The sequence below is a fragment of the Streptomyces sp. NPDC005761 genome (assembly GCF_040630635.1).
Lineage (GTDB): Bacteria > Actinomycetota > Actinomycetes > Streptomycetales > Streptomycetaceae > Streptomyces.
Genome location: NZ_JBEXXX010000015.1, coordinates 1 through 113,834 on the forward strand (window position 1 = coordinate 1; position 113,834 = coordinate 113,834).

Here is a 113,834-nt window from a genome sequence, read left to right on the forward strand (position 1 = left end):
CTGGCTTGTTGTTGGCGGGCCAGGTGGGTGATGTCTGTGTGGAGTTGTTGGGGGATGTGGAACTCGATGGTTCCGCCCTGGTGTGTGGGGGTGGTGGGGCGGGGTCGGTCGGTGGGGAGTTCGAGTTCTGTGGGGAGGTCGGCGAGGGTGGTCTGCCAGTGGGTGAGTTGTTGTGCGATGGGGCTGGTGGGGTCGGTTTCGGAGCCGAGGATGGTGCGTTGCCAGAGGGTGAAGTCGGCGTACTGGACGGGCAGGGGTGTCCAGTTGGGTGCGTTGCCGGTGGTGCGGGCGGTGTAGGCGGTGGTGAGGTCCCGGGCGAGGGGGGACAGGGACCAGCCGTCGGCGGCGATGTGGTGGATGACGAGGAGGAGGACGTGTTCGTCGGGTGCGGTGTTGAGGAGGGTGGCCCGGAGCGGGGTCTGTGTGGCGAGGTCGAATCCGTGGGTGACGGCTTCGGTGAGGTCGGTGTCCAGGCGGTCGGGGCCGGAGGTGATGTGGTGGAGTTCGGGCCGGGCGTCCTTGAGGATGACCTGGTAGCCGCCTTCGTCGTCCTGGGGGAAGACGGTGCGCAGGGATTCGTGGCGTTCCACGACGTCGGCGAGTGCTGCTTCGAGGGCTTCGGTGTCGAGGTTCCCGGTCAGGCGCAGGGCGACGGGGATGTTGTAGAGGGAGCTGCCGGGCTCGTACTGCTGGAGGAACCACAGCCGTCGCTGGGCGAACGACAACGGCACCCGCTCAGGACGCGGACCCGCCACCAGCCCAGCCCGCGCCGTGGCGGCGCCGGTGAGGCCCTCGGCCAGGGCGGCCGGGCTCGGAGCCTCGAAGAGCCGCCGGACCGGGAGTTCCACGCCGAGGCTGCTGCGGATGCGGGAGACGAGGCGGGTGGCGAGGAGGGAGTGCCCGCCGAGGTCGAAGAAGCTGTCGTCGACGCCGACCCGTTCCAGGCCGAGAACATCGGCGAACAGCCCGCACAGGATCTCCTCCTGCGGGGTGCGAGGCCTGCGGGCCGCCGCCGTGGAGGCCACGTAGTCGGGGGCGGGCAGGGCCAGGCGGTCCAGTTTGCCCGTGGGTGTCAGGGGAAGCCTGGCGAGCTCGACCACGGCCGCGGGGACCATGTGGTTCGGAAGGCGCTCCGCGACGAAGCGACGCAGCTCCGCGGTGTCCGTCCCTGAATCGGCCGAGGGCGCCACGTACGCGACGAGCCGCTTGTCGCCGGGCTGGTCCTCGCGGACGATCACGGCACACTGGGCCACCGACGCGTGCGCCCCGAGCAGCGACTCGATCTCGCCGAGTTCGATGCGGAAACCGCGCACCTTGACCTGGCTGTCGGCGCGGCCGATGAACTCGATCACCCCGGCGGCCGTCCAGCGCACCACATCGCCCGTGCGGTACATGCGGGAGCCCGCCGGGCCGAACGGGTTCGCGACGAAGCGCTCAGCGGTCAGGCCGGGGCGCCCCAGATAGCCGCGTGCCACACCGGCACCGGCGACGTACAGCTCACCCGTCACACCGGCCGGCACCGGCCGCAGGGCCGAATCGAGCACGTAGACCTGGGCGTTGGACACGGGCGTGCCGATCTCGGCCGGGCTGCCCCGGCGGACGACACCGGTGACGCTGTCGGCGGTGCACTCGGTCGGCCCGTAGAAGTTGAAGCTCGTCAGGCCCTCGACCGACGTCAGGTGCTCGCGCAGCGCCTCCCCGATGGCCTCGCCGCCGAGGACGATCAGGACGGGGCGGTGCCGGTCGGGGTCCAGCAGTCCGGCGGCGATCAGGTGCTGGCACTCGGAGGGCGTCATGTCGACGACGTCGATGCGGTGTTCGGTCACCTGGCGCGCGAAGGCCTCGGGGTCGTGCCGGGCCTCGTCGTCGATCAGATGCAGCTCGTGGCCGTGGGCCGCCATCCACAGGAACAGGCCCCAGGAGGCGTCGAAGGAGAACGACGCGGTGTGCGCCATGCGCAGCCGTCGGCCGCCGACGGATTCCACCACCGGCGCGAGCACCTCGGCCTGGTGGTGATGGAGCAGGTTGGTGAGGCTGGAGTGGTTGATGAGCGCGGCCTTGGGCCGGCCCGTGGAACCGGAGGTGTAGAGGATGTACGCGCCGTTGTCCCGGGTCGCCCGCACACCGGGCAGGTCGCCGGCCGGCCGCGCCGCCAAGGACGCCTGAAGCTCGGGGTCGTCGAGGTGCAGCACGGGTACGCCCGAGCCCTCCAGGACGCTCACGCGGTCGGCGGCCGCGCCGGAGGAGACCACGAGGGCCGGCGCCGAGTCGGTCAGCATGAACGAGGTGCGCTCGGCCGGGTAGGCGGGGTCGACCGGCAGATAGACGGCTCCGGCCTTCATGGCGGCAAGGAGCGCGACGACGGAGTCCACCGAACGCGGCAGCACCACGGCCACGACGTCCTCGGGGCCGACGCCGTGCTCGACGAGCAGCCGCGCCAGTCGGTTGACCCGGCCGTTCAGCTCGCGGTAGGTCACGGTGGTGTTCTGGAAGACGACGGCCGTCTCGTCCGGGGTACGGGCCACCTGGGCCTCGAAGAGCTGGGGCAAAAGCTCGGCCGGCATGTCCAGTTCGGTGCGGTTCCAGTCGACGAGCATGCGCCGGGTCTGCCCGGTGTCGAGCACGTCGATGCGGCCGACCGGTGTCCGCGGAGCCGTCAGGAGCAGCCGCAGGGTCCGCAGCAGCTGCTCGCCGAGCGCCGTGGCCTCGGCCGTGTCGAAGACGTCCGGGCGGTGGTCGAGCTGGAAGCGCAGGGTGGTGTCGGGCATCGCCACAAGACCGAGCGGGTAGTGCGTGGCGTCGTAGCCGACGGTCCCGAGCACCTTGAGGCCGCCGGACGCCTGGTTCATGTCCCCGGCGTCCAGCGGGTAGTTCTCGAACACCATGGACGTGTCGAAGAGTTCACCGAGCCCGGCGATCCGCTGGATCTCCGACAGCCCCAGATGCTGGTGGGACAGCAGCCGGGCCTGCTCCTCCTGCAGCCTGCCGAGGAGCACCGAGAACGGCTCGTCGGGGCGCAGACGCAGGCGTAGGGGCAGAGTGTTGATGAAGAGGCCGACCATGTCCTCGACGCCGTCGAGCTCCGGCGGACGGCCCGACACCGTCACGCCGAACACCACGTCGTCCAGGCCCGTCATCCTGGAGAGGAGCAGGGACCAGGCGCCCTGCACCAGGGTGTTCAGGGTGAGCCCGTGTTCCCGGGCGAAGCCCGTCAGCGCCGCGGTCTCCCGCTCGTCGAGGCCGAACAGCACGTGCTCGGGCACCATCGGCGGATGTTCCACCCCGAGTGAGGCGACCCGGGTGGGCTCCTCGAGCCCTGCCAGCGCCTCGGCCCAGGCAACGCGGGCCTCGGTGGCGTCCTGCGCGGCGAGCCAGGTGAGGTGGTCGCGGTACGGGCGGACCCGGGGCAGCTCCGCCGCGTCACCCTTGGCGAGATAGAGCCCGAACAGCTCCCGCATGACGATCTGCATCGACCAGCCGTCGAGCAGGATGTGGTGGTTGGTGAGGAGGAAGCGGTAGCGCTGCTCGTCGAGCCGGAGCAGCGTGAAGCGGACGAGCGGGGCCTGACCGAGGTCGAACCGCCGGTCGCGGTCCTCGAGGGCCGCCTTCTCGGCCAGCGCTTCGCGCTCGTCGGCCGGGGCGTGCCTGAGGTCGATGGTTCGCCACGGCGCCGTGACGTCGCGCAGCACCAGTTGGGCCCACTCACCGGACTTGCGCTGGCGGAAGGCGACCCGCAGGTTCGCATGGCGCCGGAGAAGCGAATCGGCGGCCGCGTGCAGGGCGTCGGCGTCGAGCGCGCCCTCGAAGTCCGTTGCCACCTGCGCCACGTACACATCGGTGGCGTCGTCCGCGTCCGGTCCCGTCCCCTCGTCGAGGACGTTGTGGAAGAGCATGCCTTCCTGGAGGGGAGACAGCGGGTAGATGTCTTCGATCTTACGTGGCTGTCGCGTCACTGCCATGTCTCCCACCGGACCGCAATTTGTCTTTTATGCCGCCACCGGTAATAGATCAGGCAGCAATAGCGAAGAGCAACGTATGAGCCGCCCGCGTTCCGTGCAACCAAAAAACGGGGTCATTAACTCTCAGCTTAAGAGTCATTGGGGTTAGCCGGTGCTGTCACGGTGTCCGATATTCAGTCCCAGCTTAAAGAGGGTGCTCCCGATTCGGTCCCGTGTGGACGGGTGCTACGGTCGCAAACCTTGTGTCGGAACGGAGGCGGTACGGTGCAGCGGAGTATCGAGGAGGAACTTGTCTCCTGGATAAATGGCGATGCCTTCACCTGTCTGGGGGCGCGTGCGGCAGTACGTCAGGACCTTCTGGTAACTCATGTGTATGAGGAGCTGGACTCCGACGATTGCACGGAAAAATTGCATCAGAATCTCATTGAATTCATTGATGCGAATGTTTCTGCGGAACATGATTTCGCCTCGTTCGTCGCCATATTCCGTACTCCCAGGGAGTGCGGAGAGGAAGAGTTCGAAGAGGCGCTCTGGGGTCAGCTGGGCAGACTTCACCGGCTGGACGTGAAGTCCTATTCCTGGAGCGAGGGCTACTCGAGCGACACGGAGTCGTCCGAATTCGGGTTCAGCGTCGCGGGCCGGCCGTTCTTCGTCGCCGGACTCAATCCGGGCTCCTCACGGATCTCCCGGAGGTTCGCGTACCCCGCTCTGGTCTTCAACTCCCATGAGCAGTTCGGCAGGCTGAAGGCCGACGGCACGTACTTCGGGCTGCAGCGCAAGATCCGCGCCAAGGAGCTACGGCTGCAGGGAAGCGTCAATCCGATGCTGGCCGATCACGGCACGTCGTCGGAGGCCCGGCAGTACTCGGGGCGGGCCGTACCGGCGGACTGGAAGTGCCCGTTCCACCCGGAACCCGGGATGCACGCGCCGGCCGAGTGACCTGGCGGCCGGCCGGCTCCGTGCGTCGCCCCCGCGCACGTAACTCGCGGGGGCGGGGGCGGGGCCCTTCTCACTTCTCGCGCAACTCGTCCTTGGTCACGAGCTGGCCGTCCGTGAAGCAGAGCCGGTACACCCCGGACCCCATGGAGAAGAGACCGCTGCCGTCGGCGCGGTAGTACCTGCAGGAAGCCTGCTCCGGTATCGACGGGCCCTTCACCGCACTCCTCGGATTAACCTGCTGGTCGGGCAGTTGGGAGCGCAGGTCCTCCCATTTCTGTCCCTGCCGCAGTCCCCGGTACGTGTCCGTGTCGAGCGTCATGCTCTCGTACGTCCGGGAGAAGTAGCCGACCATCAGCACGGTCACCGCGGCCGTCGCCGCGACCGGCACCGCCACCACGGCGACCAGACTGCGGCGCACCCGGCGTTCGGCCCGCTGCCGGGCCTTTGCCGATACGGGCGCCCCCGGCAGCCCACCGCCGTCGGCCGGGCCGGGGGACTGAGCGGTACCGGTGCTGGAGTGCGGCAGCCGTGCCGCCACCTCGAAGCCACCGTGTTCCAGGGGGCGTGCCGTCAGGGTGCCGCCCAGGACGCGGACCCGCTCGGCGAGCCCGACCAGTCCCATCCCGCTGCCGCTGGTGTCGTGGGGCGGGCTGTCCGGTGCCTCGTTGGTGACGGCCACCCGGGTGACGTCCGACAGCCGCTCCACCAGGACCTGGATCTCGGCCCCCGGGGCGTGCTTGGCGGCGTTGGTCAGCGCCTCCTTCACCACGCGCTGCACGGCTTCCTCGACGCTGCGCGGCGCCGGGAGGTCGAGGCCGCGCCGCTTCAACTCGATGAGCATGCCGGCGGTACGCGCCCGGTCCACGGTGCTCGTGACGTCCTCACGCAGCGAGGGCGCCGGCTCCTGGGAGGCGTCCACGCGCAGTACACCGATGATGTCGCTGAGCCGTGTGATCGCCTGGGCCGAGTTGACGCGCAGTTCACTGGCGGTGGTCCTGGCCGCTTCGTCGAGGCGCGGGGAGACTTCGAGCGCGGCGGCCAGCATGGCGATGAGGGTGAGGTCGTGGCCGAGCTGGTCGTGCATGTCCTGCGCGATGCTGGCCCGTTCGCGGATCCGGGCGCGGTCGACGCTCAGCTGTTGCTCCCGCTCCAGATGCTGGGCGCGCTGCCAGCCGGCGAGTTCGAGCTCGCGACGTTGGTGCCGGTGCCGGCCTGCCAGCCAGGCGGTCACCGCGCCGACGAGGAGAGGTGCGGCATTCAGCCAGGTCGTGAGATGGCCCGATTTCATGCCGGTGGTGACCATGGTCGCGGCGACCACGCCCACCGCGATGGCCACCTGCAGGGGCGGTTCGGGCATCTTCCGCCGGCCGACGAGATAACTCATCGCGAACAGGGCCGGTGAATACCAGGGATTGATCAGACTGAGCGCCGCGCCGACACACCAGGCCAGTGGGAGGTAGCGCTCCCGGAAGGCGACGACCGGCACGAGGAGGACGAGCCCGCCGAGTCTCCACCAGGCCGTCGAGGACGTCAGATCGGTGGGGGAGCCGAGCAGGGGAGGCACGGAGAGCCCGCACCACAGGGCTACGCTCCAGATAGCCTTACGTCGTTCGGCGTAGGCGGCAAGGAAACGGCCGGCCCGCCGCTCGGGTTCACCGGCCCCCTGGGGACCCGTAAAGCCTTTCACCGGGAGTCCTGGCTGTGAACCGACGCGGCACCGGCCGGGGCGAAGAGAGAATAGGGAATCAGTTGATTCGAGTTCTGCTCGCTGACGACGAACCGATGATGAGGGCGGGTGCCCGGGCGATTCTGTCGGCCGACCAGGAGATCGAGGTGGTGGCCGAGGCCGCCGACGGCCGGCAGGCAGTGGAAATGGTCCACCGCCATCAGCCGGATGTCGCCCTGCTGGATGTGCAGATGCCGCTGCTGGACGGTCTGGACGCGACGTCCGAGATCCTCAGGTCCTCCGCGCGCACCGCAGTGATCATCTTCACGACCTTCAGCAACGACGACTACATCTCGCGCGCCCTGAGCAACGGAGCGAGCGGCTTCCTGTTGAAGTCGGGTGACCCGCGTGAACTGATCGCGGGCGTGCACGCGGTTGCCGACGGCGCCGCCTATCTCTCCCCCGAGGCGGCGCACCGGGTGATCCGGGGCCTGTCCCTGGAGAACATGTCGCGGAAATCGGCCGCCCGCGAGCAGGCCGCCCGGCTCAGCAGCCGCGAGCGCGTCGTGCTGGGGCTGCTCGGCGCGGGTCTGTCGAACGCGCAGATCGCCCGTCGGCTGGACCTCGTGGAGGGCACGGTCAAAACTCATGTCAGTTCCATCCTCAGGAGACTGGCAGTCGGCAACCGGGTGCAGGCCGCCATCATCGCGCATGAGGCGGACCTGATCGCTGCCACCGACTGAGGACAGTCCCGTGCGCCGCCGGGGGGACCGGCCGGCAGCAGGTCGATCAGCCATGGCTCAGGACGTTGATCACGCGCCCGTTCGGATCGCGTACGAAGAAGCGGCGTACGCCCCACTCCTCGTCGGCCGGGCCGTACACGACCTCCGCGCCGCTTCGCACCACCGCCGCGTACACCGCGTCGACGTCCTCCACTTCCACGCTCAGGTCAGGCGTGAGCGGGCCGGTCCTGTCGGCGGTCATGATGCTGATCTGGGCCGTGGGGTGGGAGGGTGAGGCGAGTGTCATGATCCAGCCGTGGTTCATGACCTCCTCGAGGCCCAGGAGCCCGTAGAAGGCGGCGTTGGCCCGCATGGCTCCGGAGGCGTCCCCGGTTTCGTCACCCGAGCCGATCGGGATGTTGGGCACGACGCGGCGGACGGACATCGGCGGCTCCTGTCGGTGGCCGGCGCCGAGCCACCGAGCCTACGGAGCGGGCCGTCGGCCATGGTGCGCTCACGCCGCCGGTTGCGGACCGCGTGGTCTGGTTCAGGCGGTCACGGGGCGGTCGGAGGAGGTCAGTTGGGGGCGCCTGCCTGGCTGGGTACGCTTTCGAGGCTGCGGAGCAGACGCTCACCGCGATCTTCGGCCATGTCCAGCGTGGCCAGAACGGCCGGCGTCGAGATGCTCGGCAGGACGTAGTGCAGCAGGACCGAGATCCGCCGTCCCAGGTCCTCGCGGTTGGACAGGACCTGGGACATCACCTGAATGCCCGAGAAGGATCCCGCCAGCATCTCGGCGGCCTCGCCGGGATCGACGTGCGGCAGCAGCTCCCCCTGCCCCTTGGCGGCCACCAGAAGGTGTTCGAGCCGGTCTATCCAGCCGCGGAAGGGCGTGCCCCGGTCGAGGCCCTCCACGGCCTGGTCCATGGCCAGGCCTACGCTCGCCCGGACCAGTGGCTCATGACGCAGACGGTAGGCGAGGAGCATGCCCTGGTCCACCAGTTCCTGGAGCTTGGTCAGCTGGGGCGGCAGCGGATCGCTGTGCAGCTGTATGTCCATCACCCCGAGCGCGAGGTCCTCCTTCGAGGCGAAGTGGAAATACAGCGCGCCCTTGGTCACCCCCGCGCGCGCCAGGATCTCGCTGATCGTCGCGCTGCTGTAGCCGCGCTCGTCGAACACGTCGGCGGCCGCCACCAGGATCGACCTGCGGGTCTGGATCGCGCGCGCCTGCTGTGCCATCAGCTTCTCTCTGACTGGTGGCGTGGTTGGTGCCACAGGGGGTTGGCTGGAAAGGAAAACCGGGCTGTCAGTATCTTACTGCGGGGCGGCTCGGCCCTTTGACTCGGATCCTCCTGGGGGAACTTCATGGTTCAGCTCACCTCACGCAGCGCTTCGATGTCGGTGGAGAGCGTCGAGCAGGCCGGGCACTCCACGGGTGCCGGCCGTGCCGAGGCCTCCGCCGGCAGTCCGGAAGAGGCCACCGCCTCCGCCGGGGAGGAGCCCGGCCGCAGAGACGGATCGCCCGACCGGCTGAGACAGCTGGTCCACCGGGCCGACCCGCTCGACGTCTTTCCCACCGGCCTCACCCAGCTCACCGACACCCAGTTCTCGGTACCGGCCCACTGGCCCCGGTCCCACCGCTTCTTCGCCCCCGTCGGGGGCCGCCACCAGGACCCTCTGCTCATAGCCGAGACCATGCGGCAGACGACGATGCTGATCGCCCACGCCCAGTTCGGCGTCCCCGTCGGAGACGCCTTCGTGATGTGGGAGCTGCGGTACACCTCCGCGTCCGAACGGCTCGAACTGGGCGAGGACCCGTGGGACATCACGGTGGACGTCTCCTGCTCCCGGATCCGCCGCCGGGGCCGGAGCCTCGGCGCCATGCATCTCGAACTCCTCCTGCACCGCCGCGGCACCGTGCTCGCCACCGGCGGCGGCCGGATCAGCTGCACCTCGGCCGGGGCGTACCAGAGGCTGCGCGGCCACCGCAGCGCCGTCCTCGACACCCCGATACCCCTCCTGCCCGCCGTCGCACCGCGCACGGTCGGCAGGACCTCCGAGAACGACGTCGTCCTCTCACCGGGCACGGACCCCGGCACCTGGCTGCTGCGGCTCGACACCCGGCATCCGACACTCTTCGGCCGCCCCAACGACCACGTGCCGGGCATCCTGCTGCTGGAGGCGGCCCGGCAGGCCGCGCACGCGGCCACCGGCGCGACCTTCCTGCCCACGGGGATGCAGGCCGACTTCCTCCAGTACGTGGAACTGGACCGTCCCTGCCGGATCGAGGCCACCGTGCTTCCGGACGACGACGACCCCCTCTCGCCCGCCGGAGTGTTCATACGGGCCGTTCAGGACGGCGAACCGGCCTTCACCTGCACCCTCCGCTCGCCGGGCCACCACCCGGCCGGGCCCGGCGATGTCAGAACGGACCACTCATGAGCCCCCGCATCCTCATCACCGGCGCGACCGGCTTCATCGGCAGCCGCGTAGCCACCGCCGCCCGTGCGACGCCCGGGATCCAGGTGCGCCTGATGACCCACAGGACCGCCCTCGACGCCTCCGTGGCCGGGTCCGGCTGCGAGACGGTGTACGGGGATCTCGCCGACCCCGGATCGCTGCGAGGCAGCTGCGACGGCGTCGACGCCGTGATCCACTGCGCCTCCCGGATCGGCTCCGACGAACAGACCGCCAGGATCGTCAACGACCACGGGACCCGTGCGCTGGTCGACGAGGCGGTACGCAGCGGAGTCGGCCGGATCGTCCAGCTGAGCACCGCGTCCGTCTACGGCCGCGGGCCCTTCACCGCGCTGCTCCCCGGCGTGGCCGACCCCGCCCCCGTCTCCGCCACCAGCCTGACCCGGGTCGCCGCCGAGCAGCACGTCCTGGCAGCCGGGGGAGCCGTCCTGCGCCCGCACATCGTGCACGGGGCGGGCGACCGGTGGGCGATCCCCGGCCTGGTCGCCCTGCTGAGGTACCTGTCGGCGGCGCCGGCCGGGTGCGACGCCCGCCACTCGCTGATCGACGTGGAGACCCTGGGGCGCGCACTGCTCGGGGCCGCGCTCGCCCCGAAGCCGCCGTCCGGCGTCTACCACGTCAACCACCCCGAGCCGGTGACCTGCTCGGACCTGCTGTCCACGGTGCTCGGTGAACTCGAACTGCCCTGGGCGGGCACGGAGATCGGCCTGGACGAGGCACGGACCCGGCTGGCCGGCGTCCCGTACGCCACGCACCACTTCGACATGCTGACCCTGGACCACTGGTTCGCCGACGGAAGGCTCGTGCAGGACTTCGGCTGCGCCCCGGGCCCGGACTTCAAGACGTCCTTCGCGCAGCACGCCCCCTGGTACCGCGAGTTCCTCAGCCGCTGACGCCGGCCCTCGGTCAGGCGCTCGCCGGGTCCGGGATGCGGGTCCCCGTCCCGCTCACCCGCACCCGTGCGTCGCCCGCGCGCAGGGTGACGGTCAGCGTGCCGGGACGGCCCATGTCCTCCCCCTGGTGCAGGGTCAGCGCGGCGGTGTCCGGGACCAGGGCCAGGGTGCGCAGGTACGCGCCGAAGGCGGCCGCCGCCGCGCCCGTCGCCGGGTCCTCGACCACACCGCCGACCGGGAACGGGTCGCGGACGTGGAAGACGGTCTCCGAAGCGCGCCACACGAGCTGGACGGTGGTGAGGTCCAGCCGGTGCATCAGGGCTTCGAGCCGCGCGAAGTCGTAGGAGAGCGTGGCCAGCCGCTCACGGCTCGCGGCGGCCAGCACCAGATGCCGGGCGCCCGCGTAGGCGATCCGGGGCGGCAGGGACGGGTCGAGATCGGCGGCCGGCCAGTCCAGGGCGGCCAGTGCCTCCTCGACGTCCTTCGGGGCGGCGTCCATGACGTGCGGCTCCACGCTCGTGAGGGTCGCCCGCAGTTCGGTCCCCTCGCGGACGACGGTGACCGGAACCGGGCCCGCCGCCGTGGCGAACTCCAGGTCCCCGGGGCCGTCGCGCTCCGCCAGGGCCAGGGCCGTGGCCACGGTGGCGTGCCCGCAGAACGGGACCTCGGCCTTGGGGCTGAAGTAGCGGATCGCGTAACCGTGCGCTCCGGGCTGCGACGCTTCGGTGCGGCCGGTCAGGAACGCCGACTCGCTGTACCCGAGCTCGGCCGCGACGGCGAGCATGGACGCGTCGTCCATCGCGGAGGCGTCCAGCACGACCCCGGCCGGATTTCCGCCCGCGGGGTCGGCGGAGAAGGCTGTGTAGCGCAGGACCGCGGGCTGGGGAAGATCAGTCATGTGCGGCACAACCGAGCCGGGCCCGCGACCATTCCCGGATGGTGGCGTGGGTTGTGCCGCCCCCTCGCCCGGTTCCGTCAGCCCCGGCCCACGTAGGGCATCGCCGTCGCCATCACGGTGACGGACGGGATGTTCGCCTCCAGCGGCAGCTCCGCCATGTGGACGACCGTCCGTGCCACGTCCGCGGCCGCCATCACCGGCTCCACGGCCAGCTCGCCGTTGGCCTGGAGTGTCCCGGTCCGCATCCGCTCGGTCATCTCGGTCGCGGCGTTGCCGATGTCGATCTGTCCGCAGGCGATCCGGTACGGACGCCCGTCCAGCGACAGCGACTTCGTCAGGCCGGTCATGGCGTGCTTCGTCGCGGTGTAGGCGACCGAGTGCGGGCGCGGCGCGTGGGCGGATACCGAGCCGTTGTTGATGATCCGCCCGCCCTGCGGGTCCTGCTGCTTCATCTGCCGGTACGCCGCCTGCGCGCACAGGAACGCCCCCGTCAGGTTCACGTCGACCACCGTGCGCCATGCCTCGTACGAGAGGTCCTCGACGGGCACGGCACCCGGCCCGAAGGTGCCCGCGTTGTTGAAGAGCAGATCGAGGCGGCCGAAGCACTCCCGTACGGAGGAGAACAGGGCGTCCACGTCCTCGGGGCGCGACACGTCGGCGGGCACGGTGATCACCCGGGCGTCCGGCCCGGCCAGTGCGGCGGTCTCGGTGAGCGGCTCGGGGCGGCGGCCCGCCAGCGCCACCGCCCAGCCGGCGCCGCTCAGCGCGAGAGCCACGGCACGGCCGATTCCGGTGCCCGCGCCCGTGACCACAGCCGTCTTCGTCGCGGAGTTCAACAGTTTGTTGCTCATGGTGCGGCAGCGTACGCCCAGCCGTCCGGCGGAGTGCCTTCCGGAGGGGGCGGGCGGCGCCAAAAGGTACGGCTGCGCGGGGTGTTCGCGTCCCGAGGAGTGATTCCCGGAGCAGCCCCGGCGTTTTCCGGGCCGTTGCGCGAGAAGTTGATGATCATGGATTTGCCGCGTACGCGGAGTTTGCCCCTGGGGATCCATTCCTGCCGCATTCCTCATCCGGGCGACGCCCGTGCGACGCGAGCACGCCAACCGCTCGATGTGCCGGCCCGGTGGACTTCCCCCACAACACCAGTCAGGGGAGGGACAGATGACGCACTCATCGCACCAGCAGGAGCTGCGCGACGCAGTCCGGCACACGGGCCGCCGGCGCTTTCTCACCGTTACCGGCGCCGCCGCCGCACTCGCGTTCTCCGTCGGTCTGCCGGCCGCGGGAGCGGCGAGCGCCGCGGAGCTCGATGCCCGGCAGATCGGCGAGGACCCGTTCACCCTCGGCGTCGCCTCCGGTGACCCGCTGCCCGAATCCGTCCTCCTGTGGACGAGGCTCGCGCCCCGCCCGTTCGAGCCGGACAGCGGACTGCCCGCCGCCCGCGTCGAGGTGCGCTGGGAGCTGGCCCGCGACGAGCGTTTCCGGCACATCGTCCGGCGCGGCACCACCACCGCCCACCCGGAGTTCCACCACAGCGTCCACGTGGAGGTCAAGGGCCTCGCCCCGGACCGCGTCCTGTACTACCGCTTCCGCGCAGGGCAATGGACCAGCCCCGTCGGCCGGACCCGCACCGCGCCCGCCCCCGGCGCCCACAAGCGGGAACTGAGCCTGGCCGCCGTCTCCTGCCAGGCCTACCACGACGGCTACTTCACCGCGTACAAGCACCTCGCCCAGGAGGACGTCGACGTCGTCTTCCACCTCGGCGACTACCTCTACGAGTACGCCGTCTCCGCGACCGGCGGGGCCCGCAACTACACCGACCGCACCCTGCCCGCCCTCTTCGACCGGGAGACGACCACGCTGGAGGACTACCGGCTGCGGTACGCCCTCTACAAGTCCGACCCGGACCTGCGCGCCGCCCACGCCGCGCACCCCTTCGTCGTCACCTGGGACGACCACGAGACGGAGAACAACTACGCGGGCGAGACCCCCGAGAACAGTGTGCCGCCCGAGGAGTTCCTGATCCGCCGGGCCGCCGCCTACCGCGCGTACTGGGAGAACCAGCCCCTGCGCGCCCCTCAGCAGCCGGACGGCCCGGACATGAGGCTCTACCGGCGCCTGCAGTTCGGCCGGCTCGCCCAGTTCGACATCCTCGACACCCGCCAGTACCGCAGCGACCAGGCGTACGGCGACGGCTGGCAGACCCCCGGGCCCGAGTCCGAGGACCCCTCGCGCACCCTGACCGGCGCCGCCCAGGAGCGCTGGCTGATCGACGGCTGGCGCCACTCGAAGGCCACCTGGAACGTCGTCCCCCAGCAGGTCACCTTCGCCCAGCGGCGCGACGTGCCGACCGATGCCTACAAGCTCTCCATGGACTCCTGGGACGGCTACCCGGCATCCCGGGACCGCATCCTGAGAGGGGCCGAGGCCACCGGGGTGGACAACCTCATGGTGCTGACCGGCGACGTGCACGTCGGCTACGCCTTCGATCTGAAGCGGGACTTCGACAACCCCGCCTCCCGCACCGTCGGCACCGAGATCGTCGCCACCTCCGTCACCAGCGGCAAGAACGGCTCGGAGAAGCCGGCCAACTGGACGAACCTCACGACCGCCAACCCGCACATGAAGTACTACAACGGACGCCGCGGGTATGCCCTGGTCACGCTCCAGGAGCGCCAGGCGCGCGCCGACTACCGCACGGTGTCCGCCGTCACCACACCCGGCGCCCCCGTGACGACGGCCGCCTCCTTCGTCACCGAGGTGGGCAACCAGGGCCTGACCCCCGCCTGATCCGGAGGCGGGACGGCGGGCGCGGCAGGACGGCAGGAGGGCGGGGGCTACGCCACCACGCCGTCCATGGGGTAGCGGACGCCGATGCGCTCACGTACCGCGTCGAGCGTCCGCATCACCGCGAGCGAACCGTCCAGCGGCACCAGCGGGGACTCCGTCTCGCCCGCCCGGACCGCCCGCATCACCTCGGCCGCCTCGAACTGCATTCCCGTCAGACCCTGCGGGCCCGGACCGGAGGTGATCTCCTCCGGCTCCTGACCGTCCCGGTGGAGCACGAAGCGCTTCGGGAAGAAGAAGCCCTCCGGGAAATCGATCCGGCCGGCCGTCCCGATCACCGTGGCGGCCGTCGGGTGGTGCCCGACGAGCGAGCAGGACAGCAGTGCGTTGGCCCCCGATTCCCAGCTCAGCAGCATGCCGGTGTTCAGGTCGACGCCCTCCGGCGACAGCAGCGCATCGGCCTGCACCCGGTCGGGTTCACCCAGCAGCAGCTGTGCGAACGACACCGGATAGACCCCGAGGTCCAGCAGGGCGCCGCCACCCAGCGCGGGATCGCGCAGCCGGTGCCCGGCGCCGAAGTCACCCGCGAAGCCGAAGTCGGCCTGCACGGTGCGGATCTCGCCGATCGCCCCGTCGCGCACCAGCTCCGTCATCCGCCGGATGACCGGATTGCAGTACGTCCACATCGCTTCCATCAGGAAGAGGCCACGGTCCCGGGCGAGCTTCACCAGCTCCCGGGCCTCGCGCTCGTTGATCGTGAACGCCTTCTCGCACAGCACGTGCTTCCCGGCCTCCAGGGCCAGGGCGGTCGCCTCCCGGTGCGCGGAGTGCGGGGTGGCCACGTACACCACGTCGACCTCCTCGTCCGCGACGAGCCCGGCCCAGCTTCCGTACGCGCGCGGTATCCCGAACCGCTCCGCGAAGGCGTTCGCCGAGGCGTCCGTACGGGAGGCCACGGCCACCACCTCCGCATCGGGCATCGCCTGCAGGTCAGCGGTGAAAGTCGCCGCGATTCCACCTGTCGCCAGCACGCCCCAACGGACAGTCCTGCTCATGCACGCTCCCAAAAAGGTGTCGACCATTCCGGCTGAGCTGAGAGCATAGAGGCGGATTCAACAACTATGGAGATGAGAATGCCGGAGAGCGGCGTCAGCCGGGCCCAGCAGATACCCACGACCGACACCGGGGCCGGGCTTCACCCCAGCACCCCTCCACCCGCCCCCACCGTCACCGCGGCCGCCCGGCGCACCGGACTCCTCGTCACCCTGGTCCTCGGCGGACTGACCGCGTTGCCGCCGCTGTCCATGGACATGTACCTCCCGGCACTCCCCGCCGTCACCGACGCGCTGCACGCACCCGCCGCGACGGTCCAGCTCACCCTGACCGCCTGCCTCACCGGGATGGCACTCGGGCAGGTCGTCGTCGGCCCGATGAGCGACCGCTGGGGCAGGCGCCGCCCGTTGCTCCTCGGGATGATCGTCTACGTGCTCGCCACCGCGATCTGCGTCTTCGCCCCGACCGCCGAACTCCTCATCGGCTTCCGTCTGCTCCAGGGCCTCGCGGGCGCCGCCGGCATCGTCATCGCCCGGGCCGTCGTGCGCGACATGTACGACGGCGTGGAGATGGCCAGGTTCTTCTCGACGCTGATGCTGATCTCCGGCGTCGCCCCCGTCATCGCCCCGGTCATCGGCGGACAGGTCCTGCGGATCACCGACTGGCGGGGCATCTTCGCCGTCCTCACCCTCGTCGGCGTCCTGCTCACCCTCGTCGTCTGGAAGTGGCTGAAGGAGACCCTGCCGCCCGCCATGCGCCACACCGGCGGCATCGGCGACGCGCTGCGCACCATGCGCGGTCTGCTCGCCGACCGCGTCTTCAGCGGCTACATGATCGCGGGCAGTCTCGCCTTCGCCGCCCTGTTCGCGTACGTGAGTGCCTCGCCGTTCGTCGTCCAGGAGATCTACGGCGCCTCCCCGCAGACCTTCAGCCTTCTCTTCGGCATCAACTCGGTCGGGCTGATCGCCGTGGGCCAGATCAACGGCAAGATCCTCGTCGGCCGGGTCAGTCTCGACAAGGCACTCGGTTTCGGGCTCGCGGTCATCGTCCTGGCCGCGACGGCGCTGCTGCTGATGACGTCCGGGGTCTTCGGGGACGTCGGACTCGTACCGGTGGCGACCGGACTCTTCGTGCTGATGTCGGCGATGGGCCTGGCCATGCCGAACACCAACGCCCAGGCACTGATGCGTACCAAGCACGCTGCCGGGTCCGCCTCCGCGCTGCTCGGTACGTCCTCGTTCCTGATCGGCGCCGTGGCCTCGCCGCTCGTGGGGATCGCGGGGGAGGCCACGGCCGTGCCGATGGCCGTCGTCCAGCTGGTGTGCGCGGTGGGCGCGATGGCGTGCTTCCTGGGGCTGTGCCGGCCCTGGCAGCAGGTGGCCGCGCGGCCCTGAGGCCACGGCCGCGCTCAGTCCGCCCGCGGGTACCCGATCAGGTGCAGCCGGTCCCTGTCGTCGGTCCAGCGGAACAGCCCGACCCCCTCGGCGCCTTCCGCGCCGGGCATCCGGGCGTTCGGCGACAGCAGCTCCGTCGACCCCGTGGAGAGGTCGGCCCTGACCGGGAAGCCGTCGCCGGCCAGCGCATCTGCCGCGTTGCGTACGTTCGTCGCCCCGTAGGCCGTTCCGTCGTCGGTCACGGACGCCAGGGCCAGCGTCCTGGACCCCTCGGTGTCCTCGAAGCAGTACCCCTTGCCGGCTTCCAGATCGAACGCGAGGTTCCCGGCCGCCAGATAGCCGCCCGAAGGTGAGACGACCGCCTGCGGGTACTGGCCCGGCGCGATCGCCGGCTTGTGGCACCGCACGGAGACCAGCGCCTTGCCGGTCTCCGTGTCGTGCACCGTCCACAGGTCGTGGGTCGCGGCGAGCTTCGCGCCCTTGGCGAGCTGCCACTTGGCCAGCACCACCCCGGGGGCCACGGACGCCGGGATGCCGCTCCGGCGGTCTGCGCCCTTGGGCGCCACGTTCCGGCTGAACCAGCCGCCCTGCACCCAGAACTCGCGTGCCCCGCTCACCAGCAGGCCCTTCGAGGTCAGCCCGCGCACCTCGGTGAGCTGCTTGCAGGACGCGCAGCCCTTCGGGTACTTGAGAGCCTTGGCGGGGACCTTGGTGGTCCTGCCGGTCGCCGGGTCCACCACCACACTGGTGGCCCCGCCGTTGCCGATCACGATGCCGGGGCCGGTGGCGGTGACGGTCGGGGCCGTGGCCCACGGCACGTCGACGCGCTGCCGGCCGCCGTCCTCCACGGTGTACACGTCGAGGGAGACGATCCGGTCGGCGGGCGCGGGTGCCTCCTGGCCGACCTTCCCGTACGACCAGGTCACGAAGTACTCCTGGTCGTCCACGGAGACGGTGAGCAGCTTCGGGAAGTGTGCCGCCGCCGGCGGGCGCCAGGCATCCCCGCTCCAGCCGGCCCGTCCGGTCTCCGAGTCGATGGTCCGCAGCCGGTACTCGCCCTCGGCCGTCCGCACCAGATAGGCGAGCCGTCCGGTGGTCCGGGAGAGCGCGTAGTCGGGAGAGGTGTCCGCGAGCTCCCAGCCGCGCCGCGTCGTGTACGCCGCGGGGACGGTCAGCTGCGTGGCCGGGCCCGCGCTCTTCTTCACCGGCTTCTTCGGCCCGGCGTCGTCCTTCTTGCCCGCCCCACCGCAGGTGGCGAGCAGGAGCAGCAGGGCGAGCACCAGCACTCCGCCGACCAGAGCCAGGCGCACGACCCGCTGCCTCGTGGACCCACCGCCGACCGGAGCCAGGCGCGCCAACTTCAGTCTCATGGTCCCCCCGATGAGCAATCCCCGACCTCGCGCCGGTCAGCGTAGCAACTGGCCGGTACGGTTCCGGTGTTCGGTTCCGTCGCCGTTCCGTCCCGATTCGGCACGGAGTCCGGACCCCTTCGTGACCGCCTACACTTCCTCGGTGAACGTCACCCTCCCCACCGCGGAAACGCTGCGTGCGGCCCTGGCCGGACTCCTCGACGGGCTGCCGCCCAAGCAGGCCACGCAGGCCGTCGACCGGCTCATCGCCAACTACCGCGGAACCACTCCCACGGGCGCCCCGCTGCTCCGCGACCGCTCGGACGTCGCCGCGTACGCCGCGTACCGGATGCCCGCGACGTTCGAGGCGGTACGGTCCGCCCTCGACGCCCTGCGCGACGCCGCCCCCCACTGGGCGCCGGCCACGCACACGGACGTCGGCGGCGGCACCGGAGCGGCGAGCTGGGCGGTCGCCGGGGCCTGGGAGGGGCCGCGGACCACCGTCCTGGACTGGGCCGAGCCGGCCCTGGCGCTGGGCCGGGAACTGGCCACGGCCTCCGGCATCCCGGGGCTGCGTGCCACCCAGTGGCAGCGGGCCCGGATCGGTGAGGACCTGGCCCTGGAGGACACCGATTTGGTGACCGTCTCGTACGTGCTCAACGAGCTCACGCCCGAGGCCCGCACCGCGCTCGTCGATGCCGCGGCCCGCGCGGCGCAGGCCGTCGTGATCGTCGAGCCCGGCACCCCCGACGGCTACACCCGGATCATCGAGGCCCGCGACCGGCTGATCGCCGCCGGCCTCACCGTCGCCGCGCCCTGCCCGCACAGCGACGTCTGTCCCATCGAGCCGGGCACGGACTGGTGCCACTTCTCGGCCCGGGTCAGCCGCTCCTCGCTGCACCGGCAGGTGAAGGGCGGCTCGCTGCCGTACGAGGACGAGAAGTTCAGCTACGTCGTCGCCACCCGCTTCACCCCGCTCCCCGTGGACGCGCGGGTCACGCGCCGGCCGCAGATCCGCAAGGGCCAGGTGCTGCTGGAGCTCTGCACCCGGGACGAGGCGCTGCAACGCGCCACGGTCACCAAGCGGCACGGCGAGCTGTACCGCGCCGCCCGGGACACCGACTGGGGCGACGCCTGGCCGCCCCCGCAGGACACGCCCTAGGGCCGCAGCTCCTGGGTGCAGCACTTCACGCTGCCACCACCCTTGAGCAGCTCGCCCAGATCCATCGGCACCGGTTCGAAGCCGCGGTCGCGCAGCGGGTCGAACAGGCCCGTGGCGGCCTGCGGCAGCAGGACGTGGAGCCCGTCGCTCACCGCGTTCAGGCCGAACGCGGCGGCGTCCGCCTCGCCGGTGATCAGCGCGTCCGGGAAGAGCCGGGCCAGCACGGCCCTGCTGCCCGGCGAGAAGGCGCCGGGGTAGTACATGATCTCGTCGCCCGCGTCGTCGAGGACGCTCAGCGCGGTGTCCAGGTGGTAGTAGCGCGGATCGACCAGATCGAGGCCGATCACCGGCCGTCCGAAGAACTCCTGCGCCTCGTCGTGCGAGAGCGGGCTGGACCGGAAGCCGCGCCCCGCCAGGATGTACGAGGAGGTCACCGCGAAGTCGCCCTCGCCCTCGTTGACGTGGACGGGCTCGTGGATCTCGGCGAAGCCGTGGTCACGGAACCAGTCGCGGTGGGCGGCCGCCTCCGGGAACCGCTCCTGGTACGCGAACCGGGCGCCCAGCACCCGGCCGTCGATGACGGTGGCCCCGTTGGCGGCGAAGACCATGTCCGGCAGGTCAGGGCGCGGTGCGAGCAGCTCGACCGTGTGGCCGAGGGCGCGGTAGCGGCCCAGCAGGTCCTCCCACTGCGTCTGCGCCAGCGGGAGGTCGACGGGCTTGGTCGGGTCCATCCACGGGTTGATGGAGTACGTCACCTTGAAGTGGGCCGGGGCACACATCAGGTAGCGGCGGGGTGTGGCTTCACGAGGCAACGAGGGCTCCTCACGAATCGTCGCGGCGGCATTGGTGGCCGCTGCGGCCGGTGCGTCGCACGGGTGTGTGCGTGAGCCCATGGTGCGCCGTCCGGGGCCGCGGGCACAGTGGACCGATCGGGTGGTTCCGTACAGCTGTGTGACGTGTGACCGCTTCGTCCCCCGTGAGGGCGGCGGCCACCCCCTTCCGGGCCTCCGATCACCTGAAATTCATCTGCCATTTCATGACAATACGCGGGATGTCGGTCACCTAAGGGGATCGGTCGCCGCACCCCGCTTCCGGACTCTGGCCACCCGAAGCGCAGGATGGTGGGACCATGGGCAGGGGCAACGCTTGAGGTAAGGGGATAGATGGGCGCCGATTTCAGCCGTGGTCGCGGCTCGGAGAGCAGGATTTCCCACTGGCTGCGCCGACGGCACAAACCGCAGCAGGGCGATGCCGACGGCAGCGCACGGGAGGCGCTGCTCCTGGCCGTCGCCGAGGCCGGGATGCCGATCTCGCCCGCCGCCCATCCGGTCGGCTACCGATGTTCGTGCGAACGCGTCGGCTGTCCCACCCCCGCCCGGCACCCCATCTCCTTCGCCTGGCAGACGCAGTCCACGACCGACCGCTCCCAGATCGAGCGCTGGGCCCGCAGCCAGCCGCAGGCCAATTTCATCACCGCGACCGGCATGATCCACGACGTCCTCGACGTCCCGCTGTCGGCCGGCGCGCAGGCGCTGGAGCGGCTCCTCGCCGCCGGTATCGACGTGGGCCCGGTGGCCCGGTCCGGCGACGACCGGATGCTCTTCTTCACCGCCACGCGCGGTACGCCGGAGGACGAGGACGAGTGGTGGCCGTGCGAGCTGGACTGCCACCCGGAGACGATGGACGAGCACCCCGGACTGCGGTGGCACTGCCGCGGCAGCTATGTGCTGCTGCCGCCGGCCATGCTCCCGGGTGAGCTGGACGTCGCCTGGGTGCGGGGGCCGGAGAATCCGCTGCCGGATCCGCTGACCCTGCTGGAGACCCTGACGGACGCGTGTGCGCGGTTCGTGGGCTCCGCGGAGCAGAGCGACGTCGACCACGAGTCGGTGGCCTGGCCGCTGGGCCGGTAGCCGGGGCCGCGGCGCAGGGACCAAGGGTGAGGGAAGGGCCTGGGGCGAGCGTGAGCCCCAGGCCCGCTCGGCTGCCCAAGGGCTGTCCCCCTGGCGGGCGCACGACGACAGCTACGGCACCTCGCCGCGTTGTCGAGACGCCTGGTCCCGTATGCGGGCGCCGCTCCGCCCTGCGATGCACCGCATCCGACGTCGCGCGCTGATCCACCAGGAAGCGCGCGACGGCCCTGCGGGTCAATACACCTAGGGCGTGTTTCGAAAGTCCCGCCTGTCCGGCGACGTCTGGCACGCACGCTCGCCGCGTTGTCGGGAGCACCCCGATACGCCCAGTATCGGGGCGCCCCTCCGCCTTGCGATCGCACGCACCAGACGCCGCCGGACCCGCCCTCCGGGCGGACGGCGCTACTTTCGAAACACGCCCTAGGACCCCTTTGCCGACGTCAGGCCCGGCACCCGGTTGAGCATGATCACCCTGCCCGTGCCGGCACCCTTCTTCGGGACGTACACCAGCTGGCCGGAGATCCGTTCCTTCGTCAGCGTGCTCCGCACCTCGCCGGTCATCAGTGCCGCGACGTCGGGGGAGACGGCCGGACGCAGCCCCTTCGCCGCGGTCTGCCGTTCGAAGTGCTTGCTGCTGAAGAAGACCAGCGCCCCGCCGTCGGCCGTCTCCAGGCCGAGCGGGCCGAACACCCCGCTGTTCAGCGGCTGGTCGATGTACTGGTACGAGAACCCGGCGCGCCGGGTGTTCAGCCGCGCCTTGCGCCAGATCGAGGTGGACGTTCCGGGGGCGAACACGTCGGGGGTGCCCTTCTGCAGGTACGCCGTGTACTGCGCACCCAAGTCCTTCGGGGCCACGGCCAGTTCGGCGCTGTCCGCCGTCACCGGGAGGGCCCGCCCCTCGCCGTCCTTCGCGAAGTCGGGAAGCTGGGACGGTGTGGTGACCGACAGGTAGGCGGCCTTCCACCCGGTGCCGGGCCCGGACTTGACGAACACGAACAGCCAGCGGGTGTCCTGCTTCCCGCTGTCCTGATCACGGTTGGAGTCCGTGTCCGCGAGGAACCACCTCGGCCAGCCGGCCTTCTTCGGGATGACGTAGTTCGCGTCGGTCAGTTCCAGCGGCCGGTGGTTCGCGTTGCCGTTCGGGTTGTTCTTCTGCCGGGCGCGCAGACCCGCCTGGTTGACCGCGCCCAGTGCGCCGGTGACCTGGTCCGCGTCCAGCGCGGGATCGTAGGCCTTGTCCGCCGCGTTGTACGCGGTGGTGAAGTCCTCCAGGGCCTGCGCGGCCTCAGACCGCGTCGCCGCCCGGACGACTTCCAGCTCGCCGTGCACCGTCACGCACCCGCTCGCCGTCATGCTCAGCACCGTCGCTGCCGCGAGCACCGTCGCCGGCCGAACCGGCCTCAGGCTTCTCATCCGTTGCTTTCCGCGCCTTCTGATCCGTCGCACCCGCTGAGGGGCCCTCTGACCGTCCGAACCCTACCGGGGACAGGAACAGCGCGAGTGTGGGGATCAGATAGAGCGCCCACACCGTGATCTGGAGAACGGTCGGATCGGGCTGGAAGTTGAACGTCCCCTTCAGCAGCGTGCCGTACCAGCTGTCCGGCGGAATCGTGGCGCTGATGTCGAACGCCCGGTTCTGCAGGCCGCCGAGGAACTCGGCCTCCTGCAGGTCGTGGACGCCGTAGGCGAGCACACCCGCCGCGACGACCACCAGCATGCCGCCCGTCCAGGTGAAGAACTTCGCCAGGTTGATCTTCAACGCGCCGCGGTAGAACAGCCAGCCCAGCACCACGGCCGTGAGGATCCCGAGCAGCGCGCCGATCATCGGGTGCCAGCCGTCGTCCGCCGCATGCACCGCACGCCACACGAACAGCGAGGTCTCCAGCCCTTCGCGGCCCACCGCGAGCAGCGCCGTGGCGACCAGGGCGCCGGTGCCCATCGCGAGCGCCGCGTCGAGCTTTCCGTGCAGTTCCTTCTTCAGGTGCCGTGCGGTACGCCGCATCCAGAAGACCATCCAGGTGACCAGGCCCACCGAGACGATGGAAAGCGAGCCCCCCAGCGCCTCCTGGGCCTTGAACGTCATCTCCTGCGAACCGAATTCGAGACCGGCGCCGAAGGCGAGGCTGACGACGACCGCGATGCCGACCCCGGCCCAGATCGGCAGCAGCTTGTGACGGTTCCCGGTCTTCACCAGGTACGCGATGAGAATGCAGACGACCAGGCTGGCCTCGAGGCCCTCGCGCAGGCCGATCAGGAAGTTGCTGAACACGTTTCGGTTCCCTTTCCGCTTCGAGTCCCGTTACGAGAACAGCGCCCGGCCCCACCAGTCGTCCTTGTCGCGGACGCCCGGCGGGACGGCGAAGTGCGCCGAACCCACGTGCTGGATGTACTCGTTGAGTGCGTCGTGTGCCGCCAGCCGCCGTTGCAGCGGGACGAACGCCTTGCGGGTGTCGCGCTGGTAGGCGAGGAAGAACAGCCCGGCGTCGAGCCGGCCCAGGCCGTCCGTCCCGTCGGTGAAGGAGTAGCCGCGCCGCAGGATCGTCGCCCCGTCGTTGGTGTCGGGGTGCGCGAGCCGTACGTGAGCGGTCGGCAGCATCGCCTTCAGGAAGGGCTCGTCGCGCTCCTTCGCCTTGCCGACCGGGGCGCCCTCGCCCTTGTCGCGGCCGAAGACGTCCTCCTGCTCCTGCAGTCCGGTCCGGTCCCAGGTCTCGATGTGCATCCGGATGCGCCGGGCGACCAGGTAGGACCCCCCGGTCATCCAGTCGGAACCGTCCTTCGCGCCGGCCCACACGTGCCGGTCGAGGGCGGCGGTGTCGGTGCCGGCGATGTTGCGGGTGCCGTCCTTGAAACCCAGCATGTTGCGCGGGGTCTGGGCGTCGGGCGTCGTCGAGGACGTCTTGCCGAAGCCCAGCTGCGACCAGCGGATCGCGGTGCGGCCCATGCCGATCCGGGCGAGGTTACGGATGGCGTGCACCGCGACCTGCGGGTCGTCCGCACACGCCTGGACGCAGAGGTCGCCGCCGCTGCGGGCCTTGTCGAGGTTGTCGCCCGGGAACTTCGGCAGGTCGACCAGGGCCTCCGGGCGCCTGTCCTCCAGACCGAACCGCCCCTTGGCGAACAGCGAGGGGCCGAAGCCGATCGTCAGCGTCAGCCGGGACGGCTTGAGGCCCAGGGCCTCGCCGGTGTCGTCCGGCGGCGCCTCGGCCGGGCCCCCGTAGGCGCCGTCGCCGACCGCGTGGCCCGCCGTCATCCGCTCGGCGGCCCGCGTCCACTCCTTGAGCAGCGCGACCAGTTCCGCCCGGTCCTTCGTCGTCACGTCGAACGCGGCGAAGTGCAGCCGGTCCTGGACGGCCGTGGCGATCCCGGCCTGGTGCGCACCGTGGAACGGCACGGCCGCACCGCTGTCCGCGGCCGTCACGGGGGTGTCCCCGGACCGCACCGCGGCCACGGCGCCACCGGCCACCGCCGCGCCGAGCGCGAGCCCGGCGCCGCCCCAGCCCAGCAGAGCCCGCCGCGACGGCGCACCCCCCGAGTCCTCGGCGCGGTCGTCGGGTGTCTGGCGATTCTGCTCGGACATGCCCGGAGCCTCCGTCCGGCCGGTTACTTCGTCACCGCGGCGGCGAGCCGCGAGAGGGGTTCGGCCAGCGCGTTGACCGCGTCGGACAGCTCCTTGCGGTCCGCCTTGCCGACCTTCTCGTACGACGTGAACACGTAGGAGCTCTTGTCCGTGCGGTACTTGTCCAGCAGCGTGTTCAGTGCCGCGAACCGCTTGTCCAGGGTGGAGGTCAGGGCCGCGTCGTTCTTCGTGGCGATCGACTTCAGCAGCTGGTAGGACTTCTCCGCGCCCTCGACGTTGGCCTTGAAGTCGACCAGGTCGGTGTGGCTGTAGCGCTCCTCCTCACCGGTGACCTTGCCGGTCGCCACCTCGTCGAGGAGCTCCTTGGCGCCGTTGGCCATCGAGGTCGGGGTGATCTCCGCCGTGCCGACCCGCTTCTGCCAGTCGAGCAGGTCCTTGTAAAGGACGGGCGCGAGGGCCTTCTCCTCGGCACCCAGCTTCTTGTCCTGCCACAGAGCCTTCTCCAGGCGGTGCCAGCCCGTCCACTTCTGGCCGTCCTCCAGGCCGTCCTCGCGGACGTCGACCTTCGGGTCGATGTCACCGAAGGACTCCGCGACCGGCTCGGTACGCTCCCAGCCGATACGGGAGTCGGCGTACGCCTTCTTCGCGGCCTCGATGTCCCCGGCGGCGACGGCGTCCGTGAAGACCTTGACCTTCGGCAGCGTCTCGTCGGCCTGCGCCTGGACGTAGGTGCGGTAGGCGGCGACGGCCTTGTCCATCTCGGGGCTGCGCTTGGCCGCCTTGCCGCCGCTGACCTCGACCTTCTGCCGGATGCCGTGGCCCTTCATGCCGGGCTTGCAGGCGATCTCGTACGAACCGGCCTTGATCTCGGCGGTGATGGTGGCCTTGGTGCCCGGGCCGATGTTCTCGCGCTCGGCGACGATGCGGTCGTCCGGGAACAGCACGTAGACCTCGGTGACCTTGGATCCCTTGTTCTCCACGGCCAGCTCGACGTGCCCGGCCGGCAGCTTCGTCTTCGAGACGTCGCAGGAGTCGTCCTTGGCGACGACCTGGACGGCGCCCTCGCCCTTGCCGTCGCTCTTCTCGGCGCAGCCCGTGACAGCGGTCAGAGCGGCCACGGTGGCGGCAGCGGTGACGACGGAGAAACGAACGGCTCGCATGCGGGCTCCACTTGGGGACGAAGGAGAAGTGAGGAAAGGGTCGGACAAAGGTGGGTGAGGCGGACCTAACTTAACCGAGGCTTACCTGGCTCGTACCCACGTGTGCAGTGATTCAGCTCTCACTGGGGACGCACAGGAACGGAAGAATCACAGTCGACCCATGAACGAGCCCTCAACAGGTCAAGCGCTGGTCAAGAACATCTTTTCCGGAACGACGCGGGGCACCGCGGTCCGCGGATGCGGAACATCTCGGCCGACTGCGGTGGACCACGCCGAGCACCGGCCCTCTCGCGGGACCGGCTCTCGGGGCGGTGTTTGAATGCGCACGTGAATGACTACGACGTACCCGCCGGCATCGACGTACTGCGCGTGTTCTGCGGGCCCGACGGCCGGCACGGCAACACCCTCGGAGTCGTGCGAGAAGGACGCCACCACCCCGACGAGGCGTCCCGGCAGGAGCTCGCACGACGGCTCGGCTTCAGCGAGACCGTTTTCGTGGACGACCCCGAGCGCGGGCATCTGGACATCTACACACCGGGACTCCGCCTGCCGTTCGCCGGACATCCCGTGGTCGGCGCCGCCTGGCTGCTCGACCTGGAGATCCTTGAGCTGGGGGTGGGGGAGGTCTTCGCCCGCCAGGACGGGGAGTTCAGCTGGATCACCGCCCGCCCCGAGTGGGCGCCGCCGCGCACGCTTCAGCAGTACGGCTCGGTCGCCGAGGTCGAGGCGTTGCCGGCACCGCCGCCCGGCGAGGGGTGGCTCTACGCCTGGGCGTGGGAGGAGGAGGCCGCGGGCCGCGTGCGGGCGCGGGCGTTCCCCCGCAGGGACGACGGCATCGCGGAGGACGAGGCGACGGGCGCGGCGGCGCTCCTGCTCAGCGACCGGCTGGGCCGCGCGCTGAACATCAGGCAGGGCCGCGGCTCCCAGATCCTCACGGCGCCCGCGCCCGACGGCGCGGTGGAGATCGGCGGCCGGGTCGTCCTGGCACTCCGCGGCTGACCGCCCGCCGGGACCCGGGCCCGCAACGGCGGAACGGGGCCCGTCCCGCGAACGAGCACCGCTGCCGCGGTGCGAGGTGGGCGGTGGGCGGAGCACTCGTCCGGTACGTCGAGGCCGGAACGAAGCGGCGGGGCGCCCCGGGCCGGGCACCCCGCCGGGGGCTACGCGCTGAGCGGGAACACCTCGCCCAGCTCGCGGAAGACGGCGGTGTTCAGCGCGAACGCCCGCTTGCACTCGTCCACGATCCGCTGCTTCTCCAGATCGTCCGCGTTCACCGCGTCCAGCAGCTCGCGGTAACCCCGCTTGAAGGAGGCGGGGTTGGCTATCTCCTCGAAGACGTAGAACCGCACCCCGTCCCCCTTGCGCGCGAAGCCCCATGTCTTCTCCGCCTTGTCGCGGATGATCTGACCGCCCGACAGGTCGCCCAGGTAGCGGGTGTAGTGGTGGGCGATGTAACCGGCGGGCCAGGTGCGGGCGCACTCGGTGACCCGTGCGGCGTACGCGGCCGTGGCGGGGAGGGGCTCCAGGCCGTCGCGCCAGTCCGCACCCCGCAGGTGGGACAGATCGCGCTCCAGCTCGGCGGTGCGCATCAGCTCGGGCTGGATGAACGGCCCGGCCACCGGGTCGTCGGTGAGCGCCTCGGCCCCGTCCTCCAGCGCCCGGTACACGAACCACAGCTGCTCGGTGTAGCGCGTGTAGGCGTCCACGCCCAGGTGCCCGCCGAGCAGATCGCTCATGAACGTCGAGGTCTCCGCCTCGGTGTGCTGCTCGTGCGAAGCGGTGCGGATCAGCGTCGAGAAGGGTGTGGCGGTGGCGGTTGCGTCCAAGGCGGGCCTCCGGGGACCGAGGGGGACGGGAAGTCCGGGAAGAGACGGAGATCTCGGCCCGCCGACGCTGCGGGCCGGGCGGCTGCCGATGCGTCGATCTTCCTGCTTAGGTTTACCTAAGTCAATTGCTTCCCGACGGTCTGTCGGTAAGAACGGCGACGGGAACGGAAACGGCCGCCCCGGCGGGGCGGCCGTCGAACGAAGAGGTCAGGGGGTTACGGGAGGGTCAGGATCTCCGCGCCCGTCTCCGTCACCACGAGCGTGTGCTCGAACTGCGCCGTGCGCTTGCGGTCCTTCGTGACCACGGTCCAGCCGTCGTCCCACATGTCGTAGTCGTGGGACCCGAGCGTCAGCATCGGCTCGATGGTGAACGTCATGCCGGGCTGCATCACGGTCGTGGCGTGCGGGCTGTCGTAATGCGGAATGATCAGCCCGGAGTGGAACGAGGAATTGATCCCGTGCCCGGTGAAGTCCCGCACCACTCCGTACCCGAAGCGCTTCGCGTACGACTCGATGACGCGCCCGATGACGTTGACCTGGCGGCCCGGCCGCACTGCCTTGATCGCCCGTTTCAGCGACTCCTCGGTGCGCTCCACGAGGAGCCGCGACTCCTCGTCCACGTCACCGCAGAGGTAGGTGGCGTTGTTGTCGCCGTGCACCCCGTTGATGTACGCCGTCACGTCGAGGTTCACGATGTCGCCGTCGCGCAGCACCGTGGAGTCCGGGATGCCGTGGCAGATCACCTCGTTGAGCGAGGTGCAGAGCGACTTGGGGAAGCCCCGGTAACCCAGGGTCGACGGGTAGGCGCCGTGGTCGCACATGAACTCGTGGGCGACCCGGTCGAGTTCGTCCGTCGTGACACCCGGGGCGATGTGCTTCGCGGCCTCGGCCATGGCCTGGGCGGCGATGCGTCCCGCGATGCGCATGCGCTCGACGGTGTCGGCGTCCTGGACCTCCGGGCCGCTGTACGGCGTCGGGGCGGGCTTGCCCACATACTCGGGGCGCCGGATGTTTCCGGGCACGGAACGGACGGGAGTGAGCTCCCCTGGTACAAGCAGCGACTGGCCAGACATGCCAGCGAGTCTAGAGCCTGTGTCTGGGGCACCATGGCAGCGAGGAAAGGAGCCGGAGATGGCCCTGTTCAAGAAGCGCACGGTCGGCAAGCCGGGCGAGTGGTTCTACTGCCTGGAGCACAAAAAGGTCGAGGAGGGCCCGGAGTGCCCGGCCAAGGACCGCTTCGGCCCGTACGCCTCCCGCCAGGAGGCGCAGCGTGCGATGGAGACCGCGCAGGAGCGGAATCTGGAGTGGGAGACCGACCCCAAATGGCACGACCGCCCGGGGCCTGACGAGGACGCGGCGGGCTGAGAGGCAGCGCGGCCGGCCGGGGCGAGCCCGGGGCCCGCGGCCCCGGGCTCAGCCCGTCGGCGCCGCCCGCAGGGTCTCCTCGCTCCGCGCCCGCCTGCGCAGCGCGTCCTCGTCCGTCTCCGAGTCGTACGTCAGGAGCTTGGGCAGGGCCGCCGCCAGCAGCGCCACCGAGGCGACACAGGCGACACCCCCGCTCCAGACCGCGGTCCGGGTCCCCGTCCACCCGGCCATGCCGCCGGCCCGGACCTGGCCCAGCTGGGGGCCGACGCTGTAGGACAGCACCTCGATGCCCGCGAGCCGGCCGCGCAGCTCCTCCGGGATCGTCTGGTTCCAGATGGTCGAACGGCCGAGGCCGCTGAGCATGTCGCCCGCGCCGGCGACCGTCAGGCAGATCAGCACCAGCCATACGTTGCCGAACCAGCCGGCCGCCGCGACGGCCAGCCCCCAGACGGCCGCACCGAAAACCACGAACAGTCCGTGCCGACGCACGCGTGAGGTCCAGCCGCTGGTCAGGCCGAGGACGAGGGATCCGACCGAGCCCGCCGCGTACATCAGTCCCAGCGACCACTCGGCGTCCAGCTCGTCGCTGAGGAACGGAAAGATCGTGTTCGGGAAGGCGAGGAACATCGCGGCCATGTCTATCGCGTACGTCCCGAGCAGCACCGGCCGGCTCCACGCGTAACGCGCCCCCTCCGCGATGCCTCGCAGCGACGGCTTCATCCCCTTCTCCGCGGGCGGTGCGGGCGCGAGCCTGCGGCACAGCAGGACGGAGACGGCGAAGGTGACCACCGTGACCCCGTACGCCGTGGCGTGCCCGGCATAGGCCACCACCAGGCCCGCCAGCGCCGGGCCCATGATCGCGCCGGCCTGCCAGCGCAGCGAGTTCAGCGCGGCGGCGGCGCCCAGCTGGTCGTGCGGCACGATGCGGGCCATCAGCGAGTCCAGCGCGGGCCGCTGGAGCCCGGCCAGCGCGGAGACGCCACCGGCCACCACGTACAGCGGCCACAGCATCGGGTCCGGCAGGGCCGCGTTCACCAGGAGGACGAGCGCGAGCAGACCGAGCCCCGCCTCGGTGGCCAGGATGACCTTGCGGCGGTCGGCCGCGTCGGCGAGGGCACCGCCGTAGAGCCCGAACACGATCAGGGGCACCAGCTCGACCGCACCCATCGCACCGACCGCGAGCGGGGACCCGGTGAGGTCCTTGATCTGGAGGGGCAGCGCGATCAGCGCCATGAAGCTGCCGAAGTAGGTGACGATCCCCTGCACCCACAGCAGGCGGAAGTCCGCCGAGGAACGCCAGGGAGAGAGGTCGGGAAGCAGTGCGGTCAGCCTGGCGGCGAGGGAGGTGCGAGAGGTCACGAGGAGACATGGTCCGTCCCGGTGCGTGCCCGGGGCAAATACATTACGGGCGGGGGAGCCGGGGCCGGTCGGTCCTGCGGGTCACCATCGCGCCGGCGGCGGCGCGGTCAGCTGGTCGGCGAGCCGGGACAGCCGGTCCCGGAACCGCCTCCGCCCGCGCTGCACGGGCGCGACGTTCTCCCCCGCCGCAGCGCTGACCAGGTGCTGGACCGTGTCGAGGTCCACATCGTCGCCGCCCGTCACGGAGAGCGCCTCGTGGGCCAGCCCCCGCACCTCCGGATCACCGTTGTCCAGCGACAGGACCGTCGCCCCCGCCCGGCGGGCATCGTGCACCCGCTCCAGCAGGCCCTCGCCCGGCCGCTCCGGCACCACCACGAGCAGCGTCTCGCCCCGCCCGGCCGCCTCGATCCGGCCGAGCCCCACGGCCAGGTGCGCCGGATCGCCCGGCTCCACCCGGTGGCGCACCAGCGTGGGCGTCAGCTCGGGCAGCCCCGACCAGGTGGACTCGTCGACCAGATGGGCCGCCAGATGCCACGGCTCGTACACCTCGGTTCCCACCAGCAGCAGCCCCCCGCCGTGCGGAACGACGGACGAGCGCAACGTCCCGGCGAACCGCCTGGTGGCCGACGGCCACTGAGTCCCGGCCAGCACCTCACGCAGCAGCGCCACACGTACGGCATCCATGGCCCGGCATCATGCACCACACCGGGGCCCCGCACCGGCGAACGGTGGTGGAGCCATCCGTACGGGGACCCGTACGAAGGCCTGTCCCCCTGGCCGAGGACACACCGTCCCGCCCCCGTACCTGGCAGTAGTGTCGGGGGCATGACTACGAATGACAGCGGCAGCGCTCCCAAGCCCCCCGCCAAGGACCCCTGGGACCTCCCCGACGTCTCCGGCCTGACCATCGGCGTCCTCGGCGGCACCGGACCGCAGGGCCGCGGACTCGCCTACCGGTTCGCCCGCGCCGGACAGAGCGTGATCATCGGCTCCCGTGCCGCGGACCGCGCACGGAGTGCCGCCGACGAGCTGGGGCACGGGGTCCGCGGTGCGGACAACGCCGCCTGCGCACGCGAGAGCGACGTCGTGATCGTCGCCGTGCCGTGGGACGGGCACGCGGGGACCCTGGAGTCCCTGCGCGACGAACTCGCGGGCAAGCTCGTCATCGACTGCGTCAACCCGCTCGGCTTCGACAAGAAGGGCGCCTACGCCCTGAAGCCCGAGGAGGGCAGCGCCGCCGAGCAGGCCGCCGCCCTGCTGCCGGACAGCCGCGTCACCGCCGCCTTCCACCACCTCTCGGCGGTGCTCCTCCAGGACGAGGCGATCGAGGAGATCGACACCGACGTCCTGGTGCTGGGCGAGGCCCGCGCCGACACCGACATCGTCCAGGCACTGGCCGGCCGGATCCCGGGCATGCGCGGCATCTTCGCAGGCCGGCTGCGCAACGCCCACCAGGTCGAGTCGCTCGTCGCCAACCTGATCTCGGTCAACCGCCGCTACAAGGCACACGCCGGGCTGCGCACCACCGACGTCTGAGCCGGCCACCCGCACCCTGCTCCCGGCGGCCGGGGGCATGGGGGACACTGGACGGGACCGCGCATCACCCCCCGACAGGAGCCACCCCCATGCCCCGCCTCGCTCTCTACGCCGTCGCCGTCTGCGTCCTGGCCGTCGCAGCCGCCGTGATCTCCTTCGTGCAGGGCAGCTGGCTCCTCGGGATCGTATGGATCCTGCTGGTCGGGCTCTCGTCCAACATGGCCTTCTACTACGTGCGCCGGCACCGCGCCGTGAACGCCCAGGGCACCTGAGGGCTGTCCCTCAGGCTCCTACCCGTTCATCGCGCAGACCGGGTTCTGCGTCTGCCAGAACCGGTAGGCGTCGAGACCGCAGTACGTCTCGAACTCACTGACGCCCAGCGACCGCAGCAGCGCGTCGACCGCGTCGAAGAAGGCCTCGTTGACCTCGGGGACCCACAGCAGGGCGAACACCGCGATCAGTCCGAACGGCGCGACCGGCTCCACCGCCCTGCGGACCCGGTGCGAGAGCCACGGCTCGATCACCCCGTAGCCGTCCAGCCCCGGCACCGGTACGGAGTTCAGGATCGCGGCCGTCACCTGGAGCAGCGCCAGGAAGCCCAGCGCGTACCGGAAGGCGACCGGGACGCCGTCCAGCGCGTCCAGCCAGAACGGCGCGGTGCACACGAGCGCGAACAGGACGTTCGTCAGCGGGCCCGCCGCCGAGATCAGGCTGTGCCGCCAGCGGCCGCGGATCCGGCCCCGCTCGATGAAGACCGCACCGCCGGGCAGCCCGATGCCACCCATGATCACGAACAGCACGGGCAGCACGATGCTCAGCAGCGCGTGCGTGTAGAGCAGAGGGTTCAGGGTCAGGTAGCCCTTCGCGCCGATGGAGATGTCACCGCTGTGCAGTGCCGTGCGGGCGTGGGCGTACTCGTGCAGGCAGAGCGACACGACCCAGGCCGCCGTGACGAACAGGAAGGTGGCGAAGCCGGGCTGCTCGGCGAAGTCCGTCCACACCGCCCAGCCTGACACTGCCGTCACGGCGGCGATGCCGAGGAAGACCGGGCTGATCCGCCGGTCGCTGCGGGCTGTTGCGGAGGACATCGGCGGCTCCTGGTGGCTGCGGGGAGCGGGCGGGCGGCGAGCCCCGACCGTACAGGCGACACGCCGAAAACGTCTCGCGTCGGGCCGGTGGTTCCAGGAAGGGTGGGGGTATGACGGGCACCAGTACGGGCGGGGCGAGCGGGTACGGCCGGGCGGCTGTGGATGGCCCCGCCCCCGTCACGGACAATGGGCGCGTGCGCTACGGCATCCTCGGTACCACCCAGGCACTCCGCGACGACGGCACGGCCGTCGCCATCGGCGGGCCGCGGCTGCGCGCGCTGCTCGCGGTGCTCGCGCTCCGCACCGGCCGTACGGTGCCCTTCGCGGTGCTCGTCGACGAGGTGTGGGACGGCGATCCGCCCGCCGACGCGCCCGGAGCCCTGCAGGCACTCGTGGGCCGGCTCAGACGGGCGCTCGGCCACGCGGCGGTCGTCTCCGCGGACAACGGCTACCGGCTGGCCGCCGAACCGGACGCGGTCGACCTGTACCGCTTCGAACACCTCGCCGGGGAAGGGGCGCGGGCCCTGGAGGCCGGCGATCCGGCGAAGGCGCTGAGCGTCCTCGACGATGCGCTCGGCCTCTGGCGGGGCCCGGCTCTGGCGGATCTCCCCGACCGGCACGCCGTCGCGGCCCGCTGGACCGCCCGCCGCCTCGACGCCCGGCGGACCCGGCTCACCGCGGCGCTCGCGCTCGGCCGGGCCGCCGAGGTGCTGCCGGAGCTGGCCGCGCTCTGCGAGGAGCACCCCATCGACGAGCCGCTCCAGGCGCTGCGGCTGCGGGCCCTGCGTGACGCCGGGCGTACGGCCCAGGCACTGGCCGCGTACGACGAGGTGCGCACCGTGCTCGCCGACCGGCTCGGTACCGGCCCCGGGCCCGAGCTGAGCGGGCTGCACGCCCAACTGCTCCGCCAGGAGCCGGCACCCCCCGCCCCGCGGCCGGCCCCCCGGCCCGCCGCGCCGGCCGTCCGGCAGGGCAACCTCCGGGCCAGGCTCACCAGCTTCGTCGGACGCGAGCGCGACATCGACGCCCTGCGCGACGACCTCACCCGGGCCCGGCTCGTCACCCTGCTCGGACCCGGCGGGGCCGGCAAGACCCGGCTCTCCCAGGAGACCGCGGAATCCTTCGACGCCGCGGCCTGGCCGGACGGCGTCTGGCTGGCCGAACTCGCGCCCGTCGACGACCCCCGAGCGGTACCGGAGGCGGTCCTCGGCGCACTGGGTGCCCGTGAGACCGTGCTGCGGGGCGCGGGTGCCGAGGAGCTCCGGGCCGCCGAACGAGGGGCGGACGAACCACTGTCCCGGCTCACCGAACACTGCTCCCGGCGCCGCATGCTGCTGCTCCTCGACAACTGCGAACACGTCATCGAGGCAGCCGCGGCCCTCGCCGACCATCTGCTGGCCCGCTGCCCGGAGCTCACCGTCCTCGCCACCAGCCGAGAACCCCTCGGCGTTCCCGGCGAGTTCGTCCGCCCCGTGGAGCCGCTGCCCGATCCGACGGCACTGCGGCTGCTGGCCGAGCGCGGCGCCGCCGCACTGCCCGGTTTCCGCGTCGACGCGGACAGGGCGACGGCGGCCGCCACCGCCGAGATCTGCCGGCGTCTGGACGGCCTGCCGCTCGCCATCGAACTCGCCGCGGCCCGGCTGCGCATGCTCACCCCGCAGCAGATCGCCGACCGGCTCGACGACCGGTTCCGGCTGCTGACCAACGGCAGCCGCACCGTGCTCCCGCGCCAGCAGACCCTGCGGGCCGTCGTCGACTGGTCCTGGGACCTCCTGGCCGAGGACGAACGCACCACCCTGCGCCGGCTGTCCGTGTTCGCCGGCGGCTGCACCCTGGAAGCGGCCGAGGCGGTCTGTGCGGACGGGCCGCGGCAGGCGCGGGACGTCGCCGGGCTGCTCGGCTCCCTCGTCGACAAGTCCCTGGTCGTCGCCGCACCGGCGGCGGACGGCGGGATGCGCTACCGGCTCCTGGAGACCGTCGGCGAGTACGCGGCGGAACGGCTCGAGGAGGCGGGGGAGCGGGACTGGGTCCAGCGCCAGCACCTCGTGCACTTCCGGGAGCTGGCCCGTACCACCGACCCCCTGCTCCGCGGTGCCGGCCAGCGCGCCGCCATCGAGCTCTTCCAGCAGGAGTACGAGAACCTGCGCACCGCACTGCGGCACGCCGTCGCCGCGCGCGACGAGCAGGAGGCGCTGTGCCTGGTGATCTCGCTCTCCTGGTACTGGCAGATCCGCAACCTGCGCGGCGACGCCCTGCACTGGGCCGACGCCGCCGCGGCCCTCGGCCCCGACCCGTTCGCCCCGCCCGTGCAGCCCGCGCCCTCGATCCACGAACGCTGCACCGACGCGCCGCCGCCCATGGGGCCCGAACTGCTCCAGGAGGCGCGGCGTCAGGTGGGGCTGGTCCAGCTGGTCAGCATGGACCACGCGATGGACGAGTGGACGAACGAAGCCAGCATGGCGCGGCTGCGGGGGATCGCATCCACCTACCGGGCCGGGCAGCCGCAGACCTGCCGGAGCCCCGCCTCGCTCTGGTTCTTCGCCGTCATGCTGACCGGGGGCGTCGCGGACCTGCGCGAGCTCCTGAACGAAACGGTCCGCGCCGCAAGGGAGTTCGCCTTCGAGTGGGAGCTCGCCGCGGCGCTCCAGATGCGCGCCAACGTGCTGGCCAACCGCCCCGACTGGGCGGGCGGGGCCCACGAGGACGCCGCGGAGAGCCTGGAGATCTTCAGCCGTCTCGGCGACGACTGGGGCATGGCCGAGGCGCTCTCCTCACGCGGGGAGGCGAACGAGAAGGCGGGTGACTATCCGCAGGCGGCCGAGGACTACCAGGACGCGATCGGCTACGCGGAGAAACTCGGCGCACTGGCGCAGGTGTCGGTGCTCCGCACCCGGTACGCCTCCGCCCTCACCGAGCTCGGCCGCGGCGCGGAGGGCGAGGTGATCCTGCGCGAGGTGATCGCGGACGAGCGGCACGCCGGGCACGAGGCGCGGCCGGCGGCCCGGCTCTTCCTGGCGCTGTGGCTGGGCCGCTCCGGGCGGACCGGTGAGGCGCGCGAGCAGTTCCTCGAACTGCTCGAAGAGTTCAAGTCCCAGACCATGGCGATATTCGAGGGGTTCGTGCAGGGCGGGCTGGCCTGGCTGGACAACCAGGACGGGGAGTACACCGACGCCCTGGACCGGGGCCGGACGGCGCTGGCGCGTCTGGCTGATCCGCTGACCCAGATGGTGGCCCCGCAGATGGCCGTCATCAACCTGGTCACCGTGGCGTGGTCCCTGGGCGGTCTCGGTGGAGAGGACGGGGCGCGGCTGGGTGCGCGACTGCTGGCGGCCGGCCGGGTGCTGCTGCCCCAGGGGCACTTCCTGACGTCGATGGAGCGGGAGAACTTCGCCCGCGCCGAGGCACTGATCCGCGCAGTGCTCGGGGACACCGCCTACGAGGCCGCGTACGCCGAGGGCGGCGGCCTCTCCGTGGAGGAGGCCACCGCCCTCGTGGACGCGTACCGGCACTGAGTGGGTCCGAACCCTTCCGGTCAGGACTTCTTGCGGAACTTGGACACCGCGAGCGGGGCCATGACCGCCGTGATGACCACGGTCCAGCCGAGCGTCAGCCAGACCGAGTCGCCGAGCGGGCCGCCCATCATCAGACCGCGGGCCGCATCGGCCAGGTTGGAGAGCGGGTTGTAGTCGGTGAAGGTCTGGAGCCAGCCGGGCATCGTCGTGGGCGGGGTGAAGATCGAGGAACCGAACTGGAGCGGCATCATCACGATCATCCCCATCCCCTGGACGGCCTGGGCCGTCTTCATGGCCAGTCCGAGCAGGATGAAGATCCACATGATGGCAGCGCCGAAGGCAGCCGCCAGCGCGATGGCCCCGATCAGCCCGAGCACCGACCCGTGGAGCTCCAGACCGAGCGCGAAGCCCATCCCCAGCAGGATGAGCGTGGCGACCATCATCCGGCCGAGCTCGACCACGATCTTCGCGATGAGGACCGAGGAGCGGGCGATCGGCATCGTGCGGAACCGGTCCATGACCCCCTTGCGGAAGTCGTCGTTGACACCGGAGCCGACCGCCATGGCGATGTTCATGCCCATCATCGCCATCAGGCCGGGAATCAGGTAGTTCAGGTACTCCTGCCGGCCGCCGCCCATGCTGCCGCCGACGGCGCCGCCGAAGACGTACACGAACAGCAGGACGAAGATCACCGGCATCAGGAGCGCGTCGAACATCGACTCCGGATCCTTCTTGATCTGGAGCAGGTTGCGCCGCACCAGCGCCCCGATGTGGCGCAGGTTGTTCCGCAGTCCGATGCGGCCCTCGTCGTGGACCTTCGTGGCCGGTGCGGCCGCGACCGCGTCGGTGGGGGCGGGCTTCAGAGTCGTCGTGCTCATGCCGCGACCTCCTGGGGAATCGTCTCGGTGACGGTGGCCTTGTCGCCGGTGATGGCGAGGAACACCTCGTCCAGGCTGGGCAGCGCGGTGGCGACGTGCGCCAGCGAGAAGCCCCGGGTGCCGAGCAGACCGATGACGGCGGTCAGCTGCTCGTCGCTGAGGATCGGTACGTACAGCAGCCCCTCGTCCGGGACGGCCTGCGCACCCGCGACACCGTCGAGACCGGCCTCCCGGATCGCCTGCGCCATCGCGGCCAGCTCGGCCGGGTCGGAGGGACGGATCTGCAGGGTGCGGCCGCCGACCTTGGCCTTCAGCTCGTCGACACCGCCCCGCGCGATGATCTTCCCCTTGTCGATGACGGTGAGCTCGTCGGCGAGCTGTTCGGCCTCTTCCATGTACTGGGTGGTGAGCAGCACGGTCGCCCCCTCCGCGACCATCCGCTGCACCTCGTCCCAGACCTCGTTACGGGTACGGGGGTCGAGCCCCGTCGTCGGCTCGTCCAGATAGAGGACGGCCGGGCTGCCGATCATGGAGGCAGCGAGGTCCAGCCGGCGGCGCATTCCGCCGGAGTACTCCATCGCGGCCTTCTTCGCCGCGTCCGTGAGCGAGAAGCGCTCCAGCAGCTCGTCGGCGCGCGAACGGGCCTTCTTGCGCGGCAGGTCGAGCAGCCGCCCGATCATGTAGAGGTTCTCCCAGCCGGAGAGCTTCTCGTCGACCGAGGCGTACTGCCCGGTCAGCCCGATGGTGCGGCGCAGCGCGCGGGGCTGCTTCACCACGTCGTAGCCCGCCACGACCGCGTGCCCGGCGTCGGGCTGGATCAGGGTGGACAACACGCGGACGAGGGTGGTCTTTCCGGCGCCGTTGGGGCCGAGCACGCCGAGGACGGTGCCCTCGCGCACGTCGAGGTCCACGCCGTCCAGAGCCTTGGTCGAGCCGTAGTGCTTGACCAGCCCCCGTACCTCGACGGCGTTCGTGCCGTTCCTGGGGTTCTTGTCGATTCGCGTCATGTCCACCATCAGACCAGCCGCCACCGACAACCCACCGACAGTCCGCCGACAGCAGGGCGACAGCCCGCCGATGGGGGAAGTCGGCGGGCTGTCGGTGGTGCGGCAGTGGTCGGTGACCTTCTAGTGGAACGTGTGCTCCGGCGCCGGGAAGGTGCCGCCGACGACCTCGTCCGCGTACGCCTTCGCGGCGTCGCCGAGGATCTGGCGCAGGTCGGCGTACTGCTTGGTGAAGCGCGGCACCTTGCCGCCGGTCAGACCGACCATGTCGGTGTAGACCAGCACCTGCGCGTCGGTGTCGGGACCGGCCCCGATGCCCACGGTCGGAATGTGCAGGGTGCGGGTGACCTCGGCGGCCAGTTCGGCCGGTACGAGCTCCAGGACGACAGCGAACGCGCCCGCGTCCTGCACGGCCTTGGCGTCGCGCAGCATCTGCTGGGCGGCCTCCTCGCCGCGGCCCTGCACCCGGTAGCCCATCGCGTTGACGGACTGCGGGGTCAGGCCGATGTGGGCCATCACCGGGATACCGGCGTCGACCAGGAGCTTGATCTGCTCATGGCTCCGTTCGCCGCCCTCCAGCTTGACCGCACCGACCCCGGACTCCTTGATCAGCCGGGTGGCGTTGCGCAGGGCCTGGACCGGGCTCTCCTGGTAGGCCCCGAAGGGCAGGTCGGCGACGACCAGGGCGCGCTTGGTGCCCCGGACGACGGCGGCGGAGAGGATGGCGATCTCGTCCATCGTGACGGGCACGGTGGTCTCGTAGCCGAGGTGACAGTTGCCCATGGAGTCACCGACGAGCATGACCGGGATCCCGGCCTCGTCGAAGACGGACGCGGTCATCGCGTCATAGGCGGTGAGCATGGGCCACTTCTCGCCGCGTGCGGTGGCGGCGGCGATGTCGTGGACGGTGACGCGGCGGTTGCTCTTGCCTCCGTACAGCGCCTTGCTGCTGTCGGAGGGGGCTCCCGCGGGGGAAGTGGGGGACTGGTTGTGCGCAGCCTGAAGCGACATTGCCAACGGCTCCTTCGTCATCTCGAGGCGCCCTGACGGCGTCCCCGGATCCCCTCCATGGTGGCATCCCGGAGCCGTTCACGGGAAGTGGGCCCGCCGCACGGACGGCACCGGGTGTCACAGCCGCTGGTAAAGACTTTCCAATACGAGACGGTCTCGTATTGAAATGGAGATACGGTCTGGCCATGTCCATACCGTCCGGCGCTCCCGCCGCCGTGTCCCACGTTCCCGAGGCGGTCCACCGCCGCCGCTGGGCGATCCTCGCCGTTCTGATGTTCAGCCTGCTCATCGTGGTGCTGGACAACTCGATCCTCAACGTCGCCGTCAAGACGATCGCCTCCCCCTCACCCACGGGTCTGGGGGCCACCCAGAGCGAGCTGGAGTGGGCGATCAACTCCTACACGCTCGTCTTCGCCGGACTGCTCTTCACCGCGGGCCTGCTCGGCGACCGCGTCGGCCGCAAGAAGGTCCTGCTCTTCGGCATCGTCCTGTTCGGCCTGGGTTCGGCGCTCGCGGCCATGGCGGGATCGCCCGGCGAGCTGATCGCCTGGCGCGCCGTGATGGGCTTCGGTGCCGCCTTCGTGATGCCGGCCACCCTCGCCGTCCTGATGAACGTCTTCGAGCGTGACGAACAGCCCAAGGCCATCGGCATCTGGGCCGGCAGCGTCGGCCTCGGCATCGCGATCGGCCCGATCACCGGCGGCCTGCTCCTCGAACACTTCTGGTGGGGTTCGATCTTCCTGGTCAACGTGCCCGTGGTGGTCGTCGCCCTGATCGCCATGGCGGTGCTGGTGCCGGACTCCAGGGATCCGAAGCCGGGCCGCCTCGACCCGATCGGCGTGGTGCTCTCCGTCATCGGCCTGGTGCTGCTGGTGTACGGGATCATCCGCGGCGGCGAACTCGCCGATTTCACCGACGTCTCCGTGCTCCTTCCGGTCATCGGCGGTCTGGCCGTCCTGGTCGTGTTCGTCCTTCACGAGAAGCGCAGCAGCAGCCCGGCCATCGACATCTCGTACTTCAGGAAGCCGGCCTTCTCCGCTGCCGTCGCCGCCATCGCGCTGGTCTTCTTCGCGCTGATGGGCGTGACGTTCTTCTCCGCCTTCTACATGCAGAGCGTGCGCGGCTGGAGCGCCCTGCAGTCCGGGCTGCTGATCCTGCCGCTGGCCGTCGCGCAGATGATCTTCTCCCCGCGGGCCCGGTTCGTGGTCGACCGGTTCGGTGCCCGTGCCGTGTGCACGGTCGGCATGCTGATGGTGGCCGCGGGACTGGCGGCGTTCGCCCTGTTCGACGCCACGACCCCGGTCTGGGTGATGTGCGTGGTCTTCTTCGTCCAGGGCACGGGCATGGCCCATGTGATGCCTCCGGTCACCGTCGCCGTGATGCAGGCGCTGCCCCGGGAGAAGGCCGGTTCGGGCTCGGCCGTCAACAACACGTTCCGGCAGGTCGGCGGGGCCCTCGGCATCGCCGTCCTCGGCTCGGTCCTGTCCGCCGTCTACCGGGGCGACATCGAGGGGCACCTCGACGCCGTCCCCGCCGCTGCCAGGGACGTGGCGGGGGAGTCGATCGAGGCGACGCTCGGTGTCGCGGAGAAGATGGGCCCGGCGGGTACCCCGCTGGTGGCCGCCGCGCATGACGCGTTCATGGGCGCCATGCACGTCACGGCCGTCGGCTCGGCGTGCGTCGCCCTGATCGGGGCGATCGTGGTCGCCGTGTTCCTGCCCGGCCGGCCGGCCGCGGAGCAGGCGACCCGGCAGGAGGAGCGGCCGGTGCCCGCGGACGCCTGACGGTGAGGCCCGAGGCCCCCGCCCGGCCCTGCGGCGGCCGAGGGCCCGGCGCGTCGGCGAGAATCGCGGTGGTGAAAGGTGGTTCCACGTGCAGGCTCAGGCATCGGACCGGGACGACCGGGTCCCCGGGGAGCAGGACCGGCAGCCCGGCGACGGCCCGGACCCGGGCCCGCGGGCCCACGACGGCCGGGACCACCAGCCCCGCCCCGGAGACGATCAGGAGCCCCGCCGCGGCCGGCCGCGCAGCGCCGCAGCCGAGCGGGCCATCCTGGACGCCGTCGTCGAGCTCCTGGAGGCCGGCGAGCCACTCGCCGGCCTGTCCATCGAACGGATCGCCCGCACCGCCGGGGTCGGCAAGGCCACGATCTACCGGCGCTGGAGCGGCAAGGAGGAGCTCTTCGTCGACGTCCTGCGCGAGATCGAGCCGCCGGAACCCGACGTCTCCGGCACCGGCGGCCTGGGCGACCTGCGCATCCTGCTGGAGTCCATGCGCACCCGCGGACTCGCCCAGCGCTCCTCGGTGCTTCTGCACAACGTCTTCGCGCAGATGAAGAGCCACCCCAAGCTGTGGAGCGAGTACCAGCGCACCGTGATCGCCCCCCGACGGGCCGCGATGCTCGCCGCCGTCGGCCGTGCCGTCGAGGCGGGCGAGCTCCGCGGGGACACCGACGTGGAGCTGATGGACGACCTCTTCCTCGGCCCCATGCTCGTACGCACCATTCACCGGCCCGAGGCGCCGCTGCCCGTGGATCTCGCCGACCGCATCATCCGCCTGCTGGTCGAGGGCCTCGGGCCGCGCCCGGCCGCCGGGCCCGGTGAAGGCGCAGGTCACGGCTGACTCGCCCGGGCCCGGGGGAGTGTGATCGTTCTGTCACAAGCCCTCACAGACCCCCTGTGACCGGAACCCTTCGCACCGCTCAGGTCGTCCTCGTGGCAGTACGGCCGTCGCCGACGGCCGGAAAGGCATCCCGCATCCCCTAGGGTCGTGGGCGCGGCGATGTGTACGGCAAGGCAGTGAGGACAGCGCAATGGTGCAGGCGTACAGGGCGGACACCGGGAACGGCGGCGCGGGACCGCAGCGCACCGGATCTCGCTTCCGGGACCTGCGCGACAGACTTGTCCGGGACCCCGGCATCTGGCGGCGCGGGATCGTTCTGGCCGGTTGCTCGGTCCTGCTGACCCTCGTGATGCTTCTCCACGCCCAGATCCCGAACATCATCGGCAACCTGGGCAGCCTCACCGAGACGTTCCTGCCGTGGTGCGCGGTGTTCGTCCCGCTGCTGCTGATCCTCGGCCTGGTGCGCCGCTCGGCGACCGCACTGATCGCCCTGCTGCTGCCGGTCCTGGTCTGGTTCAACGTCTTCGGAGGGCTGCTCACCGACAAGTCGGGGACCGGCGGCGATCTCACCGTGGCCACCCACAACGTCAACGCGGACAACCCCGACCCCACCGGCACGGCCCAGCAGGTCGCCGGTTCGGGCGCCGACGTCGTCGCCCTGCAGGAGCTCCCCAGCGGCAAGGTCGCGGCGTACGAGTCGGCGCTCGCCGGACGCTTCAGGTACCACGCGGTACAGGGGACCGTCGGCGTGTGGAGCAAGTACCCCCTCAGCGACACCCGCCCCGTCGACATCAAGATGGGCTGGGTCCGCGCCATGCGGACCACCGTCGCCACCCCCGGGGGCCCGGTCGCCGTCTACGTCGCGCACCTGCCCTCGGTACGGGTCAAGCTGCACGCCGGATTCACCGCCAACCAGCGGGACCAGAGCGCGGACGCCCTCGGCGAGGCCATCTCCCATGAACGGCTGGAACGTGTAGCGCTGCTCGGCGACCTCAACGGAACCATGAACGACCGCTCGCTCCACGCGGTGACCTCCCAGATGCGCTCCACCCAGGGCGCGGCCGGTGACGGGTTCGGATTCAGCTGGCCCGCGTCGTTCCCGATGGCCCGGATCGACCAGATCATGGTGAAGGGCGTCGAGCCCATGTCGTCATGGACGCTTCCGGCCACGGACAGCGACCATCTCCCGATCGCCGCCCGCGTCAAACTGTGACGCAACGGCCCGTTCACCTCCGGGCATAAAACGTCTGAGAGAATTTGTTCCGAACGGGAACAAGGTCGCCGGCGAGGAAGCCGGTCCGTCACCGTGCGATCCGGCCCCGGCCGGCCCGCGCCGGCGCACGTACGGCCGCGTTCCCCCCTGCCCCTCGCGTTCCCCGAGGCCCCACCCGGGCCCGGCCGGAGCGTACGGGCCCACTTCGGAAAGGTCTCTCCTCATGCCTCTGGCTCTGCTCGCACTCGCTGTGAGCGCCTTCGGCATCGGTACTACGGAATTCGTGATGATGGGCCTGCTGCCCGACGTCGCGGACGATCTGGGCACCTCCGTCCCCACCGCGGGCTACCTCGTGTCGGCGTACGCGATCGGTGTGGTGCTCGGTGCCCCGCTGCTCACCGCCGTCGGCTCACGCATTCCGCGCAAGCGGATGCTCCTGCTGCTGATGGCGCTCTTCACCGTCGGCAACCTCGCCTCCGCGCTCGCCCCCGGCTTCGGCTGGCTGATCGCGGGACGGCTGCTGGCCGGGCTGCCGCACGGCGCGTTCTTCGGAGTCGGCGCGGTCGTCGCCACCCGGCTGGTCGCCGAGGGGCGCCAGGCACGGGCCGTGGCGACGATGTTCCTCGGCCTGACCATCGCCAATGTCGTCGGCGTCCCCGCCGCCACCCTGCTCGGCCAGCACCTCGGCTGGCGGGCCACCTTCCTCGTGGTCGCGGGCATCGGTCTCTGCGCGATGGCCGCGCTCGCCCGCCTCGTCCCCCGGATCCCGGCCGAGGCACAGCAGCACGTCCGCCACGAACTGCGGGCCCTGGGCAACCGCCAGGTCCTGCTCGGACTGCTGACCGCCGTCTTCGGCTTCGCCGGCGTCTTCGCCGTGTACTCCTACCTCTCGGCGATGACGACCGAGGCGATGGGCTTCGGCGAGTCCTCGGTGACCCTGGTCCTGGCGCTCTTCGGTATCGGCATGACGCTGGGCGCACTCGCCGCGGGCCCGCTCACGGACCGGGCCCTGCGCCCCACGCTGTACGGGTCACTGAGCGCTCTCGCCGTCGTGCTGGTGGTCTTCCCCTTCGTCGCCCATGTGCAGTGGGCCGCGCTGGTGATGGTGGTGCTGCTCGGCGGGGTCGGATTCATGACGACCACGCCGTTGCAGATGCTCGTCATGAACAAGGCCAAGGACGCGCCTACCCTGGCGTCCGCCTCCAACCACTCCGCCTTCAACCTGGCCAACGCGGGCGGCGCATGGCTGGGCGGCGTGGCCATCGCGGCAGGCTGGGGCTGGACCTCCCCGGCGCTGGTCGGCGCGGCACTGACAGTGGCGGGACTCGCCGTCGCGGTCACGGCGGGCGTACTGGACCGCGACCGGACCCCGTCGCGGGTGGTGGCCCGGGCGGTGACGGTGCCCGAGAGGAGTCCGGTCACATCAAGCCCGTCCGGCGACTGAGGACACCACGGCCCGTCGGATCCGCACGCTGCCCGGCACGAACGAGCCGGTTCAGCGCTTGAGGGCACCACGGCGCACCACGGCCCGTCGGATCCGCACGCTGCCCGGCACGAACGAGCCCGTCCGGCGCTTGAGGACACCACGGCGCACCACGGCGCACCACGGCCCGTCGGATCCGTATGCTGCCCGGCACGAACGAGCCCGTCCGGCGCTTGAGGACAAGACCTCCGCCGGACGGGCCCGCAGTCACCACGCCCCCCGGCGTCAGCCGGACTCGCGCCACCGGTTCGTGATCGGCAGCCGCCGGTCCTTGCCGAAACCCTTGGGCGAGATCTTCGTGCCCGGCGGATACTGCCGCCGCTTGTACTCGGCCGTGTCCACCATCCGCAGCGTCTTCGCCACCAGCGCCGCGTCGAACCCGGCCGCGACGATCGCGTCGAGCCCCTGGTCCCGGTCGACGTACATCTCCAGGATCCGGTCCAGTACGTCGTAGTCGGGCAGCGAGTCCGTGTCGACCTGGCCCGGCCGCAGCTCCGCGCTGGGCGGCTTGGTGATGGAGGCCTCCGGGATCGGCGGCGTCTGTCCGCGCTCCTCCGCTGCCCGGTTGCGCCACTTCGCCAGCCGGAAGACCGACGTCTTGTAGACGTCCTTGATCGGTCCGTACGCACCGACGGAGTCCCCGTACAGCGTCGAGTAACCGACCGCCAGCTCCGACTTGTTGCCCGGAGCCAGGACGATCTGGCCCTCCTGGTTGGACACGGCCATCAGCATCGTGCCGCGCAGCCGCGACTGCAGGTTCTCCTCGGCGAGGCCGGTGAGACCCAGCGACCCCATGTACGCGTCGAACATCGGCTCGATCGGTACGGTCCGGAAGTTCAGCCCGGTACGCCGCGCCAGCTCGGCCGCGTCGCCCTTGGAGTGGTCCGAGGAGTACTTGGACGGCATCGAGATGCCGTACACGTGCTGGGCCCCCAGGGCGTCGCAGGCGATCGCCGCGACGAGCGCCGAGTCGATCCCGCCGGAGAGCCCGACCAGCACACTGCTGAAGCCGTTCTTCGCCGCGTACGCCCGCAGGCCCACGACGAGCGCCGAGTACAGCTCCTCGTCGGCGTCGAGCCGGTCGGCGTACCCTCCGGCCAGCTCCGCCTCGTAGGCCGGCAGCGGCTCCTCGGAGAGGACCACGTGGTCGATCCGCAGCCCGTCGTTCACCACGCCGGACGGCGCCTCGGGTGAGGCGGCCGGCAGTTCGAGGTCCAGGATCACGCTGCCCTCGGCGAACTGCGGGGCGCGGGCGATCACTTCGCCGTCCTTGTCGACGACGATCGAGTCACCGTCGAAGACCAGCTCGTCCTGACCGCCGATCATCGCGAGGTACGCGGTCGTGCAGCCGGCCTCCTGGGCCCGCTTGCGGACCAGCTCCAGCCGGGTGTCGTCCTTGTCCCGCTCGTAGGGAGAGGCGTTGATCGACAGCAGCAGCCCGGCCCCGGCGGCGCGCGCGGCCGGCACCCGGCCGCCGTCCTGCCAGAGGTCCTCGCAGATCGCGAGCGCCACGTCGATGCCGTGCACCCGCACGACGGGCATCGAGTCGCCCGGCACGAAGTACCGGAACTCGTCGAAGACGCCGTAGTTGGGCAGGTGGTGCTTGGCGAAGTTCAGCGCGATCTGCCCGCGGTGCAGCACCGCGGCGGCGTTCCGCGGCGAGCCGGCGGGCTGGCCGTAACGGGCCGCGGCGGACTCGGAACGGTCGAGGTAGCCGACGACGACCGGGAGTTCCCCGAAGCCCTCCGCGTCCAGGCGGGCGGCGAGCGCACGCAGCGCCTCCCGCGACGCCTCGACGAAGGATGACCGCAGGGCCAGGTCCTCGACGGGGTATCCGGTCAGCACCATCTCGGGGAACGCCACCAGGTGGGCGCCCTGTTCGGCGGAGTGCCGGGTCCAGTGGAGGATCGACTCGGTGTTGCCGGCGAGGTCACCGACGGTCGAGTCGATCTGATTCAGTGCGAGGCGTAGTTGAGGCACGCCGCCCAGTGTAATCGTCTGACTGACGCAATGTCCTGGCGGGCCGCGCGGAAAGCGGCGCGGCCCCCGGGAGACCGGTCAGCGGCGGTAGCCGAGGACGGTCATCATGCCCGCCTCCGAGTGGTACAGGTTGTGGCAGTGGAGCATCCACAGACCCGGGTTGTCCGCGTCGAAGTCGACGGTCAGCGTCTGGCGGGGCAGCACGATCGCGGTGTCCTTACGGGCCCCGGCCGCGCCCCCGGCCAGCGCGAAGGTGTGTCCGTGCAGATGGATGGGGTGCCACATCGCGGTCGGGTTCCGGAACTCCAGCCGGACCCGCTCGCCGGCCTTGACCGGATGGCGCTGGTCGGCGGTGTAGGGCTTCCGGTCGAAGGCCCAGTCGTACGCCTTCATGGAACCCGTCAGCCGCATCATCACCGTACGGTCGGGCGCGCGCGCCGGCAGGGCCACGGACGCGTCCGGGGACAGCCGGCCGGCCGTCACCAGTTCGCCGTCGAGCTCCTTCGGCCGCACGGACGCGCCGGGCGCCGCGCCGCTCCCGGTCCGCAGCAGGGCCATCGCCGAGGCCTTCTTCCCCTCGGCCAGGGCGGTCAGCGGGAACACCCCGTCCCCGGCGGTGACCAGCACGTCGTACCGCTCGCCCATCCCGAGCAGCAGGGTGTCCGTCGCGGTGTGCCGGACCGGGAATCCGTCGGTGTGCGTCACCGTCATGCGGTGGCCGCCGAGCGCGACGCGGAAGGCGGTGTCGCCGCCCGCGTTGATGATCCGCAGCCGGATCCGGTCGCCCGGCCGAGCGGTGAAGACGGACGGGTCCTCGGGCACGCGGCCGTTGACCAGGTAGTACGGATAGTCCACGTCCCCGGGGTCGCCGCCCAGCAGGGCACTGGAGGCGCCCTTCAGCATCCGTGAGGGCCCGCTGCCACCCTCTTCGGCTGCGGGCGGCGCCGGCATCGCGTGCCCGCTGTGCCCCCTGCCCCCGGTGAGTTCCCGCAGCACCGCGTCGGGGGTGGAACCGTCCACGCCGTCGACCCAGTCGTCCAGGACGACGACCCATTCCCTGTCGTACGACAAGGGCTCGTTCGGGTCCTCGACGATCAGCGGTGCGTAGAGCCCGCGGTCCAGCTGGACGCCCGAGTGCGGGTGGAGCCAGTACGTGCCGGGGTCGGGCACCGCGAAACGGTACGTGAAGTCCGCCCCCGCCCCGATGGCCCGCTGGGTCAGCCCGGGCACCCCGTCCATGTCGTTGCGCAGGGCGAGCCCGTGCCAGTGCAGGGAGGTCGGCTGCGGCAGGTGGTTGGCGAGGGCGAGGGTGAGCGTGTCACCTGCGGTGACCCGGATCTCCTGCCCGGGCAGCCGGTCCCCGTACGCCCACGAGGTGACGGTGTGGCCGCCGCCCAGGTCGAGCCGGGACGGGGTCGCGGTCAGGGCGGCCCAGCGCTCGGGGCCGACGCCCCGCCGCTGCTCGGCCGCGGCGACCTCCGGCCCGTCGGGGGAGACGTACCCCTCCGGGGCGGGGGTTCCGGAGGGCGCGGGGTGGTCCATGGCGGAGTGGTCCGCGGCGGCGCCGGGGCCGGCACGGCCGACGAGAATTCCCGTACCGGCAAGGGCGATCGAGGCGCCGAGCGCGGCGCGGCGGGTGAGCTGAACGGACATAGCGGACAGATTACCCGCGCTGGGTATCCGCACGGCGATGGCCCGTCACCCCCGCGCGGCGGAGATGGCGGGCCGTCCGGTCGCACGGCGTGCCGGTCAGTTGCGGGAGTAGACCTTCTCCGCCCAGGCGGCGATCTGGTCGTCGGAGAGGTGCTGGGCCAGATCCGCCTCGCTGATCATGCCGACCAGCTTCTTGTTCTCGACCACGGGCAGCCGGCGGATCCGGTGGGTCTGCATCTCCTCCAGCACCGCCTCCACCTCGGCCCCCGCGTCGATCCAGCGCGGCGTGCCCTGGGCGAGGTCGCCGGCGGTCATCTTCGACGGGTCCCGGCCCATCGCCACACAGGCGACCACGATGTCGCGGTCCGTGAGGATGCCGACCATCCGGTCCTGCTGCCCGTTCTCCGAGATGGGCAGCGCGCCGACGTTGTGGTCGCGCATCAGCTGAGCGGCGCGGTCGAGGGTCTCGTGCGCCGGGATCCAGGTGGCGCCGGTGTGCATGATGTCCTTGGCGGTGGTCATGGGGGTTTCCTCCTGCGTGCCGATGGGCACTCGCGTACGACCCCGAGCGAACCCATCGTCGAGGGCTCGCCCGGGGCACGCGACCGCTCTCACCCATTCGGGTGCGACCGGGAAGAACGGCCCCCGGGCCCCTCAGGGCACCTTTCCGGGGCGGGGTGCGGCGCCCCGTTCCGCCAGCATCCCGGCCATGGCCTCCAGCTCGGACCGCTGGCCCTCGACCATGCCCCGGGCCAGCCGCTTCTCGACCTTCACGGTGCACAGCTCCGCACAGCCGCGGGCCATGTCGACACCGCCCTTGTGGTGGTCGGTCATCAGCTGGAGGTACAGGATCTCGGCCTGCCTGCCACGGGCTGTGCGGAGCTGTCCGAGCTCGGTACGGGTAGCCATGCCGGGCATGAGGGAGCCGTCATGGGCCTCGTAACCGCCGTCCATGCCCGGCATCCCGGCCATGTCGTGGCCCGCGTGGTGCCCGGCGGTCATCCAGGCCATCGGCTCCTGCCCGGCGGACGCCTTCGGCAGTTCCCACAGATCCAGCCAGCCGAGCAGCATGCCCCGCTGGTTGGCCTGCGTGTTGGCGATGTCGTACGCGAGCCGGCGCACGTCCTCGTCGTCGGTGCGGTCGCGCACGATGAACGACATCTCCACGGCCTGCTGGTGGTGAACGGCCATGTCCCGCGCGAACCCGGCGTCCGCCGAATCCGTTGCCGGGGCCCGCGCGGCGGGGGCCGCCGCGTGATGTCCCGCCCCGCCTCCCCGCGCGGCGGCGACGGTCGCCGCCCCCGCGAACAGCAGCGCGAGCGCGACGGCGGAACCCGCCGCCCACCGGATCCGCCGGGTGCGATCCGTCGCCTCCCCCGCTTCGTCCGGCTCCGCCGCCTCCGTCACCGTCACGGAGCCGCCAGTCCGCCGGTGCACGCGGCACCCGGCTCGGGCGTCTGCGGACCCTGCACGTACTTGGCGAAGAACTGCGCCACCCGCCGGTCATCGGCACCGTCCACCGTGACCTGCTTGCCCCAGGCGCTCAGCATGATGGTGCCCGCCTGGTCCTTGTACGGGCTCATCAGGGAGTACGGGGTCTTCGCGACCCGCTCGGAGAGCTTGTCCACATCGGCGGCCGAGGCCTTGTCCGAGTACGTCACCCACACCGAACCGTGCTCCAGGGCGTGCACGGCGTTCATGTCAGGGATCGCCTTCTTGTATACCTCGCCGTCGCAGTTCATCCAGACGGGGCTGTGGTCACCGCCGACCGGCGGCCTCATCGGGTACGAGACGGTCTCGGTGACGTGGTTGCGCGTCAGCTTCTTCGCGTCCCACGATTTCTCGCCCTGGATCGGGCCGTCGGCCAGCTCCTTCTTCTCCGCGGCGGACTGCTCGGCGTTCTTGGCGTCAGCGGCCTTCTGGTCGGCCGACGCCTCGGACCTGTCGACCAGCGTGTAGGCGCCGAAACTGACGAGACCTGCGACGACGACGGCGCTGACGCCTATGACCAGCACGCGGGTGCGGCGGTCACGCGCGCGGTCGGCCTTGCGCATCTGCTCTATGCGGGTCCTGCGGTCGAAGCTCATGTCGTAGGTCCTTCTGCGAAGGGGCGATGAGATGACGGAACGGGGTCGGGAACCGGTGCGCGCGGGGCAGTCGCGAGGCCGTCGCACCCCATACGCACCATGGCCGACGATCGTAGTGGGTGGCCGAGTGCTCCATCTCACGTCGGGTGCGTAATCTGGGTGAAATCCGGGGTCGTGATACTGGACCTTCCCCCTTACCCCGGGCGGTGGTGCACGGACCGTCTGAACTGCAAGGATGTGGCTATGGACAAGCAGCAGGAATTCGTCCTCAGGACGCTTGAGGAGCGCGACATCCGGTTCGTACGGCTGTGGTTCACCGACGTGCTCGGTTACCTCAAGTCCGTGGCCGTGGCCCCCGCCGAGCTGGAACAGGCGTTTGACGAGGGAATCGGCTTCGACGGCTCCGCCATCGAGGGCTTCGCCCGGGTGTACGAGTCGGACATGATCGCCAAGCCGGACCCGGGCACGTTCCAGATCCTGCCCTGGCGCGCGGAGGCTCCCGGCACGGCCCGGATGTTCTGCGACATCCTCATGCCGGACGGCTCGCCCTCCTTCGCCGACCCGCGTTACGTGCTCAAGCGCATCCTGGCCAAGACCTCCGACCTGGGTTTCACCTTCTACACCCACCCGGAGATCGAGTTCTTCCTGCTGAAGAACAAGCCGGTCGACGGCACCCGCCCCACTCCCGCCGACAGCTCCGGCTACTTCGACCACACTCCGCAGAACGTCGGCATGGACTTCCGCCGCCAGGCGATCACCATGCTCGAGTCCATGGGCATCTCGGTCGAGTTCAGCCACCACGAGGGCGCCCCGGGCCAGCAGGAGATCGACCTGCGGTACGCGGACGCGCTCTCCACCGCCGACAACATCATGACCTTCCGCCTGGTCATGAAGCAGGTCGCGCTGGAGCAGGGCGTGCAGGCGACCTTCATGCCGAAGCCGTTCTCGGAGTACCCCGGCTCCGGCATGCACACCCACCTCTCCCTCTTCGAGGGCGACCGCAACGCGTTCTACGAGTCCGGCGCCGAGTACCAGCTCTCCAAGGTCGGCCGCTCCTTCATCGCGGGCCTGCTCAAGCACGCCGCGGAGATCTCCGCCGTCACCAACCAGTGGGTCAACTCCTACAAGCGCATCTGGGGCGGCTCCTCCCGCGCCGCGGGCGCCGGCGGCGAGGCCCCCTCGTACATCTGCTGGGGCCACAACAACCGCTCCGCGCTGATCCGCGTCCCGATGTACAAGCCCGGCAAGACCGGCTCGGCCCGCGTCGAGGTCCGCTCCATCGACTCCGGCGCCAACCCCTACCTGACGTACGCGGTGCTCCTCGCCGCGGGCCTCAAGGGCATCGAGGAGGGCTACGAACTCCCGGCCGGTGCCGACGACGACGTCTGGGCCCTGTCCGACGCGGAGCGCCGCGCGATGGGCATCGAGCCGCTGCCGCAGAACCTCGGCGAGGCGATCGCACTGATGGAGAAGAGCGAACTGGTCGCCGAGACGCTCGGCGAGCACGTCTTCGACTTCTTCCTGCGCAACAAGAAGCAGGAGTGGGAGGAGTACCGCAGCGAGGTCACCGCCTTCGAGCTGAAGGCGCTGCTGCCGGTGCTGTAGGCGCCGCCGGCGCCTGTGCGTGTGAGGACATGGCTCCGGGCCGACGGTCTCGTACCGTCGGCCCGGAGTCGCATCATGGGGTGCAGTCGTACTGACTATTCGTCAGTTGTCTGCGATGCTCCGCGCCATGGCGGATGGACCGGGAACGGGAGAGCTGACAGGGGAGGCGCCCCGCGGCGTCCCGGATGTGCTGGCGCCCGCCCGGCTCGGGCCGCTCCGGTTGCGCAACCGGGTCATCAAGGCCGCGACCTTCGAGGGGGCCACCCCCGACGCGCTGGTCACCCAGGAGCTCATCGACTACCACCTGCGCCCTTCCGCGGGCGGGGTCGCCATGACCACAGTCGCCTACTGTGCGGTGGCGCCGGAGGGGCGCACCGAGCGGCGTCAGCTGTGGATGCGGCCCGAGGCGCTGCCCGGGCTGCGACGACTGACGGAGGCGGTGCACGAGACCGGTGCCGCCGTCAGTGCCCAGTTGGGCCACGCGGGCCCGGTGGCCGACGGCCGGTCCAACGGGCTGGCCTCCCTCGCCCCCATGGCGGGGTTCAACGCATTGAGCATGCGCCGCAACAGGGCGGCCACCGCCGAGGACATCGACCGTGTCATCAGGGCCCATGCCGAAGCCGCCCTGCTGGCGGCCGAGGCCGGGTTCGACGCGGTGGAGGTCCACCTCGGCCACAACTACCTGGCCAGCGCCTTCCTCAGTCCCCGGCTGAACCGCCGCACCGATGCCTTCGGCGGCTCGCTGCGCGCCCGCGCCGCCGTCGCGCTGGGCGTCACCCGGGCGGTGCGCGACGCGCTGGGCGACCGGCTCGCCATCACCGCCAAGCTGAACATGAAGGACGGGGCGCCCGGCGGGCTCACCGTGGACGACAGCCTCCAGGTCGCCCGCTGGCTGGAGGAGGACGGCAGCGTCGACGCCCTCGAACTGACGGCGGGAAGCTCCCTGCTGAACCCGATGTACCTGTTCCGCGGCGGAGCCCCGGTCGCCGAGTTCGCGGCCAACTTCCCCCTGCCGCAGCGCCTCGCGATCCGGGCGGTGGGGCGGGGGGTGTTCCGTACGTACCCCTACCGGCCCCTGTACCTGCTCGAATCCGCCCGGCAGTTCCGCGCCGAGCTCGGGCTTCCGCTGATCCTCCTCGGCGGGGTCACCGACCGGCAGGGCATGGACCGTGCCATGGCGGAGGGATTCGAGTACGTCGCGATGGCCCGTGCCCTGCTGCGCGAGCCGGACCTGCTGCACCGCATCGGGCGCGACGCCGCGACCCGCTCGCAGTGCATCCACTGCAACCGCTGCATGCCCACGATCTACACCCGGACCCACTGCCCGCTGATCGAGGGGCAGCCGCACTGAACGGCTCCAGCGGTGCGGTGTTCCGGACACCGCCCGGCCGGTTGCGCGACCCCGGGGCCCTACGGCTGTTAGCGTCCGCCCTCCACCGGATCGGACGGCTGAGCCGGTGATGCCCCGGCGTGACGGAGAAGGAGTGGTGGCCCCATGCGTGTCCTCCTGGTCGGAGCGGGGGGTGTGGGCACGGCGATCACGAGGATCGCGGCCCGCCGGCCGTTCTTCGAGCACATGACCGTCGCCGACTACGACCTCGGACGGGCCGAGGGTGCCGTCACGGCCCTGGGGGAGCGGCGGAACCGGTTCGACGCCGTCCGGCTGGACGCCTCCGACCGGGCGGCGGTGCTGGAAGCGCTCGACGAGCACCGCTGCGACGTCCTGCTCAACGCCACCGACCCCCGTTTCGTGCTGCCGCTGTTCGAGTCGGCCCTCGCCCACGGCGCCCACTACCTCGACATGGCCATGTCCCTGTCCCGGCCGCACCCGACCCGTCCGTACGAGGAGTGCGGGGTCAAGCTCGGGGACGCGCAGTTCGAACGGGCTGCGGAGTGGGAGGCCGCAGGGCGTCTCGCGCTCTTGGGCATGGGTGTGGAGCCCGGCCTGTCCGATGTGTTCGCCCGGTACGCCTCCGACGAGCTCTTCGACGAGATCGACGAGATCGGGATCCGTGACGGAGCGAATCTGACGGTGGACGGCTACGACTTCGCGCCGTCCTTCAGTATCTGGACGACCATCGAGGAGTGCCTGAACCCGCCGGTCGTGTACGAGCAGGAGCGGGGCTGGTACACCACGGCCCCCTTCAGCGAGCCGGAGGTCTTCGACTTCCCCGACGGCATCGGGCCCGTGGAGTGCGTCAACGTGGAGCACGAGGAGGTGCTGCTCGTCCCGCGGTGGCTGAAGGCCCGGAAGGTCACCTTCAAGTACGGGCTCGGCGACGAGTTCATCGGGGTGCTCCGGACCCTCCACATGCTCGGGCTCGACCGGACCGAACCCGTGTCCGTGGAGAGCGACCGGGGCCGGGCCGCGGTCTCACCCCGGGACGTGGTCGCCGCCTGCCTGCCCGACCCCGCCGGACTCGGCGAACGGATGCACGGCAAGACGTGCGCGGGGACCTGGGTGAAGGGTGTCAAGGACGGCCGGCCCCGTGAGGTGTACCTGTACCACGTCGTCGACAACCAGTGGTCGATGCGTGAGTACGGCTCCCAGGCCGTCGTCTGGCAGACCGCGATCAATCCCGTCGCCGCCCTCGAACTCCTCGCGAGCGGCGCGTGGGGCGGCAGTGGGGTGCTGGGTCCCGAGGCCCTGCCCCCGCGGCCGTTCCTCGACCTGCTGACCGAGTACGGCGCCCCGTGGGGCATGCGCGAGCAGTGACCCGTGATGCGTACATCCGCTGGGCCATCTGCGCGCGGCGGATGTGCGCAACCGGAACCGCCTCAATAGCCTGAAAAAGGCCCACTCCGCTTTGTCCCCGGGCCCGTGACCGTAGCGAGGGCACATGGCAGAGGACCTTGCCGAACCGGAGCGGCCGGCGACACTGAAGGCCAACGCGATCGGCTTCGTCGATGCGCTCGTCATCGGGCTGAACGCCACTTCCCCGGCCTACTCCGTGGCGGCCGTCATCGGGCCGATCGTCGCGCTGGTCGGCATCTACGCACCCGGAGTGCTCTTCGCCTCCTTCGTGCCGATGCTCTTCATCGCCTCGGCCTTCTACTACCTGAACAAGGTCGACCAGGACTGCGGAACGACGTTCTCCTGGGTGACCCGCGCCATGGGGCCGTGGACGGGGTGGCTGGGGGGATGGGCCATCACGATGACCGGTGTGCTCGTCGTGGGTTCGCTCGCGGACGTCGCCGTCAGCTTCGGCCTGCTGGCCGTGGGACTCGACAGCTGGGCCGACAACACCTTCGTGCGCCAACTGCTCACCGTGATCCTGATCCTGGTGATGACGGGGCTGTGCGTCATCGGTACCGAGCTGTCGGCCAAGGTGCAGAACGCCCTGATCCTGGCGCAGGTGGCCTTCCTCATCGTCTTCGTCATCGTCGCGCTCTACCGCGTCTACGCGGGCACGACATCGTTCGCGTCCGTCCGTCCCTCGGCCGAGTGGCTCAACCCCTTCGGGGCGGGCGGGGCGGCCCTCACCAGCGGCCTGCTCCTGGGCGTGTTCATCTACTGGGGATGGGAATCCGCCGTCAACCTGACCGAGGAGGTCGAGAACTCCGCGACGGCCCCGGGCAAGGCGGGTGTGTGGTCGACCGTCATCCTGCTGGTGACGTATCTGTCCGTCGGCTTCGCGGTCGTCGCGTTCGCCGGTACGGCGTACCTGGCCGAGAACGCCGACGAGGAGGAGTTCATCTTCGCCCTGCTCGCCCGCGAGGTCATGGGCGGCTGGGACTGGGTCGTGCTGCTCGCGGTCGCGACGTCCGCGCTCGCCTCCACCCAGACCACCATCATCCCCGCCTCCCGCACCGCGCTGTCGATGGCCCGCAGGCATGCGCTGCCGGCGCACTTCGCCCGTATCAACCCGCGGTTCCGGACACCTGACGTGAGCACCTGGTGGGTGGCCGCCATCGCCGTCGCCTGGTATCTCGTGGTCAACCAGATCAGCGAGAACGCCCTGTTCGACTCACTGACGGCGCTGTCCCTGCTGATCGCCTTCTACTACGCGCTGACCGGTGTCGCCTGCGCGGTCTACTACCGCCGCCACCTCACCGAGAGCGTACGGAGCTTCCTGCTCATCGGCCTCGGCCCGGTGGTCGGGGCCGGCCTTCTGACCTGGCTGCTCGTGCGGTCCGTCATCGACATGTCGGACCCCGCCAACTCCTACAGCGGCACCTCGTGGTTCGGTCTCGGCCCGCCACTCGTCATCGGCATCGGCATCAGCCTGATCGGTGTGGTGCTCATGGTGGTGTGGCGGTTCCGGTCCTCCCTCTTCTGGGCCGAGCGCCGCGGCGTGGTCGACCCCGGCCTCGTGCACGGCAAGGAGTCCTGACATGTCCGTGGTACTCGGCTACGACGAGTCACCCGGTGCCGCACGCGCCCTGAGCATCGCGATCGAGGTGGCCGCCGCGTACGGCGAGCCGCTGGTCCTGGTCTACGGCGCGGCGCCGCCCGGCCCCGTCGGAGAGGAGTACCGGGCACACTACGACGCGGTCCGCCAGGCCGGCCGTTCGGGCCTCGAGCGCGCGGTCGCGGCGGCCGACCGAGCAGGCGTGCCGGCCACCGTCGAGGTGATCGACCGGAGTCCGGCGCAGGCCCTGATCGAGGCCGCCGCGCGCCACGAGGCCCGCGTCATCGTGGTGGGCAGCTGGGGCGAGAGCCCCATGCGCGGGGCGCTGCTCGGCTCCACCCCGCACAAGCTCCTCCACCTGTCGACCGTGCCGGTGCTCTGCGTGCCGACCGAGGCATGAGCCGGCAGGGCGGCACCCCAGCTGCCGTCCCGCCGGTCCGCTCAGGCGAAGCCGCGCCCCATCTCGTCCAGGATCTCGTCGATCACGTCGATGGGCTCCCGGGCCAGGTCCTCCTCGATCCACATGCGCATCGCGATCCGCAGCGAGGCGAGGAACGCCGTTGCGAGGACCAGGGGGCGGACCGGCTCCGCCGAAGGGGCCGGACGGGCGGCCACTGCCTCGGCCAAGTCACGCTCCATCGCCGCGTGGTTGGCGAGCTGGCGGGCCAGGAGGGAGGGGTGACGCATGGCCAGCCGGGTGCGGACGGCCCATTCGCGTTCCGGGGGTGCGACGCGCTCGGCGAACTGCGTCATGGCCGCCCGCAGCGCCGGCCATGCGCCCTCCTCGGCGGGCCGCTCACGTACGGTCCTGACGAGTTCCCTGATCTGCTGCTCCTCGCCGTGGAGCAGGGCGTCCTCCTTGCCGGCGAAGTAGTTGGAGAACGTTCTGCGGGAGATCCCGGCCGCGTCCGCCACGGCCTCCACCGTGAGCTGGTCGAAGCCGTGCTCGACGGTCAGCCGCAAGGCCGCTTCGTGCACGGCCTGGCGGGTGGCTTCCTTCTTGCGTTCCCGTAGTCCCACAGAGCGCTCCATGGCGCCATTATCCGTGGGCGGGGCACGGGCGGGACCGGACAAGGGGCCGGGCTGCGGTAGTGTTTCGCATCCCCGCACGGGGACGTACCGAAGGAGGTGGGACCCATTACCCCTGTATCAGGCTGGGTGCTCACCTCATATGATCGCGTGGTCGACCGGACGTAACCGGACGCGGAGCACCCATCGGCGTTTTCCGAAAGGCTCCGCTCCATGCCGGTCCCGCTGTCACCGCTCGCACTTTCCTCTCTCGTCACCACCCTCCGCTCCGCCGGCTGCGTATTCGCCGAGGACGAAGCGGATCTGATCGCCGCCACCGCGACCGGTCACGCCGAACTCACCGCCATGGTGGAACGGCGCGTTGCCGGACACCCCCTGGAACACGTCCTCGGCTGGGCCGAGTTCAGCGGCCTGCGCATCGCCGTGGACCCCGGTGTCTTCGTCCCCCGCCGCCGCACCGAGTTCCTGATCCACCAGGCCGCGGAGCTGGCCCCGAGCCCGGCCGTGGTGGTCGACCTCTGCTGCGGTTCGGGCGCGCTCGGCGCCGCGCTCGCCGCCGCGCTGGACCGGGTCGAACTGCACGCAGCCGACGTCGAACCCGCCGCGGTCCGCTGCGCCCGGCGCAACGTCGGCGATCTGGGCCGGGTCTACGAGGGCGACCTCTTCGGCCCCCTGCCCGGCTCCCTGCGCGGGCGCGTCGACGTGCTCCTCGCCAACGTGCCGTACGTACCGACGGACGATGTCGCCCTGCTGCCCGCCGAGGCGCGCGTCCATGAACCGCTGGTGGCCCTCGACGGAGGTGGCGACGGCCTCGACGTGATGCGACGCGTGGCCGCCGAGGCGCCGCAGTGGCTCGCCCCGGGCGGCAGTCTGCTGGTCGAGACCAGCGAACGCCAGGCGGCGCGCGCCGAGGAGGCCGTGGGCGGCAGCGGGCTCGTCCCGCGTGTCGTCACTTCCGACGAGCTGTACGCGACCGTCGTGATCGGGACCCTGCCGGGCTGAGCCGGCCGGACGGCCGCAGCGACACCCCGAACGGGCCCGTACGCCGGGCCCGTTCGGGACGTCCACTCAGAAGAAGCGCCACCGGGTCTGGGTGAACGGCTCACCCTTGCCGAAGCCGAAAACCGTCCGCGGGGGCACGGCGAAGACCTCGGCCCGATTGTCCTGCGAGCCCACGAACGCGCCGTCGGCCACGTCGAAGTGCCAGTCCGGGCCGTACTTCGTCCGCCACGCCTCCGCCAGCCGGGCCAGCCTGCCGGCGTCGGTCACCCGCTCCGCCCGGCCCTCGACCACCACGTCGAGCCCGTCCGACCAGGAATTCGTCCCGGTCGTGAGGACGACCTCGTCGTTGGCCACCAGATTGCGCGCCTTGCGTTCCTCGGGGCCCGTGCAGAAGTGCAGCGCGCCCTGCCACCAGACGCCGATCAGCGGCGTGACGTGCGGGCGGCCGTCCGGGCGGACCGTGCTCAGCCAGTACAGCTCCGCTTCGGACAGGAGCCGCTGCGCGCCGGCCCAGGGGCCGGGCAGCGCGCCGGGGCTGCTGTAGCGGGGGTCGAGCTCGGCGACTGGTTCGGATGCGGACATGGTCGGGCCTTCCGGTCGGGTCCTGAATGCGATCCTGCCTACCGAGTACGGACTGCGCACCTGCTCCGCATTCATCGGTGCGGGACTAGGCTCGTACCACTGGGTGGTGATCGGGCGGCGAGCAGGAGAGCGCGGAATGACGACGTTGCCGGGGCGCAGGAGCAGCACGTTCACCCGACTGCTGCGGCACGGTTTCACCGATCCGTCCGCCGCCGAGCGACTGCTCGACCTGCCGGAACTGTCTTCCGTACGCTCCGACCCGGTCCTCCTCGACGCCCTCGGGGCCACCGCCGACCCCGATCTGGCGCTGCGCGGGGTCGTCCGGCTCGTCGAGGCGGAGGAGGCCGACGAGCGGCAGGTCCTGCTGGACACGCTCGTCACCGCCAAACCCCTGCGGGACCGGCTCCTCGGGGTGCTCGGGGCGTCCGAGGCCCTCGGTGACCACCTGGCGCGGCACCCGCGCGACTGGCAGGCCCTCGTCACGTACGAGGCGGCCGACCTGCACCCCGGGGTCCCCGAGTTCGAGAGCGAACTGGCCGGCGCCCACGACGCCGACTCGCTCCGCATCGCCTACCGCAGGTGCCTGCTGTCCATAGCGGCACGCGATGTGTGCGGTACGACGGACGTCGCCGAGGCCGCCGCCGAGCTGGCCGATCTGGCCACCGCGACGCTCCGGGCCGCGCTCGCCATCGCCCGTACGGCCGCCCCCGCCGACGCCGCGCAGTGCCGGCTGGCCGTCATCGCGATGGGCAAGTGCGGCGGCCACGAGCTGAACTACGTGTCCGACGTCGACGTGATCTTCGTGGCGGAGCCCGCCGACAGCGCCGATGAGAGCGCGGCCATGCAGGCCGCCACCCGGCTGGCCGCGCACCTGATGCGGATCTGCTCCGACACGACCGTCGAGGGCACCATCTGGCCCGTCGACGCCAACCTCCGGCCCGAAGGCCGCAACGGGCCGCTGGTGCGCACCCTCAGCTCGCACCTCGCCTACTACCAGCGCTGGGCCAAGACCTGGGAGTTTCAGGCGCTCCTCAAGGCCCGGCCGGTGGCCGGTGACTCCGAGCTCGGTGCCGATTACGTCGACGCCGTCTCGCCCCTCGTCTGGCAGGCCGCCGACCGCGAGAACTTCGTGCCCGACGTCCAGAAGATGCGCCGCCGGGTCATCGACACCATCCCCGCCGACCGGGTCGACCGCGAGATCAAGCTCGGGCCCGGCGGACTGCGGGACGTCGAGTTCGCCGTCCAGCTGCTCCAGCTCGTGCACGGCCGCAACGATCCCGCACTGCGCAGCGGATCCACCCTGGAGGCACTGGGCGCGCTCGCCGAGGGCGGTTACGTGGGGCGGGTCGACGCCGCCCAGCTGGACGACGCCTACCGCTTCCTGCGCGCCATGGAGCACCGCATCCAGCTCTACCGGCTGCGCCGCACCCATCTGGTCCCCGTGGGCGAGCCGGACCTGCGGCGGCTCGGACGCTCCCTCGGCATGCGTACCGACCCCATCGCCGAGCTGAACCAGGCCTGGAGGCGGCATGCCTCCGTGGTGCGACGGCTGCACGAGAAGCTGTTCTACCGGCCGCTGCTCGACGCCGTCGCCCAGCTCGCCCCCGGCGAGTCCCGGCTCAGCGCGAAGGCTGCCGCCCACCGCCTCGAAGCCCTCGGCTACGAGGATCCCGCGGCCGCCCTGCGGCATCTGGAGGCGCTGTCCTCCGGGGTGTCGCGCAAGGCCGCCATCCAGCGCACGCTGCTGCCGGTGCTGCTCGGCTGGTTCGCGGACTCCGCCGACCCGGATGCCGGACTCCTCGGCTTCCGCCAGGTGTCCGACGCCCTCGGCAAGACGCCGTGGTACCTGCGGCTCCTGCGGGACGAGGGCGCGGCCGCGGAGAACCTCGCCCGGGTCCTGTCGGCCGGGCGCCTCGCCCCCGACCTGCTGCTCCGGGCGCCCGAGGCCGTCGCGATCCTCGGCGACCCGCAAGGGCTGAAACCACGGAGCCGGGACCACCTGGAGCAGGAGGTGCTGGCGGCGGTGGGGCGCGCGGAGGACGCGGAGTCGGCGGTGGCGGTGGTGCGCGGTGTGCGGCGGCGCGAGCTGTTCCGTACGACGGCCGCGGACCTCATCGGCTCCTACGGCACCGAGGAGAACCCGGCCGAATCCGATCCCGGGGCGCTCGTCGACCGGGTGGGCAGCGCCGTCACCGATCTGAACGCCGTCACCATCGCCGGGGCGCTGCGCGCCGCAGTCCGCGCGGAGTGGGGGGACACCCTGCCCACCCGGTTCGCGGTGATCGGCATGGGCCGCTTCGGCGGCCAGGAGCTCTCCTACGGCTCCGACGCGGACGTCCTGTTCGTCCACGCCCCCCGGGAGGGCGTCGACGAGCAGGAGGCGAGCCGGGCCGCGAACCGGGTGGTCGCCGAGATGCGCCGGCTGCTCCAGCTGCCCACCGCCGACCCGCCGCTGCTCATCGACGCGGATCTGCGCCCCGAGGGCAAGAGCGGGCCGCTGGTGCGCACGCTGAAGTCGTACGAGGCGTACTACCGCCGCTGGTCGCTGGTCTGGGAGAGCCAGGCGCTGTTGCGCGCCCAGCCGATGGCGGGCGACCTCGACCTCGGCCGCGAGTTCATCGAGCTCATCGACCCGCTGCGGTATCCGATGGAGGGGCTGGGGGAGGACGCGGTCCGGGAGATCCGGCGGCTGAAGGCACGGATGGAGTCCGAGCGGATGCCCCGCGGCGCGGACCCGACGCTGCACGCGAAGCTGGGGCGGGGCGGGCTGAGCGATGTCGAGTGGACGGTCCAGCTGATGCAGATGCAGCACGGCTGGGCGGAGCCGGGGCTGCGCACCACCCGGACGAGGGAGGCGCTGGCCGCGGCGTGCGCGGCGGGACTGATCCCGGTGGAGGACGCGCAGACGCTGGACGAGGCGTGGGTCCTGGCGACGCGGGTCCGCAACGCGGTGATGCTGGTGCGGGGGAGGCCCGCCGACACCTTCCCGTCCGGGCCGCGGGAGCTGACCGCGGTGGGGCGGTATCTGGGGTACGAGCCCGGGCATGTCGGGGACATGTTGGACGACTACCGGCGCATGACGCGGAGGGCGCGGGCGGTGGTGGAGGAGCGGTTCTACGGGGCGTGAGGTGGGGCGGGGGCCCCTTGCGGGGCCGTTTGTGGGTGCGGTGCGGTGCGGTGCGGTGCGGTGGGGCGGGGTGCGGGTGCGTCGGGGTTTTCGGGGCGCTGCCCCGGGCCCCGCTCCTCAATCGCCGGAGGGGCTTGATGTGGCCCCGCTCCTCGATCGCCGGAGGGGCTTGATTTGGCCGGGCCCCGCTTCTCGATCGCCGGAGGGGTTTGATGTGGCCCCGCTTCTCGATCGCCGGAGGGGTTTGATGTGGCCGCGCTCGTCGATCGCCGGAGGGGCTGATGTGGCCGCGCTCGTCGATCGCCGGTGGGGCTTGGTCAGTTGCCGCCTGTGGCTGCCTTCTGGGCACGCGGGCGCCTCGTCACCGCTGCCAGGCGGGTGCGGTGGGTCGGCTTCGGGGGGATCAGCTTCGGGAGGTGGTGCGGCAGCGCCCCGTACCAGGCGTACGACACCGCGTAACCGAACGCCAGACACGCCATGCCGCCCACCGCGTCAAGCCAGAAGTGGTTCGCGGTCGACACGATGACGACCAGGGTGACCGTCGGGTAGAGCAGGCCGAGGATGCGCGCCCACGGGGCCGAGGCCAGTGCGAAGACGGTCAGGCCGCACCACAGCGACCAGCCGATGTGCATCGAGGGCATCGCCGCGTACTGGTTCGACATCTGTTTGAAGTTGCCCGAAGCCATGGATCCCCAGGTCTGGTGGATCATGACCGTGTCGATGAAGTTCCCACCGTTCATCAGCCGTGGCGGGGCCAGCGGATACAGGTAGTAGCCGAGGAGCGCCACGGCCGTGGTCGCGAACAGCGCCAGACGGGCCGGTGCGTACCGGCCGGGGTGGCGGCGGAACAGCCATACGAGCACACCGATGGTGACGACGAAGTGCAGGGTCGCGTAGTAGTAGTTCATCGACACGATCAGCCATGTCACCGAGTTGACCGCGTGGTTGACGGACTGCTCCACGGCGATGCCCAGGAACCGCTCGACCGACCAGAGCCAGTCGGCGTTGGAGAGGGCTGCCGCCTTCTGTTCGGGGACGGCGTTGCGCACCAGCGAGTACAGCCAGTAGCTGACCGCGATCAGGAGGATCTCGAACCAGAGGCGAGGCCTCCGGGGCGACCGTGGGGGGCGGACACCTGCCAGGCCGCGGTCGAGCAGTCTGCGGATCCGGCCGGAGTCGCCGTTCTGCTTCGTATTCGCCTCGGGAGCCGCCTCGTTCACGATGGGTGACGGGGTGGCCTCCGTGCGGCCTTCCTGTGGTTTCACGCTCAATTCACCCATAGGCACAGAGTCTGCCAGATTCGCCCCCTCTGCCTGATGATCCTCCGGTGGGGAGCGGGTTGCACGTCCTGCGGGCTACGGGCGCGCGTGGGATCCTGGGACGGCCGGGGCCGCGGCAGCCGCGCCGGTGCCGGGTCCTGCCGCTGTCGATCCGCGCACGACCAGTTCCGGCATGAAGACGAACTCGCTGTGCGGGGCGGGTGTGCCGCCGATCTCCTCCAGGAGCGTGCGCACCGCGGCCTGCCCCATCGCCGTGACCGGCTGCCGGATCGTGGTCAGCGGCGGATCGGTGAACGCTATGAGCGGCGAGTCGTCGTAGCCGACCACCGAGAGGTCGCGCGGCACGTCCCGGGAGAGCCGGCGGGCGGCGCGGATGGCGCCGAGCGCCATCATGTCGCTCGCGCACACCACCGCCGTGCACCCGCGTTCCATCAGCGCCGAGGCGGCGGCCTGACCGCCCTCCAGGGTGTACAGGGAGTGCTGGATCAGCTCCTCTACCTGGTCCGCCGTCAGGTTCAACTGCTCCTGCATCGTGGCGTGAAAGCCCTCGATCTTGCGGAGTACGGGCACGAAACGCTTGGGGCCGACCGCCAGGCCGATCCGGGTGTGGCCCAGCGACACCAGGTGCGTCACCGCGAGCCGCATCGCCGCCCGGTCGTCCGGCGAGATGAACGGCGCCTGCACCTTGGGGGAGAAGCCGTTGACGAGGACGAAGGGGACGCCCTGGGCGCGCAGTTGTTCATAGCGCTGCATGTCGGCCGAGGTGTCGGCGTGCAGACCGGAGACGAAGATGATGCCGGAGACGCCCCTGTCGACGAGCATCTCCGTGAGCTCGTCCTCGGTGGAACCGCCGGGCGTCTGCGTCGCCAGCACCGGGGTGTATCCCTGCCGCGTCAGCGCCTGGCCGATGACCTGGGCGAGCGCCGGGAAGATGGGGTTCTCCAGCTCGGGCGTGATCAGGCCGACCAGACCCGCGCTGCGCCGGCGCAGCCGGACGGGCCGTTCGTAGCCGAGGACGTCGAGCGCCGCGAGGACGGATTCACGGGTGGTCGCGGCAACACCGGGCTTGCCGTTCAGTACGCGGCTGACCGTCGCTTCGCTGACCCCCGCCTGAATTGCGATATCGGCAAGCCGTGCGGTCATGGGACTGGACTGTACCGGGCGTGGGTCGGATTGCCCACCATGCACAGGAATCGGGCGACAGCGCCCGCCGGGGCCTGCGCGGGCGGGGTACGGGGCATGGCGCGCCCGGGGTGGCGGCAACATCTTGCAAGGTCTTGCGGGGCGGGTTTGCTGGTTGCGGTCGGATCGTCGCACTGCGGAATCGGGGGTGTGTGCCCGCCGCTGCCAGGGATGGGGCGCTTCCGTCAAGAGGCTTGACGGCAACCGTGAGGACACGCGAATGTAACGATCGCCGGAGCTTGCAGAAATCTTCCGCAAACTCTTTCGGCCGTCTTTCATCCTTGTTACGTTCACGTCGACCCGGCGCCGCGACGGAGCGGTACGGCAGTTGAAGGAGTTCAGATGCGACGTGGCATAACGGCCACCGCCCTGGTCGCGGCCCTGGCGCTCGCGGCGACCGCCTGCGGCAGCGATGACGACAGTTCCGACGGCACCTCCAAGAGCTCGGGCGAGCTCTCGGGCACCGTGACGTGGTGGGACACCTCCACCGCGGGCAGCGAGGACAAGGTCTTCAAGAAGATCGCCGAGGGCTTCGAGAAGGAGCACCCGAAGGTCGACGTCAAGTACGTCAACGTGCCCTTCGGTGACGCCCAGAACAAGTTCAAGAACGCGGCCCAGTCCGGCTCCGGCGCTCCCGACGTCATCCGCTCCGAGGTTGCCTGGACGCCCGAGTTCGCCGACCTCGGCTACCTCGCCCCGCTGGACGGCACCGCCGCTCTCGTGAAGCAGGACGACTTCCTGAAGCAGGCCGCGGCGTCCACCAAGTACAAGGACAAGACGTACGCGGTGCCGCAGGTCATCGACTCCATGGGCATCTTCTACAACAAGAAGATCTTCAAGGAGGCCGGCGTCGAGGTTCCGAAGTCGATCGCCGAGCTGAAGACCGTCTCCAAGAAGATCAAGGACAAGACCGGCAAGACCGGCCTCTACCTGCGCGGCGACGACGCGTACTGGTTCCTGTCCTTCCTGTACGGCGAGGGCGGCGACATGGTCGACGCCTCCAGCAAGGCCGTCACCATCGACAACGCCGCCGGCGCCAAGGCCATGACGGTCGTCAAGGACCTGGTCGACTCCGGTGCCGCGAAGACCGACGCGACGGACGGCTGGGAGAACATGCAGTCGTCCTTCAAGGACGGCGACGTCGCGATGATGATCAACGGCCCGTGGGCCGTCGCCGACACGTACGCCGGCAAGGAGTTCAAGGACAAGGCGAACCTGGGCGTCGCCCCGGTCCCGGCCGGCTCCGCCGCGCAGGGTGCCCCGCAGGGCGGTCACAACCTGGCCGTCTACGCCGGCTCCAAGAACCTCGACGCCTCCTACGCCTTCGTCGACTACATGACCTCCGTGAAGACGCAGGCCCAGGTCACCAAGGAGCTCAACCTCCTGCCGACCCGCACCTCGGCCTACGCCGAAGAGGCCGTCGTCGACAACGAGATCGTCGGCTTCTTCAAGCCGGTCGTCGAGAGCGCCGTCGAGCGCCCCTGGATCCCCGAGACCGGCAGCCTCTTCGCGCCGCTCGTCACCGAGTACACCAAGGTCCTCACCGGCCAGACCTCCCCGGAGAAGGCCGTCAAGACGACCGGCGACTCCTACCGCAAGCTCCTCAAGGGCTGGAAGTAACTCAGGAAGGCAGGCCGACTGATGGCTGTCCACACCAGCCAGTCGGTGGCGAAGGCCGCGGGCGACGACGTCGCCCGCGGCCGGAGCCGCGGTACTGGTAACCCCCCGCCCCCGAGCAGGCTCCGGCGGGCTCTGTCGACGCACTGGTACGCCTGGACGATGGTGGCCCCGGTCGTCGTCGTGATCGGCGTGATCATCGGTTATCCGCTGGTCCGCGGCATCTACCTGTCGCTGACCGACGCCAACGAGCGCAACGTCGCGCGGTCCATCGGTGTCAACCACATGCCCGCCACGTACGAGTTCGTGGGCCTGGACAACTACGCCGACGCGCTCACCGGTGACCAGTTCCTCGGCACGCTCGGGTGGACCCTGGTGTGGACGGTCTCCTGCGTGGCCATCACCTTCGCCCTCGGCATGGCGCTCGCGAACATCCTGAACCGCAGGATCGCCGGGCGCTCCGCCTACCGGATGGCCCTCATCCTGCCCTGGGCCATCCCCGGCTTCGTCTCCGTCTTCGCCTGGCGCTTCCTCTACAACGAGGACCGCGGGCTGCTCAACAAGATCCTCTCCGGCGGCGGCTTCGACGGCATCGCCTGGCTCGACGACCCCACCTGGGCGAAGATCTCCGTCATCGCCGTCAACGTGTGGCTCGGTGTGCCGTTCATGATGGTCGCCCTCCTCGGCGGCCTGCAGTCCATACCCAGCGAGCACTACGAGGCCGCCGAGATGGACGGCGCCACCGCCTGGCAGCGCTTCCGCCACATCACGCTGCCCGGACTGCGGCCGGTCTCCACGACCGTGATCCTGCTGTCCACCATCTGGACCTTCAACATGTTCCCGGTGATCTTCCTGCTGACCCGGGGCGGACCCGGTGACGCCACCCAGATCCTGGTGACGCAGGCGTACAAGTTCTCCTTCGAGATCAGCCCGCGCGACTTCGCGCAGTCCTCCACGTGGGGCGTGCTGATCCTCGTGCTCCTGCTGCTCTTCGCCGCCGTGTACCGGCGAGTCCTCCGCACCCAGGGAGACGACTGGTGACCACCGCACCCACCACCGCCGCGCGGCACTCCGCGCCCAAGGTCCGGCTGCGCGGGGAACGTTCACCGCTGGCCTCGACCGCACTGCACCTGACGCTCATCGTCGCGTCGGTGATCGCGGTCTTCCCCGTTCTCTGGGTCCTGCTCACCTCGCTGAAGCCCGCCGCGTTCGCGACCACCACGGACTTCTTCAAGGAGACGACGTTCGAGAACTACACGAACCTGCTCCAGAACACGAAGTTCCTGACCTGGTTCGGCAACTCGGTGGTCGTCGCGGGGCTCACCACGCTCCTCGGCGTGATCGTCTCCGCCTCCACCGGCTACGCCGTCAGCCGCTTCCGCTTCCCCGGAAAGCGCGGACTGATGTGGACACTGCTGATCACGCAGATGTTCCCGGTCGCCGTCCTCATCGTGCCGATCTACAACATCATGGCCGGCATGGGGCTGCTGAATAAGCCGGCCGGTCTGGTCATCACCTACCTCACCATCTCGGTGCCGTTCTGCGCCTGGATGATGAAGGGCTTCTTCGACACCATCCCGCGCGAGATCGACGAGTCCGGCCAGGTCGACGGGCTCACCCCGTTCGGCACGTTCTGGCGGCTCATCCTGCCGCTGGCCAAGCCCGGCCTCGCCGTCACCGCGTTCTACTCGTTCATCACCGCCTGGGGCGAGGTGGCGTACGCCTCCGCGTTCATGGTCGGCGAGGAGAACCTCACGCTGGCGGGCGGCCTGCAGCTGTTCGTCAACCAGTACGGGGCCCAGTGGGGTCCGATGACCGCCGCGTCCGTGCTCATCGCGATACCCGCGGCCCTGGTCTTCCTGTTCGCGCAGAAGCACCTCGTCACCGGCATGTCCGCCGGAGCCGTCAAGGGCTGAGGTCTCACCGCACGGCCGTACGACCCGCACGCACCAGTCACGGTGGCGCCGGCATCCCGACCCGGTCCCGGCGCCGCCCCCCACCCAGACACCCCAGGGACGACATGACCCAGCACCTCGCTGCCCCCTCCACCGGCACGTCCGACGACGCCGCGGGCCATCGCACCGGCTGGTGGCAGGACGCGGTGATCTACCAGGTCTATCCGCGCAGCTTCGCCGACGGCAACGGCGACGGCATGGGCGATCTCGCAGGCGTCACCGCCCGGCTCCCGTACCTCAGGGACCTCGGCGTCGACGCGGTGTGGCTCAGCCCCTTCTACGCCTCCCCGCAGGCCGACGCGGGCTACGACGTCGCCGACTACCGGGCCATCGACCCCATGTTCGGCACACTTCTGGACGCCGACGCCCTGATCCGGGACGCCCACGACCTGGGTCTGCGCATCATCGTCGACCTGGTGCCCAACCACTCCTCCGACCAGCACGAGTGGTTCAAGCGGGCGCTCGCCGAGGGCCCCGGGTCCGCACTGCGCGAGCGCTACCACTTCCGCCCCGGCAAGGGTGCCTCCGGCGAACTCCCGCCCAACGACTGGGAGTCCATCTTCGGCGGCCCGGCCTGGACCCGGACCGCGGACGCGGACGGCACGCCCGGCGAGTGGTACCTCCACCTCTTCGCGCCCGAGCAGCCCGACTTCAACTGGGAACACCCGGCCGTCGCCGACGAGTTCCGCTCGATCCTGCGCTTCTGGCTCGACATGGGCGTCGACGGCTTCCGGGTCGACGTCGCGCACGGTCTCGTCAAGGCCGAGGGCCTGCCCGACCTGGGCGCGCACGACCAGCTCAAGCTGCTCGGAAACGATGTCATGCCGTTCTTCGACCAGGACGGGGTGCACGAGATCTACCGCAGCTGGCGCACCATCCTCGACGAGTACCCGGGCGACCGGATCGCGGTGGCCGAGGCCTGGACCCCGACCGTCGAGCGCACCGCCAACTACGTGCGCCCCGACGAGATGCACCAGGCTTTCAACTTCCAGTACCTGTCGACCGCCTGGGACGCCGCCGAGCTGCGCGCCGTCATCGACACCTCGCTGAACGCCATGCGTCCGGTCGGCGCCCCCACCACCTGGGTGCTCTCCAACCACGACGTCACCCGGCACGCCACCCGCTTCGCCAACCCGGCCGGCCTCGGCACCCAGATCCGCACCGCGGGGGACCGCGAACTGGGCCTGCGCCGGGCCCGCGCGGCCAGCCTGCTGATGCTGGCGCTTCCCGGATCCGCGTACGTCTACCAGGGCGAGGAGCTCGGCCTGCCCGACGTCACCGACCTGCCGGACGAGGCCCGCCAGGACCCGTCGTTCTTCCGGGCCGAGGGTCAGGACGGCTTCCGCGACGGCTGCCGCGTCCCGATCCCGTGGACCCGGGAGGGCAGCAGCTACGGCTTCGGCGCGGGCGGCAGTTGGCTCCCGCAGCCCACCGGCTGGGGCGAGCTGAGCATCGAGGCCCAGACCGGCGCGGCCGGCTCCACCCTGGAGCTGTACCGGGCCGCGATCGCCGCCCGCCGGGTGCACCCGGGGCTCGGCGCCGGAACCGAGGTGGAGTGGCTGGACGGCCCCGAGGGCGTGCTGGTCTTCGCCCGTCCCGGCTTCGTCTGCACCGTCAACACGACGGGCGTCCCGGTCCGCGTCCCCGTGCGCGGCACCGTCCTGCTGTCGAGCTCCCCGGTCGTCGCCGACGGTGCCGAGATCGAGCTGCCCGCGGACACCACGGTGTGGTGGACGGTGTGACCGTCCCCCCGCCCAGGGCCGGCAGCGCGCTGCGGCTCTCGGACATCGCCGGCCAGGCGTCCGTCAGCGAGGCGACCGTCAGCCGGGTGCTCAACGGCAAGCCGGGCGTCGCGGACACCACGCGTCAGCGGGTGCTCGCGGCGCTCGACATCCTGGGCTACGAGCGCCCCGTGAGGCTGCGGCAGCGCAGTGCCGGGCTGATCGGACTGGTGACGCCCGAGCTCACCAACCCGATCTTCCCGGCGTTCGCTCAGTCCGTCGAACAGGTCCTGGCGGGCCACGGCTACACCCCGGTGCTCTGCACCCAGCTGCCGGGCGGCGCCACCGAGGACGAGCTCGTCGAGCAGCTCGTCGAACGCGGCGTCGGCGGGATCGTTTTCCTCTCCGGACTGCACGCCGACACCTCGGCCGACCCGGCGCGCTATGCCGCGCTGACCGACCGCGGCGTGCCGTTCGTGCTGATCAACGGCTACAACGAGCGCATCAGTGCCCCGTTCGTCTCGCCCGATGACAACGCTGCCGTGCGGATGGCCGTGGGGCATCTCGCCGAGCTGGGCCACCGCCGGGTCGGTCTGGCGATCGGACCGCAGCGCTATGTGCCCTCCCGCCGCAAGCGGGACGGCTTCGTGGACGCCGCTGTCTCCCTGCTGGGCCTGGACCGCGAGGACGCCGAGAACCTGGTCTGCTCCACGCTGTTCAGCGTCGAGGGCGGTCAGGTGGCGGCCGGTGCGCTGCTGGACCAGGGATGCACGGGCATCGTCTGCGGAAGCGACCTGATGGCGCTCGGCGTCGTGCGGGCCGCCCGGGACCGCGGCCTCGACGTGCCGCGTGATGTGTCCGTGGTGGGCTTCGACGACTCGCAGCTCATCGCCTTCACCGACCCGCCGCTGACGACGGTGCGCCAGCCCGTGCAGGCGATGGCGGCGGCCGCGGTGGGCGCGCTGCTGGAGGAGATCGGCGGGAGCCCCGTCCAGCGCACGGAGTACGTGTTCCAGCCGGAGTTGGTGGTACGGGGTTCGACGGCGGCGCTGCGCAGCGCCTGAACGGGTGTGGAATCGGGGCCGGGTCCGGAGGGGGGACCCGGCCCCGACGCGCGTCCTGCTGGGCCGGGGCGCGGCCGGTCACAGCCCTCAGCCCGCCCCGTCACCCTCCTTGAAGAGCCTGACCGTGCTGAGGATCTGACGGATCGTGGTGTCGGACACCTCGTCGGGCACCCCGTGCGCCCCGAGGTAGGTCCAGGACACGAAGTCGCCCGCCGCGTTGTTGAAGGCGAACGTCATCGCCTTGCCGTCGGTGTCGCACTTTCCCTTCTTCGGTGTCCCGGACGATGTGACGGTCACGAGGCTGCCTTCGACGCCGGCCTTCGTCCGGTACGACTGGGGCTCACTGATGGTGAGACGGGTTCTGTCGGGCTGGGTGTACGCGCCGTAGACCCAGGTCTTCGCCGTGTCCTCGGCGGCCTCGGCGGTACTCTTCGCCCCCTTCTCCCCGGTGGTGCCGGTCGAGGCGAGCGAGGTGTTCTCCTCGTCGCCGTTCTTGTTGTCGTCGGACGTGCACCACTTCTCCTTGAGGACCGCCGGGGCCATCATCGCGACCAGCGGCTTCTCCTCGGGGTCGTCGTCCTCCGCGACGTAGCTGACCCAGCTCTCGGACTGCCGCGCCCAGGAGGCGGGCACGTCGAAGGTGATGCCGCGCTTGGCGTTGACCACGGTGTTCCAGCCGGGGACGAGCGGGCCCGAACCGCCCTCGGCCGCGGACCGGGCCGTGCCGCCGGGGCTCACCGAGGCCGACGCGGAGGACTTCGCGTCGGCCCGGTCCTTCCCGTCGTCCCCGTCGTCACGGAGCACGAGGAAGCCCGTCACGCCGCAGGCCACGACGACGGCGGCGGACGCCGCCACCGCGGTGATCGCGGTGCGGTTCCGGCGACGTGGCGGTTCGGGTGCCGAACTGACGTAGGTGTCCTGCGGATTCGGCTGTCCGGGGGGCGACTGCTGTCCTTGCCACATGGGCCGGGAGTCTAATCGGGCCTCTTCGGACCGTATGCGGAGCCCTCCGCGCACATCAGGCCAGCAGCGCGCGGGCGTGCTCACGGGCTTCGCGCAGCCAGGACGCCCGGGTCTCGTCGGAGGAGTCGGTGACCGTCCGGAAGACGACCCGGCGCACGTCGGTCACGCCCACATACGGCAGGACACATGCCGACCAGATCCGGTCCAGCGGATCACCGAACTCGGCCGCCTCGCGCTCGGCGGGAGTGTCGGAGGTGTTCAGGACGAGGGCCCGGCCGGCCTTCAGCAGCCCCTGCGGCTCCCCGTCCGACGAACCCAGCTTGTAGGCGACGCCCGGCACCATCACGCGCTGCACCCACCCCGTGAGGACCGCGGGCGGCATGCCCCACCAGTTGGGGTGCACGAACACCATGGCGTCGAGCGTGGCCACCTCGGCCCGGTGCGCCGCCAGCTGGGCATCCGGGGTGTCCGCGGCGGACCGCACCGTCTCCGTCTCGTCGGCGGTCAGTCCGGGTGCGAATCCCTCCGCGCAGAGGTCGTGCGCCCGTACGTCGGAACCCCGGTCGCGGAGCTCCTGCACCACGGCGTCGAACACCGCGTGGTTGAAGCTTCCGGGCCGTGGATGTGCGAGGTAGACCCCGGTACGCACCATGACATTCCCCCAAGGACGTCGAACGCGGTCGTCGGCCGGGGGCGTGGAGCAGCCCCCCGCTCGGCGTCCATCATGACGGGCGGGGCGCTGCTGGGGAAAAGGGGGCCGTACGGCGGCGGCGGACAGGCCCTGCCACGCACACGAGGGGCACCGGGGATCGACCCGGACGGGTCGGCGGGGAGTGTGACCCCCAGGTGCCCCTCTTGTACGTGACCGGCCCGGCCGGCCGGGCGCGTGGGGCCCGGGTAACGGGACCCCCGGCCGACCGGACCGGAGTCGGGAGAAACGTAACAGCGTTGCAATGTCTTGCGTAAGTCCTTGCAGGAAGAAATCTCCAGTATTTCGTGGATGTGAGCAGCTGATGTCCAAAGGGTTGACCGGAACCTGACGGGCTCGTACGGTCTCCCCGCGGCAAGGTTTGCATTCTTGCAGCAAGAACATTCAGGAGCCTTGAGGGCAGGGCGCGTTGTCGTACGAGGCTGCGAGGCCTCGGGTCACCTCGGATCGGAGAGCGGACGCGGTCCGGTGCGTGCGGGCCAGGGCGTGGCCGCCCGGTCGGAGGTGACCCGAAGCCTCGGTACCGTCACCCGTGTTTCCCCCACCGCAGGAGGAAAATATGGCCAGCAGACCCCTGTCTGCCGCGCTCGCCCTGATAGCGGGCGCCGCCGCCCTCGTGGTCCCCGCCACGAACGCGCAGGCCTCAGCTCCGGGCACCAAGGACGTCACCGCCGTCCTCTTCGAGTGGAAGTTCGACTCCGTCGCCAAGGCGTGCACGGACTCCCTCGGCCCGGCCGGCTACGGCTACGTACAGGTCTCGCCGCCCCAGGAGCACATCCAGGGCGGGCAGTGGTGGACCTCGTACCAGCCGGTGAGCTACAAGATCGCCGGACGGCTCGGCGACCGCACCTCGTTCGCGAACATGGTGAGCACCTGCCACGGCGCGGGCGTCAAGGTCGTCGCCGACTCGGTCATCAACCACATGTCGGCCGGTTCCGGCACGGGCACGGGCGGGTCCTCGTACAGCAAGTACGACTACCCCGGCCTCTACTCGGTCAGCGACATGAACGACTGTCAGTCGAACATCAGCAACTACGGCGACCGTGCCAACGTCCAGAACTGCGAACTCGTCGGCCTGGCCGACCTGGACACCGGTGAGGACTACGTACGCGGCAGGATCGCCGGTTATCTCAACGACCTGCTCTCGCTCGGCGTCGACGGATTCCGCATAGACGCGGCCAAGCACATGCCCGCCGCCGACCTCGCCAACATCAAGTCCCGGCTGAGCAACTCCGGCGTCTACTGGAAGCAGGAGGCGATCTACGGCGGCGGCGAGGCCGTCTCGCCCGACGAGTACGCCGGCACCGGCGACGTCCAGGAGTTCCGCTACGCCCGCAGCCTCAAGCAGGTCTTCAACAGCGAGAACCTCGCCAACCTGAAGAACTTCGGCGAGGGCTGGGGCTTCATGTCCTCCTCGAAGGCCGCGGTCTTCGTCGACAACCACGACACCGAGCGCAACGGCGAGACGCTGAACTACAAGAGCGGCGCCGGCTACACGCTCGCCAACGTGTTCATGCTGGCCTGGCCCTACGGCTCGCCCGACGTGCACTCCGGATACGAGTGGTCGGACAAGGACGCCGGTCCGCCGAGCGGCGGCACGGTGAACGCCTGCTTCAGCGACGGCTGGAAGTGCCAGCACGCCTGGCGCGAGATCTCCTCCATGGTCGGCTTCCGCAACACCGCCCGCGGTGAGGCCGTCACCAACTGGTGGGACAACGGCGGCGACCAGATCGCCTTCGGCCGTGGCTCCAAGGCATACGTCGCCATCAACCACGAGAACTCCTCGCTGACCCGTACGTTCCAGACCTCGCTGCCCTCCGGCGACTACTGCGACATCCAGTCCGGCAACGGCGTCACGGTCAACGGCTCCGGCCAGTTCACCGCCACGCTCGGCGCCCACACGGCTCTCGCCCTCCAGACCGGCGCCCGCACGTGCACCGGAGGCGGCACCGACCCGACGGACCCGACCGACCCCGGCACGGGCACGTCCGGAGCCTCCTTCGGCGTCAACGCCACGACCCAGCTCGGCCAGAACATCTACGTCACAGGCAACCAGTCCGCCCTCGGCAACTGGAACCCGGCGGCCGCGCCGAAGCTGGACCCGGCCACGTACCCCGTCTGGAAGCTCGACGTGAGCCTGCCGGCCGGTACGACGTTCGAGTACAAGTACGTCCGCAAGGACGCGAGCGGCAACGTCACCTGGGAGAGCGGCGCCAACCGCACAGCCACGGTGCCGTCCTCCGGCAAGGTCACCCTGACCGCCGACGTCTGGCGCAGCTGACCCCCTCCGCCCCACCCACCGGACGGGCCCTCACCGGCCCGTCCGGCCCTGCACACGCACCCCCTCCGAGGAGAACCCGAGTGATACGTCCGTCCCTGCGCGTGCCCGCGCGAAGAACGGCACCCGCCGTCGTCGCGGCCGCCCTGTGCGCGGCCCTCGTGCCCGCGCTGCCCGCTGCCGCGGCCAGGCCGCCCGCCGCGCCGTCGGACGCCAGGCTGGCGGCCCAGCCCGCCCGGCACGACCTGACCCGCGAGCAGTTCTACTTCGTCATGCCCGACCGCTTCGCCAACGGCGACACCGGCAACGACAGGGGCGGGCTGACCGGTTCGCGGCTGGAGACCGGGTACGACCCCACCGACAAGGGCTTCTACCAGGGCGGCGACCTCAAGGGGCTGACCGACCGGCTCGACTACATCAAGGATCTCGGCACCACCGCCATCTGGCTCGCCCCGATCTTCAAGAACCGGCCCGTCCAGGGCACCGGCAAGGACGCCTCGGCCGGCTACCACGGCTACTGGATCACCGACTTCACCCAGGTCGACCCGCACTTCGGTACCAACGCCGACCTGACGAAGCTGATCGAGCGGGCCCACCGCAAGGGCATGAAGGTCTTCTTCGACGTCATCACCAACCACACCGCCGACACCGTCGACTACGCCGAGAAGACCTACGGCTACAAGCCCAAGGGCGCCTACCCGTACCTCGACCGCGACGGCCGGCCCTTCGACGACGCCGCCGGCATGGCGAAGGCCGACGCCGACTCCTTCCCGTACAAGCCGGTCACCACCGGCGGGAAGACGCCGTCCTGGCTCAACGATCCGACGATGTACCACAACCGCGGTGACTCGACGTATGCCGGCGAGTCCACCACCTACGGCGACTTCTCCGGGCTCGACGACCTGTGGACCGAGCGGCCCGAGGTCGTCTCCGGCATGGAGAAGATCTACGAGAAGTGGGTCCGCGACTTCGACATCGACGGTTTCCGGATCGACACCGTCAAACACGTCGACCTGGACTTCTGGACCCAGTGGGCGACCGCGCTCGACACCTACGCGGCCAGGCACGGCCGCAAGGACTTCTTCATGTTCGGCGAGGTCTACTCCGCCGACACCGCGATCACCTCGCCCTACGTCACGCAGGGCCGTCTGGACGCGACGCTCGACTTCCCCTTCCAGGAAGCGGCCCGCCAGTACGCCTCCCAGGGCGCCCCGGCCTCGAAGCTCGCCGCCGTCTTCGGTGACGACTACCGGTACACCACCGACAAGGCCAACGCCTACGAGCAGGTGACCTTCCTCGGCAACCACGACATGGGCCGCATCGGGACCTTCCTGAAGCAGGACAACCCGAAGGCCGATGACGCCGAACTGGTCAAGCGCGCGGGGCTCGCCAACGAGCTGATGTTCCTCAGCCGCGGGAACCCCGTCGTCTACTACGGCGACGAGCAGGGCTTCACGGGCGCCGGCGGCGACAAGGACGCCCGGCAGACCATGTTCGCCTCGAAGACCGCGGACTACCTCGACGACGACGAACTGGGCACGGACCGCACGCACGCCTCCGACGCGTACGACACGAGCCACCCGCTCTACCGGTCCATCGCCGCGCTCTCCGAGCTGACCGCGGAGAACCCGGCCCTGCGCGACGGCGTCCAGACCGAGCGGTACTCCGAGGGCTCCGTCTACGCCTTCTCCCGCACGGACCCCGAGCGCAGCAACGAGTACGTCGTCGCCACCAACAACGGCACCGCGGCCAAGACCGTCGAGCTGTCCACCGAGTCCGCCGGAATGGACTTCCGTACGCTGTACGGCGGTTCCGGCACGGTCCGCAGCGGCGCCGACAAGAAGATCACCGTCACCGTCCCGGCGTTGTCCAGCATCGTGCTCCGTGCCGCGAAGACCCTGAACGCCCCCGCGGCCAGGCCCTCGATCACGCTGAAGGCGCCGGCCGCCGGCGCCACCGGCACCGTCGAGCTCACCGCCGACGTCGACGGCGGCTCCCTCAACCGGGTCGTGTTCGCCGCCCAGACCGGCAACGGCAAGTGGACCACCCTCGGCACCGCCGACCACGCCCCGTACAAGGTCACCCAGACCATCGGCGACACCGTCGCCGCCGGAACACCGCTGCGCTACAAGGCCGTCGTCGTCGACCGCACCGGCCGCACCGCGAGTGCGCTCGCCGCGTCGGCCGCAGGACAGGCGCCCGCCCCGGCGAAGCCCGTCGCCGTCGAACGCGACTACGCCGTCGTCCACTACAAGCGCGCGGACGGCGACTACGACGGCTGGCAGGTCAAGTCCGGCGACACCACCGCCGCGTTCGCCGGCCGGGACGCCTACGGCGCCTTCGCCTGGATCAAGGTGCCCGAGGGGGCATCGGCGGTCCCGTACACCGTGGAGAAGGCCGGCACCGCCGACGGCGCCGAGCGCACCGTCGACCTCGCGCGGACCGGGCAGGTCTGGATCGAGCAGGGCAAGGACGGCCAGGCCGACACCGCCCCCGACGGCGCCTACCCCGCCCCGGACGCCACCAAGGCCGTCCTGCACTACTACCGGGCCGACGGCGACTACGAGGGCTGGGGACTGCACACCTGGACCGGAGCCAAGGAACCCACCGACTGGTCCAAGCCGCTCCAGCCGGTGAAGAAGGACGCCTCGGGCCTCACCTTCGAGGTCCCGCTCGCCGACGGGGCCACCGCGCTCAGCTACATCCTGCACCGCGGTGACGAGAAGGACCTGCCCAGCGACCAGTCGCTCGACCTCGCCACCTACGGCCACGAGGTCTGGATGCTCGGCGGCAAGGCCGGCTACCTGCTCCCGCAGACCGGCGGCGTCCCCACCCCCGACCTCACGAAGGCCGAGGCGCAGTGGATCGACTCCGACACCGTCGTGTGGAAGGTGAAGGCCACCGGGGCCACCAGCCAGCAGCTCGTCTACGCGCAGAACGGCGGCATCTCCGTCGTCGACGGCGCCCTGACCGACGAGGGCCAGTGGCTGCGGCTCGGCCCGTCCGCGCTGACCGACGCGCAGAAGGCGAAGTACCCGCACCTCAAGGACTACCCGGCCTTCACCGTCGACGCCCGTGACCGGGACCGGGTCCGCGAGGCCCTGCGTGGCCAGCTGATCGCCACCCAGCGCGCGGCCAACGGCGCCCTCCTCGCAGCCACCGGCGTGCAGAGCGCCGGTGTGCTGGACGACGTCTACGGGGCGAAGGCGAGCGGCGCCTCGCTCGGCCCCGTCTTCCGTGACGGCCGCCCCACCCTGTCCGTCTGGGCGCCCACCGCCCGGACCGTCTCGCTCGAACTGGACGGCAGGACCGTCCCGATGCGGCGCGACGACCGCACCGGCGTGTGGTCCGTCACCGGCAGCAGGAGCTGGAACGGCAAGCCGTACCGGTACGCCGTGAGCGTCTGGGCACCCACCGTCCAGAAGCTCGTCACCAACAAGGTCACCGACCCCTACTCCACCGCCCTGACCACCGACTCCGCCCGGAGCCTCGTGGTCGACCTCCACGACCGGGACCTCGCGCCCAAGGGCTGGAGCGGGCTGGCCAAGCCCGCCGCGGTGCCGCTGCGCGACGCCCAGATCCAGGAACTGCAGATCCGCGACTTCTCGATCGCGGACCCCACCTCGAAGCACCCCGGTGAGTACCTCGCCTTCACCGACACCCGCTCGGACGGGATGAAGCACCTCAAGGAACTCGCCCGCTCCGGCACCAACTACGTCCACCTGCTGCCCGCCTTCGACATCGGCACCATTCCCGAGAAGAAGAAGGACCAGCAGAAGCCGGCCTGCGACCTCTCCGTCTACGCCCCCGACTCCGAGGAGCAGCAGGCCTGCGTGGCGAAGGCCGCCGCGAAGGACGCCTTCAACTGGGGTTACGACCCGCTGCACTACACCGTTCCCGAGGGCAGTTACGCCTCCGACCCCGACGGCACCAGGCGCACGGTCGAGTTCCGGCAGATGGTGCAGGGCCTCAACGGCGCCGGTCTGCGGACCGTCATGGACGTCGTCTACAACCACACCGTCGCCTCGGGCCAGGACGACAAGTCCGTACTCGACAAGATCGTGCCCGGCTACTACCAGCGCCTCCTGGAGGACGGCACCGTCGCCACCTCCACCTGCTGCGCCAACACCGCGCCCGAGAACACCATGATGGGCAAGCTCGTCGTGGACTCCGTCGTCACCTGGGCCAAGGAGTACAAGGTCGACGGCTTCCGTTTCGACCTGATGGGCCACCACCCCAAGGCCAACATCCTGGCCGTCCGCAAGGCGCTCGACGCGCTGACCGTGGCCAGGGACGGCGTCGACGGCAAGAAGATCATCCTGTACGGAGAGGGGTGGAACTTCGGCGAGATCGCCGACGACGCCCGCTTCGTCCAGGCCACCCAGAAGAACATGGCCGGTACCGGCATCGCCACCTTCTCCGACCGGGCCCGCGACGCCGTGCGCGGCGGCTCCCCGTTCGACGAGGACCCGGGCGTGCAGGGCTTCGCCACCGGTCTCTACACCGACCCCAACACCTCGGCGGCCAACGGCACCGAGGCCGAGCAGAAGGCCCGGTTGCTCCACTACCAGGACCTGATCAAGGTCGGACTCACCGGCAACCTCGCCGACTACACCTTCACCGACACCTCCGGCGCCACCGTCAAGGGCTCCGGCGTCGACTACAACGGAGCCCCGGCCGGATACGCCGCGGTCCCCGGTGACGCCCTCGCCTACTCCGACGCCCACGACAACGAGACCCTGTACGACGCGCTCGCCTTCAAGCTCCCGGCGGGCACCTCGGCAGCAGACCGGGCCCGCATGCAGGTCCTCGCCATGGCGACGGCGACCCTCTCGCAGGGCCCCTCGCTCTCGCAGGCCGGCACCGACCTGCTGCGCTCCAAGTCGCTGGACCGCAACTCCTTCGACAGCGGCGACTGGTTCAACGCCCTGCACTGGGACTGCCGCGCGGGCAACGGCTTCGGCCGCGGACTGCCGCCCGCCGCGGACAACAAGGCCAAGTGGTCCTACGCCAAGCCCCTGCTCGCCGACCCGGCGATCAGCCCCGGCTGCGCGCAGATCGACGGCGCCTCGGCCGCGTACCAGGACCTGCTGACCATCCGCGCCACGGAGAAGGACTTCGATCTCTCCACCGCCGGACAGGTGCAGTCCACGCTCTCCTTCCCGCTCTCCGGCAAGGACGAGACGCCCGGCGTGATCACCATGCGGCTCGGCAAGCTGGTCGTCGTCCTCAACGCGGCGCCCGGCGCCACCACCCAGAAGGTCGCCTCCCTGGCCGGAAAGAACTACGCCCTGCACCCCGTCCAGGCGGCGGGCGCGGATCTTACCGTCAAGAGGTCCACGTACGAGAGGAGTTCGGGAAGCTTCACCGTTCCGGGGCGCACGGTGGCGGTGTTCTCGCTGCGCTGACCCGCATCGGGACTACCGTGTGGGCAGCCGCCGGGGAGAGCCGCAGCACCACACTCCCGGGCGCGCTCTCCCACTCCACCCGGCCGGTCCCGGCCCCCCTTCCCGTACGGCACCGGCGTCGAACGCCTGCCGGTGCCGTACGAGGGCGCAGGGGGCCGGGACCGGCCGCTCCACCTGGTCAGCGACGGTGACGATGGCGAGCAACATTCCCGAGGAGACCACGAGTTTCGTCGGACGCGAGGCGGAACTCGGCCGGATCGAGCACGCCCTCGCCACCGGCCGGCTGGTCACCCTCACCGGCACCGGCGGGGTCGGCAAGACACGGCTCGCGGTCCGCGCCGCCGGACGGGCGGGCCCCGGATACCGCGACGGCGTCCGGTGGGCCGACCTCGCCCCGCTCCACGACGACGAACTGCTCCTGGCCACCGTCTCCGACGCGGTCGGTCTCAGCGACCACACCCTGCGGATGCCCATCGACGTCCTGTGCGAATGGCTCGCCGACAAAGAGATCCTGCTCGTCCTGGACTCCTGCGAACACCTGCGCCCCGCCTGTGCGCACCTCCTCGGCGAGATCCTCACGACCTCGCCCGGCCTCACCGTCCTCGCCACCAGCAGACAGCCCCTGGACATCAGGGGCGAGCAGGCCGTCGCCGTGGAGCCGCTGCCCGTCGACGGTACGGCCGACGCCCTCACCCTCTTCCACGAGCGCGCGGCCGCGGCCGCCCCCTGCACGCCCCTCGACGAGCCCGGCACCCTCGCGGCCGCGGCCGAGATCTGCCGACGCCTCGACGGCATCCCCCTCGCCATCGAGCTCGCCGCCGCGGGCATCGGACGCCACAGCGCCCAGGAGATCGCCGGGCGGCTCGGCTCCCGCCTCGACGTGTTCGCCGATGCCACGCTCCGGCCAACGCGCCACCGCACGCTGCGCACCACCATCGGCTGGTCCCACGAACTGTGCACGCCGCTGGAACGGCTGCTCTGGGCGCGGCTCGCCGTACTGCGCGGCGACTTCGACGAACGCACGGCCGCCGCCGTCTGCGCCGGGGGACCGCTCACAGCCGACGCGGTCCCGGCGGCCCTGAGCGCCCTGGTCGCCAAGTCGGTCGTCGCCCGCGACGGCGAACGCCACCGCATGCTGGACACGCTGCGCGAGTACGGCCGGATGTGGCTCGCCGAACTGGGCGAGGAACGTGCGGCCGCCGACCGGCATGCCGCCTGCTTCCTCCAGCTGGCCCGGGCCGCCCACGCGGGCTGGACCGGTGACGACCAGATCCACTGGTACCACCGGATCGCCGAATCGCACGCCGACCTGTGCGCCGCCCTCGACCACCTCCTTGCCCACGACCCCGACGCCGCCCAGGAGATGGCCGGCCGGATCGGCTTCTTCTGGTGCTGCTGCGGCCACCTCGCGCAGAACCGGGGCTACGCCCAGCGCGCCCTGGACGCCGGGCCCTCCACAGGCCCCCACCGCACCCGTGTCCTGTGGGTGCTCGGCATCTGCGTCCTGCTCCAGGGCGACTACCCGGCCGCCGAACGGATCGGTGAGGAGTGTGTACGGGCGGCGGCGGACGACGGCACCGACGAGGGACTCCTTGCCGCCGCCTATCTGCGAGGCCTCACCCATCTGATGACCGGGGAGCCGGAGAAGGGGCTGCGCGAGGCCGACCGGGCCCTGCGCACCACCGGGTCCGGCACCCCGCTCGAAACCGCGTACCGGCTGCGCTGCCACCTGATCACCGTCTTCGCCCTCACCGGCCTCGGCCGGCTGGACGAGGCGGCCGAGGCGGCCGTCGTCCTGCGCGCGGCCTGCGAGGCCAGGGACGAGTGCTGGACCCTGAGCTACGTCGACTACCAGCTGGCCCTGATCTCCCTGCTCCAGGACCGCGCGGAGGCTGCCGCCGCGCATGCCCGGTCCATGCTCGCGGGCAAGCGCAGGCTCCGCGACAGATTCGGCATCGCGCTCGGCCTGGACCTCCTGGCCGCCGCGATCGCCGCCCAGGGCGAAGGAGCGCTGGCCGCCCGGGTGTACGGCACGGGACAGGTCTACTGGCGCATGGTCGGCCACCCCCAGCGAGGCACCCCGGAACTGGGCCCCCTGCGCGCGGCCTGCGAACGCCGGGCCCGCGAGGCCGTGGGCGACGCCGCCTACCGGCGCGCCTTCGAACTGGGCCGCTCCGACAGTGCGGAGGCAGGCCTGGCCCAGGCACTCCACGGCGAACTGCTCACATAGTGAATCGCGCTTGTGCGCCCTCCCCGGCCGGGGAAAGGTAGGGGCGATCGCCGTCCGTGTCCATCGTCCCGCGCCAGCCAGGAGACCGTCATGCCGCAGATCACCGTCGACTACTCCGCCGAACTCGACGGCACGTTCGACCGCTCCGGCTTCGCGGGCGCCCTGCACCCGCTGATCGCCGAGACGGTCACCACGAAGATCGCCGCCTGCAAGACCCGCTTCCGCAGGGTCGAGGAGTCCGTGGTCGCGGACGCGCCGAGTGGCGACGCGATCGTGCACATCGACATCGCGCTGCTGCCGGGCCGGACCCCCGAGATCCGGGCACAGCTCACCGAGTCCGTACTGGAGCTGCTGGCCGCACACATCCGGCCGGCCGAGGGGCTGGCCCTCCACCTCTCGGCCGAGACCCGCGACCTCGACCCGTCCTACCGCAAGCGCTGAGTCACCGACGCTGCGGCGGCACGGCCGGCACGGCGGGCGCCAGTGAGGAGAGCCGCACCAGCAGATCTCCGAACGGCCCGTCCGCCGGCTCCTGCGCGAGGACCCGCAGCACGACGCCCGCCATCTCCTCGTTGTACGCGGCGCTCACGGCGGCCAGCGCCGCGAAGTCGTGCACCAGCTGCAACTCCAGCTCCGTACGCGGGATGCGCCGCCCGTCCAGCCACATCAGGGCAGTCGACTCGGCGAGCGAGACCCAGGACCTGACGACCAGCTCCAGCCGGGCCGGCGGTTCCTCGACGCCCAGATGGGCCAGGATCTGCTCGCAGGCCGCCTGGCGCACCCCGTCGATCATCGCGTTCGCCGTCGAGGAACCCACCGCCGGGCCGCCCCGCATGAGGGCCGCGAACCCGGGACCGTGGTCGTCCACGAAGTCGAAGAACCGCCCCATGACCCGCAACAGCCTGGCCCCCAGGGGTCCTTCGCGCGGCTCCAGGAAGCGGGCCGCGAGCTCGTCGGCCGCCCGCCGCAGCGCTGCCTCGTACAGGCTCTGCTTGCCCGGGAAGTAGTGGTAGACCAGAGGTCGGGAGATCCCGGCCGCAGCGGCGATCTCGTCGATCGACACCTCGTCCGGGGACCGGTGACTGAACAACTCCAGCGCGACGCCGATCAACTGCTGCCTGCGCTCCTCGACGCCCATCCTGCGCCGCACCCCGGTCGTCATGGGGAACAGGGTACCGACCGGTGGGTCCGGTGCCCGACTACAGGTCCAGCACCAGTCGCCCGCTGCGGCACCGCGACACACAGATCAGCATCGACTCCTTCCGCTCCGCGTCCGTCAGCAGGTCGTCCCGGTGCTCGACCTCGCCCTCCAGGACCCGCTGGCGGCACGTACCGCAGAAGCCCTGCTCGCAGGAGTACGAGACGTGCGGCACCTCGGCGCGTACTGCGGCGAGCACCGACTGGCCGGCCGCGACCGGCACGGTGCGGCCCGAGCGGCGCAGCTCCAGCTCGAAGGGGGCCGACCCGGCGGCGTCCGGGCCCGGTGCGGAGAACCGCTCCAGGTGCAGGGTGCAGCCGGGCGGGAGCGCGGCCTCGACCGCGTCCATCAGGGGCTCCGGACCGCAGCAGTGGACCGCCGTGCCCTCGGCCGCGTCCGCGAGGGCAGCCGCGATGTCCGGGTGACCCGCCTCGTCCTGAGGGACGACGGTGACCCGGTCGCCGTCGGCGCCGAGCTTCTCGAGCTCGGCCAGGAACGGCATCGTCGCCCGGCTGCGGCCCCCGTACAGCAGCCGCCAGTCGGCCCCCGACGCTGCCAGCGCGCGCAGCATCGGCAGGACCGGCGTGATGCCGATGCCCCCGGCGACGAAGAGGTAGGAGGGCGCGTCGGCCAGCGGGAAGCGGTTGCGAGGGCCGCGGACCTCGACCTCCTGGCCTTCGTGGAGCAGGGCGTGCACCTCGCGCGAGCCACCCCGGCCGTCCTCGGCCAGCCGGGTCGCCACGGTGTACGTGCCGCGGTCGGCCGGGTCGCCGCACAGCGAGTACTGGCGGACCAGACCGGACGGCAGCACCAGGTCGAGATGCGCGCCGGGCTGCCAGGACGGCAGGTCCGGGCCCTCCAGCCGGAGCTGCACGACGCCGTCCGCCGGGGTGGTCCGCTCGGTGACCAGCAGCCGCCGGCCGGTGGTGGAACGGCGCTGTGCCCGGCCGGACACGGGTTCGTCCAGCGCGGGCAGCGGCCACAGCGGGGACTTCTCGATGCGCCGGCGCATCGCCCGCCTGGCGAGCAGCGCGGTTCCGGCCAGCACGGCGACGGTACGCAGTCGCGGGAGGGGGAAGGGACGCTGCATGGTCAACGGGCTTCCGTCGTACGGGCCTCGGCCGCGACCGCGGCGGGCGAGTGGGCGAGGTAGTCGACGGCCTGCGCCGTGCTGCCCTCCTGGGAGGGGTGGTACGTACGGCTCAGATAGCGCGGGATGGACCGCAGCATCGCAGGGGTGCTGGGCAGGGTGCCGCGCCGGCCGCTGCGGTAGAACTGGCCGAAGGACGCCTTGCCGGCCGGCAGGCTCGGGTCGTTCTCCATGAAGAACCGGGCGCCGCGCTGCCAGAGGAAGAACAGTGCGGAGAACGCCGTCGCCCAGGTCCGTACCCGCCGCCGGTACCCGCCGTCGACGTGCATGAACACATCGAAGGCGACCGAGCGGTGTTCGACCTCCTCGGCGCCGTGCCAGCGCAGCAGGTCCAGCATCGTGGGATCGGCGCCGCGCCGGTCCAGCTCGTCGGCGTTCAGGATCCAGTCGCCGAGGAACGCGGTGTAGTGCTCGATCGCCGCGATCGTCGCCACCCGCTCCAGCAGCCACCATCTGCGCGCCCGGCCCGGCGGCAGCGTCCGGTCGCCGAGCAGCTTCTCGAAGAGCCAGTCGACCTGGGCGGTGTACGGGGCCGGGTCGAGGCCCAGGTCCTTCAGGTGCGGGAGCACGTCGTCGTGGGCCTGGGAGTGCATCGCCTCCTGGCCGATGAACCCGATGACGTCCTGCCGCAGTTGCTCGTCGTGGATGTAGGGGAGCACCTGGCGGTACACGTGGATGAACCAGCGTTCCCCGGCCGGGAGCAGCAGGTGGAGCACGTTGATGGTGTGTGTGGTGAACGGATCGCCCGGCACCCAGTGCAGGGGCGTCCTGTCCCATGCGAAGGACACCCGACGGGCCTTGAGATGGGCCCGTTCCGAGGCCACGGCCGCTGGCTGCGTGTTAGACATGTTGTCAATGTACTGAGCGGTACGGCCGGGGACTAGGGGCATGCATGCCATGAATTCCCGAGCCGGCGGCCGGCCGTCGCGCCGCTGAGCTCAGCGCAGTGCCCCGATCCGGCGGCCGTCCGCCAGCCGCCCGTGCAACTGGGCCCGGTCGCCCGCCCCGGCCGGCACCGCCAGCAGCCGCCCCCGCGCCCGGCCCGTCACCCCGCCGGACGTGGTGAGCGATGCGAACTGCTCGCTGCCCGCCGCGAGTACGTACCACCGGCCGCCGCGCGACTTCCACAGCACGCCCGCCAGCACCCGCGGTGCCCGCGTCCCGCACTCCGGCACGTCCTCGGCCCGCGCCGCGACCACCCCCGGCGGCCCGCTCCCGGACGGCGGACCGGACGGGGCCTGGAACTGGGCGAGGACCCTGCTCCCCGTGCCCCGCCAGGTCTCGGCCCGGGTGCACAGCCACTGGGCCGTGCCGTTTCCCTCGGGCAGCGGCTGAGACGCGTACACCCAGGAGTTGACCGCACGCACCCCGTGCGAGCGCACGGCCGCCAGCAGGCAGGCGGTCCGCGCCCAGCTCTCGTACTCCGCGCGCCCCGAGACGTCGTGCGGCCGTGCCGGCGGGCCCGAGGTCAGCCGGGCCGGGGCGAGTTCACCGAGGTCCGTCACCAGCCGCACCGCCTCGGCGTCGGCCAGTTCGACCGCGTACCAGGACCGGCAGCCGGGTGCGGTCGCCGGGCCGGCCGGCGGGTCGGTCACGCCGTCGGGGGAGCGGTGCAGCGTGCGCGGCTCACGGGCCGGCGCGAGCAGATCCCGTACGCGCACCTGCCGCACCCAGGGCGCCGTCAGATAGCGGACCGACCCACCCGCCCGCGCCACCACCAGGGCGCCGGCCGACGTCGCGTCCGCCCCGTCCACGCGGGCGAAGTCGAGCGCCGCGCCCTCGGACGGATCGGCGTCACGGGGCTCCGCGTACCGCACGACACGCAGTCCGTCGTAGAAGAGCACCACCGCGGACGCGCCCACCTCGCCCGCGTACAACAGCTGCGCCGTTCCCATCGGCGGTCCGACCGGCGTCCGCGGCGTCGCCGACGTCCGCACGCTCCCGCCCGGCCGCGCCCACACCCGCAGCGCCCGCCGCAGCAGCCGGATGTCCTCGGTGCGGTCGCCCCGGGTGGGCCAGGCGGTGAAGTCGGTACGCGGCGAGCGCTGCCAGTACGTCGCCGGCACCCGCCGCAACGCTCCTGGGTCCAAGGCCTCCTCCGCGGCCGGATTGCGGGTGTACAGGGGAGCGGACGGGTCGCCCCGGCCCCAGCCCTCGCCCGGCAGGCCCAGCAGCGCCCCGCACACGAGCAGAGCGGCGACACCGGCCAGCGCCGCCCGGACGTACCTGCGGCGGCGTGGCAGATCCGGCGGCCGGGCCTGGAGCGAACAGGGGTCGAAACCGGGTGATGCCAGCAGCGCGTGGGCGGCCGGCACCCCGTCCGCCTCCATGAGCGCCGCATGCGGGTCGGCCACCCCGACGTCGCAAAGCACCCGCCGGACCTCCCCGTCGGCCAGTCCCTCCAGACCCCGCAGGACGAACGCGGCCCGCGCCGCCCCGCTCACCGCCGACAGTCGCTGCTCCAGAACGAGTTCATCCGCACCACCGGAGTGCGGGAACAGCCGGAGCCCCCACGCCAGCGGGAGGACGGCCGGGAACTGGGCGCGGCGCGGACGGTGTCGCAGGCGCAGCGGCCGCCCTGCCGCCAGCGCATCCCGCAGCACCTGCCGCCGGACGTAGGCGTAACCCGGATCGGCCGTCTCCGTACGACCGGGGCGGCGCGGCAGCGGAACGGCTCCGCCGTCGGCGGCCCCGGCTCTGCGCGCCGCCTGCAGGGACCGCTGGGCCAGGGCGTGGGCCGTGAGGACGCGCCGGTCGCGGCTCAGTGAGTGCGGCAGGACGAGATAGCCGATCCGGGCCAGCCGCGGGTAGTGCTCGACGAGCGCGGCGCCGGACGGCTCCGCATCGACCCGGGCGGCGGCTGGCGGTACCTCTGGCAGTGGCAGCACGTTCAGCTGAACGAGCGAATCGTGCGATGGTCACTCCGGGTAGGGAACGGGCCCGTCCCGCCCGGGCGTGCGCGGCCTCCTGCCGGCCCCGGCCCCTTCTCGGATTCGGCTGCCGGAACCCGGCCCGAAGCGGCACGATGGCCGGATGACGAAGCGGGGCGGTACGCGAAGGGCGGCACGGGACGCGTGGCGTGCGGCCGCCGTCATGGTCTGCTGCGCGAGCCCGCTCGTGCTCACGGCATGCAGCGGTGGCGGCGACGGGAACGAAACCCCGCCGACCGCCACCGGCACGCTGGAGGAACTCGCCGCGAAGGCGCACTGCGAGCCGAGGCTCCAGACCGACGCACAGGAGCTGCGCCAGGCCAACTGCGCCACGAAGGACGGGCGTTATGTGCTGGCCACCTTCGCGACCGATCGCGGCCAGCGGGAGTGGATCAACGAGGCCAACGACTACGGCGGCTCGTACCTGATCGGCCGCAGATGGGTCGCCGTCTCGGACGCGACGGTGATCGCGGCACTGCGCGGCCGGCTCGGGGGGACGGTGGAGAACGCCTCGCCGCACCACTCGGGAAGTGGCGGCAATGGGGGGAACGAGGCAGGGGACTCCGGTCACCACGGGAGCTGACCGCGCAGGTGTGCGGGGGCGGTAGGCCTTCAGCGGCACTTGCGCCCGTCGTTGATGCAGCTCACCACCTTCCGCATCAGCTTGTCGTCGAAGACGTTGATGAAGTCACCGTGGTCGGTGACGGGCTTGTGCAACTGCTCCGGGAACGAGTCGACGGCGAACCCGGGCCCCGGGGGCACGTCGTACACGATCCGCTGGACCAGCTGCGGGACGGCCCGGAAACCGTTCGGGCACCTCCCGTCGTCCTGCGCGAACGCCACATGGGTGCGGTGGTTCGCGCTGTCGGTGTTCTGCCCGTCCCAGCAGCTCTGGAAGGCGAAGGAACGGACGACCTGGCTGCCCTCGGGGCAGATCGGGTACTTGTCCTCGAGCTGCCGGTTCTCGAACCCGGTGCAGCTCCAGGAGGCGTTGGCGTTGGCGTCGCCGTTGGTGAACGCCTTGGCGTCGCCGGTGATGATGCGCAGGAAGCGCGGCATCGCCGTGACCTTCCCGGTGGGGTTCCCGACGAACTTCAGTGTGACCTGCGACGGGGTCTGGATCTCCCCGATGTTCTGGTCCTTGCCCCCGCCGTCGGCGTCGGCGTCGTTCTCCGCCGCCCCGTTCTGCAGACGCAGCACGGGCCAGTAGTACGTGGACCTGTCGCCCTGGTTGCGACAGGTGGTGTCGCCGGCCGCGAGGTCGTCGTCACCGGAGAAGGCGTCCGTGGCCTGGTTGCCGACGTAGTCGTGCATGTGGTGGGCGCCGTTGGAGACGCCGGGAGCTGCGATGACGTTGTCCGGGTTGAACTTTCCGTTCTGGTTGCGGCCGCACTCGGTGGTGAAGGTGCCGCGCGAGGCGCCGCGGAGCCGGGCCGGCTTGTCGACGTTCGGCTGGACGGACCGGATGTCGACGAAATCGGAGTCCTCGGGCCCGTTGCCGCCCTGGTCCTGGCCCTGATCATCGCCCTGGCCATCACCCTGGCCCTGGTCCTGGCCATCGCCCTGGCCCTGGTCCTGGCCATCGCCCTGGCCCTGGTCCTGGCCCTGGTCGTCTGCGCCGTCGTCCTGGCCGTTCCCGTCGCCCTGCCCGGGGTCGTCGCTCGGGTCCGGCGCGTCCGGCTCGTCGTCCGCGCGCAGGCTGCACGGGGCCAGCGAACCGAGCCCCTCCGGGCGCTCCGCACTCCGTCCTATGGCGGTCACGATGCGGTCGATACTGGCGGTGCGCCGAGCCTTCAACGGGCCGAGCACCGCATTCTGCGCGAGTTGCGGATCCCGGGCCATCCTGTCCCGGCGGTCGGCGAACTCCCGGTAGGCATCGGTGATCTGGGTATCCATGGCGGCCAGTTCACGGTCGACCTCGGCGCGGGCAGGGTCCGGCACCTCGGGGATCTCGTTGACCACTTCGGGGCAGTCGATGGTGGAGGCCTGGCGAGCCGGCTGCCAGTTCCTGGCGTGGGAGGAGCCGGACGAGCCCTCGCCCGCGGAGGCGTAGACGTTGACCGCGGCCAGCCCGCCCCCGCCCAGGATCAGTGCGGTCGAGGCGATGATCGCCCGGTTGGCCAGGGTGGAGCGTTTCTTGCGCGATGTGCGTCCCATGGAACTCCTCGGACTCCTCAGGCTTCGCGGGGGAGAAGCGTGACGTTCCATACGGGGCCGACGCGCGGACCGTTCAACGCGAGGCGGAATTCCTGAGCAGAGCGGGATGCAAGTGTCAGGCGAACTCCGCCAGTTGGGGGTCGATCGGCGCATCCGTCAGCCGGTTGGCCAGGGTCGACATGGTGTAGGCGCCGATACCCAGGACCACTTCCAGCGCATTGCGGCTGGTGTACCCGTGGGCCAGGAACGTCCGGAGCGTGCGCTCGTCGACGGCCCCGCTCGTCGCGATGACGGCCAGAGTGAACTGCCGCACCGCTTCCAGTCGTTCGTCCGGCAGCAGGCTTCCCTCGCGCAGGGCGGCGATGGTGCCGGCGTCGGCACCCAGAGCGGTGAGCCTCGCGGTGTGCATGGCCACGCAGAGATGGCAGCCGTTGCGGTCGGCCACGGTCATGATCAGGGTCTCCCGGGCGAGCGGGTCCAGGGTCGTCGACTCGAAGAGCGCGCTCATCTTCAGGAAGCCGTTGAGGAGTTCCGGGGACGAGGCGAGCCGGGTGACGGCGGCAGGCATGTACCCCTGCTTCTGTGCCACGGCGGCCATGGCGGGGCGGGCGGCGGCGGGGGCGGATTCAAGGGTGTGACCGGGGAAGGCGGTGGCGGGCATGGGAGTCCTCTCGCGATAAACTCGACAACGTGATTGACGAAAAGGTAAACCAGGTTGTCGGGTTTCGCAATGGCTGAGCGGGAGGGGAGGGTGCCCGCGGACGCTTCCCCGGAGCCCGGAGCGGGCTTCGAGCTGCCCGTTCTGCTCTTCGCCGGATTCCGTTCGATCATCGACGCGCTGCACCGTGAACTCGCCGAGCACGGCCACCCCGACATGAGTCCCGCGTACGGGTACGCGCTTCAGGCGGTGGGCCGGGGCGGGTCGACCGCCAGTGAGATCGGCCGGCGGCTGGGGGTGTCCAAGCAAGCCGCCGGGAAGACCGTCGAGAAGCTCGAAAACCTCGGATACGTCGAGCGCCTCGACGACCCCGAGGACGGCCGCCGCAAGCTGGTCCGGCTGTCTCCGCGTGGGATCGACATGCTGGTTCGGTCCGCCGCGGGCTTCGACCGGCTGCGCGCCGAGTGGGTGCGGGCTCTCGGGGCCGAGCGGGTGCGCGCCATGGAGGCCGATCTGCGCACCATGGCCGCCGAGGACGCCTTCCGGCTCGATATGGCCGCTTGGTTCAACGGCTGACCGGGCGGACAATGCTTGGACTTTCGTGGTGAGACATAGGACGTATCTAGTGCGCACCCTTCCCGTGGGCTGCTCCGTGCGACACCATGCACGCGTCTGCACCCAAGAGATCCGACCACTTGTGGTAGTGAAGGAGAGGGAACCATGGCACGACGCACCCATGTGTTCAGCGCGATCGCCCTGGCGGCGGCCGCCGCGCTCGTCCCCGTACAGGCCACGGCGCAACCGTCCGCGCCCCAGCGGTCCGCATCGGCCGCCGCGCCGTGCAGTGCGCCCGTGAGACCCGCGTCGCAGATGGCGGTCGAGGCGTGCGACAGCCCCGAACGGATCATCGAGAAGGCGGCGAACGTCGTCCCCACCGCGGGACAGCTCGCCTGGCAGCGGCGGGAGGTCACCGCCTTCACGCACTTCGGGATGAACACCTTCACCGACCGTGAATGGGGTTCCGGCACGGAGGACGAGAAGCTCTTCGCGCCGAAGAGCATCGACGCCGACCAGTGGATGCGCGCCTACAAGGCGGCCGGCGTCGAGCAGGTCATGCTCACCGTCAAGCACCACGACGGTTTCGTTCTCTACCCGAGCCGTTACACCGACCACTCGGTCGCCCTCAGCCCCGGCAGCCCCGACGTCGTCGCCGCCTATGTGAAGGCCGCCCGCAAGGCGGGCCTGAAGGTCGGCCTCTACCTCTCGCCCTCCGACGGCGCCGAACTCCCGCACGCCTGGCATGCCGAATGGGTCGAGAAGATCCGCGCCAAGCAGGCCGAGGGCAAACCGCTGAGCCTGCCCGAGCGGATGGCGCTGGCGGACGGCGACCGAGCCCCCGCCGGTCAGGGCCGCTTCGGCAACGGCAGCGCCGTCACCGAGCGCACGATCCCCACCCTCGTCCCCGGCGACGACCGCGCCGCCCGGGTGAGGAGCGGCAAGCTGCCCACCTTCACGGTGCGGGCCGACGACTACGACGCGTACTACCTCAACCAGCTCTACGAGATCTTCACCCAGTACGGCCCCGTCGAGGAGCTCTGGCTCGACGGCGCCAACCCGTGGTCGGGTTCCGGCATCACGCAGAAGTACGACGTCAAGCAGTGGTTCGACATGGTCAAGGCGCTCTCGCCGAACACCGTCGTCTTCCAGGGCCCGCAGGGGGTGCGCTGGGTCGGCAACGAGGGCGGCATTGCCCGGGAGACCGAGTGGAGCGTCACCCCTCACACGAACGACCCGTGGACAGGGCTCGGCAGCCTCCCCAACGACTCGACGGACGCCGACATCGGCTCGCGCGCCAAGCTCCTCGGCCCGGACGTCAACTACCTCCAGTGGTATCCGGCCGAGGCCGACGTCTCCAACCGGCCCGGCTGGTTCTACCACGAGAACGAACAGCCCAAGACCGCAGCGCAGTTGCTGAACCTGTACGAGAAGAGCGTCGGCCGCAACGCCTCGCTCCTGCTCAACGTGCCGCCCGCGCCCGACGGCCGGATCGCCGAAGCGGACATCACCTCACTCACCGCGTTCGGCAACGACGTGCGCCGGATCTACGGCGCCGACGTACGCGAGCAGGGCCCCGGCCCGTACACCTTCGACCGGGTGGCGGTCCGTGAGGAGATCCGCCACGGCCAGCGGGTCGAGAAGTTCGCCGTGGAGGCCCGGATCGACGGGGCCTGGCAGCGGATCGCCGAAGGCACCACCATCGGGCACGAGCGCATCCTGCCGCTCCCCGCGGCCGTCACCGCCACCGCTGTCCGGGTGAGGGTGCTCGAATCCAGGGCGAAGCCGCACCTGGGGGCCACCACGCTGCACCTCACCACCACGCCGCCCGGCTCCTGACCGGCCCGTAACCCGCGCATCCGGGCCGGCCCTGACCCGGCCCGGATGCGCGCCCCCCGCCCCGGCTACCCCTGGTCCAGATACGCGAGCACGGCGAGCACACGGCGATTGTCGTCGTCGGAGGGCGGCAGACCGAGTTTGCCGAAGATGTTCGAGGTGTGCTTGGCCACCGCCCGCTCGGTGATCACCATCTGCGAGGCGATCGCCGCGTTCGAACGGCCCTGGGCCATCAGCTCCATGACCTCCCGCTCCCGCGGCGTCAGCCCGCCCATCGGCTTGTCCTGCGAGCGTCGCGACAGCAGCTGCGAGATCACCTGCGGGTCCATCGCGGTGCCGCCCGCCGCGACCCGGCGCACCGCGTCGATGAACTGGTCGGCGTCGAACACCCGGTCCTTGAGCAGATAGCCGATCGCCCCGTTGCCGTCCGCCAGCAGCTCGCGCGCGTACAACTGCTCGACGTGCTGGGAGAGCACGAGCACCGGCAGTCCCGGCCTGGCCCGCCGTGCCGCGAGGGCGCACTGCAGCCCCTCGTCCGTGTGGGACGGCGGAAGCCGGACGTCGACCACGGCGACGTCCGGCTCCAACTCGGCAAGGGCCCGGGTGAGTTCGGGCCCCGTCTCGACGGCGGCCGCGATCTCGAAGTCGTACGCCTCCAGCATGCGCACCAGGCCGTCGCGCAACAGGAAGAGATCTTCGGCTAGGACAACTCGCAAGGGATCTCCATGGTCACCATGGTGGGACCGCCCGCGGGGCTGCTGACGGCCATGATGCCGTCGAATGTACCGAGTCGGCGTTCGATACCGCTCAGGCCCGAGCCCCCTCCGGTCACCGCACCGCCCTTCCCGTTGTCCGTGACCGAGATCCTCAGCATGCCCCCGACATGGTGCAGGTCCACCCATATCCGGTCCGCGCCCGAGTGCTTCGCCGCGTTGGTCAGGGTCTCGCTGACCGCGAAGTACGCCGCCGACTCGACCGGTGCCTCGGCCCGGCCCCCAAGTTCCACGTCCACCTCCGACGGGATCGGCATCCGCAGCGCCAGCGCCCTGACCGCGTCCCCCAGACCGCGCTCGGCGAGAACCGGCGGGTGTATGCCCCGTACGAGATCGCGCAGCTCGGTCAACGCCTCCGCCGAGGACGCACGGGCCATCGCCAGGAGCTTCTTCGCCTGCGCCGGGTCCTTCTCGATCAGTGCCTCGATGGTGCCGAGGTTCATACCCATGGCGACCAGCCGGGCCTGCGCCCCGTCGTGCAGATCCCGCTCGATGCGCCGCAGTTCGGAGGCGGCGGTGTCGACCGCCTCGTACCTGGTCTCGGTCAGCCGGTCGATGCGCAGGGCCAGTTCCTGCTCATGGGTGGGGGCCAGCACCGAACGGGCGAGCAGGAAGTGGGCCCGCAGCAGCCGTTCGCTCAGGGCCACACCTGTCGCGAAGAGCACCACGCCGAGCGCGGCTGCGGCCAGACCCGTCGCCTGGCTGTCGACGGGGACGAACGCGTACCAGTACCGGTCGTCCGTGAAGACCCGCCACAGTCCCGCCGCCAGGACGAAACCCTCCACCGGGTAGATCATCAGTGCCGCCGCCAGGACCGCCACCACGTACCCGGCGGTCATGTCGACCAGCAGCCACTGGATGTCCCGCCAGGTCGCCGGGTCCTTCAGCATCAGCGTGGTCCGCTCCACCTGGCCGGTGAACCCGCTGCGCACATCCTTCGGCAGCGGCCGGTACCGGACGGGGATGCGGACGTCCGACCAGGTGACGGCCAGCAGCCGACGTTGATCGGCATGCATGCGGACCGCCGTCAGCACCCAGGGAGTGGTGACGAGGCCGATGCCCAGCAGGATGAAGGCGATGGAGAGCACCGTCAGGACGAACAGCGTGATCGAACCCGCCGTCGAGGCGATCGACAGCGCCAGCCCGCGCCCCGCGGCGAGCAGCGCGGCTCTTGTCCGTCCCCGTATCGCTTGCATGGTCCCTCTTTCCCTCGCCGGGCCGGGCGCCTGTCCGGCCCGGCGATCCGGACGGCACTCGCCGGGCCGTCGTGCCGGCCCCGTCCGCACACAGTCTGACCCGGCCGGGGCCGTGGGCGTCAGCCGTTTCGCCACCCGGCGGGGGTGTACCTGGCACCACCCCCGTGACCTCGCCCTACGTCGCGCCGGGTGGGGGCTTCGACGGCTGGGGCGGCGGCCCCGGATTTCCTAGATTTCCGGTCCGACGTCTACATCAGGGGGCGAAGAACGCCATGAGGCGTAATCTCGCGGCACGTATCGGTGTGTGGAGCGCACACCATCGCAAGACGGCCATTCTCGGCTGGCTGCTCTTCGTCGTACTCGCCGCGGGAATCGGCGGCGCGTCGGGAATGGTCGAGATGACCGACGCGGAGAACGGCGCCGGCGACTCGGCGCGAGCCGAACAGATCCTCTCCGACGCGGGCCTCGGCCACCGGGCGGGCGAGCTGGTCATGGTGTCGTCGACGGAGCCCGACGGCTGGCGGACGGCGGCGAAGGAGCTCTCCGCGGCCATCGGCCGGACCGGCGAAGTGACGGACCTCGCCGCTCCTGTTCCGTCCAAGGACGGCAAGGACGCGCTGATCACCTTCGAGATGAAGGGGGACGCGGCCACCTCCGCGGACCGGGTGCAGCCCGTCCTGGACGCCGTGGCAGGGGTCCGGGAGAACCGTCAGGACGTCACCGTCCACCAGTTCGGCGAGGCCAGCGCCGGGAAGTGGCTCGGTGACCTGCTCTCCGAGGACTTCAAGAAGGCCGAATTCACCGCCGTGCCCCTGGCGCTCGGCATCCTGCTGGTCGCCTTCGGGGCCGTCGTCGCGGCCCTGCTGCCCGTAGGACTCGCGCTGACCGCCTGCATGGCCGCCTTCGGCCTCCTCTCGCTCGCCAGCCACCAACTGCACCTCTTCCAGACCACGTACTCCGTGATGTTCCTGATGGGCTTCGCCGTCGGCGTCGACTACTGCCTCTTCTACCTGCGCCGCGAACGCGACGAGCGGGCCGCGGGGCGCGACGCCGAGACGGCGCTGCGGATCGCCGCGGCGACCAGCGGCCGGTCCGTGCTGGTGTCGGGCCTGACCGTCATGGTCGCGATGGCCGGGATGTTCCTGTCCGGCCTGATGCTGTTCAAGGGCTTCGCCCTCGCCACGATCCTCGTCGTCTTCATCGCCATGATGGGCTCCGTGACGGTCCTGCCCGCACTGCTCTCCTGGCTGGGCGACCGGATCGACGCCGGACGCGTTCCGCTGCTGAACCGGCGCAACAAGCGGGGGAAGAAGGAGAGCGGCCGGATCGCCGGCAAGCTGCTGCGGCCCGTCCTGGCCAAGCCGAAGTTCTTCGCCGCCGCGTCGGTCGTCGTCCTGCTGGTGCTCGCCGCGCCCGCCCTCGGCATGAAGACCGAATCGCTCGGCCTGGAGAAGCAGTTCGGGTCGGACTCCGCACTGTCCGTCGCCTACCGGCACATCAACGACACCTTCCCGGGCGGCCCGGCCCCGGCCCAGGTGATCGTCGAGGCCGACAACATCGAGGCCCCCGCCGTACGCAAGGCGCTCGCCGGCTTCGACCGGGTGACCGTCCACCGGGCGCAGAACGTCGCGGAGATCGAGGTACCGCTGCCCGGGGGCGAGGCCGGCCTGACCGAACTGCGGGAGGACCGGCTGCCGGCCGCGTTCGACGGCACGGGCGCCCGGGCCCATGTGACCGGTGAGGTGGCCGGGTCCGTGGACTTCAACGACCAGCTGAAGCGCGGCATCGCGCCCGTCTTCCTCTTCATCACCGCGGTGACCTTCCTGCTGATGCTGTTCTGTTTCCGCAGTTACGTCATCGCCGTGACCTCGATCCTTCTCAACCTGCTCTCCGTGGCCGCCGCCTACGGTGTGATGACCGCCGTGTTCCAGCACGGCTGGGGCGCCTCGCTGATCGGTTCGGAAGGGGTCGGCGCGATCGAGTCCTGGATGCCGCTGTTCGTCCTCGTCGTCCTGTTCGGGCTCTCGATGGACTACCACGTCTTCGTGGTCTCCAGGATCCGTGAGGCCCACGGCCGAGGCCTCTCCACCCGGGCCGCGATCGACGAGGGAATCCGGCGCACGGCCGGTGCGGTGACGGGGGCGGCCGTGATCATGGTCGCGGTGTTCTCGGTCTTCGGAACGCTGTCGATGCAGGACATGCAGCAGATGGGTGTCGGCCTGGCCGTCGCGGTACTGCTGGACGCCACGATCGTCCGCATGGTCCTGCTGCCCTCCGTGATGGCACTGCTGGGCGAGCGGAACTGGCGCACCCCGCGCGGCCTGACCCGACTGCCGGAACCGGACCACGGCGAGCCGGAGCCCGCTCCTGTCGCGGCTCCGGTGATGAACGGCTGAGCCGGAACGAGCGAGGTGGGCCCCGGCCGCGGTACGAACCGCAGCCGGGGCCCACCTCGTGTGCGGTCAGGGCGCGTACTTGTAACCGACGCGCCGCACCGTCTGGATGGACCGGCGGTGCTCCACGCCCAGCTTGCGGCGCAGCCGGGCGATGTGGACGTCGACGGTGCGCCCGTCGCCCACATGCCCGTACCCCCAGACCGTGGTCACCAACTGGTCGCGGGTGTGCACCCGGTGGGGGTGCGCCACCAGATGGGCGAGCAGCTCGAACTCCAGGTACGTGAGGTCGAGGGTGTTTCCGTTCACCGCGGCCGTGCGCTGGACGGAGTCGATCCGTACCGGCCCCGTCCCCGCGTCCTCCAGCACCTCCGGCACCACGTACTGGGCGGCCGCGGCCGCGATCGCGGGCTGCTGGTCGGCGGGGACGAGCACCAGATATCCGACCATGGGCGGTCGGCCCGGCAGCGCCGGCAGGGTGTGCTGGGGCGCGGGCAGCCAGGTGGCGCCCGGAGTCAGGAACGCGGAGACGTCGGCCGGCCGGACGACCTCGTCCGGGGCCACGGCTCGCAGTCGGTGACGGTTGGGGGAGAGGGGGCGGACGGAAGCGGTCGCAGCGGTCGTCGACGGCGCTGCGGTGGCAGCGGCTGCGGCGGAGAAGGTACGGGCGTTCGCCATGAGGGTCAGCTCTTTCGCGCGAGGAGTCGTCTGTGGACGGACTTGCTTCGTGCGCGCGGACCGAAGACCGGGGTGAGCGGTGTTAGAGGGCCTGCGCGTTCAACGCGCGGCAACACACCCGGTCGAAGTCGTGATGCTGACGGGAGGGCCAGAACGGCTCGAGGTCGCTGCGACCTGTCGAGGTGTGCTGGATGCTGGCCATGTCCCCTATTGAACCAGAGAACACGACGGGTGAGCAGACCTCTCTCACCCGTCGATACGGACCCTTTGCCAGGAACCGCGGCCGGCCTCAGCCCACCAGCCGTTTACGCCAGTCCAGGCCCGTCAGTTCGATGGCCCGGTCCGGGGAACCGTCCCATTCCACGGTCAGCCCGGCCTCCCCCAGCACCGCCGCGACCTCCCGGCCCACCGCCGCGGTCGTCTCCGAGGACTCGTCGAACCCGCCGTAGTACAGGGTCAGTCCGTGCCCGGCCGCTGCGCTCTGCGTGCCCTGCAGGTGGAAGAAGACGAAGCCCCGGGCATCGTCGCGTCCTTCCGCGTGTATCTCGGTCAGTCCGCACGACCGGCAGCACGTGAAGTGCTCCCGGGCGGTGATGCCCCGCCCGTCCAGCTCGGCGAAGGCCTGCTCCAGCCGGTCCGGATCGGTCACGCCCACCCACCCCTGCTGCTCCTCGACACGCTCCAGCCACAGCCGCTCCACCAACTGCCGCGCCTGCGCGAGGGTCACCGGATGCACGCCGTCCTTCACCAGGTGGTCCTCGGCCGACTCGGAGAGATCCGCCACACTGCCGTACCCGCCGCGGAGCACCTCCCGTACGTGCTCCTCCAACTGCTCACGGATGCCGTCCGCGATCTCCGGTACGGGCTCAGGTTCCGGAAGGCCGGCGCTCTCCCAGGCGATGCCCGTGTCCCATCCGGGCTCCTGGCGGGCCCAGCGCGCCATCAGTGCGGCGACCTGCTCGGGTGCCTCGACGAGGGCGCGGACATGGGTGGCGGCCTTGCCGGTGCGGTGCTCCACGTCGTACGCCCCGCCCACCTCGTGCCACACCTGGATGAACGTGCCGGGGATGTCCGGTATCCGTTGCACGACCAGGAAGCGGTCGCCGGTCACACCGATCCGGTGCACCAGGTCGCTGAGCGCCTGATCCGAAACGCGGGTGTGTGACTGCTGATTCTCGGTCGCGATCTTGATGTCGAGCATGCGACCAGCCTGGCACACCGCACTGACAGAGCCCCGGGTACGCAGAGGGGCGTCCACCGGACCACCGGTGGACGCCCTTCGTACGGACCGTTGCCGCCTGCGGATCAGACCTGGTCGGCCTTCTCCAGCGCGGCGCAGCAGGTGTCGGTGATCAGCCGCGTGACGACGTACGGGTCGACGTTGGCGTTGGGACGGCGGTCCTCGATGTAGCCCTTCCGGTCCTGCTCGACCTGCCACGGGATACGGACCGAGGCGCCGCGGTTGGAGACGCCGTAGCTGTACTCGTTCCACGGGGCGGTCTCGTGCAGGCCCGTCAGGCGGTCGTCGATACCGGCGCCGTAGTTCTTGACGTGGTCCATCGGCTTCGAGCCCTCGCCCAGCGACTCGCACGCGGTGATGATCGCGTCGTAACCCTCACGCATCGCCCTGGTGGAGAAGTTGGTGTGCGCACCGGCGCCGTTCCAGTCACCCTTGACCGGCTTCGGGTCGAGGGTCGCGGAGACGTTGAAGTCCTCAGCGGTGCGGTAGAGCAGCCAACGGGCGATCCACAGCTGGTCGGAGACCTCCAGCGGGGACAGCGGGCCCACCTGGAACTCCCACTGACCGGGCATGACCTCGGCGTTGATGCCGGAGATGCCCAGGCCCGCCTTCAGACAGTTGTCGAGGTGCTTCTCGACGATGTCACGGCCGAAGATCTCGTCCGCGCCGACGCCGCAGTAGTAGCCGCCCTGCGCGGCCGGGAAGCCGCCCTCGGGGAAGCCGAGCGGCCGGTGGCCGTCGAAGAAGGTGTACTCCTGCTCGATGCCGAAGATCGGCTCCTGGGCACCGAACTGCTCGGCGACCGGACGCAGCGAGGCCCGCGTGTTGGACTCGTGCGGGGTCATGTCGATGTTGAAGACCTCGCACAGGACCAGGACGTCGTCACCGCCGCGGATCGGGTCCGGGCAGGTGAAGACCGGCTTCAGCACCCGGTCGGAGGCGTGGCCCTCGGCCTGGTTGGTGCTCGACCCGTCGAAGCCCCAGATGGGCAGCTCCGCCACGTCGGACGAGGGGGTACCGGGCATGATCTTGGTCTTGGAACGGAGCTTGGCGGTCGGCTCGGTGCCGTCGATCCAGATGTACTCAGCCTTGAACGTCACGGAAGCCCATCCTTTGCGGGTGCTGCGGTCTATGCAGCGCAGCTTCGCAAGACGCGATTTCCCGACCGTTGCCCTCATGTGAACCCCGTGTTACCGAGGTTTCCTGTGTAAGACAGACCGGCCGTGGGGTGCCGGCTACCGGCTGCGGTCCCGCAGCAGGGACTCGAAGCCCGCGGACCGGATCCGGCGCAGCAGCTCGTCCTGGCCGGTGCCCAGCGACCTGGCCGCCGCGGAGAGCAGCCAGTCCGCGTCGGCGAGCCGCTGGAGCAGGTGCCCACGCCGGATCTGCGCCTCGGACAGCCGGAACGTCTTCAGATAGGCGACCTGGCCCTTGTGGTCGGTGATCGTCTCGCCGATGTGCTGGCCGCCCCGGTTGCGCAGGAACGGCGGCAGGAAGCGCCACAGCGTGAACGAACCCATCCGGTACACCCGGTCGAAGCCGTACGGGGAGTCCCGCAGCTCCCGCGCGAAGAGGGTGTCGTGCGCCTCGCTCCACTTCCGCTCCTGCCCGCGCGCGGCCGTCCGCAGACCGGCGAGCGTCCGCGTGTGGGGCCCGTCCGGGATCCGGGCCCCGAAGTCCGTCACCGGAGCGCCGTACATCGCGTACTGGTGGACGAGTTCCCCGTACAGGTCCTCGATGAGCGTCGGGTGCAGAAGGCGGTAGTCGTCGGGGTGCGGCACCACGAAGGCGGCGGCGAGCGCGTCGGCCGTGTACACCATCACCCCGCACTGGCCCGGATGGATCTCGAACGCCCGCAACGCGTCGCCGAGCCCGCGCACCGACCACCCCAGGTACGCGTCCTCCGCACGCGGCGACAGCCCGTCCCGCAGCGCCTGGCGGGACCACTCCTCCCAGGCGGTCGAGGGCCCGCCGAAGTGCAGCGCGAGATAGCCCTCCATCGCGAGGTGCAGCGGCAGGAAGCGCAGCCGGTTCCCGGCCTGCCGCTTGGCCAGGCGGTGGTGCCGGTGGCGCGGCAGGGTGAGCGTCCTGGGCGGGATGCTCTGCGGGCCGCTCCCGCCCGGGGCCGCGAACTGCGTTCCGTACGCGGCGGTGTTCGTCCCCTCACCCGACCAGTCCGCGACGAACCCGTGCGGGATGTACGAGGTGTAGTGCGTGCGCGGCCCCACCTCCACGGTGCCGGCTCCGTACCCCGTGTAGACCTCCTGGTGCAGCCGCAGCCCTTCCACGGGCCTCTCGCGCACCAGCGGCACCAGCCGGATGCCGCCCCACACCTGTGCCGGGCGGGCGGTCAGCCCGGTCATTTCGAGCCTCGTCACCGCGCTCCTCCCCACGAGTTGCCGACGAACCGGGCGACCTGCCGGTCCAGATACGCGTACAGCTCCGCGGGGCCGGTACGCCCCTCGGAGAACTGCGCGATCTCCACCAGCGCGGCCAGGTCCTCCGCGTCCCGGATCCCGGCCGTCGGCACGCTCGGCGACAGCCGCCGGACATCGAAACCGTCCGCGTCGTATACAGGGTTCAGGTGGACCACCGCGGTGCGCCGGTCCGGATCGAGCCGGGTCCGCCAGACCCGCAGCACCTCACCGGCCAGCCCCGGCGGGGCGTTGTCCCAGCCGTCCGAGACGATGACCAGCCGGTCCGGGCCGTGCTCCAGCGCGTTCAGGATGCGGATGCCCAGCGGGGTCGGCCCCCACGGCCGCACCAGCAGCGGGTCCTTCGCACCGGTCGTCCACAGCGGGGTGTACGCGCCGGGTGCCGCGAGGGCCTCCAGCAGGAAGTGGCAGGCAAGCGCGACCGCGAGCGGACGCCGCCGCTTCTCGCCCGAACCGGACGACGAGTAGCTGTCGTCGAGCACGGCCGCGACCCGCCCCCAGCTCCCGCCGTGCGGGCCCACCGCCCGGCGGGCAGCGGCGCGCAGGGCCGCGGTCAGCTCGGCACGGTGACGTACGCGCAACTCCGTGCCGTACGTCAGGACGTACAGCGCGAGCCGGGTCAGGGGCATCACGGTCAGACCGACATCCGCCGGAAGTTCCGCAGGGGCGGCCCCGCCGCGCTGTCCCTGGGTGCGCAGCCGCTCCAGCCGGGTCATCCGGGGCACCATCCGCTCCAGGAACGCCTCGCGCTTCATACCGTGCCGGGCGGCGAAGCCCTCGGCGACGGTGAACGGCAGCTCGTCGACGGCGCCCTGCTCGTAGTGGGCGCGGCGCCAGGCGTCGAGCAGCCGGTGCCGGTACCGCGGCAGCCTCCCCGGCCGGAAGAGGAAGGCTCCCAGCTCGGTGTCGCGCGGATCGCCCGGTGCCCTGCCCGGCACGGCATCGCCGTCGTTCAGCCGGAGATGGGCATGGCGGACCGCGGCCTTCAGCCCCGGGCGGTACTTGACCGCGTCGTGCGCCGCATCCGGCCGCGCGGCCAGCCAGTCCCGCATGATCGCGCGGGTGCGCCGGTTGTTGACCTTGGCGGCGCGCAGCCCCCGGAACAGCCGGTAGACCCGCTGCGGCGGCAGCCCGGCCAGCCGGGCGGCGATGAGCCGGCCCTCGGTGCGCTTCTCCTCGGCCGAGGCGTCGGCGGCGTGCTCCAGCAGGCCTTGCACGATGCGCACGGCATTGTGGTCGTTGATGTCCAGGGCGAGCGACGCGGCGTACACCCGGCGGTAGTTCACGCGTACGTACTCATGCAGGAAGTCCAGCGAGAGCTGCTGCCGGTACGACCCCGAGTGGAACTCGCGCTGGCCCGTCGCGGTGACCGCCGCGTTCACGAACAGGAGCACGTCCTCGGCGGCGACGAGGCCGGCCCGGTTCTCGGTCGTCATGATGAATCCCCCGTGGTGTTCCGCGCGGCGGTACGCACGTGCGGAAGCCGGCCGGGGAATGAGGGCGCGAGCAGCGAAATATTTGCTTCAGAGGCAAGTCCCGGAAGTCGCACCGGAGTCCCGCGGCCGGCCCCGCCAACATAACGACCTCCCCGCACGCCCCGCCACCGGATTCGAACGCCCATGACGACGCACCGGGCACACTGGTCCCATGACGACACCCGTGACCCCCCTGCGCATCGGCCTGGTCGGTACGGGCCCCTGGGCCCGCATCACCCACGCCCCCGCCCTCGCCGCACACCCCGGCGCCGTGCTGAGCGGGGTGTGGGGCCGGAGGGCCGAGGCGGCCGGGGAACTGGCCGCCGCACACGGCACCGAGGCGTACACGGGCGATGCGGGGCTCGACGAGCTGTTCGCCGCGAGCGACGCCGTCGCCTTCGCTCTGCCGCCCGACATCCAGGCACCCCTGGCCGCCCGGGCCGCGGCGGCCGGCTGCCATCTGCTGATGGACAAGCCGGTGGCCACGACCGTCGAGGGCGCCCGCGAGGTGGCCGAGGCCGTCGAGCGGGCCCGGGTCGCCTCCCTTGTCTTCTGTACCCTGCGATTCGCCCCGGAGACCGCGGACTGGATCGCCGAACAGGGCGCTGCGGGCGGTTGGTTCACCGCTCATGCCGAGTGGATCGGCGCCCTGTGGGCACCGGGCGCGGACAGCGAGTACGCCGCGTCCCCCTGGCGCCGCGAGAAGGGCGGCCTGTGGGACGTCGGCCCGCACGCCCTCTCCGTCCTCATCCCGGTGCTCGGCGACGTCACCGCGCTGACCGCGGTCCGCGGCCCCGTCGGGACCCACCACCTCGTGCTGCGCCACACCTCCGGCGCCTCCAGCACGGTGACGCTCACGCTGGCGGCGCCGGTGGCGGCGGCCGGGGTGGCGATCGAGCTCAGGGGTGAGCACGGCATCGTCGGTCTGCCGCGTTGGGACGGTGCCGCCGGGGCGTTCGGCGCAGCGGTGGACGCACTGATCGAATCCGTGCGTACGGGGGAGGCGCACCCCTGCGACGTGCGGTTCGGGCTCCGGCTGACGGAACTGCTCGCGGAGGCCGAGGCGCAGGCGGGCAGCTGACCCGCGGGGGCCGGGGTGGGGCGCTCAGCGCCCCAGCGCGTCCCGCACCGCCTCGTCCGTGCGCCCGACCACGGCCGTGCCGTCCTGTGCCGTGATGATCGGCCGCTGGATGAGCTTCGGATGCTCGGCGAGGGCCGTGATCCAGCGCTCCCGCGCGTCCGCGTCCCGCGGCCACTCCTTGAGTCCCAACTCCTTCGCGTCCGCCTCCTGAGTCCGCGTGATGTCCCACGGCTCCAGCCCCAGCCGCCCGAGCACGTCCCGGATCTCGTCCGGCGAGGGCACGTCCTCCAGGTAGCGGCGGACGGTGTACTCGGCGCCCTCCGCGTCGAGCAGCGTCAGGGCACTGCGGCACTTGGAACAGGCGGGATTGATCCAGATCTCCATGGGGTCAAAGGTACGCGATGGACTGCCCGAAAACCCCTCTGGCCAGGGGCGATTGTCAGTGGGGGGCAGTAAAATAGGGGTAGTTCGTGAGGGTTCCACCACCGCGCCAGGAGGTTGCCAATGGCCGTAGCCGCAGTCACGACCAAGCCGCTCCACACGCCCCTGCAGAAGAAGCCGCTCCCCGCCGGCCGTCCCCGTGAGTGGTACGTCTCCCACAATCGCCGGCTGAAGGCGATGCGCCTGGCGATCGCCCTGCTCGACACGGGTGTGTACTACCCGTCGAGCGCGAGCAACGCCCGGATACGCACGACCGCCGATCGTCTCGGCATCCACCCGCCGTCCGACACCACCTGCCGTATGGTCCGCGCCCTCATCCGCTACGGCCGCTGACCCGCAGCCGCCGCCCGCCAGGGACCGCGCCCCCGGAGAGACCGGGGGCGCGCTCGCGTCCGGCATCAGGAGCGCGTCGCGTCTCAGAACCCGCTGCACGTAGCGGTGGCGAAGGCGCCGGAAGCCCTGGCGGTACGCCGCGTACCGCCGTCCACCGTCACCGAACAGGTCACCTCACCGCCCGACTTCCCGAGACCGACGACGAACGAACCACCGCTCATGAAGCCCTTGGTGTCCATCTCCCCGGCCCACGGCAGGCTCCGCAGGGTCAGCCGCCCGGTCGACAGCTCCTCGCCCTTCCACGTGCTGTAGGTCAGCGTCACGTCCTCGGCGGCGCCGGTGACCTCGTACCGGATGTGTACCGTGCGGGAACTCTCCGCCGAGACCTCACGGGCCAGCACGGCGGAGACCGCGCCCGCCCCGAGTGCGAGCAGCACGGCGATCAGCAGCAGCACCCACGGCCACAGCCGCCGCCTCCTCGGGGGCGGCGGGACCGGTGCGCCGGGGGCGGCCTGCTCGCTCATCCCCTCAGCCTCGGTGGTTCACGACCTGCCCGCGACCCCACGGCCTCCACCCCCTCACCCGTCCGGCCTACACCGCATGCGTACCCATGTGCGGCCGCCTTGACTTGGGGCGACCGACGAGTGCTGGGAGGCACGATGGCGAGGCGAGGCGTACGGGCCGCGGGCGCGGTGCTGGTGGCGGTGACAGTGGCGTTCACGGCATCGGCATGTTCGGACGACGGGGACAGCGCTTCCAGCACGGCGTCGAAGGCGGCATCGGCGGCCGCCTCCGTCGCCTCCCAGGGGGCCGACGTGGTCGCGTCGGCGACGGCCGCCGCCGGGGACAAGCTGAACAGTTTCAAGGACGGCGTGAACGCGAGCGGCGACGTCAGGGCGGGCGCCCCGGTCGCCGACCAGGACGGCCGGGTCACCTCGAAGGTCACCGTGACCAACGGCACCGGCTCGAAGCAGTCCTACGCCGTGCAGATCAACTTCAAGGACGCCGACGGCAAGCTCAAGGACGCGGTCGTCGTGACGGTCGACGACGTGCCCTCCAAGAAGACGAAGGACGCCACCGCCCGCAGCAACCGCAAGCTCGACGGCGACGTCAAGGCAGAGGTGGGCCAGGCGCTGCGCCACTGACCGGCTCGCCCGGGGTGCCTTCTTCCGGGTCGTCCGAACAGCTCTCCGGCCCGGTGCGGGTGCTGGTGCCTGTCGCGGCACCGCATGATCGGGACACGGGACCGCGCCTGGGCCGTACGCAGAGTCGACGGCTCAGGCCCGACGCACGGGAGAGCATCATGAGGATCCATCTGACCAGCGTCTTCGTCGACGACCAGGAGAAGGCCCTGCGCTTCTACACGGACGTACTGGGTTTCCTGAAGAAGGCGGAGGTCCCGGTCGGCAAGGACCGCTGGCTGACCGTGGTCTCACCGGACGACCCCGACGGCACCGAGCTCCTCCTGGAGCCCGACGGCCACCCCGCGGTCAAGCCGTACAAGACGTCCCTGGCCAACGACGGCATCCCGGCCGCCTCCTTCGCCGTGGACGACGTCCCCGCGGAGTTCGCCCGGCTCCGCGGACTCGGGGTGCGCTTCACCCAGGAGCCGATGGAGGCGGGGCCGGTGACGGTCGCTGTCCTGGACGACACGTGCGGAAACCTGATCCAGATCGTGGACACCGCGTGAGGACGTGACGGGGAGCCGCGGTCCGGCCCCGGCCAGGTGCCCCCGTTCGCGCCCCACGGACGAACGGGCGAGGGCCGCCACCCCGGTCATGGGGTAGCGGCCCTCGCTCTGCTCAGAACTGGCGCTGAGCCACCTGCTGCCTAGAGGTCGAAGTACAGCTCGAACTCGTGCGGGTGCGGGCGCAGCTGGATCGGGGCGATCTCGTGCGTGCGCTTGAAGTCGATCCACGTCTCGATGAGGTCGGACGTGAAGACGCCGCCCGCCAGGAGGTACTCGTGGTCCGCCTCGAGGGCGTCGAGCACGGCCGGGAGGGAGGTCGGGACCTGCTGGACGTTGGCGTGCTCCTCGGGAGCCAGCTCGTACAGGTCCTTGTCGATCGGCTCCGGCGGCTCGATCTTGTTCTTCACGCCGTCCAGGCCGGCCATCAGGAGGGCCGAGAAGGCGAGGTACGGGTTGGACGACGGGTCCGGGGCGCGGAACTCGACGCGCTTGGCCTTCGGGTTGGAGCCCGTGATCGGGATGCGCATCGCGGCGGAGCGGTTGCGCTGCGAGTAGACCATGTTGACCGGGGCCTCGAAGCCGGGGACCAGGCGGTGGTACGAGTTCACCGTCGGGTTGGTGAACGCCAGCAGCGACGGGGCGTGCTTCAGGATGCCGCCGATGTAGTAGCGCGCCATGTCCGAGAGGCCCGCGTAGCCCTGCTCGTCGTAGAACAGCGGGGAGCCACCGGCCCACAGGGACTGGTGGACGTGCATGCCCGAGCCGTTGTCACCGAAGATCGGCTTCGGCATGAAGGTCGCGGTCTTGCCGTTGCGCCAGGCGACGTTCTTCACGATGTACTTGAAGAGCATCAGGTCGTCGGCCGCGGCGAGCAGCGTGTTGAACTTGTAGTTGATCTCGGCCTGGCCGGCGGTGCCGACCTCGTGGTGCTGGCGCTCGACCTGGAGGCCGTTCTTGTCCAGCTCCATGGAGATCTCGGCACGCAGGTCGGCGAAGTGGTCCACCGGCGGGGTCGGGAAGTAGCCGCCCTTGTAGCGGACCTTGTAGCCGCGGTTGTTGTCCTCCGACCCGGTGTTCCAGGCGCCGGCCTCGGAGTCGATGTGGTAGAAGGACTCGTTCGCCGAGGTCTGGAAGCGGACGTTGTCGAACACGTAGAACTCGGCCTCGGGGCCGAAGTACGCGGTGTCGGCGATGCCGGTGGAGGCGAGGTAGGCCTCGGCCTTCTTGGCGATGTTCCGCGGGTCACGGCTGTACTGCTCGCCGGTGATCGGGTCGTGGATGAAGAAGTTGATGTTGACGGTCTTGTCGCGGCGGAACGGGTCGACACGGGCGGTCGACAGGTCCGCGCGCAGGGCCATGTCGGACTCGTGGATGGCCTGGAAGCCGCGGATCGAGGAGCCGTCGAAGGCGAGCTCCTCGGTCGGGTCGAAGACCGCCGCCGGGATGGTGAAGTGCTGCATCACACCGGGCAGGTCGCAGAACCGGACGTCGATGAACTTGACGTCTTCGTCGGCGATGTACTTCTTCACGTCGTCGGCGTTCTGGAACATCCAACTCCTCCTACTCCCGGCCCGGGAGGGACGGGGTTGCAGCTCGTTGTGTGGCCAGTGCGGTGGCACACGCTGGACCCGACCATAGGCAGACCGGATTTCTCAAGCATGACCCATTTGTTTCGCCGAAGTTAACCGGGCCGGGTGTGAGCGGCACCTCATGAGCGCGGACGGCGCCGGTTCCCGGTGCGTTCCGGACCGGTTTCGGTGCGGTGTCGCGGACGCTCCCGGGCCCCGCCCGGCAGCGGGCCGGGGCGGGCGCAGTACCGTGGGCGGGTGGACAATAGGCAAGCAATCGGATCGTGGCTCTCCGGGCCGCGTGCGGCCGCCGAGGAGATGGGCGCCGACTTCGGGTACCGGGGAAAGCGGCTCGGGCTTCCCGAGCAGGGGCCGGGGAGCGTTGCTCCGCTCGGGCGGCGTTTCGGCGCGATCTTCATCGACTGGGCCCTGTGCATGCTGATCGCATACGGGCTGTTCGCTCGCGGTGACCAGCAGGCGACGGGAAACTGGGCGCTCGGCGTCTTCCTCGTACTGAGCGTGCTCACCGTCGGCACCATCGGCTGCACGCCGGGCAAGCGCCTGCTGGGCATCAAGGTCGTGGCCGAGGACGGCGGGCGCCTGGGACTCGGGCGGGTGGTGGTGCGCAGTGTGCTGCTGTGCCTGGTGATCCCGGCGCTGGTCTGGGACCGCGACGGCCGCGGGCTGCACGACCGGCTGGCCCGCGCCGTCCAGGTCCGTATCTGAGGAACGGCGCACGACAGGCGGGGAACACGAAGGGGGCGGGTCGCGAACCACCGGTTCGCGACCCGCCCCCTTCGTGCGTTCTCTCAGTCCGCTCAGCGCATCTTTCCGCCACGCGGCATCCGCATGCCCTTCGGCATGGGGCCCTTCGGCAGCGGCATGTTGCTCATCAGGTCGCCCATCGCGCGCAGCCGGTCGTTGGCGACCGTCACCTGCGGGCCGGTCAGTACGCGCGGCAGCTTCAGCATCTTGGTGCGCACCTTCTTGAGCGGCACCTGACCCTCGCCGTTGCCGACGATGATGTCGTGCACGGGTACGTCGACCACGATGCGCGCCATCTTCTTCTTCTCGGCCGCGAGCAGGGCCTTCACCCGGTTCGGGTTGCCTTCGGCCACCAGCACGATGCCCGCCTTGCCCACGGCACGGTGGACGACGTCCTGGCTGCGGTTCATCGCGACCGCCGGTGTCGTGGTCCAGCCACGGCCCACCCGGTCCAGTACGGCCGCAGCGGCGCCCGGCTGCCCCTCCATCTGCCCGAAGGCCGCCCGCTCGGCACGCCGTCCGAAGACGATCGCCATCGCGAGGAGGGCGAGCACGAAGCCCAGGATGCCCAGGTAGATCGGGTGGTCGATCAAGAAACCGATCGCGAGGAGGACACCGAAGGTGACGATTCCCACACCCGCGACGACAAGACCGATCTTGGAGTCGGTCCGCCTGGTCATCTTGTAGGTCAGGGCGATCTGCTTGAGCCGCCCCGCGTTCTCGGCGCTGTCCGCGCCTTCAGTGGATTCTGCCTTCCTCGCCATGCAATGAAGTTTACGTGGCCTAGGAACGGTGGTCGCCCACGGCCTCCAGTACGTACTCGGACTCGACCCGGTCCTTGGCCCGGCGGCGGTCCTCGAGGACCGCCGTCCAGGCGTTGCGGCGGGCGGTGCGCTGGCCGCTGCTCAGCAGCAGCGACTCGACGGCGCGGAGGGCATCGGTGACGGACGGAAGGGCGGTGGCGCGTACCGGCACGGCCTGCATCGTGGAAGTCCCCTCGGAACGGATGCGCTCACCGGGCGGCGCCGGCGGGCGGAGTGTGCTGCGCGGACTGGAACACGGGGCGCAGGGCGACGCGGCCGCGAGAGCCGGAGCCACTGCGTTGCGTGCATCCAGGGTCACTGTTTGGTGTTACCAGCGCATGACCGGTCGGTCAAACACCAATGAAACCTTGATACAGGCGTCGCGCACGCCGACGCGGCCCATCCGCGCCTCCGACCTGCGAGGAGCGTACGGGCCGCGTCGAATCAGCCATTACTGCTCAGTAGCTTCTTGTGCTCGGATTCACACGGGCACGGCTACGCGCTCGGCGCCGGGCTCACCGCGCCGCGCCGCTCGATCGCCTGCTGGAACAGCCGCCCCGCGCGGTACGAGGAGCGGACCAGCGGTCCGGACATCACACCGGAGTAGCCGATCGCGTCGGCCTCCTCCTGGAGCTCCACGAACTCGTGCGGCTTCACCCAGCGCTCGACCGGGTGGTGGCGCGGCGTGGGCCGCAGGTACTGCGTGATCGTGATGAGCTCGCAGCCGGCGTCGTGCAGGTCCCGGAGTGCCTGGCTGACTTCCTCGCGCGTCTCGCCCATGCCGAGGATCAGGTTGGACTTGGTCACCAGACCGGCCTCGCGGGCGCGGGTGATGACCTCCAGGGAACGCTCGTAGCGGAAGCCGGGGCGGATCCGCTTGAAGATCCGGGGCACCGTCTCCACGTTGTGGCCGAGAACCTCGGGGCGCGAGGAGAAGACCTCGGCGAGCTGCTCGGGCTCCGCGTTGAAGTCGGGGATCAGCAGCTCGACCTTGGTGTGGCCGCCCTCCCGCTCCGCCGTCTGTGCGTGGATCTGGCGCACGGTCTCCGCGTACAGCCACGCGCCGCCGTCCTCCAGGTCGTCGCGCGCGACGCCGGTGATGGTGGCGTAGTTCAGGTCCATCGTGACGACCGACTCGCCGACGCGGCGGGGCTCGTCCCGGTCCAGGGCCTGCGGCTTGCCCGTGTCGATCTGACAGAAGTCACAGCGGCGGGTGCACTGGTCACCGCCGATGAGGAACGTGGCCTCGCGGTCCTCCCAGCATTCGAAGATGTTGGGGCAGCCGGCCTCCTGGCACACCGTGTGCAGACCCTCGCCCTTCACGAGCTTCTGCAGCTGCTTGTACTCGGGGCCCATCTTCGCCCGGGTTTTGATCCACTCGGGCTTGCGCTCGATGGGGGTCTGGCTGTTCCGGACCTCGAGGCGCAGCATCTTGCGCCCGTCGGGTGCGACAGCGGACACTCCGGCACTCCCCTTTGCTTTCGCTGCATTGGATTCTTCGGCGAACACCAGGGTACGCCCGTAGTTCAAACGGCTTTACGTCTGCCCAACCTGTGGCCGGCAGGGCCTATTCCCGCGGAGGTGTTCCGAGGGTCAGGCCGTGGCCACGGCCTCGTCCGCCCGCTCGATGGTCCGCGGTGCGAGCTCGGCGTTCTCCAGGACGTCCCGGAGGTGCTTCTCGACGACCGGGAGCACCTCGGTGATGGTGAGGTCGCGGCCCAGTTCGTACGCGAGCGAGGTGACGCCCGCGTCCCGGATGCCGCACGGCACGATCCGGTCGAACGAGGTGTTGTCCGGGTTCACGTTGAGGGCGAAGCCGTGCATGGTCACGCCCTTGGCGACCCGGATGCCGATCGCGGCGAGCTTGCGGTCCTCCCGGCGCTGGCCGGCGTTGGACGGGGCGTACTCGGGGCCGTTGAGCCGGGCGTCGAACTCCTCGTCCTGCAGCCGGGGATCGAAGTCGAGCGACAGCCCGCCGATCGCCGGGCGCTGCTCGACCGGGTCGCCCAGGACCCAGACGCCGCTGCGGCCCTCGACCCGGCTCGTCTCCACGCCGAACTCGGCGGCCGTACGGATCAGCGCCTCCTCCAGCCTGCGGACGTGCGCGACGACGTCCACGGGGCGGGGCAGCTTCTGGATCGGGTAGCCGACCAGCTGGCCCGGGCCGTGCCAGGTGATCTTGCCGCCGCGGTCCACATCGATGACCGGGGTGCCGTCCAGCGGACGCTCGCTGTCCGCGGTACGCCGGCCCGCCGTGTAGACGGGCGGGTGCTCCAGCAGCAGGCAGGTGTCGGGGACGGTGTCCTCGAACCGCGCCGCGTGCACCTCGCGCTGCTTCTGCCAGGCCTCCTGGTAGTCGACGGCATCCTCGCCGAATCCCAGACGGACGAACCGAAGCTCAGTCACGACAGCAGCCTCTCTACTTGCGGTGCCGGGGGCCGGGGGTGTCCCCGCATCACGTCACCCTGCACGGAATCGCGCCTTCGGCCACTGTACGACCGCCGTCGGAGCGGGGGCCCGGCAGGTGGTTCCCGTCAGCGCCGCCCTCAATCCTCACACGATCGGATGAATGTGCAGCGAAGGCGGCCGGGGTTGCCCCGGGGGCCGCTAAATTCGCGCCGTTCCCCGGGGCCCAGCACCGCGACGCCGCGGGGAGAACACAGAACAGTCCCTGAGGGGCTGCCCGCCCGGCCCCGTAGGCAGGAGACCGTACAGCTGATGTCGGAACGACCTCCGCAGCGCACCCCCAACCGCCGACTCGCCTCGCTCATCACCGAAGCGGGGTTCTCCAACGCCGGCCTCGCCCGGCGGGTGGACCAGCTCGGGCTCGAACACGGCCTCGACCTGCGGTACGACAAGACCTCCGTGACCCGATGGCTGCGCGGCCAGCAGCCGCGGGGCACCACACCCGCGCTGATCGCCGAGGTCTTCACCAGGCGGCTCGGCCGCCGGCTCTCCGCGCAGGATCTGGGCCTGGACGCCTGCGCGCCGGTCTACGCGGGCCTCGAGTTCGCGGCCACGCCCGCCGAGGCGGTCGACATCGTCAGCGGACTGTGGCGCAAGGACTCCGGCAGCCATGCGGAGCTGCGCAAGATCGCCTTCACCCCGGCGGGCCTGGTCGTCCCCAGCCGGGACTGGCTGATCGGGCGGGCGGACGAGTGGGTGGGGCGGGCCGGTGAAGCCGTCGCGGGCGGGACCGGCAGGGTGCACGGGGCCGCCCCGGCGCACGCCGGGCCGCGCATGGCGCCCGGAGCTCACGGGGCGGCGTACGGCAGCGTCGTGAACGGGCAGCACCCCGGCGGGAGCGGCCCCGGGGGACCCGCCGGCGGGCCCGTCGCCGGGGTGCCCGAGCAGGGTGGCGCGCCCGGGCCCGGCGTCCGGCACGGCCTGCGCGGGCCCACCCCGTCCCGGCCCGCCGGACCGCACGCGCCGGGCGGCACACCGGCAGGCCTCGGACCCGGCGTCCCCAGGCAGCGGCAGACCGAGCGGGGCTCGGGGCAGAGGGTCGGCAGCGGTGACGTCGCCGCTTTGCGCTCGGTCGCCGAGCTCTTCCGCACCCTGGACAACGCCTACGGCGGCGGCCACGCCCGGCAGGCCCTTGTCCGGTACCTGGAGCACGAGACGGAGCCGATGCTGCGCGGCACGTACGGGGAGGCCACCGGGCGGCGGCTCTTCGCCGCCGCCGCCGATCTGACCCGGCTCGCGGGCTGGACCTCGTACGACATCGCGGCCCACGGGCTCGCGCAGCGCTACTTCGTCCAGGCGTTACGGCTGGCCCAGGCCGCCGGTGACCGGGCCTACGGCAGCTTCGTCC

95 protein-coding genes and 1 pseudogene (1 of these 96 running past the window's edge) are annotated in these 113,834 nt (G+C 71.1%); 44 read left to right on the forward strand and 52 right to left on the reverse strand.

The window, feature by feature from the left end; translation table 11 throughout:
* Positions 1-3,959 (reverse strand): amino acid adenylation domain-containing protein (locus ABZ434_RS16330; protein WP_359136216.1); only part of this gene is annotated, 3,959 nt, incomplete at its 3' end.
* A 264-nt stretch (positions 3,960-4,223) separates the two neighbouring features.
* On the opposite strand from ABZ434_RS16330, the gene gntA reads away from it, so the two are divergent.
* Positions 4,224-4,898, forward strand: coding sequence for a guanitoxin biosynthesis heme-dependent pre-guanitoxin N-hydroxylase GntA (gene gntA, locus ABZ434_RS16335; RefSeq protein WP_359136219.1), 675 nt, complete (start codon positions 4,224-4,226; stop codon positions 4,896-4,898).
* A 70-nt stretch (positions 4,899-4,968) separates the two neighbouring features.
* On the opposite strand, the gene ABZ434_RS16340 is transcribed toward gntA, so the two are convergent.
* A complete protein-coding gene (locus ABZ434_RS16340) occupies positions 4,969-6,462 on the reverse strand; it encodes a histidine kinase (protein WP_359136222.1) in 1,494 nt (497 codons plus the stop codon).
* 185 nt (positions 6,463-6,647) lie between these two features.
* Here ABZ434_RS16340 and ABZ434_RS16345 point away from each other — a divergent pair, with 185 nt between their 5' ends.
* Positions 6,648-7,307, forward strand: coding sequence for a response regulator transcription factor (locus ABZ434_RS16345; protein ID WP_359136225.1), 660 nt, complete (start codon positions 6,648-6,650; stop codon positions 7,305-7,307).
* Positions 7,308-7,353: 46 nt separating this feature from the next.
* Here the strand turns inward: ABZ434_RS16345 and ABZ434_RS16350 are convergent, their stop codons facing one another.
* Entirely contained in the window at positions 7,354-7,731 is a 378-nt protein-coding gene (locus ABZ434_RS16350) for a VOC family protein (RefSeq protein WP_359136227.1), read from the reverse strand.
* 131 nt (positions 7,732-7,862) lie between these two features.
* On the reverse strand, positions 7,863-8,525 hold the full coding sequence (locus ABZ434_RS16355; RefSeq protein WP_359136230.1) for a ScbR family autoregulator-binding transcription factor: 663 nt from the start codon (positions 8,523-8,525) through the stop codon (positions 7,863-7,865).
* A 126-nt stretch (positions 8,526-8,651) separates the two neighbouring features.
* On the opposite strand from ABZ434_RS16355, the gene ABZ434_RS16360 reads away from it, so the two are divergent.
* Positions 8,652-9,728, forward strand: a complete 1,077-nt coding sequence (locus ABZ434_RS16360; protein ID WP_359136233.1) for a ScbA/BarX family gamma-butyrolactone biosynthesis protein — start codon at positions 8,652-8,654, stop codon at positions 9,726-9,728.
* Positions 9,725-10,657: an NAD-dependent epimerase/dehydratase family protein gene (locus ABZ434_RS16365; RefSeq protein WP_359136236.1), complete on the forward strand. Its 933-nt coding sequence runs from the start codon at positions 9,725-9,727 to the stop codon at positions 10,655-10,657. The genes ABZ434_RS16360 and ABZ434_RS16365 overlap by 4 nt, the downstream gene beginning before the upstream one ends.
* Positions 10,658-10,670: 13 nt before the next feature.
* Here ABZ434_RS16365 and ABZ434_RS16370 read toward each other — a convergent pair whose 3' ends face one another.
* Together ABZ434_RS16370 and ABZ434_RS16375 are read right to left on the reverse strand one after the other, a co-directional pair.
* The gene (locus tag ABZ434_RS16370) at positions 10,671-11,555 is read right to left on the reverse strand and encodes a PhzF family phenazine biosynthesis isomerase (protein ID WP_359136239.1); all 885 of its coding nucleotides are present in this window, start codon (positions 11,553-11,555) and stop codon (positions 10,671-10,673) included.
* Between the two features lie 77 nt (positions 11,556-11,632).
* Positions 11,633-12,406 carry an SDR family oxidoreductase gene (locus tag ABZ434_RS16375; RefSeq protein WP_359136241.1) on the reverse strand — a complete coding sequence of 258 codons (774 nt, stop codon included), beginning with the start codon at positions 12,404-12,406 and terminating at the stop codon, positions 11,633-11,635.
* Positions 12,407-12,713: 307 nt separating this feature from the next.
* Between ABZ434_RS16375 and ABZ434_RS16380 the strand changes: the two genes are divergently transcribed.
* The gene (locus tag ABZ434_RS16380) at positions 12,714-14,342 is read left to right on the forward strand and encodes an alkaline phosphatase D family protein (protein ID WP_359136244.1); all 1,629 of its coding nucleotides are present in this window, start codon (positions 12,714-12,716) and stop codon (positions 14,340-14,342) included.
* Between the two features lie 47 nt (positions 14,343-14,389).
* Here the strand turns inward: ABZ434_RS16380 and ABZ434_RS16385 are convergent, their stop codons facing one another.
* Positions 14,390-15,394 (reverse strand): Gfo/Idh/MocA family oxidoreductase, encoded by a 1,005-nt coding sequence (locus ABZ434_RS16385; RefSeq protein ID WP_359136247.1) that lies wholly within the window; start codon positions 15,392-15,394, stop codon positions 14,390-14,392.
* 78 nt (positions 15,395-15,472) lie between these two features.
* On the opposite strand from ABZ434_RS16385, the gene ABZ434_RS16390 reads away from it, so the two are divergent.
* The gene (locus tag ABZ434_RS16390; RefSeq protein ID WP_359136250.1) at positions 15,473-16,786 is read left to right on the forward strand and encodes a multidrug effflux MFS transporter; all 1,314 of its coding nucleotides are present in this window, start codon (positions 15,473-15,475) and stop codon (positions 16,784-16,786) included.
* 14 nt (positions 16,787-16,800) lie between these two features.
* Here ABZ434_RS16390 and ABZ434_RS16395 read toward each other — a convergent pair whose 3' ends face one another.
* The gene (locus tag ABZ434_RS16395) at positions 16,801-18,156 is read right to left on the reverse strand and encodes a hypothetical protein (RefSeq protein WP_359136253.1); all 1,356 of its coding nucleotides are present in this window, start codon (positions 18,154-18,156) and stop codon (positions 16,801-16,803) included.
* Positions 18,157-18,298: 142 nt separating this feature from the next.
* Here ABZ434_RS16395 and ABZ434_RS16400 point away from each other — a divergent pair, with 142 nt between their 5' ends.
* On the forward strand, positions 18,299-19,297 hold the full coding sequence (locus ABZ434_RS16400; RefSeq protein ID WP_359136256.1) for a small ribosomal subunit Rsm22 family protein: 999 nt from the start codon (positions 18,299-18,301) through the stop codon (positions 19,295-19,297).
* On the opposite strand, the gene ddaH is transcribed toward ABZ434_RS16400, so the two are convergent.
* The gene (gene ddaH, locus ABZ434_RS16405; RefSeq protein WP_359136259.1) at positions 19,294-20,190 is read right to left on the reverse strand and encodes a dimethylargininase; all 897 of its coding nucleotides are present in this window, start codon (positions 20,188-20,190) and stop codon (positions 19,294-19,296) included. The genes ABZ434_RS16400 and ddaH overlap by 4 nt on opposite strands.
* A gap of 270 nt (positions 20,191-20,460) precedes the next feature.
* Between ddaH and ABZ434_RS16410 the strand changes: the two genes are divergently transcribed.
* On the forward strand, positions 20,461-21,207 hold the full coding sequence (locus ABZ434_RS16410; protein WP_359136262.1) for a bifunctional DNA primase/polymerase: 747 nt from the start codon (positions 20,461-20,463) through the stop codon (positions 21,205-21,207).
* 420 nt (positions 21,208-21,627) lie between these two features.
* Here ABZ434_RS16410 and ABZ434_RS16415 read toward each other — a convergent pair whose 3' ends face one another.
* The 4 genes from ABZ434_RS16415 to efeO are packed head-to-tail and all read right to left on the reverse strand — an operon-like array spanning position 21,628 to position 25,944.
* The gene (locus ABZ434_RS16415; RefSeq protein WP_359136265.1) at positions 21,628-22,560 is read right to left on the reverse strand and encodes a hypothetical protein; all 933 of its coding nucleotides are present in this window, start codon (positions 22,558-22,560) and stop codon (positions 21,628-21,630) included.
* Positions 22,493-23,476 (reverse strand): iron uptake transporter permease EfeU, encoded by a 984-nt coding sequence (gene efeU / locus ABZ434_RS16420; protein WP_359136268.1) that lies wholly within the window; start codon positions 23,474-23,476, stop codon positions 22,493-22,495. Before efeU ends, ABZ434_RS16415 begins: the two co-directional genes overlap by 68 nt.
* A gap of 30 nt (positions 23,477-23,506) precedes the next feature.
* Entirely contained in the window at positions 23,507-24,784 is a 1,278-nt protein-coding gene (gene efeB / locus ABZ434_RS16425; RefSeq protein ID WP_359136271.1) for an iron uptake transporter deferrochelatase/peroxidase subunit, read from the reverse strand.
* Positions 24,785-24,807: 23 nt separating this feature from the next.
* The gene (efeO, locus tag ABZ434_RS16430) at positions 24,808-25,944 is read right to left on the reverse strand and encodes an iron uptake system protein EfeO (protein WP_359136273.1); all 1,137 of its coding nucleotides are present in this window, start codon (positions 25,942-25,944) and stop codon (positions 24,808-24,810) included.
* 327 nt (positions 25,945-26,271) lie between these two features.
* Between efeO and ABZ434_RS16435 the strand changes: the two genes are divergently transcribed.
* Entirely contained in the window at positions 26,272-26,943 is a 672-nt protein-coding gene (locus tag ABZ434_RS16435) for a PhzF family phenazine biosynthesis protein (RefSeq protein ID WP_359136276.1), read from the forward strand.
* A 161-nt stretch (positions 26,944-27,104) separates the two neighbouring features.
* Here the strand turns inward: ABZ434_RS16435 and ABZ434_RS16440 are convergent, their stop codons facing one another.
* Together ABZ434_RS16440 and map are read right to left on the reverse strand one after the other, a co-directional pair.
* On the reverse strand, positions 27,105-27,770 hold the full coding sequence (locus ABZ434_RS16440) for a biliverdin-producing heme oxygenase (RefSeq protein WP_359136279.1): 666 nt from the start codon (positions 27,768-27,770) through the stop codon (positions 27,105-27,107).
* Between the two features lie 215 nt (positions 27,771-27,985).
* The gene (gene map, locus ABZ434_RS16445; RefSeq protein ID WP_359136281.1) at positions 27,986-28,843 is read right to left on the reverse strand and encodes a type I methionyl aminopeptidase; all 858 of its coding nucleotides are present in this window, start codon (positions 28,841-28,843) and stop codon (positions 27,986-27,988) included.
* 58 nt (positions 28,844-28,901) lie between these two features.
* Between map and ABZ434_RS16450 the strand changes: the two genes are divergently transcribed.
* Complete coding sequence (locus tag ABZ434_RS16450) at positions 28,902-29,135, forward strand: hypothetical protein (RefSeq protein ID WP_359136284.1); 234 nt, start codon at positions 28,902-28,904, stop codon at positions 29,133-29,135.
* 48 nt (positions 29,136-29,183) lie between these two features.
* Here ABZ434_RS16450 and ABZ434_RS16455 read toward each other — a convergent pair whose 3' ends face one another.
* Together ABZ434_RS16455 and ABZ434_RS16460 are read right to left on the reverse strand one after the other, a co-directional pair.
* The gene (locus ABZ434_RS16455; RefSeq protein ID WP_359136287.1) at positions 29,184-30,494 is read right to left on the reverse strand and encodes an MFS transporter; all 1,311 of its coding nucleotides are present in this window, start codon (positions 30,492-30,494) and stop codon (positions 29,184-29,186) included.
* An 81-nt stretch (positions 30,495-30,575) separates the two neighbouring features.
* Positions 30,576-31,178 carry a hypothetical protein gene (locus ABZ434_RS16460; protein ID WP_359136289.1) on the reverse strand — a complete coding sequence of 201 codons (603 nt, stop codon included), beginning with the start codon at positions 31,176-31,178 and terminating at the stop codon, positions 30,576-30,578.
* A 141-nt stretch (positions 31,179-31,319) separates the two neighbouring features.
* On the opposite strand from ABZ434_RS16460, the gene npdG reads away from it, so the two are divergent.
* Both npdG and ABZ434_RS16470 read left to right on the forward strand, forming a co-directional pair.
* Positions 31,320-32,030 carry an NADPH-dependent F420 reductase gene (gene npdG / locus ABZ434_RS16465; protein WP_359136291.1) on the forward strand — a complete coding sequence of 237 codons (711 nt, stop codon included), beginning with the start codon at positions 31,320-31,322 and terminating at the stop codon, positions 32,028-32,030.
* Between the two features lie 89 nt (positions 32,031-32,119).
* On the forward strand, positions 32,120-32,302 hold the full coding sequence (locus ABZ434_RS16470; protein WP_359136294.1) for a hypothetical protein: 183 nt from the start codon (positions 32,120-32,122) through the stop codon (positions 32,300-32,302).
* Between the two features lie 18 nt (positions 32,303-32,320).
* Here ABZ434_RS16470 and ABZ434_RS16475 read toward each other — a convergent pair whose 3' ends face one another.
* Positions 32,321-33,118, reverse strand: coding sequence for a site-2 protease family protein (locus ABZ434_RS16475; protein ID WP_359136296.1), 798 nt, complete (start codon positions 33,116-33,118; stop codon positions 32,321-32,323).
* 194 nt (positions 33,119-33,312) lie between these two features.
* On the opposite strand from ABZ434_RS16475, the gene ABZ434_RS16480 reads away from it, so the two are divergent.
* The gene (locus ABZ434_RS16480) at positions 33,313-36,630 is read left to right on the forward strand and encodes a BTAD domain-containing putative transcriptional regulator (RefSeq protein WP_359136586.1); all 3,318 of its coding nucleotides are present in this window, start codon (positions 33,313-33,315) and stop codon (positions 36,628-36,630) included.
* A gap of 20 nt (positions 36,631-36,650) precedes the next feature.
* Here the strand turns inward: ABZ434_RS16480 and ABZ434_RS16485 are convergent, their stop codons facing one another.
* Both ABZ434_RS16485 and ABZ434_RS16490 read right to left on the reverse strand, forming a co-directional pair.
* Positions 36,651-37,508: an ABC transporter permease gene (locus ABZ434_RS16485; RefSeq protein ID WP_359136299.1), complete on the reverse strand. Its 858-nt coding sequence runs from the start codon at positions 37,506-37,508 to the stop codon at positions 36,651-36,653.
* Positions 37,505-38,524, reverse strand: coding sequence for an ATP-binding cassette domain-containing protein (locus ABZ434_RS16490; RefSeq protein ID WP_359136302.1), 1,020 nt, complete (start codon positions 38,522-38,524; stop codon positions 37,505-37,507). Before ABZ434_RS16490 ends, ABZ434_RS16485 begins: the two co-directional genes overlap by 4 nt.
* Here ABZ434_RS16490 and ABZ434_RS16495 point away from each other — a divergent pair.
* Entirely contained in the window at positions 38,514-38,639 is a 126-nt protein-coding gene (locus ABZ434_RS16495; RefSeq protein WP_359136305.1) for a hypothetical protein, read from the forward strand. The two genes, ABZ434_RS16490 and ABZ434_RS16495, sit on opposite strands and share 11 nt — an antisense overlap.
* On the opposite strand, the gene panB is transcribed toward ABZ434_RS16495, so the two are convergent.
* Positions 38,636-39,523 (reverse strand): 3-methyl-2-oxobutanoate hydroxymethyltransferase, encoded by an 888-nt coding sequence (gene panB / locus ABZ434_RS16500; protein ID WP_219568687.1) that lies wholly within the window; start codon positions 39,521-39,523, stop codon positions 38,636-38,638. The genes ABZ434_RS16495 and panB overlap by 4 nt on opposite strands.
* A 185-nt stretch (positions 39,524-39,708) precedes the next feature.
* On the opposite strand from panB, the gene ABZ434_RS16505 reads away from it, so the two are divergent.
* The 4 genes from ABZ434_RS16505 (at position 39,709) to ABZ434_RS16520 (ending at position 44,802) form a co-directional block, all read left to right on the forward strand.
* Positions 39,709-41,307, forward strand: a complete 1,599-nt coding sequence (locus tag ABZ434_RS16505; protein WP_359136309.1) for an MFS transporter — start codon at positions 39,709-39,711, stop codon at positions 41,305-41,307.
* A gap of 88 nt (positions 41,308-41,395) precedes the next feature.
* Positions 41,396-42,145 (forward strand): TetR/AcrR family transcriptional regulator, encoded by a 750-nt coding sequence (locus tag ABZ434_RS16510; protein ID WP_359136312.1) that lies wholly within the window; start codon positions 41,396-41,398, stop codon positions 42,143-42,145.
* A gap of 190 nt (positions 42,146-42,335) precedes the next feature.
* On the forward strand, positions 42,336-43,358 hold the full coding sequence (locus ABZ434_RS16515; protein WP_359136315.1) for an endonuclease/exonuclease/phosphatase family protein: 1,023 nt from the start codon (positions 42,336-42,338) through the stop codon (positions 43,356-43,358).
* A gap of 223 nt (positions 43,359-43,581) precedes the next feature.
* The gene (locus ABZ434_RS16520) at positions 43,582-44,802 is read left to right on the forward strand and encodes an MFS transporter (RefSeq protein WP_359136318.1); all 1,221 of its coding nucleotides are present in this window, start codon (positions 43,582-43,584) and stop codon (positions 44,800-44,802) included.
* A 264-nt stretch (positions 44,803-45,066) separates the two neighbouring features.
* On the opposite strand, the gene ABZ434_RS16525 is transcribed toward ABZ434_RS16520, so the two are convergent.
* The 5 genes from ABZ434_RS16525 to ABZ434_RS16545 form a co-directional block, all read right to left on the reverse strand.
* Complete coding sequence (locus tag ABZ434_RS16525; RefSeq protein ID WP_359136321.1) at positions 45,067-46,821, reverse strand: NAD+ synthase; 1,755 nt, start codon at positions 46,819-46,821, stop codon at positions 45,067-45,069.
* A 78-nt stretch (positions 46,822-46,899) separates the two neighbouring features.
* Complete coding sequence (locus ABZ434_RS16530; RefSeq protein ID WP_359136324.1) at positions 46,900-48,474, reverse strand: multicopper oxidase family protein; 1,575 nt, start codon at positions 48,472-48,474, stop codon at positions 46,900-46,902.
* Positions 48,475-48,570: 96 nt separating this feature from the next.
* Positions 48,571-48,996, reverse strand: coding sequence for a CBS domain-containing protein (locus tag ABZ434_RS16535; protein WP_359136326.1), 426 nt, complete (start codon positions 48,994-48,996; stop codon positions 48,571-48,573).
* Between the two features lie 132 nt (positions 48,997-49,128).
* Positions 49,129-49,887: a DUF305 domain-containing protein gene (locus tag ABZ434_RS16540; protein ID WP_359136329.1), complete on the reverse strand. Its 759-nt coding sequence runs from the start codon at positions 49,885-49,887 to the stop codon at positions 49,129-49,131.
* Positions 49,884-50,561: a DUF3105 domain-containing protein gene (locus tag ABZ434_RS16545; RefSeq protein WP_359136332.1), complete on the reverse strand. Its 678-nt coding sequence runs from the start codon at positions 50,559-50,561 to the stop codon at positions 49,884-49,886. Before ABZ434_RS16545 ends, ABZ434_RS16540 begins: the two co-directional genes overlap by 4 nt.
* 243 nt (positions 50,562-50,804) lie before the next feature.
* On the opposite strand from ABZ434_RS16545, the gene glnA (ABZ434_RS16550) reads away from it, so the two are divergent.
* The 5 genes from glnA (ABZ434_RS16550) (at position 50,805) to ABZ434_RS16570 (ending at position 56,918) form a co-directional block, all read left to right on the forward strand.
* Positions 50,805-52,166 (forward strand): type I glutamate--ammonia ligase, encoded by a 1,362-nt coding sequence (gene glnA / locus ABZ434_RS16550; RefSeq protein WP_136324925.1) that lies wholly within the window; start codon positions 50,805-50,807, stop codon positions 52,164-52,166.
* Between the two features lie 127 nt (positions 52,167-52,293).
* A complete protein-coding gene (locus tag ABZ434_RS16555) occupies positions 52,294-53,517 on the forward strand; it encodes an NADH:flavin oxidoreductase (protein ID WP_359136335.1) in 1,224 nt (407 codons plus the stop codon).
* Between the two features lie 144 nt (positions 53,518-53,661).
* Entirely contained in the window at positions 53,662-54,882 is a 1,221-nt protein-coding gene (locus ABZ434_RS16560) for a saccharopine dehydrogenase C-terminal domain-containing protein (protein ID WP_359136338.1), read from the forward strand.
* Between the two features lie 124 nt (positions 54,883-55,006).
* The gene (locus ABZ434_RS16565) at positions 55,007-56,500 is read left to right on the forward strand and encodes an APC family permease (protein ID WP_359136341.1); all 1,494 of its coding nucleotides are present in this window, start codon (positions 55,007-55,009) and stop codon (positions 56,498-56,500) included.
* A 1-nt stretch (position 56,501) separates the two neighbouring features.
* On the forward strand, positions 56,502-56,918 hold the full coding sequence (locus ABZ434_RS16570) for a universal stress protein (protein ID WP_359136344.1): 417 nt from the start codon (positions 56,502-56,504) through the stop codon (positions 56,916-56,918).
* A gap of 41 nt (positions 56,919-56,959) precedes the next feature.
* On the opposite strand, the gene ABZ434_RS16575 is transcribed toward ABZ434_RS16570, so the two are convergent.
* On the reverse strand, positions 56,960-57,550 hold the full coding sequence (locus tag ABZ434_RS16575; protein ID WP_359136346.1) for a TetR family transcriptional regulator: 591 nt from the start codon (positions 57,548-57,550) through the stop codon (positions 56,960-56,962).
* A gap of 210 nt (positions 57,551-57,760) precedes the next feature.
* On the opposite strand from ABZ434_RS16575, the gene ABZ434_RS16580 reads away from it, so the two are divergent.
* Positions 57,761-58,549, forward strand: a complete 789-nt coding sequence (locus ABZ434_RS16580) for a putative protein N(5)-glutamine methyltransferase (protein WP_359136349.1) — start codon at positions 57,761-57,763, stop codon at positions 58,547-58,549.
* A 66-nt stretch (positions 58,550-58,615) separates the two neighbouring features.
* Here ABZ434_RS16580 and ABZ434_RS16585 read toward each other — a convergent pair whose 3' ends face one another.
* A complete protein-coding gene (locus ABZ434_RS16585; RefSeq protein WP_359136351.1) occupies positions 58,616-59,131 on the reverse strand; it encodes a pyridoxamine 5'-phosphate oxidase family protein in 516 nt (171 codons plus the stop codon).
* Positions 59,132-59,267: 136 nt separating this feature from the next.
* On the opposite strand from ABZ434_RS16585, the gene ABZ434_RS16590 reads away from it, so the two are divergent.
* A complete protein-coding gene (locus ABZ434_RS16590) occupies positions 59,268-62,258 on the forward strand; it encodes a bifunctional [glutamine synthetase] adenylyltransferase/[glutamine synthetase]-adenylyl-L-tyrosine phosphorylase (protein ID WP_359136354.1) in 2,991 nt (996 codons plus the stop codon).
* A gap of 317 nt (positions 62,259-62,575) precedes the next feature.
* Here ABZ434_RS16590 and ABZ434_RS16595 read toward each other — a convergent pair whose 3' ends face one another.
* Both ABZ434_RS16595 and ABZ434_RS16600 read right to left on the reverse strand, forming a co-directional pair.
* A complete protein-coding gene (locus ABZ434_RS16595) occupies positions 62,576-63,538 on the reverse strand; it encodes a phosphatase PAP2 family protein (RefSeq protein WP_359136357.1) in 963 nt (320 codons plus the stop codon).
* Positions 63,539-63,613: 75 nt separating this feature from the next.
* Entirely contained in the window at positions 63,614-64,681 is a 1,068-nt protein-coding gene (locus ABZ434_RS16600) for a LacI family DNA-binding transcriptional regulator (protein WP_359136361.1), read from the reverse strand.
* A 381-nt stretch (positions 64,682-65,062) separates the two neighbouring features.
* Between ABZ434_RS16600 and ABZ434_RS16605 the strand changes: the two genes are divergently transcribed.
* From ABZ434_RS16605 to ABZ434_RS16625, 5 genes are all read left to right on the forward strand, one after another.
* Complete coding sequence (locus tag ABZ434_RS16605) at positions 65,063-66,340, forward strand: extracellular solute-binding protein (RefSeq protein WP_359136363.1); 1,278 nt, start codon at positions 65,063-65,065, stop codon at positions 66,338-66,340.
* Positions 66,341-66,361: 21 nt separating this feature from the next.
* A complete protein-coding gene (locus ABZ434_RS16610) occupies positions 66,362-67,378 on the forward strand; it encodes a sugar ABC transporter permease (RefSeq protein ID WP_359136366.1) in 1,017 nt (338 codons plus the stop codon).
* On the forward strand, positions 67,375-68,253 hold the full coding sequence (locus tag ABZ434_RS16615; RefSeq protein WP_359136368.1) for a carbohydrate ABC transporter permease: 879 nt from the start codon (positions 67,375-67,377) through the stop codon (positions 68,251-68,253). The genes ABZ434_RS16610 and ABZ434_RS16615 overlap by 4 nt, the downstream gene beginning before the upstream one ends.
* 104 nt (positions 68,254-68,357) lie before the next feature.
* Positions 68,358-70,034: a glycoside hydrolase family 13 protein gene (locus ABZ434_RS16620; RefSeq protein WP_359136371.1), complete on the forward strand. Its 1,677-nt coding sequence runs from the start codon at positions 68,358-68,360 to the stop codon at positions 70,032-70,034.
* Positions 70,019-71,077, forward strand: coding sequence for a LacI family DNA-binding transcriptional regulator (locus ABZ434_RS16625; protein ID WP_326663026.1), 1,059 nt, complete (start codon positions 70,019-70,021; stop codon positions 71,075-71,077). Before ABZ434_RS16620 ends, ABZ434_RS16625 begins: the two co-directional genes overlap by 16 nt.
* A gap of 87 nt (positions 71,078-71,164) precedes the next feature.
* On the opposite strand, the gene ABZ434_RS16630 is transcribed toward ABZ434_RS16625, so the two are convergent.
* Positions 71,165-72,040: a hypothetical protein gene (locus ABZ434_RS16630; RefSeq protein ID WP_359136375.1), complete on the reverse strand. Its 876-nt coding sequence runs from the start codon at positions 72,038-72,040 to the stop codon at positions 71,165-71,167.
* Positions 72,041-72,095: 55 nt separating this feature from the next.
* Positions 72,096-72,692 carry an NAD(P)H-dependent oxidoreductase gene (locus ABZ434_RS16635; protein ID WP_359136378.1) on the reverse strand — a complete coding sequence of 199 codons (597 nt, stop codon included), beginning with the start codon at positions 72,690-72,692 and terminating at the stop codon, positions 72,096-72,098.
* Between the two features lie 616 nt (positions 72,693-73,308).
* Here ABZ434_RS16635 and ABZ434_RS16640 point away from each other — a divergent pair.
* From ABZ434_RS16640 to ABZ434_RS16655, 4 genes are all read left to right on the forward strand, one after another.
* Positions 73,309-75,030, forward strand: a complete 1,722-nt coding sequence (locus ABZ434_RS16640) for a carbohydrate-binding module family 20 domain-containing protein (protein ID WP_359136381.1) — start codon at positions 73,309-73,311, stop codon at positions 75,028-75,030.
* Between the two features lie 80 nt (positions 75,031-75,110).
* Positions 75,111-80,435: a pullulanase-type alpha-1,6-glucosidase gene (gene pulA / locus ABZ434_RS16645; protein WP_359136384.1), complete on the forward strand. Its 5,325-nt coding sequence runs from the start codon at positions 75,111-75,113 to the stop codon at positions 80,433-80,435.
* Between the two features lie 193 nt (positions 80,436-80,628).
* On the forward strand, positions 80,629-82,665 hold the full coding sequence (locus tag ABZ434_RS16650; protein ID WP_359136387.1) for a regulator: 2,037 nt from the start codon (positions 80,629-80,631) through the stop codon (positions 82,663-82,665).
* 90 nt (positions 82,666-82,755) lie between these two features.
* The gene (locus ABZ434_RS16655) at positions 82,756-83,106 is read left to right on the forward strand and encodes an isomerase (RefSeq protein ID WP_359136390.1); all 351 of its coding nucleotides are present in this window, start codon (positions 82,756-82,758) and stop codon (positions 83,104-83,106) included.
* A gap of 1 nt (position 83,107) precedes the next feature.
* On the opposite strand, the gene ABZ434_RS16660 is transcribed toward ABZ434_RS16655, so the two are convergent.
* From ABZ434_RS16660 to ABZ434_RS16675, 4 genes are all read right to left on the reverse strand, one after another.
* Positions 83,108-83,827 carry a TetR/AcrR family transcriptional regulator gene (locus ABZ434_RS16660; RefSeq protein ID WP_359136392.1) on the reverse strand — a complete coding sequence of 240 codons (720 nt, stop codon included), beginning with the start codon at positions 83,825-83,827 and terminating at the stop codon, positions 83,108-83,110.
* Positions 83,828-83,864: 37 nt separating this feature from the next.
* The gene (locus ABZ434_RS16665) at positions 83,865-84,953 is read right to left on the reverse strand and encodes a PDR/VanB family oxidoreductase (RefSeq protein ID WP_359136395.1); all 1,089 of its coding nucleotides are present in this window, start codon (positions 84,951-84,953) and stop codon (positions 83,865-83,867) included.
* A gap of 2 nt (positions 84,954-84,955) precedes the next feature.
* Positions 84,956-85,861 (reverse strand): metal-dependent hydrolase, encoded by a 906-nt coding sequence (locus tag ABZ434_RS16670; protein WP_359136398.1) that lies wholly within the window; start codon positions 85,859-85,861, stop codon positions 84,956-84,958.
* A 90-nt stretch (positions 85,862-85,951) separates the two neighbouring features.
* Positions 85,952-87,901, reverse strand: a complete 1,950-nt coding sequence (locus ABZ434_RS16675; RefSeq protein WP_359136402.1) for a hypothetical protein — start codon at positions 87,899-87,901, stop codon at positions 85,952-85,954.
* A gap of 205 nt (positions 87,902-88,106) precedes the next feature.
* Between ABZ434_RS16675 and ABZ434_RS16680 the strand changes: the two genes are divergently transcribed.
* Positions 88,107-88,526 (forward strand): hypothetical protein, encoded by a 420-nt coding sequence (locus tag ABZ434_RS16680; protein WP_359136589.1) that lies wholly within the window; start codon positions 88,107-88,109, stop codon positions 88,524-88,526.
* A gap of 29 nt (positions 88,527-88,555) precedes the next feature.
* On the opposite strand, the gene ABZ434_RS16685 is transcribed toward ABZ434_RS16680, so the two are convergent.
* Entirely contained in the window at positions 88,556-90,100 is a 1,545-nt protein-coding gene (locus ABZ434_RS16685) for a DUF1996 domain-containing protein (RefSeq protein WP_359136405.1), read from the reverse strand.
* 115 nt (positions 90,101-90,215) lie between these two features.
* Positions 90,216-90,761: a carboxymuconolactone decarboxylase family protein gene (locus tag ABZ434_RS16690; protein ID WP_359136408.1), complete on the reverse strand. Its 546-nt coding sequence runs from the start codon at positions 90,759-90,761 to the stop codon at positions 90,216-90,218.
* A 69-nt stretch (positions 90,762-90,830) separates the two neighbouring features.
* On the opposite strand from ABZ434_RS16690, the gene ABZ434_RS16695 reads away from it, so the two are divergent.
* The gene (locus ABZ434_RS16695; protein ID WP_359136412.1) at positions 90,831-91,334 is read left to right on the forward strand and encodes a MarR family winged helix-turn-helix transcriptional regulator; all 504 of its coding nucleotides are present in this window, start codon (positions 90,831-90,833) and stop codon (positions 91,332-91,334) included.
* A gap of 144 nt (positions 91,335-91,478) precedes the next feature.
* The gene (locus tag ABZ434_RS16700) at positions 91,479-93,152 is read left to right on the forward strand and encodes an alpha-L-fucosidase (RefSeq protein WP_359136416.1); all 1,674 of its coding nucleotides are present in this window, start codon (positions 91,479-91,481) and stop codon (positions 93,150-93,152) included.
* A 65-nt stretch (positions 93,153-93,217) separates the two neighbouring features.
* Here the strand turns inward: ABZ434_RS16700 and ABZ434_RS16705 are convergent, their stop codons facing one another.
* Together ABZ434_RS16705 and ABZ434_RS16710 are read right to left on the reverse strand one after the other, a co-directional pair.
* Positions 93,218-93,865, reverse strand: a complete 648-nt coding sequence (locus ABZ434_RS16705; protein ID WP_359136419.1) for a response regulator transcription factor — start codon at positions 93,863-93,865, stop codon at positions 93,218-93,220.
* The gene (locus ABZ434_RS16710; RefSeq protein ID WP_359136422.1) at positions 93,850-95,118 is read right to left on the reverse strand and encodes a sensor domain-containing protein; all 1,269 of its coding nucleotides are present in this window, start codon (positions 95,116-95,118) and stop codon (positions 93,850-93,852) included. The genes ABZ434_RS16705 and ABZ434_RS16710 overlap by 16 nt, the downstream gene beginning before the upstream one ends.
* Before the next feature lie 272 nt (positions 95,119-95,390).
* Here ABZ434_RS16710 and ABZ434_RS16715 point away from each other — a divergent pair, with 272 nt between their 5' ends.
* Positions 95,391-97,514 (forward strand): MMPL family transporter, encoded by a 2,124-nt coding sequence (locus ABZ434_RS16715; RefSeq protein ID WP_359136427.1) that lies wholly within the window; start codon positions 95,391-95,393, stop codon positions 97,512-97,514.
* Positions 97,515-97,580: 66 nt separating this feature from the next.
* Here ABZ434_RS16715 and ABZ434_RS16720 read toward each other — a convergent pair whose 3' ends face one another.
* The 5 genes and pseudogenes from ABZ434_RS16720 to ABZ434_RS16740 form a co-directional block, all read right to left on the reverse strand.
* The gene (locus tag ABZ434_RS16720; protein ID WP_359136430.1) at positions 97,581-98,189 is read right to left on the reverse strand and encodes a winged helix-turn-helix domain-containing protein; all 609 of its coding nucleotides are present in this window, start codon (positions 98,187-98,189) and stop codon (positions 97,581-97,583) included.
* 289 nt (positions 98,190-98,478) lie between these two features.
* Complete coding sequence (locus ABZ434_RS16725; protein WP_359136433.1) at positions 98,479-99,390, reverse strand: hypothetical protein; 912 nt, start codon at positions 99,388-99,390, stop codon at positions 98,479-98,481.
* Between the two features lie 104 nt (positions 99,391-99,494).
* On the reverse strand, positions 99,495-100,529 hold the full coding sequence (glnII, locus tag ABZ434_RS16730; RefSeq protein WP_359136436.1) for a glutamine synthetase: 1,035 nt from the start codon (positions 100,527-100,529) through the stop codon (positions 99,495-99,497).
* 135 nt (positions 100,530-100,664) lie between these two features.
* On the reverse strand, positions 100,665-101,807 hold the full coding sequence (locus ABZ434_RS16735) for a hypothetical protein (protein WP_359136439.1): 1,143 nt from the start codon (positions 101,805-101,807) through the stop codon (positions 100,665-100,667).
* A pseudogene (locus ABZ434_RS16740) lies at positions 101,804-103,442 on the reverse strand (hypothetical protein). Before ABZ434_RS16740 ends, ABZ434_RS16735 begins: the two are co-directional and overlap by 4 nt.
* 69 nt (positions 103,443-103,511) lie before the next feature.
* Between ABZ434_RS16740 and ABZ434_RS16745 the strand changes: the two are divergent.
* Positions 103,512-104,420 carry a Gfo/Idh/MocA family oxidoreductase gene (locus ABZ434_RS16745; RefSeq protein ID WP_359136442.1) on the forward strand — a complete coding sequence of 303 codons (909 nt, stop codon included), beginning with the start codon at positions 103,512-103,514 and terminating at the stop codon, positions 104,418-104,420.
* A 24-nt stretch (positions 104,421-104,444) separates the two neighbouring features.
* Here the strand turns inward: ABZ434_RS16745 and ABZ434_RS16750 are convergent, their stop codons facing one another.
* Positions 104,445-104,804 carry an arsenate reductase family protein gene (locus ABZ434_RS16750; RefSeq protein ID WP_359136445.1) on the reverse strand — a complete coding sequence of 120 codons (360 nt, stop codon included), beginning with the start codon at positions 104,802-104,804 and terminating at the stop codon, positions 104,445-104,447.
* Between the two features lie 120 nt (positions 104,805-104,924).
* Between ABZ434_RS16750 and ABZ434_RS16755 the strand changes: the two genes are divergently transcribed.
* Complete coding sequence (locus ABZ434_RS16755; protein WP_359136448.1) at positions 104,925-105,194, forward strand: hypothetical protein; 270 nt, start codon at positions 104,925-104,927, stop codon at positions 105,192-105,194.
* Between the two features lie 83 nt (positions 105,195-105,277).
* On the opposite strand, the gene ABZ434_RS16760 is transcribed toward ABZ434_RS16755, so the two are convergent.
* A complete protein-coding gene (locus ABZ434_RS16760; protein ID WP_359136451.1) occupies positions 105,278-105,718 on the reverse strand; it encodes a hypothetical protein in 441 nt (146 codons plus the stop codon).
* A 135-nt stretch (positions 105,719-105,853) separates the two neighbouring features.
* Between ABZ434_RS16760 and ABZ434_RS16765 the strand changes: the two genes are divergently transcribed.
* A complete protein-coding gene (locus ABZ434_RS16765) occupies positions 105,854-106,339 on the forward strand; it encodes a hypothetical protein (protein ID WP_359136454.1) in 486 nt (161 codons plus the stop codon).
* Positions 106,340-106,497: 158 nt separating this feature from the next.
* Entirely contained in the window at positions 106,498-106,884 is a 387-nt protein-coding gene (locus ABZ434_RS16770; RefSeq protein ID WP_359136457.1) for a VOC family protein, read from the forward strand.
* A 140-nt stretch (positions 106,885-107,024) separates the two neighbouring features.
* On the opposite strand, the gene glnA (ABZ434_RS16775) is transcribed toward ABZ434_RS16770, so the two are convergent.
* Positions 107,025-108,434 carry a type I glutamate--ammonia ligase gene (gene glnA, locus ABZ434_RS16775; protein ID WP_219568005.1) on the reverse strand — a complete coding sequence of 470 codons (1,410 nt, stop codon included), beginning with the start codon at positions 108,432-108,434 and terminating at the stop codon, positions 107,025-107,027.
* A gap of 276 nt (positions 108,435-108,710) precedes the next feature.
* Between glnA (ABZ434_RS16775) and ABZ434_RS16780 the strand changes: the two genes are divergently transcribed.
* A complete protein-coding gene (locus ABZ434_RS16780; protein WP_359136461.1) occupies positions 108,711-109,178 on the forward strand; it encodes an RDD family protein in 468 nt (155 codons plus the stop codon).
* A gap of 92 nt (positions 109,179-109,270) precedes the next feature.
* On the opposite strand, the gene ABZ434_RS16785 is transcribed toward ABZ434_RS16780, so the two are convergent.
* The 4 genes from ABZ434_RS16785 to lipB form a co-directional block, all read right to left on the reverse strand.
* Positions 109,271-109,981, reverse strand: coding sequence for a DUF4191 domain-containing protein (locus ABZ434_RS16785; RefSeq protein WP_359136464.1), 711 nt, complete (start codon positions 109,979-109,981; stop codon positions 109,271-109,273).
* 19 nt (positions 109,982-110,000) lie between these two features.
* The gene (locus ABZ434_RS16790; RefSeq protein ID WP_359136467.1) at positions 110,001-110,201 is read right to left on the reverse strand and encodes a hypothetical protein; all 201 of its coding nucleotides are present in this window, start codon (positions 110,199-110,201) and stop codon (positions 110,001-110,003) included.
* 314 nt (positions 110,202-110,515) lie between these two features.
* Positions 110,516-111,481, reverse strand: coding sequence for a lipoyl synthase (lipA, locus tag ABZ434_RS16795; protein WP_359136470.1), 966 nt, complete (start codon positions 111,479-111,481; stop codon positions 110,516-110,518).
* Positions 111,482-111,613: 132 nt separating this feature from the next.
* Positions 111,614-112,426 carry a lipoyl(octanoyl) transferase LipB gene (gene lipB, locus ABZ434_RS16800; protein WP_359136473.1) on the reverse strand — a complete coding sequence of 271 codons (813 nt, stop codon included), beginning with the start codon at positions 112,424-112,426 and terminating at the stop codon, positions 111,614-111,616.
* A gap of 312 nt (positions 112,427-112,738) precedes the next feature.
* Between lipB and ABZ434_RS16805 the strand changes: the two genes are divergently transcribed.
* A protein-coding gene (locus ABZ434_RS16805) for a regulator (RefSeq protein WP_359136476.1) crosses the window boundary here: on the forward strand, positions 112,739-113,834 show its 5' portion. It continues 587 nt past the right edge of the window; 1,096 of the gene's 1,683 nt are visible here — the first part of the coding sequence; its start codon is at positions 112,739-112,741; the stop codon falls past the right edge of the window.

What these genes read in the sequence shown, in the direction of transcription:
- ABZ434_RS16350 (WP_359136227.1), bottom strand. Translation starts at nt 7,731, where the DNA reads ATGTCCGTCCGCCGCGTCGTGCCCAACATCCCGATCGGCTCGGGTGAC.
- ABZ434_RS16355 (WP_359136230.1), bottom strand. Translation starts at nt 8,525, where the DNA reads ATGGCACAGCAGGCGCGCGCGATCCAGACCCGCAGGTCGATCCTGGTG.
- ABZ434_RS16360 (WP_359136233.1), top strand. Translation starts at nt 8,652, where the DNA reads ATGGTTCAGCTCACCTCACGCAGCGCTTCGATGTCGGTGGAGAGCGTC.
- ABZ434_RS16365 (WP_359136236.1), top strand. Translation starts at nt 9,725, where the DNA reads ATGAGCCCCCGCATCCTCATCACCGGCGCGACCGGCTTCATCGGCAGC.
- ABZ434_RS16370 (WP_359136239.1), bottom strand. Translation starts at nt 11,555, where the DNA reads ATGACTGATCTTCCCCAGCCCGCGGTCCTGCGCTACACAGCCTTCTCC.
- ABZ434_RS16375 (WP_359136241.1), bottom strand. Translation starts at nt 12,406, where the DNA reads ATGAGCAACAAACTGTTGAACTCCGCGACGAAGACGGCTGTGGTCACG.
- ABZ434_RS16380 (WP_359136244.1), top strand. Translation starts at nt 12,714, where the DNA reads ATGACGCACTCATCGCACCAGCAGGAGCTGCGCGACGCAGTCCGGCAC.
- ABZ434_RS16385 (WP_359136247.1), bottom strand. Translation starts at nt 15,394, where the DNA reads ATGAGCAGGACTGTCCGTTGGGGCGTGCTGGCGACAGGTGGAATCGCG.
- ABZ434_RS16390 (WP_359136250.1), top strand. Translation starts at nt 15,473, where the DNA reads ATGCCGGAGAGCGGCGTCAGCCGGGCCCAGCAGATACCCACGACCGAC.
- ABZ434_RS16395 (WP_359136253.1), bottom strand. Translation starts at nt 18,156, where the DNA reads ATGAGACTGAAGTTGGCGCGCCTGGCTCCGGTCGGCGGTGGGTCCACG.
- ddaH (WP_359136259.1), bottom strand. Translation starts at nt 20,190, where the DNA reads ATGGGCTCACGCACACACCCGTGCGACGCACCGGCCGCAGCGGCCACC.
- ABZ434_RS16410 (WP_359136262.1), top strand. Translation starts at nt 20,461, where the DNA reads ATGGGCGCCGATTTCAGCCGTGGTCGCGGCTCGGAGAGCAGGATTTCC.
- ABZ434_RS16415 (WP_359136265.1), bottom strand. Translation starts at nt 22,560, where the DNA reads ATGACGGCGAGCGGGTGCGTGACGGTGCACGGCGAGCTGGAAGTCGTC.
- efeB (WP_359136271.1), bottom strand. Translation starts at nt 24,784, where the DNA reads ATGTCCGAGCAGAATCGCCAGACACCCGACGACCGCGCCGAGGACTCG.
- efeO (WP_359136273.1), bottom strand. Translation starts at nt 25,944, where the DNA reads ATGCGAGCCGTTCGTTTCTCCGTCGTCACCGCTGCCGCCACCGTGGCC.
- map (WP_359136281.1), bottom strand. Translation starts at nt 28,843, where the DNA reads ATGTCTGGCCAGTCGCTGCTTGTACCAGGGGAGCTCACTCCCGTCCGT.
- ABZ434_RS16450 (WP_359136284.1), top strand. Translation starts at nt 28,902, where the DNA reads ATGGCCCTGTTCAAGAAGCGCACGGTCGGCAAGCCGGGCGAGTGGTTC.
- ABZ434_RS16460 (WP_359136289.1), bottom strand. Translation starts at nt 31,178, where the DNA reads ATGGATGCCGTACGTGTGGCGCTGCTGCGTGAGGTGCTGGCCGGGACT.
- npdG (WP_359136291.1), top strand. Translation starts at nt 31,320, where the DNA reads ATGACTACGAATGACAGCGGCAGCGCTCCCAAGCCCCCCGCCAAGGAC.
- ABZ434_RS16470 (WP_359136294.1), top strand. Translation starts at nt 32,120, where the DNA reads ATGCCCCGCCTCGCTCTCTACGCCGTCGCCGTCTGCGTCCTGGCCGTC.
- ABZ434_RS16475 (WP_359136296.1), bottom strand. Translation starts at nt 33,118, where the DNA reads ATGTCCTCCGCAACAGCCCGCAGCGACCGGCGGATCAGCCCGGTCTTC.
- ABZ434_RS16485 (WP_359136299.1), bottom strand. Translation starts at nt 37,508, where the DNA reads ATGAGCACGACGACTCTGAAGCCCGCCCCCACCGACGCGGTCGCGGCC.
- ABZ434_RS16495 (WP_359136305.1), top strand. Translation starts at nt 38,514, where the DNA reads ATGTCCACCATCAGACCAGCCGCCACCGACAACCCACCGACAGTCCGC.
- ABZ434_RS16490 (WP_359136302.1), bottom strand. Translation starts at nt 38,524, where the DNA reads ATGGTGGACATGACGCGAATCGACAAGAACCCCAGGAACGGCACGAAC.
- panB (WP_219568687.1), bottom strand. Translation starts at nt 39,523, where the DNA reads ATGTCGCTTCAGGCTGCGCACAACCAGTCCCCCACTTCCCCCGCGGGA.
- ABZ434_RS16505 (WP_359136309.1), top strand. Translation starts at nt 39,709, where the DNA reads ATGTCCATACCGTCCGGCGCTCCCGCCGCCGTGTCCCACGTTCCCGAG.
- ABZ434_RS16515 (WP_359136315.1), top strand. Translation starts at nt 42,336, where the DNA reads ATGGTGCAGGCGTACAGGGCGGACACCGGGAACGGCGGCGCGGGACCG.
- ABZ434_RS16520 (WP_359136318.1), top strand. Translation starts at nt 43,582, where the DNA reads ATGCCTCTGGCTCTGCTCGCACTCGCTGTGAGCGCCTTCGGCATCGGT.
- ABZ434_RS16530 (WP_359136324.1), bottom strand. Translation starts at nt 48,474, where the DNA reads ATGTCCGTTCAGCTCACCCGCCGCGCCGCGCTCGGCGCCTCGATCGCC.
- ABZ434_RS16535 (WP_359136326.1), bottom strand. Translation starts at nt 48,996, where the DNA reads ATGACCACCGCCAAGGACATCATGCACACCGGCGCCACCTGGATCCCG.
- ABZ434_RS16545 (WP_359136332.1), bottom strand. Translation starts at nt 50,561, where the DNA reads ATGAGCTTCGACCGCAGGACCCGCATAGAGCAGATGCGCAAGGCCGAC.
- glnA (WP_136324925.1), top strand. Translation starts at nt 50,805, where the DNA reads ATGGACAAGCAGCAGGAATTCGTCCTCAGGACGCTTGAGGAGCGCGAC.
- ABZ434_RS16555 (WP_359136335.1), top strand. Translation starts at nt 52,294, where the DNA reads ATGGCGGATGGACCGGGAACGGGAGAGCTGACAGGGGAGGCGCCCCGC.
- ABZ434_RS16560 (WP_359136338.1), top strand. Translation starts at nt 53,662, where the DNA reads ATGCGTGTCCTCCTGGTCGGAGCGGGGGGTGTGGGCACGGCGATCACG.
- ABZ434_RS16565 (WP_359136341.1), top strand. Translation starts at nt 55,007, where the DNA reads ATGGCAGAGGACCTTGCCGAACCGGAGCGGCCGGCGACACTGAAGGCC.
- ABZ434_RS16570 (WP_359136344.1), top strand. Translation starts at nt 56,502, where the DNA reads ATGTCCGTGGTACTCGGCTACGACGAGTCACCCGGTGCCGCACGCGCC.
- ABZ434_RS16575 (WP_359136346.1), bottom strand. Translation starts at nt 57,550, where the DNA reads ATGGAGCGCTCTGTGGGACTACGGGAACGCAAGAAGGAAGCCACCCGC.
- ABZ434_RS16580 (WP_359136349.1), top strand. Translation starts at nt 57,761, where the DNA reads ATGCCGGTCCCGCTGTCACCGCTCGCACTTTCCTCTCTCGTCACCACC.
- ABZ434_RS16585 (WP_359136351.1), bottom strand. Translation starts at nt 59,131, where the DNA reads ATGTCCGCATCCGAACCAGTCGCCGAGCTCGACCCCCGCTACAGCAGC.
- ABZ434_RS16590 (WP_359136354.1), top strand. Translation starts at nt 59,268, where the DNA reads ATGACGACGTTGCCGGGGCGCAGGAGCAGCACGTTCACCCGACTGCTG.
- ABZ434_RS16595 (WP_359136357.1), bottom strand. Translation starts at nt 63,538, where the DNA reads ATGGGTGAATTGAGCGTGAAACCACAGGAAGGCCGCACGGAGGCCACC.
- ABZ434_RS16600 (WP_359136361.1), bottom strand. Translation starts at nt 64,681, where the DNA reads ATGACCGCACGGCTTGCCGATATCGCAATTCAGGCGGGGGTCAGCGAA.
- ABZ434_RS16605 (WP_359136363.1), top strand. Translation starts at nt 65,063, where the DNA reads ATGCGACGTGGCATAACGGCCACCGCCCTGGTCGCGGCCCTGGCGCTC.
- ABZ434_RS16610 (WP_359136366.1), top strand. Translation starts at nt 66,362, where the DNA reads ATGGCTGTCCACACCAGCCAGTCGGTGGCGAAGGCCGCGGGCGACGAC.
- ABZ434_RS16620 (WP_359136371.1), top strand. Translation starts at nt 68,358, where the DNA reads ATGACCCAGCACCTCGCTGCCCCCTCCACCGGCACGTCCGACGACGCC.
- ABZ434_RS16630 (WP_359136375.1), bottom strand. Translation starts at nt 72,040, where the DNA reads ATGTGGCAAGGACAGCAGTCGCCCCCCGGACAGCCGAATCCGCAGGAC.
- ABZ434_RS16635 (WP_359136378.1), bottom strand. Translation starts at nt 72,692, where the DNA reads ATGGTGCGTACCGGGGTCTACCTCGCACATCCACGGCCCGGAAGCTTC.
- ABZ434_RS16640 (WP_359136381.1), top strand. Translation starts at nt 73,309, where the DNA reads ATGGCCAGCAGACCCCTGTCTGCCGCGCTCGCCCTGATAGCGGGCGCC.
- ABZ434_RS16650 (WP_359136387.1), top strand. Translation starts at nt 80,629, where the DNA reads ATGGCGAGCAACATTCCCGAGGAGACCACGAGTTTCGTCGGACGCGAG.
- ABZ434_RS16655 (WP_359136390.1), top strand. Translation starts at nt 82,756, where the DNA reads ATGCCGCAGATCACCGTCGACTACTCCGCCGAACTCGACGGCACGTTC.
- ABZ434_RS16660 (WP_359136392.1), bottom strand. Translation starts at nt 83,827, where the DNA reads ATGACGACCGGGGTGCGGCGCAGGATGGGCGTCGAGGAGCGCAGGCAG.
- ABZ434_RS16665 (WP_359136395.1), bottom strand. Translation starts at nt 84,953, where the DNA reads ATGCAGCGTCCCTTCCCCCTCCCGCGACTGCGTACCGTCGCCGTGCTG.
- ABZ434_RS16670 (WP_359136398.1), bottom strand. Translation starts at nt 85,861, where the DNA reads ATGTCTAACACGCAGCCAGCGGCCGTGGCCTCGGAACGGGCCCATCTC.
- ABZ434_RS16680 (WP_359136589.1), top strand. Translation starts at nt 88,107, where the DNA reads ATGGTCTGCTGCGCGAGCCCGCTCGTGCTCACGGCATGCAGCGGTGGC.
- ABZ434_RS16685 (WP_359136405.1), bottom strand. Translation starts at nt 90,100, where the DNA reads ATGGGACGCACATCGCGCAAGAAACGCTCCACCCTGGCCAACCGGGCG.
- ABZ434_RS16690 (WP_359136408.1), bottom strand. Translation starts at nt 90,761, where the DNA reads ATGCCCGCCACCGCCTTCCCCGGTCACACCCTTGAATCCGCCCCCGCC.
- ABZ434_RS16695 (WP_359136412.1), top strand. Translation starts at nt 90,831, where the DNA reads ATGGCTGAGCGGGAGGGGAGGGTGCCCGCGGACGCTTCCCCGGAGCCC.
- ABZ434_RS16700 (WP_359136416.1), top strand. Translation starts at nt 91,479, where the DNA reads ATGGCACGACGCACCCATGTGTTCAGCGCGATCGCCCTGGCGGCGGCC.
- ABZ434_RS16710 (WP_359136422.1), bottom strand. Translation starts at nt 95,118, where the DNA reads ATGCAAGCGATACGGGGACGGACAAGAGCCGCGCTGCTCGCCGCGGGG.
- ABZ434_RS16715 (WP_359136427.1), top strand. Translation starts at nt 95,391, where the DNA reads ATGAGGCGTAATCTCGCGGCACGTATCGGTGTGTGGAGCGCACACCAT.
- ABZ434_RS16720 (WP_359136430.1), bottom strand. Translation starts at nt 98,189, where the DNA reads ATGGCGAACGCCCGTACCTTCTCCGCCGCAGCCGCTGCCACCGCAGCG.
- ABZ434_RS16725 (WP_359136433.1), bottom strand. Translation starts at nt 99,390, where the DNA reads ATGCTCGACATCAAGATCGCGACCGAGAATCAGCAGTCACACACCCGC.
- ABZ434_RS16745 (WP_359136442.1), top strand. Translation starts at nt 103,512, where the DNA reads ATGACGACACCCGTGACCCCCCTGCGCATCGGCCTGGTCGGTACGGGC.
- ABZ434_RS16750 (WP_359136445.1), bottom strand. Translation starts at nt 104,804, where the DNA reads ATGGAGATCTGGATCAATCCCGCCTGTTCCAAGTGCCGCAGTGCCCTG.
- ABZ434_RS16755 (WP_359136448.1), top strand. Translation starts at nt 104,925, where the DNA reads ATGGCCGTAGCCGCAGTCACGACCAAGCCGCTCCACACGCCCCTGCAG.
- ABZ434_RS16760 (WP_359136451.1), bottom strand. Translation starts at nt 105,718, where the DNA reads ATGAGCGAGCAGGCCGCCCCCGGCGCACCGGTCCCGCCGCCCCCGAGG.
- ABZ434_RS16765 (WP_359136454.1), top strand. Translation starts at nt 105,854, where the DNA reads ATGGCGAGGCGAGGCGTACGGGCCGCGGGCGCGGTGCTGGTGGCGGTG.
- ABZ434_RS16770 (WP_359136457.1), top strand. Translation starts at nt 106,498, where the DNA reads ATGAGGATCCATCTGACCAGCGTCTTCGTCGACGACCAGGAGAAGGCC.
- glnA (WP_219568005.1), bottom strand. Translation starts at nt 108,434, where the DNA reads ATGTTCCAGAACGCCGACGACGTGAAGAAGTACATCGCCGACGAAGAC.
- ABZ434_RS16785 (WP_359136464.1), bottom strand. Translation starts at nt 109,981, where the DNA reads ATGGCGAGGAAGGCAGAATCCACTGAAGGCGCGGACAGCGCCGAGAAC.
- ABZ434_RS16790 (WP_359136467.1), bottom strand. Translation starts at nt 110,201, where the DNA reads ATGCAGGCCGTGCCGGTACGCGCCACCGCCCTTCCGTCCGTCACCGAT.